A 113,421-nucleotide genomic window follows, 5' to 3' on the forward strand; every position below is an offset into this window, starting at 1 on the left:
CTGCCCTCCGCAACCTACACGGCGTACAGGATCTACCTCGATGTGCTTCGTTTCCAACGATGGCCTCCTTGCGAACGAGGGGGTTCATTCCTCGTGTCGCCAGGGGGTCAATTTACGGTGTCGCCTGACATTCGGCACTCAGATGGCGACCGGTTCATCCCCGCGCATGCGGGGAACACCATTTTTCGAAAAGGGCCTCTAGAGCGGCCTGCGGTTCATCCCCGCGCATGCGGGGAACACGGTCAGTACGGGATGGCTGTACATCACGCGACCGGTTCATCCCCGCGCATGCGGGGAACACGGCCCAGGCATCGACCCTTTCTGCCGTCGTGACGGTTCATCCCCGCGCATGCGGGGAACACTCTACAACGCTTCGGGCCGACTGAAAGAGCCGCGGTTCATCCCCGCGCATGCGGGGAACACCATATAGGCGTGATGCACCGTCTGAACGGCTGCGGTTCATCCCCGCGCATGCGGGGAACACAGCGCGTGCGCGGCCGCCCAGTTGCCTGCCCACGGTTCATCCCCGCGCATGCGGGGAACACAGGCCGGCACGGTACTGCGGGAGTTCAATCTGCGGTTCATCCCCGCGCATGCGGGGAACACCCAACGGCCAGCGCGCCAGCACGGAAGCACTGCGGTTCATCCCCGCGCATGCGGGGAACACGCCTGGATATGGGATACGCTGAAAGAGGCGTTCGGTTCATCCCCGCGCATGCGGGGAACACGATGGAAAGCCGCGGCGCCTCCGATCGCCATCTGGTTCATCCCCGCGCATGCGGGGAACACTCGGACTGTGCAAGTATGCAAGTTGAGAAAATCGGTTCATCCCCGCGCATGCGGGGAACACAACCCTTTCCCTGCCCCCACTCGGGGAGCGTGCGGTTCATCCCCGCGCATGCGGGGAACACCGGTCGGAGACATACCCGATGGCGATTTCCCACGGTTCATCCCCGCGCATGCGGGGAACACATGACCAAGCGCCTGCGAACGCTCAAAACCGACGGTTCATCCCCGCGCATGCGGGGAACACGCCGGATCGACGACAGCGGCGACGGCAGAAGTCGGTTCATCCCCGCGCATGCGGGGAACACCGTAGGCGATATCTCCGGATGATGGCGCTGCGCGGTTCATCCCCGCGCATGCGGGGAACACACCGATGTCGGCCTACGATTTCGTCATCGGAACGGTTCATCCCCGCGCATGCGGGGAACACACGGCACTAGAAGACAGGGGTTTGGAGCGTGACGGTTCATCCCCGCGCATGCGGGGAACACTCGAGCTCTGCGAGCGCGGGGATGATCGCCGTCGGTTCATCCCCGCGCATGCGGGGAACACACGACAAACATGCCGTGATCGCGCGCGATCACCGGTTCATCCCCGCGCATGCGGGGAACACAGGCGCTGTGGCGTGCCGAGCAGGCCCTCGATCGGTTCATCCCCGCGCATGCGGGGAACACTCACTAGCCGATTGTCGGCGTAGTTGGTGGCGCGGTTCATCCCCGCGCATGCGGGGAACACTATATCGATACGGATGGTGCCAGTCTGACCCGCGGTTCATCCCCGCGCATGCGGGGAACACTCATCCCGTCCTCACCCTGCCAGCAGGCCGGCCGGTTCATCCCCGCGCATGCGGGGAACACTGCTTGGCAACCCCCTGAATGCTCGACCAATTCGGTTCATCCCCGCGCATGCGGGGAACACCACTGGACAGCATCACCGGTACAGGTGAATCCGGGTTCATCCCCGCGCATGCGGGGAACACCTGTTCGTCCGCCCCGCGACCTACCGCCCGCGCGGTTCATCCCCGCGCATGCGGGGAACACCTGTGCGAGCTCGCGCCCGTGGCGCGGGATGCCGGTTCATCCCCGCGCATGCGGGGAACACGGCTAAACCCCCCACGGCGCCCCTGCGTGAGCAGGTTCATCCCCGCGCATGCGGGGAACACTCGTGCCAAATCTGCCAGCCGGCGGCAGCGTGACGGTTCATCCCCGCGCATGCGGGGAACACGGCTTCTGCGGCTTGCTCGGGGTCGGCCATTTCGGTTCATCCCCGCGCATGCGGGGAACACCCGGTCAGGTGCATTGCCCCGCCGCGGGTCGCCGGTTCATCCCCGCGCATGCGGGGAACACGCGTCCTGGGCGGCTTGGATTGCGGCAACCTGCGGTTCATCCCCGCGCATGCGGGGAACACGGCGCGTCGCTCAGAAGGCCATGTATGTCAAGCGGTTCATCCCCGCGCATGCGGGGAACACTACGACGTGGCCTGCGCCGGGTGTTGCTGTAACGGTTCATCCCCGCGCATGCGGGGAACACGGTTTTTGCGGTAGGGATATGCAGCCGTACCTCGGTTCATCCCCGCGCATGCGGGGAACACCTGGATGCCGCGCAGGGTTTCGTGGTAGCTCGCGGTTCATCCCCGCGCATGCGGGGAACACTTGGAGGCGCCCGTTTGAGGGTCTGATTGTTGCGGTTCATCCCCGCGCATGCGGGGAACACCGGCACGACTTCGGCGAGGATCAGCCTACGTTCGGTTCATCCCCGCGCATGCGGGGAACACTGCAGGAAATCTCTGCAAAGTGGCGGCCCAGGCGGTTCATCCCCGCGCATGCGGGGAACACCAGAGCACGCACCGGAGTAATCGTGTCGCCCATGGTTCATCCCCGCGCATGCGGGGAACACTCTACGAGAGGATCAGCGAGCACGGCGAGTGGCGGTTCATCCCCGCGCATGCGGGGAACACGACAGCTCGGATGCGCTCAATATCACCGGGGACGGTTCATCCCCGCGCATGCGGGGAACACATTATTCGCACCATCGAGGGATTCGACCACGACGGTTCATCCCCGCGCATGCGGGGAACACTCGTCGTGGGGTTCGGGTCGCGCAAGGAGGAACGGTTCATCCCCGCGCATGCGGGGAACACGAATGAACCCGATGCCAAGGTGGTGCAACTGGCGGTTCATCCCCGCGCATGCGGGGAACACACTTCCTCCATCTCCATGAAAATACATGGAAAAAAGGATGCGTCAGATTCTACCGGTGACTCATGATGCAGATGGTATTTTCGAATTATTAAGGAGCGTCCTGCTTGGGTTCGGGGTGAAAGCTAACTAAGCGAACGCCGTCCCAGTCTGCAGGCATGCGTCGGTTCGCTCCCAAGGTAAGAAACTCGAAACCGGCTTCATTGTTAGTCCGCCAAACCATGACGGCATTACCTTCTTCGATGCCTTCTTCCACTTGCTTCCAGATATGTTCCCGAACCTTGTTCGAGTAGTTACCAACATACACGCCTGCGCGCACCTCCAGCAGCCACACTGCAAGGCGACCCCGCAGGCGGGGTGGGGCATTTTCAAGAACGATGACCAGCATCGCCGATGTTCTCGGGGTTTGGAATGGCGGGTCCGACGACACCATCTGATGAGTCGGGACGGCTAATTTCACCAGCTGAAAGGATGGTTTCGATATCGGGGATGATGCGTTCCAGAAGCTTGGTTTGCCTGAATATGTCTCGACACGCCAAGCGCACCGCACGCTCGGGATTCTGCGGTTCGGATGCGGCAACCTTGAAAGCGGCAGGGACCACTGTCTCGAATTTGTAAATGTCGGCCACGTCGTAGACAAAGGAGAGTGGTTTGCCGGTGTGAATGAAACCAACTGCAGGGGCGTAGCCCGCGGCTAGCACAGCGGCTTCGGTGACACCATACAAAGCAGCTGTGGCTGACGAGAGGCAGCGATTGGGTAGGTCGGAAACGTCCCAATCCTCTGGGTTGTAGTTGCGGCCAGACCATTTCACGCCGAATTTCTGTGCCAGCAGTTGATACGTCTTGCGTACACGAACGCCCTCGATGCCACGTAGTTGCTCAACGCTGCGACGCGCCGGTGGCTCTTCACCGAAGCGCATCGCGTACATCTTGCGTACTACCTTGAGACGCAAGTTCTCGTCCAAGGCGAGGCGGGCCTGGTAGAGAAGCCGGTCGGCGCGCGCACCGCCAGGCTGACCAGAGGAGTACAGACGCACGCCGGCTTCGCCGACCCACACCAATAGGGTACCCACTCGCGCCGCGAGCGCAGCCGCCATGTGGGATACACGCGTTCCCGGCTCCAACATGATGCAGGCGACTCCGCCAACTGGGATGTGGGTGAGCACCGGCCGTACCCGAAAACCCTGTTGATCGACCACCACAAAGGCCCCGTCAACAACATCAATCTCGCCTTTCTCGACGAAGACAATGGACATGCGTTCCTTGATGGGGATGGGCTTGAGCGGTGGCAGCATATTGGGTTTAGGTTTCGTCAGCGGCATGAAGTGCTGCGAGTACAGCTGCGTCGCCCAAGTAGTGCCCGGCTCTACGCATCTGCTCAATCAAGGACCTGATTTCCTGCAACTTTCCTCTGCGCTTGGCAAGCACTAACACACCAAGCGTGCCGATGACTTTAAGTCCAAGCGCACGTGCGTGCGTTACCGCTGCGCGGTCATCCAGCAACAAACCCGCACCAATTTCATTCGCTCGGGCGATTGCGCTGGACTCACCTGGGTCCAGGGGGCCATCGTCTGTACTCAAGGCATCGGGGCAGCGCCGAATGAGACCTGCTGAAAGTGCGTCCGTGATCCTCTTTGCGTCGGGTAAGTCGGGCCGGGCGAGGCATTCGTCCAGCACCGTCGCCGTGACCTGAACATCGGAAAAAAGAAACGGCAGCAGATCCAGACGATTCAGGCGTCCGAGCGCAATCAGCGGGCCTGCATCGGCAACTACCACCGACATTCGTTCAGCCGAAATCTGCAAGCTCCTGCTCCAGTTCATCAGCAGTGGTGCGAATCACCGGAATGCCGTACCGTCCGAGCAGGTCCACCATTTCGCTGACCGAACGGCCAGCCATGCGAGCCGCCCGACTCAGCGAAATGCGTTCCTCGTCGAATAGATGAATGGCAAGCGCAACCCCCACGCCTTCCTTCAACAATGCGTCATCGAAGGGCACGGCAACGAAGACCGGCGTGCCGTGTTTGGTGACGACAGACAGCTTGCCGGCCTCAGCACCTCGAATCAGCTCACCGGTACGTTCGCGAAGGTCTCGCACGGTAAAGGTTTCCATGGTGGTACTCGCGTTAGTTTGTGCTATCAAATGATAGAACAAATCATGTCGCAGGACGAACGAGCAACAAGCCGCAACCAAATGCCTTGGCACGCCCGATACCGCTTGCAAGCGCGCTCGCGAAACGCTCGGTGTCGGTGACGATCAACTCGCCCGCTAGGTCGACCGTACTGAAGCGCAACTGGCCGTGCTTGCCGCCATGTTGCTCGTAGGCAGCTACCGAGACGGTCGATTCATCGAGTGCGAACCCGTATTGTTCGGCACGGCTGGCGAGCCACTCAGTGCATGCGATATGCACCAGTTCGTAGAGCGGCGGAGGTGGGTCTGGCTGCCCATCGGCTGTTGTCAGGTCCGGTTTCCATGCCTCCCAGTTAGGCAGGTCGCGAGCCGCAAGCAGGCGCTTTTTCGCATCCATGACGACGTCGTGACGTTTTGCGCCTTTCTCTCCTTTACGCGAAACCACCGGGTTGGCGCGTAATTCGAAACTCAGCCGCGCGCCGCTTGGCACCTGCGGCCGATACTCGCGGCACTGAATCTGCCAGGCGTCTGAATCAAGCTGGGGCTTCCGCTGCGATACAACGTAGAAGCGGGGCAGGCCTTCGGCATCCCGTCGGCGAAACAGGAAGTCGCGTTCCGTCCCCGCCGGCGCGGGGAAGAAGCGCCACAGCCATTGGTGTTCGCCATAGGCGCCACCCAACCATTCGTGTGCGGCGCGGCGTTCGAATCCGGGGCGAGGGGTGATCAAGCTGAAGTACACGTTCAGGCCTCCTTGCGGATCAGTGCCACATGCTCGCTGCGGTCGCCGAACTGCCACCCCTTGCGACGAAGCGGGCGATCCTTGCGGGTCACGGTCAGGTCGGGCGCAAGGCCGACGGCAATGCCTTGTCCCCATGCGATGCGCTCGACCGGAGGCGGCAGTTCAAGCGATTTACTGCGCGCTGTGCCGTTGAGCTTGGTAATTGCTTCGGTCAGGCGCTCCAGGTAGGTGTCGAACGCCTGGTCCGCGCTGTCCGCCTCGATGATCTGCGGATGCAGCGGGGCGCCGGGTGGGCAGGCCTTGCGCCCGAGGTAAAGGACAAAGCGTGGCTTGCGCAATGCATCGGCGAGCATTTCCAGCGGATAGGGGCTGCCCTCGCTTGCCTGGATGGCGACCAGAAAGCCGGCATTCTGCCGATAGTCGCGGGTGGATAGAATGGTGTTGAGGTCGTGCCGGGGAATGGCCAGTTCGTCGCGCCGCGAGGCATGCGGGCGTTTTTTCAGGCTGGCCTGACTGGGCACCTGGGCGGTGTGATAGTCGCGCAGCAGGGTGCCCGAAGATTGCACCCCTACTGCGTAGCCGTAGGCATCCCGCAGCGTGGCGTGGGCGGCTTCATCCTCGCGCCGCAGGCCGAGCGCCGCGCCCAGCAAGCCGACCAGGGCGGAAATGCCGGGGTAATCGTGGCTCGGCCGGTATTCTCCAACCGCGCTGTCACCCCACGCCGATAGCGGCGCCTGGAGTTGAAAGACAAGTAGTGACATGGCTTCACTCCTGGGTGAAGCGGATCAGCTCATCCAGACTGCCCTCGCCGGTTTCGGCGTTGATCGCGTAGCGTGCATCCGCGCAGGCGCCATACACCTTGTCGAAGTTGGTGCGACGCGTTTCGATGGCCTTCACCGCCTTCTCCAGCATGTCCTCGCCCTCGAAGGGTTTGACCGGCTTGAGAAAGGCCTGGGCGAGCGAGCGCGGTTGCTGGTCGCCCTTCTCGGCGAGCACATAGCTGGCGTAGGCGCGCGACGCGTGGCTGTTCTGCATGCCGGTGGGGCTGACCTTGGTGACCGCATGGATGAAAGCCTGGAGTGCCTTGTCACCAAGCGTCTTGTCACCACCGAGGTTGTCCACGAGCAAGGCGCGGTCGATGCAGATGTAGAGATAGAACAGACCAGCACCGTAGCTGCGCTCGCCAATGTGTGCGGCACCCTTGTCGGTGAGACCATTGTTGAGATCGTCGACCGCGCTGAAGTAATCGTCTTCGACTGCGCTCTTGTGCACGGTGATGGCGTGTGCGACCTGGATGGCCGCCTCCATGTTGAAGGCCGGGCTGTCAGCCAGCATGCGGCCGAACATGGCGATGTCTGCCGCCTTACGCGGGGTGCGCAGCAGCTTGAGTTCTTCCTCGGTCGGCCCGGCGTTACGGGTCGCGCAAATCTGCGCGAGCTGCTCGACGGCCTCGACTTCTTCGGGGCTGAAGTGCGCGAGCTGTTCGATTTGCAGGTCTTCGTCCTTCTCCGCTTTCTTGTCAGACTTCAGCTTGCCGAACTTGCCGACAATCTGACGCGCCCACTCACGGGCGTTCTTATCGGACACGCCCGCCGCGATCAGCACATCGTGCACGCGCTTGCCCATGTCCTTGGTGCGGGTACCGATATGGCCAGCCAAGGCGGTTTCGAAGATGTCCGACGTCCGCCAGGCGCGCTTCTGGCTTTGCGAGGAAATCCGCAGCCGCAGCGCATCGCCCATCAGGGCTGTCTTGGGGCGGCCGGTGTCGTCGCGATTGAGGTTGGAGGGCGGGTAGCTGGTCAGCACGTGCAGTTGAACGAAGCGGGACATGGGGTGTTCTCCTTGAGCGGAAAGGGTGAGGGAGTCGTGACGGAATCGGGGGAGTCAGTCGGCGCTGCGAGCGGGCCAGTCATAGGCGTAGGCCCACCGCTTCTTGCGGTCGTCACCCCAGAACAGGATGTCGTCGGCCAGTGCAATCACGTCCACGCGGTGCTCCATGATCGGCAGCACGCGCCGCAAACCCGCGAACAGGCTGTCGACATCGCGAGACTCCAGCAGACGCGTAAAGCGCAACTCGCTGACCAGCGGCCTGTCCTCGCCGGGCGCCTTGTGGCTCATTGCCTTGGCGGGTGACCCCGGTTGATCCTGGGTGACATGCGCGAGCAGGCCGACAATCGCTGCGAGGCGGTCGTCGCGCGCGGAGACGCCGTCCGCGTTCCATCCGGCTACCTGGAAGCGACGGTACAGGCGCTGGTAGGGCGCACTCAGGGCGACGGCGGTGACCGTGGGTGCGCGGCGCAGGATGGCGCGGCTGGCGCGGTCGTCTTCGAGCTTCTGCCACCAGTTGAGCAGAATCGTGCCGTAGGCGTTGTCGCGTGAGAATCGGTCGGACATGGGATCTCCTCAGACGTCTGCCGTCGCGGGCTTGCCGCGGCCGGCTGCGGGTTTGTCGGCGGCAGGCAGGCGTAGCACTTCACGCATCTTCTTGCCGTTCAGGCTGTTCACCAGTTGCCGGTGGGCTTCGGCCACGCGCCGTGGCTTCTGTCGCTCGATGGGGCCAGCGCCGACGAAGGTGGTGTCGAACAAATCCAGGGCGGCGCTACGCAGGGCGTGGTGCCAGGCTTGCCGGCTTTCCAGCGTATCGGGGTCGGCACTTTCGTCCTGCCGGACCGCCTCGATGCACTGCCGGAGTTGTGTGTAGAACGCCGTTTCCGTTCGCTGCCAGAACTCGGCGTCGATGGCGCTGAAGTCACCGCGCGCATCGCCGCCGAACCACGCGGCCTTGACCGCACTGCGCAGGTAGAACACCGACTGCTGCGCGCCCGCGAGCCGCGTTTCCACGGTGGCTGACACGGACTTCAACGCTTCCTTGCTGGCGCATTCGCCCAATCCGTACAGAGGCAGGTTGGATTCGTACCAGCAACGCGCCTTCATGTTGTCCATGTCGTAGCCAAAGGCCCACAGGCGCAACGCGCCGCCCAATTGGCGGCGGCGCCACTCCAGCGCGTGGGTGACAATGCGGGCCGGCCGTTGCTTGTTCTTGGCGTCCGCCTGACCCAGCACCCACGCCAGCCAGTGTCGGTATCCAATGCCACTTGGTTGCGGGTGCAGCGGCAGCCACTCGCCCTTGACCTCGTAGTAGGGAGAAAGCGGGTGATCCCAGGCGCCCTTGTAGTTGAGTCCGTAGTTCTTGGCGGTGAACTGCCGTATCAGCCTGTCGGACTCACGTCCGCACATATCGCAAGCACCGTGCGCGACGTTGTCGAAGTCGAGGCGAATCCGTCGTGGTGTCGCCCAGAAGATGTGGTCCGGGTGCACTTGCGCCGGGGCGAGTTCGCCGCTTGGTTGCAGGCTTGCGACATCGGTCAGCCAAGGAAAACGGAACTGCGCGCTATTTCGACTCGCGTCGCCGCAACGTTCTAGATGCTGGGGGCGTTCGATCACGTTGAGCCACACGTCCTGCCACAGACTTGTAGGTGACTGGTGCAGTAGCAGGGTCGTCAGCGGCCCGCCGCCCCGTAGCCCGGTGCGGTAGCCAACGCCACCGGCAGGCGCATTGGTCTGCAGGGTGAAGAGCGCGATGGCGGCGCAGTCCGGGCATATGCCATCGAGCCGCCCCCGTTTGACGAAGTGGTCGCTGTTGTTGCGTAGCGCGTTCTCGCCCGGCGATTCGATCAATAGCGCAGAAACTGGGTTGAGTGCCGACGCTTCTGAGGCCAGAGTTGCGTCCTGCATGAAGCGTGGTCCGTCGCTATCCAACTCGAACGCTTCGGCAACGGGGGCAAACCAGTCGCGCAAGGTCTGTGCGTCGGGTGGAGTGGTGAGCAACTGCCTCCAAGCCGTCGGGCTCTCTATTGGCGCCGTCGTCTGCAGCAGGCCGATGGCGAACTGCATCAGCGCACCGTTGAAATCCGCGCGATCGGCGTCGAATGCGACGATGTCGGGGGCCGATAGCTGCGTCGGTGCAATCCAGTCGCGTGAGCCGTCCCTGCGGCGCACGGGCATCCAGTGGTCTTCGATGAGGTTCATTCCTGCTCCTGTTCGAAACATTCGGCGTCTTGCATCTGCTCCAGCCCACGGACATGGTCATAGCGCCAGCGCAGTGGCCTCGAAGGCTTGTTTTCCTGTTCCATCGACAAGGCTGTGCCCGTCCAGCCTTCGGCGGTTTCTTGCAGCGCCAGCACGACCGACCATTTCCCCTTGTCCGGCAGCAGCGCTTCTGCGTCCTTCACCAACTGTTCTTTGGCGCCATCTGATTCCGGTACGCGCCGTGCAATCAGCCGCTCGGCCACTTTCACGCTGCTGTAGGCCCAGGCGTGGCGCGGGTTCTCATGTTCAGCCCAGGGTCGCAGCCGGTCGCCATCCCAGCGGGCCAGCAAGACGGTCATGCTTGCCTCGCCCAGGCGGGTGGGTGTCTTGGCTTCGCTCCACCAGTCGATGCCGCCGCGTATGTATCCGTCAGCGATCTTGATGGTGTTCTGCTGTGCGACGCTGAGATCGCTGAAGTAGGCGCCGTCGGCCTGGTTGGCGTTGGCCTGCAGGCCGGACGGGAGTTCGGCGCCTTCGCCAAACACACCTTCGATGAGCACACGGGCATCCTCTGGCATGGCGACGCGGCCTTGCTGAAGCGCTCGGGCGGTCAGCCACAGGTGACCGTGATGGGGATAGACGGCGGCGGCTTTGGGAAAGGCCTGCTTGTACCAGTTTGCAGCAGGAGTTTCGCTCCAGGCCGGGCCGAGCACCCACAGACAGGGTTGACCGCGCTGGTCGGTCGCCTGCGGGTCGACGAGCCGGGCGCCATCCGTGTCGCGCGGGTGGCGTTGCAATCGGCCAGCACGCTGGATCAGGCGGTCTATGGGGGCGAGATCGGAGATCACCATGTCCCAGTCCGCATCCAGAGATTGTTCGGCGACTTGCGAAGCGATCACCAGCCTGCCCGCGCGCAGGGCGGGTGTGCTTGATTTTCCGAAGTGCGTGAGAATGCGTTCCTCGGTGGCGAGCCGGTCCTGCAGGGCGAAGCGCGCGTGGAACACGATGAGGTGATCCGCGTCGAGTTCGTTCTCAAAGTGCGCGTGGGCTGCGAGGACGTCGGAGACCGTGTTGCGCATCCAGCACACGCATTTGCCTTGGGCGAGCGCCTGGCGGATGGCGCACAGCACTTCGTGCTCGTCGGTGACGTAGCGAACGGCCACATCCCGGCAAACCGCCTCGCGCGCAACGATGGGCTCGAGGGCGGCATTCGTTTGCCCCTCGTGCCAGGACGTTACGAGCGGAAAGCCTGGCGAAGAGGTGCGGGGCAGAGGGTCTGCACTGCGCCCGCGTGCAAAAGCATTAAACAGGGCATGCTTCATCTGATCGGGCAGGGTTGCCGACAGGAGAATGACGCTGCCACCGGCCAGGGCGTGGAAGGTCAGTACGGTTTCGAGCACGCGTTGCATGTAGGCATCGCAGGCGTGCACCTCATCGACGATCAGCACCTTGCGGAACAGGCCCAGCAGACGCAGGGACTGGTGTTTGCTGTAAAGGGTGGCGAGCAAGACCTGATCGATGGTGCCGACGCCGGCCGGGGCAAGTAGCGCGCGCTTGGCGTGATCGGCAAGCCAGGCATTGCAGCGCGCGGTGGCGGTATCGTCTCGCTGTGCCGTGTCGTCTTCCTCCTGCCCGGCTGGCAGGACGGAATCGGCGAAGGCCTCGACCAGAGCGCGCTGTCCGTGTGCCAGAACGAGACTGGGATGGCCTTCGAACAGCTTGCGATAGACTTCCGCGATGCGCCCGTACATCGCGTTTGCCGTGGCCATGGTCGGCAGCGCGATGAAGAAGCCGTCAGCACAGCCGCTCGTCATCAGTCTGTGTGCGAGCATGACGGCCGCTTCGGTCTTGCCGGCGCCGGTGACATCCTCCAGCAGATGGATTTGCGGAGCGGATGTCAGAGGCGTGTCTATCGCCCAAATCTGCAAGGGAGAGGGTGTAGCGATCTCAGCGAACAACTCGGCGAAATTGCGTTTGGAGCATCGCGCTGGCAATACGCCGACGGACTTTAGCGCGGTTTCGGCGCGTTCTTGCGCTTCCTCCCAGTATTCCTGGAGTGGGGTCGCCTCTGCTCGGTAAGGGAAAAACTCGGTATTGGAGCCAATCCAGTCCGAGAGCACGGTGACGCCCGCGAACCACCAAGCAAGATCGCGGCTCCTCCCTTCGAATGCGTCAGTACCGAGCGCGGCATGCGCATGTTTGATGGCGTCCAGCGGGAAAAGGGCCCGAAGCTCATCCAGGAAACCCTCGATCGCCGCAGTATCCTCCGGGCAAGAATGGTGTCGCCAGTGCCCCCGGGAGTCGGGGGGTAAACCATGGTGCCCTGTGCTGGCACGCATCCACCAACCGATGCCGTCAAGCATGTCTTCGCTGTTCGGCCCGAACCAGCATTGATCGGCTGCGCAGTCCTTGAGGTGATGCTCCCAGATCAGCCAGCCGAGCGAATCGTGACGGACGACATAGGGCTTTCCGAGGTCTGGATCGCGTCCGCGCAAGCGCTTGACCAAATCGGCACGTTGCCCCTGAAACGACTCGGCGAACTTGCCAAGATCGTGGATGGCGAGGCAGAAGGCGAACCATGAGTACAGCGGCTCATCCGCATCCAGGACGAGGGCTTCGGCGAAGAGCTTGCGTAGTGCGGGTGAACGCTTGAGGAGGGTGACGCCCACTGCGGCCACATCGAGGCAGTGATAGGGCAGCAGGTGATAGTCGTCGCCAGCTGCGCCGAGTGGCCGCGCTTTTCCCCAGTAGCCAAAATGAGGAGCTGACATCAGATTGGGTCCTTGCTGATCGTTTTGCCCATTCTGCTTGGGCTGAGGCTCACTGGATGAGCCCCGCAGCCGGCTCAGCAAAATTCTTTGCCATGCGTGAGAGTTCTTCGGTCACCCGCTGACGCAGCTCCTCTGGCCCCAGCACCTCGCAATGCCGCCCATGCTTGAGCACATCCATCATCAGTTCTCGATGATCGGCAAATGGCACCTCCAGTACGTACCTTCCATCGTCATCAAACGTGCCACGTTGATCCGGGTGCCAGTGCTCCGTCGCAACCCAGCGTGCTCGTTCCGCGCTGAAGCGCAGCCGGGCCCAGTGGATCTCGCTTCCCGCAAAGATGCCGTAGCCGGGTCCGAGAACTGTGTCGACGGTGGGGAGGGGGATGTCGTCAGCTTTGCGGTCAAGTAGTTCCACATGACGGATGCTGTCGACCGCAAAGTTGCGCAATGCACCCCGCAAGTGACACCAGGCGTCGAGGTACCAGTTCTCTCGGTAGTGAACCAGGCGTTGCGGTGAAATCTCGCGGGTGGCTTCTTCGTTCTTGCTGCGGGCGAAATAGCGAATCAGCAGACGTTTGCGGCGGAGCAGGGCGGAACCGATGTTTTCAAAGTGCGCAAGTTTCATACTGCGTTTGCCGATTCCGACGATCAGTACGCGTTTTCTGATCTCGTCGGTGGGGTTGTCCGCAGCGCCTAGCAACTTGTTGAGGCGTTCAATCAATGGTGCGACATGTGGCGCGAGCAGACCGCCAGGATCGAGATTGGCCAGCAGGTGCTGCATGGTGAGCAGCGCGTGGATCTCTTTGTCGTTGAACCACATGCCAGGCAGCTCGAACTGGGCTCCGCTGGTTTCACTCGGGGCGATACGGTAGCCGCTGGCTTCGCGGTCCCAGACGATGGGGGTATTCATGTTGTCCCGCAGAAAAGCGATATCGCGCTTCAGTGTTGCGGGTGACACTTCCAATGTTTCCAGCAGGGCGCGTCGGGAAACGACCCGCCTTTCGCCAAACAGTTTTCGGATGCGGACAAGACGGTCAGTCTGGCTCACCGTTTGGCTCCCCAAGTGGAATGTCCCGATCATAACCAACGGTTATGTCCCACACCATTGCACTTAAGTAAGAGGGCGTCCGGCCGTGCGTTGCGCTATCCAGCCTTGCATGCCTGTTGAAGCCAATCCGTCTCAAGCCGCCATCACACCTATCGTTACGCTGTTAAACAGTAACAAACGTATTGCCTATGAACAAACTTTGAACTACGATTCATCCATCCACCCCGAACACCGGAGAACAACACAATGTCGAACAAAGCATTCGCTTCGCAGGCCGACCTGGAAGAAAAGAAGATCAGTTGGGAAAAGCTGTCGGATAACGCCTATGCCTACACTGCCGAGGGCGACCCGAACACCGGCATCATCATTGGTGACGATTCGGTGATGGTCATCGATGCCACGGCCACGCCGGTGATGGCGCAGGCGGTGATTGCCAAGGTGCGCGAGGTGACCGACAAGCCGATCAAGTATGTGGTGCTGACGCATTACCACGCGGTGCGTGTGCTGGGCGCGTCGGGTTACAAGGGCGAGGGGCTGGAGCAGATCATTGCCAGCCAGGACACCTACGACCTGATCGTTGAGCGTGGCCAGCAGGACATGGATTCCGAGATCGGTCGTTTTCCCCGGCTGTTCAATGCCGTGGAAAGCGTGCCGGGCCTGACCTGGCCGACGATCACTTTCCAGGGCGAGATGACGCTGTGGATGGGCAAGCTCGAGGTCAAGATCAAGCAGGTCGGTCGTGGTCATACCAAGGGTGACACCATTGTTTACCTGCCGTCGCAGAACATCTGCTTCTCGGGCGACTTGGTGGAGGCGGATGCGGCCTGTTACACCGGCGATGCCTATCTGGCCGACTGGCCGCAGACGCTGGACAACCTGACTGCGATGAACTTTGACAAGCTGGTGCCCGGTCGTGGCCCGGCGCTGATGACGCCCGAGGCGGTAAAGGCCGGCCTGGCCTACACCCGCGACTTCGTGTCGACGCTGTATCGCAGCGCGCAGGAGGCGGTGGCGCAGGGCATGGATCTGAAGGCGACGATGGCGCACACGCGCAAGAACATGGATCCGAAGTTTGGCCAGGTCTTCATTTACGAGCACTGCCTGCCGTTTGACGTGACCCGTGCGCATGACGAGGCCAGCGGCATTCGTGATCCGCGCATCTGGACGGCAGAGCGCGACCAACAGATGTGGCATTCGCTGCAGGCCTGAGCGAGCATTTTTGCCGGCGACACGCTCCGCAGACGGGCGGCGCCGGTTCATGAGACTGAACCAGGAGGAGGACAGCCGTGCTGAGCACGTTTCAATACCCTAAGTTTGCCTATCGTCAGCCGCCCGAGCTGGCCGAGGGACGTGATGGTCATTATCCGGTGATCATCGTTGGTGCAGGTCCGGTGGGGCTGACCACGGCGATCGATCTGGCGATGCAAGGCCAGCCGGTGCTGCTACTGGATAACGACGACACGGTGTCGATCGGCTCGCGCGGGGTGTGTTACGCCAAGCGTGCGCTCGAGGTGCTGGATCGCCTGGGCTGTGGCGAAGAAATGGTGCAGAAGGGCGTGTCGTGGAACGTGGGGCGCACCTTCTTCCGTGAGGAGGAAGTGTTCAGCTTCAACCTGTGTCCGCAGCCGGATCATCATCGGCCGGGCATGATCAATCTGCAGCAGTACTACCTTGAAGACTATCTGGTGAAGCGGGCGCAGCAGTTGCCCAACCTGGAAATGCGCTTCAAGAACAACGTGATTGCAGTAACACCCAATGAAAAGCAGGCGACGCTGCGGGTGGAAACGCCCGATGGCGCCTACACGCTGTCCACCGACTGGCTGATCGTGGCCGATGGGGCGCGTAGCCCGATCCGCACGATGCTGGGCCTGGACATCGAGGGCAAGATCTTCATGGACCGCTTCCTGATTGCGGATGTGGTGATGAAGGCCGAATACCCGACCGAGCGCTGGTTCTGGTTCGATCCGCCGTTTCATCCCAATCAGTCGGTGTTGCTGCATCGGCAGGCCGACAATGTGTGGCGCATCGATTTTCAGCTGGGCTGGCAGGCGGACCCGGAAGAAGAGAAGAAGCCCGAAAACGTCATTCCGCGCATCAAGGCCATGCTGGGAGATGACCGCGAGTTCGATCTCGAATGGGTCAGTGTGTACACCTTCCAGTGCCGGCGGATGAACCGTTTCAACCATGGGCGGGTGCTGTTTGTGGGCGATGCGGCGCATCAGGTGTCGCCGTTTGGGGCGCGTGGCGCCAACTCGGGCATTCAGGACAGTGACAACCTGGTGTGGAAGCTCAAGCTGGTGATGGAGGGCAAGGCACCGGCCACGCTGCTGGATACCTATACCGACGAGCGCGGTTTTGCAGCGGACGAGAACATCATGAACTCGACCCGCTCGACCGATTTCATTACCCCCAAGAGCGCGGTCAGCAAGACTTTCCGCAATGCGGTGCTGGGGCTGGCGGAGCACTATCCGTTTGCCCGCGCGCTGGTCAACTCCGGGCGCTTGTCGGTGCCGAGCTTCTTTACCGATTCGCCGCTCAACACGCCCGATATGGATGCCTTTGCCGGCGATATGGTACCGGGCGCACCGATGGACGATGCCCCTGTTGAATCGGCAGACGGCGAGCGCTGGCTGCTGGGTGTGGCGGGCAATCGCTTTCAGTTGTTGTACTACGTGCCTGATGCATCGGCCATCGATGCGGCGACGGTGCAGCGCTTGTGCGCGCTGACCGATGCCCCGATTGCGGTCGAGGCGCTGGTGGTGGCGGCCCGCGGACAGGCGCCCGGCGGGCTGCGTACCTTGATCGACAGCAAGGACCGCATCCGCGAACGTTACGACCTGCAGGACGGCTCGTGCTACCTGCTGCGGCCAGACCAGCATGTCGCCGCGCGCTGGCGCAATCTTGACGGGGCGCGGGTGCGCGCTGCCGTGGCCAAAGCCACCTGCAACGCATAAGGATTTTCATCATGGCATTGATTACCGAGCCCAATCTGCAGGAACCCGGCAAGCGCTATTTCCGCGCCTTCTCGCCCGGTGATGACTTTTATGAGGCACTGATCGAGACGCATCGCGACCTGACCGACGAGCAAAGCGCCATGGTCAACGCCCGTCTGATTCTGTTGTTGTCCAACCATATCGGCGATATTTCGGTGCTGCGCGAGGCGATGAAGATTGCCCGCGAAGGCGTCTGAGCAGCTGGCCGAGGAGACTGAGATGATCAAGAAGATTCACCATGTAGCCTATCGCTGCAAGGATGCGCTGGAAACCGCGCGTTGGTACGAGAAGCATCTGGACATGAAGCTGGTGCTGTCGATTGCCGAAGATGCGGTGCCTTCCACAGGCGAGCCCGACCCGTATATGCATATTTTCCTGGATGCCGGGATGGGCAATGTACTGGCATTCTTCGAGTTGCCTACCCGCAAGCCGATGGGGCGCGATGAAAACACCCCGGCGTGGACGCAGCATCTGGCGCTGGAGGTCGAGTCAATGGAGGTGCTGATGGCGGCCAAGGCCAGGCTGGAGGCGGCAGGTATCGAGGTGGTTGGTCCAACTGACCACGCGCTGTTCCAGTCGATCTATTTCTTCGACCCCAATGGCCATCGCCTGGAACTGGCCGCCAACACCGGCAGCCCCAAGATGCTCGAGGCGCTCGACAAGGTGAAGTGGGACATGCTGGAAGAATGGGGGCAGACCAGAAAGGCGCCCAAGCACGCTGCATGGATGCATGACGGCCGTTACAAGGAGATGTTCCAGTGAAGCTTGCAACGCTGAAGCATGGTGGCCGCGACGGTACGCTGGTGGTCGTCAGCCGCGACCTGAGCCGCTGCCAGACGGTGGGTGGCATCGCAAAGACGATGCAGCAGGCCCTCGACAATTGGGACGAGGTGGTGGCCGAGCTCGAGCTGGTGTACGACATGCTCAACGGCAGCCACGCACGCCATGCGATTCCGTTTGATCCCGCTCACTGCCACTCGCCGCTGCCGCGTGCCTATCAATGGGCGGACGGGTCGGCCTATATCAATCACGTCGAGCTGGTGCGCAAGGCGCGCAACTCTGAAGTGCCGGCGTCGTTCTACACCGATCCGCTGATGTATCAGGGCGGCTCGGACAGCTTCATCGGGCCGCGTGATGCGGTGGTGGCGGACGAGGCCTGGGGGATTGATTTCGAGGCCGAGGTCACTGTGGTGACCGGTGATGTGCCCATGGGGGCCACGCCGGAGGCTGCGGCAGCGGCCATCCGTCTGGTGATGCTGGTCAACGACGTGTCGCTGCGCAACCTGATTCCAGCCGAACTGGCAAAAGGCTTTGGCTTTTTCCAGAGCAAGCCGGCCAGTGCCTTCAGCCCGGTGGCGGTCACGCCGGACGAGCTGGGGGTGGCGTGGAAGGATGCCAAGGTGCACCTGCCGCTGGTGGTGGACCTTAACGGCAAGCGTTTTGGTCACCCCAACGCGGGGGTCGACATGACCTTCAACTTTGGTCAGCTGGTCGCCCATGCGGCCAAGACGCGCGAGCTGGAGGCCGGCACCATCGTCGGGTCGGGCACGGTGTCGAACAAGCAGGGCAATCTGTGGGGTTCGTCGGTGGATAACGGTGGGGTGGGGTATTGCTGCCTGGCAGAGGTACGCACCTACGAGACCATCGAGCAGGGCGAAGCCAGGACGCCGTTCATGCGCGAAGGCGATACCGTGCGCATCGAGATGTTCGATGCGCAGGGACAGAGCGTTTTTGGTGCGATCGAGAATCGCGTCGCACTGCCAAAGCGCTGATCGGTCAAGGGTTTGTTTTGGGGGGCGGGCAGGGCTCGCCCCCTTGTTGCAGTTGTATCGGGTTTCATCAAAAAACCGCCAGTCGAGCGGACGAGACAATGACGGAGGAGACACCATGAAGCGTTCCACCACCCTGGCCGCAGCCCTTGGCCTGGCTGCCGTATTTGCTGCACCGCTGGCCAATGCGCAGGAGATCATCCTGAAAGTCGCGCATTTCTGGCCCAGCACCGCGCTGTCGCACCAGAAGGTGCTGTTGCCCTGGTGCGACAAGATCGCCCAGGAGTCGGCCAACCGGCTGAAGTGTCAGATCTACCCGGCGATGCAACTGGGCGGCACACCGCCGCAGCTGATCCAGCAGGCGGCCGATGGCGTGGCCGACATCGTGTGGACACTGCCGGGCTATACCGCTGGCCGTTTCCCGTCGGTGGAGGTGTTCGAGCTGCCCTTCATGTCGCGCAGCGCCGAATCCAGCAGCCGTGCGTTGTGGGAATACGCCGAGCAGTTTGCCCAGAAGGACTTCGCCATGGTCAAGCCGCTGGCCTTCCACGTGCATGACAACGGTTATGTGCACGGCAAGAAGCCGATCAACACCATGGCGGACTTCCGTGGCACCAAGATGCGTGCCCCCACGCGGCTGACCAACAAGATGCTGGCGGCCTTTGGCGCCGCGCCAGTGGCCATGCCCCTGCCGGCGGTGACCGAGTCGATGTCCAAGGGGGTGATCGATGGGTACGTGCTGCCGTGGGAGGTGATTCCGACGGTGAAGCTGCATGAGCTGACCAAGTTCCACTCCGAAACCGATCCCGCCGAGCCGGCGCTGTACACCGCGGTGTTTACCATTGCGATGAACAAGGCCAAGTACAACAGCCTGCCGGACGATCTCAAGAAGGTCATCGATGCAAATTCGGGCGCGGACTTCTCGGCCATGATCGGCAAGGTGTGGGATGAATCCGCGCCAGCGGCGCGTCAGCATGCGGTCGATCGCGGTAACGTGTTCAACACCATTCCGGCGTCGGAGTTGGCGTCGTGGCGCAAGGTGGGTGACACCCTGGCAGCTGAATGGGTGCAGGAGATGAACGGCAAGGGCTATCCCGGCCAGGACATGCTCGATAGCGCCAAGCGCCTGATCGAACAGCACAGCAAGTAAGCTGTCGCGACGTTTGCACAGACGAGGCCCGGGCTTGAAAGCGCCGGGCCTCGTTACGTATGCTGCACTGAGTCGCACCCACCAGCAGGACACGCCAGGAGACCGCCAAATGAAGCTCTATACCTATTTTCGTAGTTCCGCCGCCTATCGCGTTCGTATCGCACTCAACCTGAAGGGGCTGAGCTATGACGCGATTCCGGTGCATCTGACGCGGACGGGCGGCGAACATCGGCAGGAGGGCTATACCGCGATCAACCCGGCGGCCTTGGTGCCGGCGCTGGTAGACGAGACGCGGGTGCTGACCCAGTCGATGGCGATCATCGAGTACCTGGACGAGACGCATCCCGAACCGGCACTGCTGCCGGGTAGCGCGCTCGACAGGGCCCGCATCCGCGCCATTGCACAGGCCATTGCCTGCGATATCCACCCGATCAACAATCTGCGTGTGCTGCAGTACCTGGGGCGAGAGCTGGGCGCGAGCGAAGAACAGAAAAACGCCTGGTACCGTCATTGGGTAGAGCTTGGCCTGCAGGCGGTGGAAGCCATGCTGGCCGACGATGCGCGTACCGGTGCCTTTTGTCACGGCGACACGCCCACGCTGGCTGATTGCTGCCTGGTGCCGCAGGTGTTCAATGCGCGCCGCTTCAATTGCCGGATGGAGGCTTTTCCGACGATCAACCGTATCGTCGACCGGTGCGAGGCCATGGAGCCATTTCGTTTGGCGGCACCGTCAAATCAAGCGGATGCGGAGTAGTCGTAAAAAGGGGATGACACCGGGAGGCTAGCCGGCTGAATAAACAAAAACCCCACCGGGCTGGGTGCCGGGTGGGGTTTCGAGGGGTGTTGCCGGATCAGGCCGCGTCAGCCTTGGCAGCGCGCTTGCGGTCGTTTTCCTTCAGGTGACGCTTGCGCAGGCGGATGTTCTTGGGCGTGATCTCGACCAGTTCGTCGTCGGCGATGAACTCGATTGCGGATTCGAGCGTCAGGCCGATCGGCGGAATCAGGCGGACGGCTTCGTCGGTGCCGGATGCGCGGACGTTGGTGAGCTGCTTGCCCTTGATCGGATTGACCACGAGGTCATTGTCACGGCTGTGGATGCCGATGATCATGCCTTCGTACAGCGCCTCGCCGGGGCTGACGAACATGCGGCCGCGGTCCTGCAGGTTCCACAGCGCATAGGCCACGGCTTCGCCGTCGTTCTGCGAGATCAGCACGCCATTGCGACGTTCGGCCATCTGGCCGCCCATGGGGCCGTAGTCGTCGAACACGTGGCTGGCCAGACCGGTACCACGGGTCATGGTCAGGAACTCGCCCTGGAAGCCGATCAGGCCGCGGGCGGGGATGCGGTATTCCAGACGGACGCGACCCTTGCCATCCGGCTGCATGTCCTGCAGTTCGCCACGGCGGCGGCCAAGTTCTTCCATGACGCCGCCCTGGTGGTCTTCTTCGACGTCGACGGTGAGCATTTCGTATGGCTCACACTTGACGCCGTCGATCTCCTTGAAGACCACGCGCGGCCGGCCGACGGCCAGTTCGTAGCCTTCGCGACGCATGTTTTCCAGCAGGATGGTGAGGTGGAGTTCGCCACGACCGGCGACTTCGAAGGTGTCGGAGTCGCTGGTGAAGTTGACGCGCAGCGCAACGTTCTTGAGCAGTTCCTTTTCCAGACGCTCACGGATCTGACGGCTGGTGACGAACTTGCCTTCGCGGCCGGCCAGCGGCGAGGTGTTGACCATGAAGTTCATGGTCAGCGTGGGTTCATCGACGGCGATCGGGGGCAGGCCCTCGAGGCACTCTGGGTCGCACAGCGTGACGCCGATGTTGACCTGCTGGATGCCGGCCACCAGCACGATGTCGCCGGCTTCGGCGAATTCGGCGGGGGAGCGGTCCAGGCCCTTGAAGGTGAGCACCTGGCTGACCTTGCCCTTGCCGCGGTTCTCGTCGCCGTACATGACGACCAGTTCCTGGTTGGGCTTGATGCGGCCACGCTTGATGCGGCCAATACCCATCTGACCCATGTAGGTGGAGTAGTCGAGCGAGCAGACCTGCAGTTGCAGCGGGCCGTCGGAGTCGACCTCGGGTGCCGGAACGTGCTTGAGGATGGCTTCGAACAGCGGGCGCATGTCCTTGCGCTCGTCCTCGAGGTTTTCCATGGCGAAACCATTCAGGCCCGAGGCGTAGATGACCGGGAAGTCGAGCTGTTCTTCGGTGGCGCCGAGTTTGTCGAACAGGTCGAAGGTATGGTTGATGACCCAGTCAGGACGGGCGCCCGGACGGTCGATCTTGTTGACGACGACGATGGGCTTCAGGCCCAGGGCAAGTGCCTTGCGGGTCACGAAGCGGGTCTGCGGCATCGGGCCTTCCTGCGCATCGACGAGCAGCAGCACGCTGTCGACCATGGACAGCACGCGCTCGACTTCGCCGCCGAAATCGGCGTGTCCCGGGGTGTCAACGATGTTGATGTGGGTGTCGCCGTACTGGATGGCACAGTTCTTCGACAGGATGGTGATGCCGCGTTCCTTCTCGATGTCTCCCGAATCCATGATCCGCTCGGACACCTGCTGGTTTTCACGGAAGGTGCCGGACTGGCGCAGAAGTTGGTCGACCAGCGTGGTTTTGCCGTGGTCGACGTGGGCAATGATTGCGATGTTGCGGATGGCGCGGGACATGGGGAAGGAAGTCTTTGCGAAGTCTTTGAAAAGACGCTGATTCTAACATGCCTGCCGCGCCGCAACATCAAAACTTGGTGACAAACTGCCCGGTCGTGATCGTATCGCCTTGCTAGCGTGCAGGCAGACTTGCATCAGGATGCGCTACACTCCGGCCTCCAAGGCTCGGTGAATATGACCGTTGCCCACATTCCCTTCAAGCTTCCACGGAAATCGAGATGTTCGAGGCTGTTCGCAACAATAAGCGTGTTGCCCAGATCATTCTGGCAATTCTCATCGTTCCATTTGCCTTTTTTGGCATGGATGCCTATTTCAGCGACGCGCCGGGTGGCGGCGAAGTTGCCAGCGTCGGTGGCTCACCGATCATGGCAGCCGAGTTCGAGCAGGCCTTGCGTGAGCAGCAGGACCGGCTGCGTAATGAAGGCGTGCAGGTCGACCGTGCCATGCTCGAGTCCGAGGCACTGCGTCGCGCGGTGCTCGAGAATCTGGTCAATCGCCGCGTGCTGGCATTGTACGTTGCCGAAAACCGCTTTTCGGTCACGCCGCAGGAACTGCAGCAGACGATTGCTGGCGTGCCTGCATTTCAGGATGAGGGGCAGTTTTCGCTGCAGCGCTACGAGGCCCTGCTGCGTGCGCAGGGCATGACGCCAGCGATGTTCGAAGCGCGTCTTGCTCAGGACGTGCGCTTGCAGCAGTTGTCGCTGGCGGTGGGTGAAGGGGCCTTGGTTGCAACCGAATCCGCTCGTCGCTTCATGCTGGCCCAGCTTGAAGAGCGTGAAGTGAGCGAGATGCGCTTTGCCGCTTCGGCCTTGGCTGGCGAGGTAAAGCTGGCGGACGATGCGGTGCAGAAATACTACGACAGCAATGCGGCCAGTCTGGAACGACCGGCGCGGGTCAAGGCCGAGTACGTGGTGTTCGATGAGTCGGCGCTGAAGCAGTCCGTCTCGGTTTCCGATGATGAGATCCGTGCCTACTACGAATCCAACGGTGCTCGCTTCGGTCAGCCCGAGGAACGCCAGGCCCGCCACATCCTGATCCAGCTTGCGTCTGATGCCGATGCCGAGGCGGTTGCGAAGGCACGTACGGAAATCGAGTCGATTCATGCCCGACTCAAGGCGGCACCGGCTCAATTCGAAGCCTTGGCCAAAGAGTTGTCGCAGGATCCGGGTTCGGCGTCTCGCGGCGGCGATCTGGGTTTCTTCGGTCGCGGGATGATGGTCAAGGCGTTCGAAGATGCTGCTTTTGCCCAACAGAAGGGCGATATTGGTGAGCCTGTCCGTTCTGATTTCGGTTTTCACATCATTCAGGTCACCGATGTTCGTGCCGCGACGACCCGGCCGCTGGAGTCGGTACGTGACGAGATCCGTGCAGAGTTGTTGCGTGCTGCTGCAGGACGTCGTTTTGCCGAACTGGCCGAGCAGTTCTCCAATACCGTTTATGAGCAGCCGGACAGTCTGGCGCCGGTTGCCGAGGCGTTGAAGCTGGAAGTCCGGCAGTCCGACTGGGTGGCGCGGGATGCGGCCGGTCTGGGCAGCTACCAGAACGCCGCCCTGGTCGAAGCATTGTTTTCGGATGACGCGCTGACCAATCGCCGCAACACGCAAGCCATCGAGGTCGGGAACAACACCCTGGTAGCCGCGCGCGTCGTGGATTATCAGGCTGCGACACGGCCGCCGCTCGACGAGGTGCGTGCCGCGATCGAGGCACAACTGAAGTCGGAAGAAGCGGCCAGGCTTGCCGCCGAACGTGGTGCGGCTGCTTTGGCGACCTTGCAGAAGGGCGAGGCGGTTGAGGGCAAATGGAGTGCGGAGCGCAAGCTGCAACGCGGGGCGCCGGTGTTGCCGGCTAACGCAATGCAGGCGGTGTTCTCGGCGTCCAGCGCCAAGTTGCCCGCCTTTGTTGGGGTCAATGACGGCGTGGAGGGTTATGTCATCTATCGCATCAGTGCGGTCAAACGCCCCGAAATGGCTGCCGACGATCCTCAGTTGCTGGCGGTGGCCGAGCAATACGAGCGGGTGCTGGCCGAGCGCGAGTTCGCGGCGTTCCTGAGCGAGTTGCGTCAGCGTTACAAGGTTGAGGTCAAGCTGCCGGCGAAGGCCGCAGAATAAACCACTGTGGCGCTTGGGCGTGGTTTGCGGCCTTTGGGCTGCACCCGCCCGCCAGACGGATGAAAAAATGCCCGGCTGTGAAAGCAGCCGGGCATTTTGTTTGGGGGCGGGCGCTGAACCCCCGAGGGTTACAGCGGTTCGGCGTTACCCAGGGCGGTGGTGTTGAAGCCGCCGTCGACATACATGATCTCGCCGGTCATGCCGCTGGCCAGATCCGAGCACAGGAAGGCGGCGGCGTTGCCGACTTCTTCGATGGTGACATTGCGGCGCAACGGCGCATTGTGCTCGTTGAACGACAGCAACTTGCCAAAGCTGCCGATACCCGATGCCGCCAGGGTCTTGATCGGTCCGGCTGAAATACCATTTACCCGGGTGCCTTCGGGGCCGAGACAGACGGCCAGATAGCGCACCGAGGCTTCAAGGCTGGCCTTGGCCAGGCCCATGATGTTGTAGTTGGGCATGGTGCGTACCGCGCCAAGGTAGGACAGCGTCAGCAGCGCGCCGTTACGGCCTTTCATCAGCGGACGTGCGGCCTTGGCCAGGGCGGGGAAGCTGTAGGCGCTGACTTCCTGCGAGACACGGAAGGCCTCACGCGAGAAACCATCGAGGAAATCACCCTCGAGTGCGTCGCTGGGCGCGAAGGCAATGGAATGCACCAGGCCATCGAGTCCGTCCCACTGCTTGCCGATCTGCACGAAGAGGTCGTTGATCTGCTCGTCGTCCTGCACGTCACAGGGGAATAGCAGCGTGCTGTCGAAGTCTGCCGCAAGCTTGGCAACGCGCTCTTGAAAACGGTCGTTGACGTAGGTGAATGCAAGCTCCGCACCCTCGCGGTGCATGGCTTTGGCGATCCCGTAAGCAATCGAACGGTTGCTCAACAGTCCGGTGATGAGGATCCGTTTACCGGCGAGGAAGCCCATGGAAGCAAAACTCCGTATGTCAGAATCCGTCGATTATAGCTAAAACCGCTGCCCACAAAGCGAAGCGTGATATTGAAGATGCCAGGGGCGGGCGGATTGCGTTGCCGCTGCGATGGAAAAACCTGCCAGAATTGCGTCTGATCATTTATCCGACACGTCCCGTCCTCTCATTCACTCGTGCGCATCCTGACTGATTTGCTGCCAGCCCTGTCCCGCCTTGCGGCCTGTTGCGTACGTCGCTGGCGCCAAGCGAGCTGTACCGTGCTGGTGTTGGCTGTTGCCGGATGTGGCCCTTTGCCCAACGATCCGCACCCGGCGGCAGAGCGTGGTCAGAACATTCTCTACTCGGCTTTTACCGAGCGCCCGAAGCATCTCGACCCCGTACAGTCCTACAGCGAAGACGAGGCGACCTTTCTCTACCAGATCGTGGTGCCTCCATTGCAGTACCACTACCTGAAGCGGCCTTATCAGCTCGAGCCCGCGGTCGCGGCGGCGATGCCCGTGGTGCGCCTGTTCGATGCACGGGGGCGGGAGCTGCCGGCAGGGACGGATGCGACGAAGGTCGACCGGAGCGTGGTCGAGATCCGGCTGCGTGCCGGTGTGCGCTATCAACCGCACCCTGCATTTGCGACTGCAGAGGATGGTACTCCGCGCTATCACGCGCTGACCGCGGAGGATCTGAAGCCGGTACGAGGCTTGGCGGATTTTGCCGAAACCGGCTCGCGTGAGCTGGAGGCGGGTGACTTCGTCCATCAGATGAAGCGCCTTGCGAATCCGCGCCTGCACTCACCCATTTTCGAGCTGATGGCCGAGTATCTGCCGGGACTGAAGACGCTGCAGGCCGAGTTGATCGAGGCGGGCAAGCGTGAGCCTGGCTGGATCGATGTATCGGCTTTCGAGCTGCCGGGGGTGGAGGTGGTCGATCGCTACACTTACCGGATCACCTTGAAGGGGGTGTATCCACAGTTCCTGTACTGGCTGTCGATGCCGTTCTTTGGGCCGATTCCACCCGAGGTAGACCGTTTCTTTGGTCAGCCGGGCATGGCCGAACGCAATCTGACCCTGGATTGGTGGCCGATGGGTACCGGGCCCTACATGCTGGTTGAGAACAACCCGAACGCACGCATGGTGCTGGCGCGCAACCCCAACTTTGTGGGTGAGACCTATCCGTGCGAAGGGGCCGAGGGGGATGCCGAGGCCGGGTTGCTGGAGGATTGCGGCAAATCCTTGCCCTTCATCGACAAGGTGGTGTTTGCCCGCGAGCGCGAAGGGATCCCTTACTGGAACAAGTTTCTGCAGGGCTATTACGATGCATCGGGCGTGTCGTCGGACAACTTCGATCAGGCAGTGACGCTGACCAGCCAGGGCGAGGTGAGCCTGTCCGAGGATATGGAGCGTCAGGGCATCCGCTTGCTGACTTCGGTGTCGCCCTCGATCTTCTATCTTGGGTTCAACATGCTCGATCCCGTGGTCGGCAGTCCCGAAGGTGCCAGCGCCGCCGATCGCGAGCGTGCCCGCAAACTGCGTCAGGCGATCTCGATTGCGCTCGACATGGAGGAGTTTGTCTCCATCTTCCTGAATGGCCGCGGGGTGCCGGCCATGCATCCGATTCCGCCAGGGGTGTTCGGGGCGCGCGATGGCGAGGCGGGCATCAATCCGGTGGTGTATGTGTGGAAGGATGGGCGCCCCCAGCGACGCGGCCGGGAAGAGGCTCGCCGCCTGCTGGCCGAGGCTGGCTGGCCCAATGGCCGCAACGCACGCACCGGGGAGCCTCTCGTCATTCATCTGGATACCACCCCGGGTGGCCTTGGCGACAAAGCGCGCTCGGACTGGCTGGCGCAGCAGTTCCGTGAGTTGGGCGTGCAGTTCGTGGTCCGGCCGACCGATTTCAATCGTTTTCAGGACAAGGTCAGGCAGGGTAATGCCCAGCTGTTCTTCTTTGGCTGGAATGCGGACTATCCGGATCCGGAGAACTTGTTGTTCCTGCTTCATGGTCCACAGGGCAAGGTGCGCTTTCAGGGACAGAACGCGGCAAATTACGTCAATGCGGAGTACGACAGGCTGTTCGAGCGCATGAAGACCTTGCCGGACGGGCCTGCGCGGCAGGCGGCCATCGACCGGATGATCGCCATTCTTCAACATGAGGCCCCGTGGCTGTTTGGTTTTCATCCCAAGTCGTACTCGCTTCAGCATGGCTGGGTCTACAACCGAAAGCCGGGTAGCCTGGTCCGCAACGGTCTCAAGTATCAGCGCCTGGACGTGGCGCAGCGTGACGCGGCACGCCAGGCCTGGAATCAGCCATCGAGGTGGCCTTTGGTGCTTGTGCTGTTGCTGCTCGCAGCGATTCTTGCGCCGGCGGTACTGCATTGGCGCCAGCGCGAGCGCAGTACCGCGCTTGGAGTGGGCAGGCCTGGTGAGGGGCTGGACGCAGCGGAGCAGGGAGGGGCGCCTCGATGCTGAATTACCTGATCCGCAGGGTGCTTTATGCGATCCCCATCCTCATCGGCGTCAATCTGCTGACCTTTGCACTGTTTTTCGTGGTCAATTCGCCAGACGACATGGCGCGGATGCAGATTGGGGTCAAGCGTGCCACACCCGAGGCAATCGAGCGCTGGAAAGCGGATCGCGGCTATGACAAGCCGATGTTCGTCAATGCGGCAGCGGAGGGTCTGGATCGGTTCACCGACACCTTGTTCTTCGACAAGTCCTTGCGCATGTTCGCGCTCGATTTTGGCCGTGCGGATGATGGTCGGGACATCTCGCGGGAGATTCTTGACCGGATGGGGCCGTCCCTGGCGATTGCGGTGCCCACTTTTGTGTTGAGTCTTTTCGTTTCGGTCACGCTGGCCCTGCTACTGGTGTTCTTCCGCGCAACGGCGCTGGATTTCTGGGGCGTGGTGATGTGTGTTGCGATGATGTCGATCTCAAGCCTGTTCTACATCATCGGCGGGCAGTGGCTGGTATCCAAGCTGTGGGCCCTGGTGCCGATTTCCGGTTACGCGGGGGGGCTGGACGCCTTCCGCTTTCTGGCGTTGCCGGTGCTGATCAGCGTGCTGGCCGGCATGGGCTCGAGTGCGCGCTGGTATCGTACGATCTTTCTTGAGGAGATCTCGCGCGACTATGTCCGCACCGCACGGGCAAAAGGCCTGTCCGAACTGGCCGTGCTGTTCCGCCATGTGTTGCGCAATGCCTTGATTCCGATCCTGACCGGTGTGGTCGTGGTGATTCCACTGTTGTTCATGGGTAGCTTGCTGGTCGAGTCCTTCTTTGCCGTGCCCGGTCTGGGCAGTTACACCATCGATGCGATCAACGCGCAGGATTTTGCCGTTGTACGCGCAATGGTGTTCATCGGTTCGGTGTTGTACATCGTAGGCCTGATCCTGACCGATCTGTCCTATACCCTCGTCGATCCCCGGGTCAGGCTGGAGTAAGGCATGACGTTTCAGCCCGTCCTGTTGTGGACTGACATCCTGCTGTTCATCCTGCTGGCAGCGGTCGGGGCAATGGTGTTGCACGTGCGTGGTCACGAACCGTTGCGAGCGGCGTGGCGCAAGGTGGGGCAGCGCCCCACCGGCATGGCCGCAGCCTGTGTGCTGAGCGCGTTCGTGCTGATCGGTGTGCTCGATAGCCTGCACTATCGCCCCCTGCTGCCTCCGGTGGAAGGGCAGGAGAACGCTGCACCGAGTTATTCGTCCGAGGTGCTCAGTGTGCTCGATGCGGCGCTGGCCGGCTTGCGTCTGAACACCGAAAAAACGTATTCCGCACCGTTTGCGCGTACCTTGTACCAGCGTGAAACGGTCGAGCTGCCGCAAGGCGGACAGGCGCGCATCCATCCCCCGCTGCGTCATGGCGGTGTGCATCTGGGTGAGGGCGATACCGCGACGGCGGACGTGGCGCAAAGGGGGCTGGTGGCCGTCGGCAAGGCTGCATTGTTCATGGCCGCCCTGTTCGTGGTGCTGTCAGTTGCGGTCGCACGGGGGCGCCGGGCGGGGTGGGTGGACGCGGCCCGTGCCATCGTGCGCGGTCATACCACGCTGGCGTGGCGAAGTGCATTGATTGCCCTGGGGGCGATTGCGCTGATGGCGGCGGCCGCGTTCGAGCTGGCGCCGTACTATCACGTGCTGGGTACCGACAAGGTTGGTCAGGATGTGCTCTACCTGTCGTTGAAGAGTGTCCGCACTGCGCTGGTGATCGGAACCTTGACCACGCTCGTGATGTTGCCTTTTGCCGTGGCCCTGGGCATTGCGGCAGGCTATCTTGGGGGGTGGGTCGATGATGTGATCCAGTACATCTATACCGTGCTCAACGCGATTCCCGGCGTGTTGTTGATTGCTGCGGCAGTATTGATGATGCAGGTGGTGATCGACACCCATCCGCAATGGTTTGCAACGGCTGCGGAGCGCTCCGATGCGCGCCTGCTTGCCCTGTGTTTCATTCTCGGCATTACCAGCTGGACCGGTTTGTGCCGCTTGCTGCGCGCAGAGACCCTGAAGCTGCGCGAGCTCGAATACGTGCAGGCTGCACGCGCGTTTGGCGCAAGCACGCCCACCATCCTGCGCCGTCATGTCCTGCCCAATGTGATGCACATTGTGCTGATCGCCCTGGTGATGGATTTCTCTGGTCTGGTATTGGCCGAGGCAGTGTTGTCCTATGTGGGCATCGGCGTGGATCCGACCACGATCAGCTTCGGTACCATGATCAACATGGCGCGGGCAGAACTGGCTCGCGAGCCGATGGTGTGGTGGTCGCTGATGGCGGCATTTGCGTTCATGTTTGTACTGGTGCTGGCGGCCAACCTGTTTGCCGATGTGGTTCGTGACGCTTTCGATCCGCGCCGTCGGTGAAAAGCTGATGTATGCTGCACTGCGGCGAGGCTGGTTGGCACAGGCTTTGCTCGCGTTAACGCTTTCATGCGACTTCCCATTGGATTCGAACGACGATGAAAACGCTGGTTTTCGATAATCGATTTGTGCGCGAGCTGCCGGGAGATCCGGAGGAGGGCCCGCGCATTCGTCAGGTTCATGGCGCCTGTTATTCCCGTGTGATGCCGACGCCCGTGGCCAAGCCGCAGTTGCTGGCATGGTCGCCAGAGGTGGGCGAATTGCTTGGCTGGGGCTTGAGCGATGCGGCCGACCCCGTATTTGCCGAGGTATTTGGTGGTAATCGCTTGCTGCCGGGTATGGAGCCTTATGCCGCGTGCTATGGCGGGCACCAGTTCGGCAACTGGGCGGGTCAGTTGGGCGATGGCCGTGCGATCACGCTGGGCGAGACGGTCAATGCGGCGGGTCAGCGCTGGGAGCTGCAGCTGAAAGGGGCAGGGCCAACGCCCTATTCGCGCCGTGCCGATGGCAGGGCGGTGCTGCGCTCGTCGATCCGCGAGTTTCTGTGCAGCGAGGCCATGCATCATCTGGGCGTGCCCACGACCCGCGCGTTGTGTCTGGTGGGTACGGGCGAGCAGGTGGTGCGTGACATGTTCTACAACGGCAATCCGCAGTATGAGCCGGGCGCGGTGGTGTGCCGGGTGGCACCGTCCTTCATCCGATTTGGCAATTTCGAGATCTTCTCGTCTCGGGGGGATGCCGATCTGCTGGCGAAACTGGTGGATTTCACCATCGCGCGGGATTTTCCCGAGATCGAAGGTTCTCCGACCGAGCGCCGTATTGGCTGGTTTCACGAAGTCTGCCGGCGTACTGCGGTGATGGTCGCGCACTGGATCCGGGTGGGTTTCGTGCACGGCGTGATGAATACCGACAACATGTCCATCCTGGGCCTGACCATCGATTATGGTCCTTATGGCTGGATCGACAATTTCGACACCGGCTGGACGCCCAATACCACCGATGAAGAAATGCGGCGCTACCGTTTCGGGCATCAGCCCAAGATCGCGCACTGGAACCTGTGGCAACTGGCCAATGCACTCTATCCGGCGCTGAAGGATGCGAAAGGGCTGGAGGCGGCGCTGGAAGCCTACTCGGAGACTTACACCCGGGAAAGTCAGCGCATGACTGCCGACAAGCTTGGGCTTGAGGTGTGGCAGGACGGTGATGGTGATCAAGTCGAACGCCTGCACCGTCTGCTGGAAGTCAATGAGGTGGATATGAGTCTGTTCTACCGGGCGCTGGCAGTTTTTGATCCTGACCGGCCGGATTTCTCGGTGTTCGACGATGCGTTCTACGACCCCGAAAAGCGCGATGCCGCACGTCCCGAGTTCGAAGCGTGGTTGGCAGACTATGCTGCCAGGCTGAGTGCACAAGGCGTACCGCAAGCGTTGCGGCAGGAACGCATGAATGCGGTCAACCCGCTCTACGTGCCACGCAACTACCTTGCACAGCAGGCCATCGATCTGGCAGAAAAGGGTGATCTTTCAGGCGTGCACACCCTGCTGGACGTGTTTCGCCGCCCTTATGAGCAGCAGCCGGGACGGGAGGCCTATGCGGCCAAGCGCCCAGACTGGGCAAGGGTACGCCCCGGTTGTTCGATGTTGTCGTGCAGTTCCTGAGCGGGCGCTACGGGTGCGGGGTCAGGCCTTGACCCGCATCAGGCGCTGCTTTTCGCGCTCCCAGTCACGCTTCTTTTCGTCTTCACGCTTGTCGTACTGTTTCTTGCCCTTGGCAAGACCGATTTCGGCCTTCACCAGGCCTTTGTTGTAGTGCAGGTCGAGTGGCACCAGGGTAAAACCGGCGCGCTCGACCTTGCCGATCAGGCGCGCAATCTCGGGGCCATGCAACAGCAGTTTGCGGGTGCGGGTGGGGTCGGCCTTGATATGGGTCGAAGCGCTGGTGAGTGGCGTGATGTGCATGCCGAGGATGAAGATCTCTTCGCCCCGGATGATGATGTAGGCCTCTTTGATGTTGGCACGACCGGCACGGATGGCCTTGACCTCCCAGCCCTCGAGGACGAGTCCGGCTTCGTGCTTTTCCTCGATGAAGTAGTCGTGATACGCCTTGCGGTTGTCGATGATGCTCATGGGCGGAGAGATTGTCCGGGCTGACGGACCGTGCCTTTGCGGTAGAATCGCGCATTTTAGCAGTTCGGCGAAGCGCTCGCCCTGATACCGATGGCAGACGTCAAGAAACTGGTCCTGATCGAATTCACTCCCGCGCAGATGTTCGACTTGGTCGACCGCTGCGAGGACTATCCCCAGTTTCTGCCCTGGTGCGGTGGTGCCGAGGTTCATGCGCGTACTGACGTGACGACCGAGGCGACCATTCACATCAACTACCACGGTATCAAGGCGCACTTTTCCACTGCCAATGAAAAGCATTGGCCGGGCGAGATGATCATCCGCCTGACCGATGGTCCGTTTACGCATCTGGATGGAAGCTGGCGTTTCACGCCACTTGGCGAGACGGCCTGCAAGGTCGAGTTCAGCCTGCGCTACCAGTTTTCCAGCAAGTTGCTGGAGAAGGCGCTGGGGCCGGTGTTCAACCACATCGCCAATACGTTCGTGGATTCCTTCGTCAAACGCGCAGGGCAGGTGTACGGAAAATAATCATGGCCGAACAGATCAGCGTGGAAGTAACGTATGCCCTGCCGTTCCGGCAGGAGCTCGTCACCGTCAAATTGCCCGAAGGTGCGACGGTGCGCGATGCAGTCGAGGCGTCCGGTTTGCTGCAGAAGTATCCCGACATCGAAATCGATGGGCGCAACAAGCTTGGCATCTACGCCAAGCTCACCAAGGCGGATACGGTGCTGCGTGATCGGGACCGGGTGGAGATCTACCGCCCGCTCATTGCCGACCCCAAAGCCGTGCGCAAGAAGCGCGCCGATGAGGGCAAGGTCATGAAGAAGGGCGGGGGGCCGGCAGAGGAAGCGCCCGCTGCCTGATCAGGCAAAGCGGCCCTGCTTATTTGCAGGCCTGATCGATCAGGCGCTGCGTCTGTGCGATTTCCGCATTTCGTGCAGCGTCATCGAGAAACTCCCGTTCGCCTGAAGCATTGAAGCGCGAGATACGCTGGCCTGAGTTCAGCGCCGCAAGCTGGTTGCGAGCCTGTTCGCAGGCCCGCTGGCGGTCCGCTGCCTCGGCGGCCTCTTTTTCTGCCTTGGCTTGTGCTTCTGCCTCCGCTGCCCTGCGCTGCCGGAACTCGAGTTCGCGCTCAGCCAGTGTCTTGGGCTTGGCAGGGTCTGCGTTGGTGTCGGCTTTCTTGCCCTCGGCTGTCTCGCTGGCGGCTTCGCCTGTCGGCATGGGCGGCGGGGTGCGTGTCGGGCGCTGCAATGTCTTCATCTCGCCGGTCGGCGGCGGTGTGTCCGAGTAATGAATCTTTCCATCCTTGTCCTTCCAGCTGTAGATCTGTGCTGCGACGGGCAGCGCAGTAAGAAGCGCCAGCAAGGCAAGGGAAGGGCGGATCATTTGAAGGTCTCCGGTTGTTGCGCCGCTTACATGGGGCGAAGCGCCTCTGTATAATACGGATTTGGTCGAAAGGAAAGAAGCCATGCGAGTGATCCAGAAGGCGCTGACGTTTGATGACGTCCTTCTCGTCCCCGCCCACTCGACGGTGCTCCCGCGCGATGTCGGCTTGCAGAGTCAGGTTACCCGTAACATCCGCCTGAATATTCCCCTGGTATCCGCGGCAATGGATACCGTCACCGAGTCGCGCCTCGCGATTGCCCTTGCCCAGGAAGGTGGCATTGGTGTGGTGCACAAGAATCTGTCGCCTGCAGAACAGGCCGCCGAGGTGCACAAGGTCAAGCGTCACGAATCCGGTATCCTCAAGGATCCAATCACCATTCCGCCGACCATGACGGTGGGCGAGGTGATTGCGCTGCAGCGTCAGCATCGCTTCTCCGGTGTGCCGGTGGTCGAAGGTGCAAAGGTGGTGGGTATCGTCACCAACCGCGACACGCGTTTCGAGACCAATCTGGCTCAGCGTGTTTCTGAAATCATGACGCCGCAGGCACGTCTGGTAACGGTGCGTGAGGGCGCCAGCCTGGACGAAGCACGCGAGTTGTTGCGCGTGCATCGCCTCGAACGCGTGCTGGTGCTCAATGATGCAGGCGAGCTTTCCGGCCTGATCACCGTCAAGGACATGATGAAGTCCACCGAGCACCCGTTGGCGGCCAAGGACGAACAAGGTCGTTTGCGCGTGGCCGCGGCCATCGGCGTTGGGGCGGGCACCGAAGAGCGTGCCGAGTTGCTGGCCGAGGCCGGTGTGGACATGATTGTGGTCGATACCGCTCATGGCCATTCGCAGGGCGTGCTTGACCGTGTGACCTGGGTCAAGAAGCGTTTCCCGCAGATCGAGGTCGTCGGTGGCAACATTGCGACGGCCGCTGCCGCACGAGCGCTGGTCGATGCCGGCGCAGATGGCGTCAAGGTGGGTATTGGCCCGGGCTCGATCTGCACCACCCGCATCGTTGCCGGTGTTGGCGTACCTCAGATCACTGCGATCGATAATGTGGCCAACGCGCTGGCCGGCACCGGGGTGCCGATGATCGCCGACGGCGGCATCCGTTTCTCGGGTGACATTGCCAAGGCGATCGCGGCGGGTGCCAATGTGGTCATGCTCGGTGGCCTGTTCGCCGGTACCGAAGAGGCACCGGGTGAAACCGTGCTGTTCCAGGGGCGTTCCTACAAGTCCTATCGGGGCATGGGTTCCCTGGGTGCGATGGAGAAGGGCGCGGCGGATCGCTACTTCCAGGACAGTTCGTCCAACATCGACAAGCTCGTGCCGGAAGGCATCGAAGGTCGTGTGCCCTACAAGGGTGCGGTGACAGCTGTCATTCATCAGCTGGTGGGTGGCCTGCGGGCATCGATGGGCTACCTTGGGTGCAGCGACATCCCGACCATGCACGCGCGTGCCGAATTCGTGCAGATCAGTTCGGCCGGCATGCGCGAGTCGCATGTGCACGATGTGCAGATCACCAAGGAAGCGCCCAACTACCAGATCAGCTAAGCTGATTCGACATACTCCGGGGCGGCTGCAAGGCCGCCTTTTCCTTTTTGTTGCTGTTTGAGATCTCCGCGCCCATGGCTCACCAGAAAATCCTCATCCTCGATTTCGGCTCCCAGGTTACCCAGCTGATTGCCCGCCGTGTGCGCGAGGCGCATGTGTACTGCGAGATACATCCGAATGACGTGTCGGACGATTTCATCCGTGCCTTTGCGCCCCAGGGCATCATCCTGTCGGGCAGCCATGCCAGTACTTACGAAGATCATCAATTGCGCGCGCCGCAGGCCGTGTGGGATCTCGGCGTGCCGGTGCTGGGTATCTGCTACGGCATGCAGACCATGGCGGTGCAATTGGGCGGAGAGGTCAGCTGGAGCGATACGCGCGAATTCGGCTACGCGGAGGTGCGCGCGCATGGTCATACCGAACTGCTCAAGGGGGTACAGGATTTCTCCACGCCGGAAGGTCACGGCATGCTCAAGGTGTGGATGAGTCACGGTGACAAGGTCACCGCGCTGCCGCCGGGCTTCAAGCTGATGGCGTCGACGCCCAGTTGCCCGATCGCCGGCATGGCAAATGAAGACAAGCGGTACTACGCCGTGCAGTTCCACCCCGAAGTCACCCACACGGTGCAAGGTCCGGAGATCTTCAACCGCTTCGTGCGCGAGATCTGCGGCTGTGCTGGCGACTGGATCATGGGCAATTACATCGAGGAGGCGGTTGCGCGCATCCGCGACCAGGTGGGTGACGAAGAAGTCATCCTGGGCCTGTCCGGTGGGGTGGATTCATCGGTGGCGGCGGCGTTGATCCATCGCGCCATTGGCGATCAACTGACCTGCGTGTTCGTTGATCATGGCCTGTTGCGTCTGAACGAAGGCCAGATGGTCATGGATATGTTCGCCGGTCGCCTGCATGCCAAGGTCGTTCATGTCGACGCAGCCGCCCAGTTCATGGGGCATCTGAAGGGCGTCACCGACCCCGAGCAGAAGCGCAAGATCATCGGCCGCGAGTTTGTCGAAGTGTTCCAGGCCGAAGCCAAGAAGTTGTCGAATGCCAAGTGGCTTGCACAGGGCACCATTTATCCCGACGTGGTCGAAAGCGGTGGTACCAAGACCAAGAAGGCCACCACCATCAAGAGCCATCATAACGTCGGTGGCCTGCCGGAGACCCTGGGACTCAAGTTGCTGGAGCCGCTGCGCGAGTTGTTCAAGGACGAGGTCCGCGAGCTGGGCGTGGCGCTCGGACTGCCCCCCGACATGGTCTACCGCCATCCCTTCCCGGGCCCGGGCCTGGGGGTGCGCATCCTGGGTGAGGTCAAGCCCGAGTTTGCCGACCTGCTCAAACGTGCTGATGCGATCTTCATCGAAGAGCTGCGCTCGACCATCGAACCGAATAGCGGCAAGAGCTGGTACGACCTTACCAGTCAGGCCTTTACGGTATTCCTGCCGGTCAAGAGCGTTGGCGTAATGGGCGATGGCCGCACCTACGATTACGTGGTTGCGCTGCGCGCGGTACAGACCAGCGACTTCATGACCGCCGACTGGGCGGAACTGCCTTACAGCCTGCTGAAAAAGGTGTCGAGCCGCATCATCAATGAGGTGCGGGGCATCAATCGGGTCACCTACGATGTAAGCTCGAAGCCGCCTGCGACGATTGAGTGGGAATGATTCGGCGTCTGGCACCGGCTGGCACCGAGTAGCAAGAGAACACCCATAAGCCCGCGTCACTGCGGGCTTTTTTTGTGATTTCATTCGGCCCCGCCGCCGGCAGGGGCCAGAAGTCGGCGCCGTCCGAACTGGAGCTGCGCGAGACCCGGATACGGGCGCAGATGGAAACCAAGAGGGCGAGACGCCAGGGCAGGAAGGGGCGCGGAGCTTCTTGCTTGTGCTGATGACTGCATTTGTCTATTGTTGCAGTCATGGACAGCAAATGAGAGGTTTTGAATCATGGCAATCCTGACTGTAAGGAATGTGCCCGATGACGTGCATCGCGCTTTGCGCGTGCGGGCGGCCCAGCACGGCCGCAGCACGGAAGCCGAGGTGCGCGAGATTCTGGCGGCCGTGGTCAAACCGGAGGAGCGCGTGCGTGTAGGGGAAGCCCTGGCGGCCATCGGCCGCACGATCGGCCTGAAGAATGAAGATTTCGCCGTCTTCGAGAGTGTGCGCGACAAGACGCCGGCCAAACCATTGAGCTTTGACTGAATGATCGTCCTGGATACCAACGTCGTTTCCGAGGCGATGAAGCCGGAGTCAGACGTGGCCGTAAGGGCCTGGCTGAACGAGCAGGCGGCGGAGACCTTATATCTGTCGAGCGTCACGCTGGCCGAGTTGCTGTTTGGCATCCGGGTGCTGCCGGCAGGCAAGCACAAGAACATGCTCGACCGCGCCCTGAACGAACTTCTGGTGCTGTTCAAAGATCGCGTGCTGCCGTTCGACACGGATGCAGCGCGCCACTACGCCGACCTGGCCGTGACGGCCAAGAACGGCGGGCGTGGCTTCCCGACGCCAGACGGCTACATCGCGGCCGTTGCAGCATCGCGGGGTTTCATCGTGGCATCACGCGACACATCGCCCTATGAAGCGGCCGGTGTGACTGTCATCAACCCTTGGACGGACGTTTAGGGCCGGGACTCCCCGTAAGGGCCGAGAACAGAATTACCAAAGTCCGGGCCTCAGTGCCCAGGGCGATACCGATTGGCTAGTGGCGTAGCGCTTCGATGAAACCTGGCCGTGGGCAAGCGCGAGCTTGATCAAGGCCGCTCGGTTCCTGCTAAGCAACGCCGTCAAGGCGTTCGCCGGGCGCTTACAGCGTTTCTCAACTCAGGCCTCGTGCGTGTCTGCATGAACGCAGATGCAGCCCTGACCTGATGACTTTGCCCGATACATTGCAGTGTCGGCATCGCGGATGAGTTGATTCGGTTCGCGAGCGCTGCCGCAAAAGGTCGCGATGCCAATGCTCGGCGTGGTCTGGTGAGTGAGTTCGCCCAGGGTGTAAGGTGCGCTCAACGCCTCGCGGAGTTTGTTGGCGATGGTGTATGCCATTTTTGTTGCCGCATCTGCTGCGTTGCCCAGGTTTTCGAGAATCACGACGAACTCGTCGCCGCCGAGACGGGCGACGGTGTCGTCCTGTCGCACGGTTTCTGTCAAACGCCGGGCAATGGCCTTGAGCAGGGCATCACCGGCTTCGTGCCCGGCGCTGTCATTCAAGGCCTTGAACTTGTCGAGATCGATGAACAGTACCGCACCGTGCTGCCTGCTGCGGGCGCTGCTGGCGATGGCCTGATGCAGTCGGTCGTACAGCAAGCGGCGATTGGGCAGTGCGGTCAGCGGATCATAGAAGGCAAGATCACGGATCGCATTTTCGGCCAGTTTCTGTTCCGTGCTGTCGAGTATGACTCCGTCAATGAACGTTGGGTTGCCTTGATCATCGTAGCTTGCGCGACCGCGTTCACTGACCCATTTCGTTTCGCCAGTCCGCGTCCGGATGCGGTATTCAACCTCATAGGCCGTTCGGGCCGCAAAGGCCGCGGCCAGGACTTCCTGAACGTGTTCGAGGTCTTCCTGCTGGATCAGTTTGCCGAACGTCTGTTCTCCACGAATGAAGCTGCCGGCGGCGAACCCGGTCAAGGTTTCCACGCCTGCGCTGACATGAATGAAGCGCCACGGGATGCCTGGTTCGCAACGAAAGACGGTGCCTGGTACGTTTTCGACCAGGGTCTGGTATCGGGCCAGGCTGTCGGTCAAGGCGGCCGCGGCGATGCGCATCCTGCGGCGATGGCGTGCGCTGGTGTACATCACCGTGAACAGCAGCACATTCAACAAGGTGCCGGCAGTCAGCAGTATTTGAGGCTGTATGGTGCGGGTGGCCTCTTCATACTGCTCGCGGCTATGGAAGCGGAGCACCCAGCGCCGACCACTGATCTCCATCGGTGATTCGAGGGTGTAACGCGCATCGCGGACCTGTGCTTGCGACGAAAACAGCAGATTTTCAGGCGCGACGGCGTCGTCATAGACTTCCAGATTCACATCCTGGTCGACCTCGGCGAAGATGCCCCGCATCAGATCGTGTGCTCGAAACGGGGAATAAACGAAGCCAACCAGCGCTGCCCTGCGTTGGGCGACCGTGTCGGTGGGGGCGCCGTTGCGATAGACGGCAAGGTAGATCAGAAAGCCGGGCTGCACATCCTTGCCGGTCTCCTGCACCAGGGTGACCTTTGCCGACAGTGCTGGATTACCCGTGTCCCGGGCGCGCTCCATTGCCTCGCGACGTATCGGTTCGGCGTACATGTCGTACCCGAAGGCCCGCTGGTTGCGGGCGTCGAAAGGCTCCAGGTACAGGATGCTGGAGTAAAGCTCGCGGTCGCCGGCGGGGTGGATGTCGTAGCCTGGAAAGCCGGTTGTGCGGATCTGCGTGACATGGCTGGCAAGCGAGGATCTTGGCACCATCAAGGTGAAGCCGGTGCCCTGTATGCCGGGCAGGGTCTGCTCAAGGGCCAGCAGCGCGACGTACTGGCGCCATTCGTCTACGGTGACGTCATCGCTGGCAGCGAAAAGTGCCCGTCCTCCTCGCAGCACCTGTTCGTAGGCCTGGATCCGGTTGAGCAGAGTCAGTTTTTCCTTGTCGACGCGATAGGCAAAACGATCTTGCGCACGTTGATGGAAAGTGGTTTCGGAGTAATGCCAAAGAGCAAGGGTCAGTATCAGGCCGAGCACCAGCGCCAGGTAGGCGAGTGAGGTGCTTTCGGAAGGGCGCAGTGACCCCGCGTGGGCGCTGATTTCCGGGCTGGACACTTTGCTTCCCTGCGAGTCCTGTATTGAATCCAGTGTTTCACTTTTCCGGGATTCTTGCCAGCCCGGTGCTCGGCTACACTGCGGGAATCATGGTTGGGCAAGGTAATGATGAAGGACGAAGATTTCATGCGTGAGGCGCTGGAGCAGGCGCGTCAGGCCGGTGCTTGCGGCGAGGTGCCTGTGGGAGCGATCGTTGTACTCGATGGCCAGATTGTTGGACGTGGCTTCAACCAGCCGATCGGGCGTCATGATCCGACCGCTCATGCCGAGGTGATGGCCTTGCGAGACGCGGCGCAGCGTCTGGGCAACTACCGGCTGCCCGGTTGCGAGCTGTATGTGACGCTGGAACCGTGTGCAATGTGTTCCGGGGCGATCATGCATGCGCGCATCCGGCGCGTTGTGTTCGGTGCTCGCGACCCTAAAACCGGTGTTGCTGGCAGTGTCATCGACCTGTTTGATGAGGCTCGCCTCAACCATCATGCGACGATCGAAGGCGGCTTGATGGCTGACGAATGTGGCGGCATGTTGTCCGCCTTCTTTGCCGCGCGGCGTGGCAAGACCCTGATCGCCTGAGCGGATCATGCTCCTGATTGTCGATCTCGGTAACCAGTCGATGACCTTGCATGATGAGGCGGGTACCTGTATTCGCCGCTACCGGGTGTCCACGGCAAGGAATGGGCCGGGTGAACGCAGCGGCAGCGAGTGCACACCGCGTGGCTTGCACCGGATCCGCGCCAGGATCGGTGGCGGCGCGGCAGCGGGGACCGTGTTTCGTGGGCGTCGCCCGACCGGCGAAATCTGGTCGCCGGCGTTTGCGGCAGCCCATCCCGGGCGGGACTGGATCCTGTCGCGCATCCTGTGGTTGTGTGGAGAGCAGGTTGGGCTGAATCGGGGAGGCGAAGTGGATTCGATGCGGCGCTACATCTACCTGCATGGTACGGGCGATGACCAACCCATGGGGGTGCCCTTGTCGCATGGTTGTATCCGGATGCGCAACCGCGACATCATCGAACTGTTTGATCTGGTGCCGGCAGGCACCTTTGTGGATATCCGGGAGCACACATGATCACCATCGAAATTCACGATTGGCAGACTGCAGCTACGTGGGCAATGCCTTTGCGAGAGCAGGTGTTCGTCGTCGAACAGGGTGTTCCTGCCGAGCTGGAGCTCGACGAATTTGACCCTCTGTCCCGTCATGCGCTGGCACTGACCGAGGCGGGTGAGGTGGTGGGCACCGGGCGCCTGCTGCCCGATGGGCACGTTGGTCGCATGGCAGTTGCTGCGGAATGGCGAGGTCGCGGTGTGGGTGGGCAGGTGCTGCAGGCACTGCTTGCGGAAGCGGCCAACCGAGGCATGGAGATGACGATCTTGAATGCCCAGGTTGATGCGGTCGGCTTCTATCAACGCTACGGTTTTGTGGCCGAGGACGAAGTGTTCATGGAGGCGGGGATTCCACATCGGGTGATGCGTCGACAGCATAGCGGTGCGTGACTTCGCCAGCCGGCCTGCCACTTGAATCCCACGTCCACTCCGTGAAGCAGACGGTACCTTGCACGTCCCGGGTGATCAGGCTGGAACAGCGGGTGCCGTAGCCCGGTGCTGCGATGAAGGCAGGCGAGAGCCAGCGCTCCCATTCCAGGCTGACCCCGGTGGAGGGCAGCTCGGCGTCTGTAGCGGCCGTGGTGTCGCGTAGCAAGTTCAGAACCGGTGCCCGATCGGGAAGGTGATGCAAAGCCTCCGATAGTGCGGCACGGGCTCGCTCGACTTTGGGCCAGCTGGAGTCGAGCAGGTGATTGGACAGGCCGTAGATGCCAGGCCCGAGCAACTGGATGGTGTTTGTCGTGCTTTCGTGTATGCCCAGGTTGATACCGTCGCTGAGCAGTAGATTGAAACCGGCGTAGTCGGCACTGCGCGTGGCGATACTTTGCAGCGTGGCCTGGGTGTCGCTGGCTGCCTGCAGGGCGTCCCTGACCAGCGCACCGCGCGAGGGGGCGCCTTCGCGTCGCTGGCTGGGGTCGCGGTAATTGGTCAGGGCGGCGAAACGACCGTTTCGACTCAAGCCCATCCACGTTCCCCCCGCTTCCAGATCACGTCCGGCGAGCAGGTCAGGGGCGTCGGTCCACCAGTGCGCCGGACTGGCCGGACGCGCAAGAAACTCGTCACGATTGGCTGCGACGACCAATGGGTAGTCCGGGTGAAGCTGCCACGCAAGAACGATCAGGCACATTCGATGAAGGTCTCGATATGGCGTTGGTTGCCATCGGCCAGCAGGAGCGGCAGACCGGCACGTTCGACTTCCTCGTTCAGTGCTTGCATGAAGGCCACCGGGTCCGGCGCAGGTGGGTAGACCTCCATCCACGTGGTGCCAGCATCCTCGCGGACGAATAGCCGGCCCTGAATGCCGGTCCGATGGGCAAGCGAGGCCTGCATGCTGCGCACGCGGGCCTTAACGCCAGACGCGTCCAGGCCCGCGTTGACCTTGTAGTAAATGAAAAGGTGGGACAAGGCCGGGCGTGCTACCTGCATGCGAACCTCAGGCCAGTGCGTATGGCAGTCCGAGCAAGTCTGCCGGAGGGCCATCAGGCGCACCGACATGAATTTCGCCCGCTTCCGCACAACTGGTCTGCAGGACAGCCAGCGCCTCGAAGCTGCCATCGCTCAAGCGGGCAATATTGACAAGCTTGCCCGCAGACTGGTCGCCAAATGCCGGCGAATACAGGTCCGTACCTGCTGCCGCGGAGCACCCTGCAGGCAGGGCAATCCGGTACATCCGCTTCTTGACCTTGCCCAGGTGCTGCGTACGGGCAACGATTTCCTGCCCGGGATAGCATCCTTTCTTGAAGCTGACGCCGCCGATCAGTTCGTAGTTGAGCATCTGGGCAACGAATTCTTCCTGAGTGGCCAGGGTTACCAGCGGCAGGCCGGCACGAATCATCGCGAGTTGCCACGCATGTGTGCCAGCCGGCGCCGCGCCAGCAGTGTCAAGGCTGCCGAATACGCTTGCAGCCTGTTCGGCCCCCACCACAACAACGTAGTTGTTTGCGTCGAGCGAGAGCACCTGGATGCCTTTGGCCGCAGCAACACTGCGCAAGCCTTCCGGCACGGGAAGGCCGGCTTGCTGGAGCGCGGCGGCCGCACGGGGGCCCGTCACGCCGATCAGTGCGCGCTCGGCAGACAGATCGCCAAGCTTGACCTTGCTACGCAGGATGTACATCGACAATTTCTTGTGCAGGGCGGGCAGGATGTCTGCCGAGATGATCAGGTCGTGACCTTCTCCTTCACGCCATAGCAGGATGCTGGCCAGCATCCTGCCTTTCGGGCTGTTGAAGCTGTTGAGCTGCAACTCGGCTTCGCCGAGCTTGTTGACGTCATTTGAAAACAGATTGTGCAGATAGGGCGCGGAGTCCGGCCCCACGCTCTGCAGCATGCCCAGGTGGGTCAGCGGAACGGCCAGGGTTTCAGCAGCGGCTTCGTTGGGAAAGGAAATGATGCCATTGTCGAGCGTGGCACCTTGATTGGCGAGAAAGTCGGTCCAGGCAGTCATGATCGTATCGGTTCGTGAAGGGGCGTCGGTTGACGTGTTGCAGTATTATAGGGCCCCGCCGCTGTCTGACTGCCTCCATTGATCGCCTTCGGGGTGACGGGGCGTTTTGAGTGGCAAGAAACCGGTTGTCGATGAAGAAAGTCCTTTTCTCCCTGTTGGTCATGGTGCTGCTGGCGTCTGGTGTCGTCTCGGCTGCCGCGTGGTGGTATGCAAACCGTCCGCTTCCATTGTCTCAGCCTGTGGTTGACTTCACCGTGGAGCGGGGGGCCAACATGCGCCAGGCTGCGCAGGCCATCGCGCTTGCTGGGGTCGGTGTGGAGCCGCAACTGCTTTACTGGCTGGCCCGCATCCAGGGCAAGGCGGCCATGATCAAGGCGGGCAGCTATGAGGTTGGACCAGGCATCACCGTGCAGGGGTTGATCCTGAAGCTGTCTTCCGGGGATGTTTCGCAGGGCGAGCTTCTGTTTCCCGAAGGCTGGACCTTTCGTCAGATCCGGGCCGCAATCGAGGCTCATCCTGATCTGAACCCCGACACGGCTGGCCTGACCGAGGCCGAGATCCTGGCCCGGATCGGTGCGACGGCGAGCCACCCGGAAGGTCTGTTCTTTCCCGATACATATCTGTTTGACAAGCGCTCCAGCGCGCTCGCCCTGCTCGCACGTGCGCATCATTCGATGCAGCAGAAGCTCGACGAAGTCTGGGCTGAGCGTGATCCGGCGCTACCGCTGACGTCGGCTTACGAACTGCTGATTCTGGCCTCCATCGTCGAGAAGGAGACCGGCCGCCCGGAGGACCGTGGCCTGGTGGCATCGGTCTTTACCAATCGGTTGCGTATCGGCATGCGCCTACAGACCGATCCCACGGTGATCTATGGCCTGGGGGATCGGTACGATGGACGTTTGCGCCGAATCCATCTCGAGACCGATCACCCCTGGAATACCTACACCCGTGCCGGGCTTCCGCCGACCCCTATCGCCATACCGGGGCTGGCCTCATTGCGTGCGGCGGTCAAACCCGAGAAGTCCGATTTCCTGTATTTCGTCGCGCGTGGCGACGGGTCGAGTCAGTTTTCGCGCAACCTCGACGAACACAATCGCGCGGTCAATCGATACATTCGTGGAGGCGGCAGTTGAATCAAACATCGGCAAGAGGCCGTTTCATTACTTTCGAAGGTATCGACGGTGCGGGCAAGAGCAGCCAGATCGAGGCTGTCGTATCCGTGCTGCGGGAGCGCGGGATAGCGGTCGAGCAGTCGCGCGAGCCTGGGGGGACGCCGCTGGGTGAACGTCTGCGTGATTTGCTGCTGCACGAGCCGATGCATCTGGAGACTGAAGCGATGCTGATGTTCGCCGCACGTCGCGAACATGTCGCGCGTCTCATCGAGCCGGCCTTGTCTGCCGGGCGCTGGGTGGTATGCGATCGTTTTTCCGATGCGACCTTTGCCTACCAGGTCGGCGGTCGGGGATTGGATGCAGCCAAGTTCGATGTACTGGAGTCATGGGTGCATCCGGGTTTGCAGCCCGATCTTACGCTGCTGTTCGATTTGCCTCCGGAAGTGGCTGCGAGCCGGGTCCGCTCGACGGGCGTGAATCCAGACCGTTTCGAGCGCGAGCAGCGGGATTTCTTCGTCCGCGTGCGGGATGCCTATCTTGAGCGCGCGCACAGGGCGCCGCAGCGGATCCGCATCATTGACGCAGACCGCTCGCCCGAGCAGATTCGGGCGCAGATCGAGGCCATCGTGGCTGAGCGCTGGTTCGCATGATCGCTCCTTGGCTGGAGTCTTACTGGCAGCGTCTGATCGACCTGGATCAGCGCCTGCCTCATGCGCTGCTGTTTGTTGGACCGCCGGGCTTGGGCAAGCGCGACCTGGTCGAGCATCTTGCCGCCCGGCTGTTGTGCGATACGCCTGCCGAGAATGGCGCGGCTTGTGGTCAATGTGCCGCCTGCCGATGGCGGCTGTCAGGCAATCACCCGGATCTGTACCGTGTCGTCCCAGCCTCTGCGCAGGATGCAGAGGAAGGGGATGAAGCAGCCCCCGCTGCAGAGTCCACAGCCAAGGCGAAGTCCAGCCAGATCCTGATTGACCAGATCCGTGAAATTCAGGACGCCCTTGCAGTGACCGGGCATCATGGCAGCCGCCGGGTCGTCATCATAGATCCGGCTGAAGCGATGAATGTGTTTACGGCCAACGCTTTACTGAAATTGCTCGAGGAGCCGCCTGCTGGCTGCAGCTTCCTGCTGGTTTCTTCGGCGCCACGTCGCTTGCTGCCGACCATACGCAGCCGCTGTCAGCAGTGGGCGGTCGGACGGCCTGGTGCCAGGCTACTTGAGCAATGGCTGGCCGCGGAGGGCGCTGCACTGGCGCCCTTGCTGACGTTGTGCGGTGGCATGCCGATGGCAGCCAAACGTCTTGCCGAGCAGGGCGGGGCCGCCTGGCGCGACCGTTTCGTCAAGGACCTTGCTGCCGGTGGTTTCGATCCCCTGCGGCTTGCGGGTCAGTGGGAGAGTTGGTTGAAGTCCAAGGACGCGCTTGCCGGAGGCTTCAATCTGGTCATGCTGGTCGACTGGTTTCAACGTTGGGTCAGTGATCTGGCGGTATTCAAACTGGGTGGAGTGGTGCGTTTCTTCCCTGATCAGACTGCCGCCCTGTCTGACCTGGCTAAACGTGCCGACGTGGCGGCACTGAGCAACTGTTACAATGAAACCCTGCAGATCAGGCGGGTGGTAACCCATCCGCTCAATCTCAGGTTGTTTCTAGAAGACATGCTGATGCGCTATGCGCGCGCCTTCAAAGGATCCCGCAATTGAGCGAAGCTGCCCGCCCGCAGGTTGCACGCCCCAGCGTGCTGTCGCTGAACATCAACTCCAAGTCGGCGCTGTACGCCGCCTATATGCCGTTCCTGAACAACGGCGGGATTTTCGTCCCGACGCCCAAGGCTTACAACCTGGGTGACGAAGTGTTCATGCTGCTGCAGTTGATGGATGACCCCACCAAGCATCCGGTTGCCGGCACGGTTGTCTGGTTGACACCGCAAGGGGCGCAGGGTGGAAAGGCGGCGGGCATTGGTGTGCAGTTTTCTGCCGATGAGGCGGGCACAGCCCTGCGTCATCGCATCGAGCAGGTTCTGGCGGGGCACCTCGGCTCCAGTCGTCCCACCCACACACTCTGAATACGCGGATGTTTGTCGATTCACACTGCCACCTTGATTTCCCGGATCTCGCCGAACGTGAGCCCCAGTTGCTGGACAACATGCAGGCGGCCAATGTTGGGCAGGCCCTGTGCATCAGCGTCAAGCTCGAGGATTTCCCACGCGTGCGTGCGCTGGCCGAACGCCATGCCAATCTCTGGGCCTCGGTGGGGGTGCATCCCGACAACGCCGATTGCGAAGAGCCGGACGTCGACCGCTTGCTTGCGCTTGCCGATCACCCGCGTGTGGTGGCGATCGGTGAGACCGGGCTGGACTATTATTGGCACAAGGACGCGCCGGAATGGCAGCGGGCGCGTTTCCGGACCCATATCCGTGCTGCGCGTAGCTGCGGCAAACCCTTGATTGTGCATACCCGAAGCGCAGCGGCAGATACCATTCGACTGCTGCAGGAAGAAGGCGCTGCCGAGTGCGGCGGCGTGATGCACTGCTTTACCGAATCGCGGGAAGTCGCTGAAGCCGCACTGGCGCTGGGTTTCTATATCTCTTTTTCGGGGATCGTCACCTTTCGTAACGCCCGCGAACTGAAGGACGTGGCATCTTGGGTGCCGCTGGACCGCCTGCTGATCGAGACTGACGCGCCGTATCTGGCGCCGGTGCCGCATCGGGGCAGGACCAATGAACCCGCCTGGGTCGTTCATGTGGCAGAAGAGATCGCGCGCTTGCGCGATGTTCCGCTGGATGTCATCGAGCAGGCGACCACCGAGAACTTCTTCCGTCTCTTCCGCCATGCTCAGCCCTGACATCATCCGCAAGTTCCTCATCGCCGCTGCCAGCAGCTTCCTGCTTGCCGGACCGGTTGCAGCCAGCAGTTACGACGATGCACTCAACTCGGCCCGCATGGGCGATACCCGGCTGCTGGTCGATCTGTTGTCGCGTGGTATCGACCCGAATACGGTCGATAGCAGCGGCAATACCTTGTTGATCATTGCAGCACGCGAGGGCAATGCTGAAACCGTGGCAGCGCTGGTCGCTTATCGTCCCCGCCTGGACTACCGCAACCTGACAGGCGACAGTGCCTTGATGCTGGCCGCGCTGCAGGGGCATGAAAAGGTGGTGGATGTTCTGCTCAATGCGGGTGCGCCTTTGAATCATGCGGGCTGGACGCCGTTGCATTATGCTGCGTTCGAAGGACGCCTGGCGGTCGTGGAGCGTCTGCTGCGTGCCGGGGCGGATCTCAACCTGCTGGCACCGAATCAGTCCGACGCCTTGATGCTTGCCGCACGTAATGGTCACATCGATGTCGTGCGCAAGCTGATCGAGGCGGGCAGCGTGCTCGACCGCAAGAACGACGCCGGCCTGACCGCCGAGGAGTGGGCACGCTCGCGTGGCAATACCGATATTGCCGACCTGATCGCCAAGGCACGGAAGGCGCGTTGAGGCGAGGGCTGCAAATCCGGTTGTAAGGCGTTGCCTGGTCGGTACGTCGGCTGGAACAGCGCTAAATGCACTTCTGTGGTGCATTGATCGACATTTAAGCGATAATCGCACTTTTTTGGTGCGAGGGTGTGCTGTGTCGATAAAGTATCAATCTGCCCATGAGTTCCTGACACTGGTTGCCGAACGCAATCCCGGACAACCAGAGTTCCTGCAAGCCGTTACCGAGGTCGTCGATAGCCTGTGGCCCTTCATCAAGGCCAACCCCAGGTATGCGGAACACGGCTTGCTTGATCGCTTGGTCGAACCGGAGCGCGCCATCCTGTTCCGGGTGTCGTGGGTGGATGATCACGGCGAGGTCCGCGTCAATCGTGGCTATCGTATCCAGCACAGTTCGGCGATTGGCCCCTACAAGGGGGGGATTCGTTTCCATCCTTCGGTCAATCTGTCCATCCTCAAGTTTCTCGCCTTCGAACAGACCTTCAAGAATGCACTGACCACGCTGCCGATGGGCGGCGGGAAGGGGGGTTCGGATTTCGATCCAAAGGGACGTAGTCCGGGCGAGGTGATGCGTTTCTGCCAGGCGTTCGTGACCGAGTTGTATCGGCACATTGGGTCGGATACCGACGTACCCGCGGGTGACATCGGGGTCGGCGGGCGTGAGGTCGGCTACATGGCAGGGATGATGAAGAAGCTGTCGAACCGTGCCGATTGCGTTTTTACCGGCAAGGGCCTGAGCTTTGGGGGGTCGCTGATCCGCCCCGAGGCAACCGGCTACGGTACGGTGTATTTCGCTGAGGAGATGCTGCGTCACGCCGGGCGGTCACTGGAAAACATGCGTGTTTCGGTTTCCGGCTCCGGCAATGTTGCGCAGTATGCTGTCGAAAAAGCGATGGCGCTGGGCGCGCGCGTGATCACGGTATCGGATTCAAGCGGAACCGTCGTTGACCCCGAAGGATTCACCGAGGAGAAGCTGGCGGTCCTGATGGAGGTCAAGAATCACCTCTATGGCCGAGTCAGCGATTATGCCGAACGTGTTGGCGTGCATTTCGAACCGGGTCGGCGGCCGTGGCATGTGCCGGTCGACGTCGCCTTGCCCTGCGCGACCCAGAACGAACTCGATGGCAATGATGCGCTGATGCTGGTCCGGAACGGCGCAATCTGCGTGGCCGAGGGGGCGAACATGCCGTCGACCGCCGATGCGGTAAGGGTGTTCGAGGAAAACGGCGTGTTGTACGCGCCGGGCAAGGCAAGCAATGCGGGCGGGGTGGCGACCTCGGGACTGGAAATGAGCCAGAACGCGATGCGCATGTCGTGGACCCGTGAAGAGGTCGATGCCCGCTTGCTGGAGATCATGCGTGGCATCCACGCGGCGTGTATCAAGCACGGTACGCGTGACGATGGCCGGGTCAGCTACGTCGATGGGGCCAATGTTGCGGGCTTCGTCAAAGTGGCTGATGCCATGCTGGCGCAAGGGGTCATCTGATTGTGCTCACGGGGTGAGACCTTCAGGGGCTCACCCACCGGGATTCCCGTCGTGGATCTGGGGCATGTCCGTGACTCAGGCTGAGGCAATCCAGCCTTCGATCGGATCGAAGCCGGCGGGAAGGCCGTAGTCTGGCGCTCCGGCCTGCAGGCAGCCGGCGGCCTGAATCAGCGCCAGACAGGCATCCAGCCGGTCGCCGCTGGCGTCCGAAATCAGCTGCGTCCGTTGTGAGTCATCGAGTAGTAGTGGCAGGCGTTGCGGGTGCTCACCCTGGGTCAAGGCGTCAACAATACGGTGACGCGTGGCGGTGCGTTCTGCGGTCTGTTTGCGTTTGTCGTCACTCTTATACGAGTCGGCAGTGATCCGTCGTGCCAGCAGGCCGGGGTAGGCTTCCACCGCGACGCGTGCCGGGTCACCGCAATACATGCCGACCACACTGACGTTTGCAGCCAGCAGGCGGGGGGCGCCTTCAAGAAACATCAGTCCAACCGGTGGATTCACCAGTTTCAGCGGGCTGTGCGAGCGGGCAGGCAGGTCGGTGGCGCGGTGCGCATAGCGGCGCCCCACCGGGCGTTGTTCGCGATAGGCGTCGAGGGTGGCGCGAAAACGCGCCCGCCCCATGGCAGTACAGTGGGCAAGGAGGGCGGGCCAGTGGTCTGGCCAGCCCAGCTCAAGCACGGCTTCCCGCGGTAGTCCAAACGGAAAGTCAAATCCACCCAGCCAGGGGCCAGGCTGGGCGAGCACGTTTTCGAAGCTTTGCCAGTCCGGACAGGCGAGCAGGGAGTCGAGCCGAATGCCGTCTGCGCTTAAATGCCCCCAGGCGATGGTAATGGGTTTGGTGCGTTGTGGTGATGAGGTGAAGTCAACGCCGAGCAGTCGTATCGTGCTGCTTATGTCGATTTCAGCGCTGTTCATGCTCATAGCACTCAGCTGCAATCTTCACGGTATTGAAGTGTATCGTCACGGTGTCATCGATCGGGTTGGCGTAGCCACCTGCCATTGCAATCGCAACGGGTGTGGTGCGATCCCGGCAGCGTGCCAGGACGCGACGGTCACGCTCGGCAAGACCCTCGATGCTGAGTGAAAGGCGGCCGAGACGGTCTCCAGCGTAGGGGTCCGCACCAGCCAGATAGATGACGAAGTCCGGTGCAAAGCCGTCGAACACCTGATCGAGCGCTCCATCGAGCGCATTCAGGTAGGCCTCATCCCCGGTTTGATCGGGCAGGTCAATGTCAAGGTCACTGAGTTGCTTGCGGAAGGGGAAGTTCTTGGCCCCATGAAGGCTGCAGGTGAATACGCCTGCCTGGCCTGCAAGGATTGCGGCAGTGCCATCACCCTGATGGACGTCGCAGTCCACGATGGCAATGCGCCGTATCCTTTCTTGTGCACGCAAGGCCAATGCGGCAATGGCGGCATCGTTGAATACGCAGAAACCTGAGCCGAAGTCGCGGTGTGCGTGATGCGTGCCACCTGCAAGATTGACGCCGCAGCCCTCGTTCAGTGCGGTCCGGCAAGCAGCCAGCGTGGCGCCTGCCGAGCGCCGGGAGCGCTCGACCATCTCTGGAGACCATGGGAAACCGATACGACGGATCTCGGCCGTATCCAGTGTTCCGTTGCAGACCCTTTGCAGGTAAGCGGCATCGTGCGCACGAAGGATGTCAACATCGGGCGCCGCATCCGGAACGCAGAGATCGTCAGGCGAGAAAATGCCGGATCCGACCAGACGCTCTCGCAGTCGAGCGTACTTGACCATCGGAAAGCGATGGCCAGTCGGCAGCGGTAGTACGAAATGGTCGGCGTAGTAGAGCTTCACAGGCGTCGGGTCGCAATCATTCTGGGTCGCCCGCGCAGCTCAGCGGCTGCCAGCCGCACGGCGAACCTGGGCGACCTATACCTGCAGCAGGCTGGCGACGGGGGCGTCAGCATCGGTGTAGAGGCTTTCGAATTCGTCCTCGGGCACCATGGTAACGGCAATTTCGGGTTCGTGCCCGCCACCACCCAGTATCACCCCACGCAAGGGGGATACATCGGCAAAGTCCCGCCCCCAGCCGATGGTCACGTGTTCCAGCGCGGGCAGCAATGCATTGGTGGGGTCAAAGTCCACCCACCCCACTCCGGGGCAGAATACTGACACCCAGGCGTGCGTGGCGTCTGCCCCAATCAGCCGCGGCTTACCCGCAGGAGGGCGGGTCAGGATGTAGCCGCTGACGTAGCGCGCGGCCAGGCCTATCGAGCGCAGACAGGACAGCATCAGATGGGCGAAGTCCTGGCAGACGCCGCGGCGGTTCTCCAGCACTTCGGTCACTGGTGTCGAGATGTCCGTCGCTTCCGGGTCGAAAGTGAACTCGTGAAAGATCCTTCGCATCAACCTGTCTACGCCGACCAGCAAAGGGACTCCGGCTGGGAAGTCGGTCGCGGCAAAGTCGGCGAAATCTCGCTTTACCCGCACGTGTGCGGACTCGAACAGGTAGCCACAGGCCTCGAGCATGGCCGCATCGAGAAAGCGTCCGGCCCGATAGGCGAGTTGGTCGCGCACACTTTCCCAGGCTGGAGAGGCGGCCAGATCGGGCAAGGGTTTGGACTCCAGCTCAACCCAACTCTCGGCGCGGATGAACAAGGTGTCGTGATCACGTTCGAAGTGCATCGAACGCACCGGATTGCCGAATCCATCGGCAAAGTCCTCGATACGCTGGGGTTCGGGCACGATTTCGATGCGGTGGCTGACGCAGTGCTGCCCAGGCAATTCACGTGGGGTCAGGCGCAACATCTGGCGCGACTCGCCCACCGGTTGATCGTAGCGGTAGAGCGTGTCGTGGCGGATATGGTAACGGACGATGGTCATGCAACCCTCCGCAGCTGCATCGGCCGCAGGGTATGGGTGAAGTAGCGGCGATGGACCTCGTCCGACAGGTTCTGCGCCACGCTCATCGATTCGGCGAGCAGCGTGCGCAGGGTGCCGAGGGCCAGTTCGCAGTCCTCGGCCTCGAACCGGGTGAGATCGAAGTTTTCCAGGCGGCGTGCCAAGGGATCGATCATCAGTGACGGGTAAGGGTGACCAAGTTCGCGGGAGCTACGGGCAAGATACTTCTGCAGCACGTCGACCTGAAAGCCGACCGAGTGTGGATTGGTACGGTCGAATACGATCAGGTGCAGCACGGGCAGCAGCTCGGGCACCCGGCGATATCGTGCTCGATAGGTGACGATGGAGTTCACTGCTTCCAGCAGCCATTCGAACATGCGTTCGCGTACTTCGGGTTCAGCCGACATCGGAACCGAAATCAGGCCGGCGAGACCCTCCAGGCGCTCGATGCGCCGCCCGAGGATGAGGAAACGCCAGCCTTCATCACGGGTCATGTCGTCCATGGCGAAACCGGCCAGCGAGATACAGGATTGCATGACCCGGTCGATTGCGGACAGCGCCTGATCGGTACTGGTGACCTGTTCCGATAGCAATTGCTCAAGCCGGTTCAGGGCATGCCAGTTGTCCGAGGACAGGCGTTCGCGCACCTGGCTGGCGGAAAAGCTCAAGGCGCGCAGGTTGGATGCCACCGATCCCGGCTGCTTGTCGTCGAGCAGGGCCGCGATCAGTTCTGCCTCGATATTCTCGGGGCGATCATCGGCGTCGATGTCTCCCAGCACGCCCAGGCCGCGGGCGGCCTCAAGCAGACCAGCCAGGCTCTGCACGGTATCGGCATCGGTGCTGGATGCGCGTGGCAGCGCAGCACGGATCAGTCGCGCGCTGGCCTCGACGCGCTCGGCGTAGCGCCCCATCCAGAACAGGTTTTCACCCAGACGTGAGGGAATATCGGCACCACCGCAGACCAGGTCGATGACGCCCAGACGGCGTTTGAGCAGGCTGGTGCGCACAACGGGTGCATCGGCGCGGATCCAGGTGTCTTTGGACAGCCCGCCGCGCTGCATCGAGATCACCTCCATGCCGGCACGGGGCGCAACCCGGCCCAGTGCCCCGGGCATTACCGTATAGTCGTCGCCGGTGGCGCTGGCGAAGACACGGATGCCGACCGAGCGTGGCAGCAGACGACGGTTCCACACTGGCGCCTGCGACAGCCGAACCCATTCTTGTGCCACATAGGCGTGAGGTTGAGCGAGGATGCGCTCGATCATGCGACGGCGGGAGTCGCCCTTGAGTTCGTGACCAAACACCGCCTCCATGCGCATGCTGGGAAACGCCGGCTTGATGACCAGTTCGTCGAGATGCTCGAGTACGTATTCCAGTGCCGGCGCTTCGCCGCACCACCAGGATGCCACTGACGGCATGGCCAGCGGCTCGCCGAGCAGGCGCTGGCAGATAGCCGGCAGGAAGCCGAACAGGGCGCCTGACTCGAGCACGCCGCTGCCCAGTGCGTTGGCCATCAGCACGCGACCGGCGCGAATGGCCCCCAGCAGGCCGGGGATGCCCAGCGCCGAGTCGGCACGCAGTTCAAGCGGGTCGCAGAAATCGTCGTCCAGCCGTCGCAGGATGGTGTGGACCCTGCGCAAACCGCGCAAGGTTTTGAGGAATACCGTGTTGTCGCGAACCGTGAGGTCCTGCCCCTCGACCAGTGGAAAACCCAGGTAACGGGCCAGAAAGGCGTGCTCAAAGTAGGTTTCGTTGTAGGGTCCGGGGGTCAGCAGCACGGTCAGCGGCACATCGCCATCGGCCGGTGCAAGCCGGGCCAGGCTGTCCTGCATCGAGCGGAAGTAGCTGGCCAGCGGATTGACGTGCAGTTCGCGAAAGGCGTCCGGGAATGCCCGCGATACGATGATCCGGTTCTGCAGCGCGTAGCCTGCACCCGAGGGGCCCTGCGTGCGATCGGCGATCACCCACCAGCGCCCATCCGGGGCGCGTGCCAGGTCGGCCGCGTAGCTGAACAGCCAGACGTTGCCCGGCGGCTGCACGCCACGGGCGGGCCATTTGAAGCCGTGCTGGCCGAACACCAGCGCGGGCGGGATGAGGCCTTCGCTCAGTAGCGTCTGCGGACCGTAAAGATCGGCCAGGATCGCGTTCATCAGGCGGGCGCGCTGCGAAATCGAGGCCGACAAGGTGGCCCATTCTTCCGAGCCGACGATCAGCGGCAGCATGTCGAGTTCCCAGGGGCGTTTGGTCCCCTTGGGGTCGGCATAGACGTTGTAGCTGACCCCGTCAGACTCGATGGAGTTGCGTACGAACTCTGCCCGACGGATCAGTGCTTCGTCGGGGAAGTTCTCGAGCCGTTCCGCAAACGGTGCCCAGTGTTCACGGGCTTCGCCACGCGAAGAGAGCATCTCGTCGTAGCGGTTTGCGCTGAACGGATAGGATTCGATGAGACCAGCAGGCATGGGTGCAAATGAGCACGCCGCCCCTCGATGAGGGACGGCGTGGAGCTTAGTAGTGACGCAAGTCTAGCGTGAAAGGGAACTCCGGGTGCGTGCGAACTTCCCCGATCGACATCTTGCCCGGAGTGTGCCCGATGCGGAAGAAACGCGCCATCCGGCGGCTTTCGGCCTCGAAGGCATTGACCGGGAAGGTGTCGTAGCTGCGCCCGCCCGGATGCATCACATGGTACTGGCAGCCGCCGATGCTGCGCTGGTTCCAGGTGTCGACCAGGTCGATGGTCAGCGGGCTATCCACGCCGATGGTCGGGTGCAGCGCGGAGGAGGGTTGCCAGGCACGGTAACGCACGCCTGCAACAAACTCGCCGACTGTGCCGGTGGGTTGCATTGGCATCGGTACCCCATTGCAGGTCACCACGTAACGGTCAGGTGCGGCGCCGGTGAGCTTGACCTGCAGGCGTTCCAGCGACGAATCGACGTAGCGGACCGTACCACCGGCCGAGCCTTCCTCGCCCATGACGTGCCAGGGTTCGAGCGCGGCGCGCACCTCGAGGGACATGCCCTTGACGGCAAAATCTCCGTATTTGGGGAAGCGGAACTCCAGGTGCGGGGCAAACCACTCTGCCTTGATCGGGTAACCGTCAGATTGCAGGTCTTCGATCACATCGCAGAAGTCCTGCCAGACAAAGTGCGGCAGCAGGAAGCGGTCGTGCAGCTCGGTGCCCCAGCGCACCAGCTTGGGCGGGGTGTAGGGGTCTTTCCAGAAGCGGGCGATCAGCGCACGCAACAGCAACTGCTGGGTCAGGCTCATGCGCGCGTGCGGAGGCATTTCGAACGCGCGCATTTCCAGCAGGCCAAGGCGGCCAGTGGGGCCGTCGGGCGAGTACAGCTTGTCGATGCAGAACTCGGCGCGATGGGTATTGCCGCTGACGTCGATCAGCAGGTTGCGCAGCAGGCGATCGACCATCCACGGAGGGCAGCCATTGGGGGCGCTTTCGATGACCCGGCTCATTTCCTTGAAGGCGAGTTCGATCTCTGCCACCGAGTCGTTGCGCGCTTCGTCGATACGGGGGGCTTGGGAAGTCGGACCGATGAACAGACCAGAGAACAGGTAGGACAGGCTGGGGTGGTTGTGCCAGAAGCTGATCAGGCTGCGCAACAGGTCGGGCCGGCGCAGGAAGGGGGAATCCGCAGGCGTCGCGCCACCCATGACAAAGTGGTTGCCCCCACCGGTGCCCGTGTGACGACCGTCGACCATGAACTTCTCGGTCGTGAGTCGTGAGTAGTGTGCTGCTTCGTACAGATGGGTGGTCTGGTCGACGAGCTCGTCCCAGCTGCTTGCCGGATGAATGTTGACTTCCACCACGCCGGGGTCGGGGGTGATGCGGAAATGCTGCAGGCGTGGGTCGCGCGGCGGCTCGTAGCCCTCGAGGATGACGGGCTGGTTGAGCCATTCTGCGGACGCTTCGACAGCGGCAACGATCTCCAGGTAGTCCTCCAGAGTCGCGACTGGCGGCATGAAGATGTAGAGCGTACCGTTACGGGCTTCGGCGCACATTGCGGTACGGGTGATCCAGCCCGCGGACTCCTTGCTTTGCGGACGGCGATCGCTGCTCTCTGCCAGGTTGCGGGCAGGGCCGCGGGCGGGAGCATGGGTTTTGCCATTGCCACCGTCACCCAGTGGGGCCGTACTGCCCGGGACGGCTTCGCCACGGATGTTGCGCTGCAATGCGGCGGCATCCAGGCCGGAGGCCGGGCCAAACTGATGGCGCAGTGCGGCGTGTGCGGGTAGCGGCGCAAAGGTGTCGAAGGGGTCTGGCTGGTGGATCCACGGATAGTCGCCCGGGGTGACCCAGGGAAGCGAGTCCAGTGGCATGCGATAGCCCATCGCCGAGTCACCCGGGAACAGGTAGCAGCGTTCGCTGCGCAGGAACCAGGGGCCGGACTGCCATTCACCCGTGGCCGGGTTGCGCGCAACCGGGAATGCGTAGCCAGTGACCTTGGTCAGGCCCTGGGTGTAGACCTTCATCAGGCGTTCGCGCTCCATCTCGTCGTCCAGCCGGGCGTCGAACGGATCGACGTTGGCCGGCAGACGGCGCTCACGCCACATGTAGTAGAAGACATCTTCATAAGCCGGAAAGACGAATTCCGGCGACAGCCCCAGGCGGTCGGCAACGCAGCGCAGGAAGCGCCCCGCGATGATGTCATCGGCCCCGCTGGGCTGGCTTTCGTTGGCGATCAGGTCCTGGCGCGACCACATGGGTTCTCCATCCTTGCGCCAGTAGCAATTCAATGACCATCTCGGCAGCTGCTCACCCGGGTACCACTTGCCCTGGCCGAAGTGAACCAGACCGTTCGGCCCATATTTGTTGCGTAGACGGTGATACAGGTCGGTAGACAGGCGTTTCTTGTCCGGCCCCATCGCCGCGGTGTTCCACTCCGCACCGTCGGGATCGTCCACCGATACGAAGGTGGGTTCGCCACCCTGGGTCAGGCGCACGTCGTGCTCGACCAGTTCGGCGTCGATCGCATGGCCTAGCTGTTCGATCTCGACCCACTGTTCCTCGGAATACGGTTTGGTGACGCGGGGGGCCTCCCAGATGCGGGTGACCTTCATCTCATGCTCGAATTCAACCTCGCATTCGTCGAGCGCGCCGGTGATCGGTGCGGCCGAGGTAGGGTCCGGCGAGCAGGCAAGCGGGATGTGGCCTTCGCCGGCGAACAGGCCCGAAGTGGGGTCGAGTCCGATCCAGCCCGCACCGGGCAGGTAAACCTCGCACCAGGCATGCAGGTCGGTGAAGTCGGCTTCCGGTCCGCTGGGGCCATCCAGCGACTTGACGTCCGCTGTCAGCTGGATCAGGTAGCCGGATACGAAGCGGGCGGCCAGGCCCAGGTGACGCAACAGCTGAACCAGCAGCCAGGCCGAGTCGCGGCAGGAGCCGGATTGTTTTTCCAGGGTTTCTTCCGGCGTCTGCACGCCGGGCTCAAGACGGATCAGGTACTTGATGTGCTGGTACAGATCACTGTTTACCTTGACCAGAAAGTCGACGCTGCGCTGTTCGCTACGATCGATGGTGTCGAGGTAGGCCTGGAACTTAGGCGTCGCCGGCAGTTTGAGCAAGTACGGCGCGAGTTCGTGACTCTGCCAGTCTTCGTACTTGAAGGGAATGGTTTCCGCGTAAGGTTCGAGGAAGAAGTCGAAGGGGTTGATGACCGCCATTTCCGCGACCAGATCCACTTCGATACGCAACTGCGTCGTCTTTTCGGGGAAGACGAGTCGGGCAAGGTAGTTGGATTGGGGATCCTGCTGCCAGTTGACGAAATGGGTTTCAGGCAACACACGCAGCGAATAGGACAGGATGCGGGTCCGGCTGTGCGGTGCCGGGCGCAGGCGTACAACTTGCGGACCGAGGTTGATCGGACGGTCATAGTTGTAGGTGGTGACGTGAGACAGCGCCACGTGAATCGACATGAAGACTTCCTCTTGGTCAGGCTGGATGAGAATGCAAGAGCAATTCCCGCGCCATGGTAAGTGTTTGATTTAGGAATGCAAATGATGCTTCGATGCACCGGAATGGTGCGCGCCCTGTTTTGGGGCGCACCGTAATCGTTCAGGGTCTTTGCGGCGCCGTCATGCCACGTGTGCATCGCTCCTGTAATACACTGGTCGTCCCCTGCAGAACATCCATAAGACGAGGCGAAAACATGAGCGTCATCGATATCGTCCGCCCTGCCCATTACCGTTTGAAGGCGATTCGTCAGGACATTCACGCCCATCCCGAACTTGCGTTTGCCGAGCACCGTACCGCGGACATTGTCGCCCGGCACCTGGAGGAGGCCGGCATCGAGGTTCATCGCGGTCTGGGTGGAACCGGCGTGGTCGGGGTCATCCGCAGTGGTCGTGGGCTGCGTGCGATCGGCTTGCGCGCCGATATGGATGCACTGCCCATCACGGAGCGCAATACCTTTGCGCATCGTTCAGTGCACGAAGGCTGCATGCATGCCTGCGGCCACGACGGGCACACCACCATGTTGCTGGGTGCGGCGCAGGTGCTGGCGGAGCGCAAGGGTTTCGACGGCATTGTGTATGTGATCTTCCAGCCCGCCGAAGAGGGCGATGGCGGTGGGCGGGTCATGATCGAAGATGGCCTCTTCGAGCGTTTTCCGATGGAGTCCGTCTACGGCATGCACAACTGGCCGGGGATGCCCGCGGGGCATTTTGCCGTGCACGACGGGCCGGTGATGGCCAGTGCTGACCGTTTCGACATCCGCATTCTTGGGGTGGGTGCCCATGCGGCAATGCCCCACCTGGGTGTGGATCCGATTGCGGCGGGTGCCGCCCTGGTTCAGTCCATTCAGACCATCGTATCGCGTACGCTCGACCCGAACGACGCTGCGGTGGTGTCGGTCACCCAGTTTCATGCAGGTGAGGCCTACAACGTGATTCCGGACCGGGCGGAACTGTCGGGTACGGTCCGTGCCTTCTCCGAAGCGGTGCAGGATCGTATCGAGGCCCGTCTGCGTGAATTGTGCAATGGCGTGGCGGCGGCGTATGGCCTGAACGTCGAGTTTGCCTATCGCCGCGGCTATCCGCCGACGATCAATAGCTCGGCTGAAGCCGCGTTCTGTGCGGAAACGGCGCGCACTCTGGTGGGCGCCGATCGTGTCGTCACCAATGCAAGACCCAGCATGGGGGCAGAGGACTTCGCCTACTTCCTGCAGCGCAAACCTGGCGCCTATGTGTGGATCGGCAATGGGCCGGGCGAGGGTGGCTGCACCCTGCACAACCCCAACTACGACTTCAACGACGAGATCATTCCGGTGGGCGTGGCCTACTGGGTGGAGCTTGCCCGACGCCTGCTGCCCGAAACACGTTGAACATTCGGGCCGGACGGGCGTCCATAGGCCTGTCCTCTCCGTTCAGGAAATACGCATGATCTTCCGTCTGGCTTTTCGCATGATGTTGCGCGACTTTCGCGCTGGCGAGCTTCATCTGCTGGGTCTTGCCATTGTGATTGCCGTGGCCAGTCTGACCAGTGTCGGTTTTCTTGCCGATCGGGTCGGCCGGGGGCTGGACCGCGAGGCCAACCAGTTGCTGGGCGGCGATCTCTTGCTGCGTGCGGATCAACCCTGGGATGTGAGCTTTGCCGACGAAGCCCGCCGACGGGGCCTGCAGGTCGCAGGCACGGTGTTGTTCACCAGCATGGCGACCACCGATGACAGCGCGGTGCTGGCGGGGGTCAAGGTGGTGGAGCAGGGGTATCCGCTGCGGGGTGCGATCCGTATCGCCCCTGGCCCCAACCTGCCCGACGCAAGGGCAGATGGCGTGCCCCGGTCCGGCGAGGTCTGGCTGGATGAGCGCTTGCTGGCAGAGTTGAAGGTGCGCGTCGGTGACCCGGTTGATCTGGGAGAGCGTACGTTCCGGGTGGCGGGCATGGTCAGCTTCGAGTCTGATCGTGGCGCCAACTTCTTCAGTCTGTTGCCGCGGGCGATCTTCAATATCGACGACCTGCAGGCGACCGGCCTGATCACGGTGGGTAGCCGGGCGACCTGGCGTCTGCATGTTGCAGGCTCACTGGAGGCGGTGGCCGACTACGAGCAATGGGCGAGGGCGCACCTGGGCCGTGGACAGGCGGTGGAAACCATCGAGAACGCCCGTCCCGAAGTTCGTGGCGCGCTTGACCAGGCACAGCGTTTCCTGCGGCTTGCCGCACTACTCGCCGTCGTGCTGGCTGCGGTTGCGGTCGGGTTGTCGGCACGGCGCTTCATGCAGCGCCACCTGGATGCCTGCGCGGTGATGCGCTGCCTGGGGGCGCAGCAGTCGCGGGTGCTGGGGATCGTGATCGGCGAGTTCCTGCTGTTCGGTTTCGTGGCATCGGCATTGGGTGCGGCGCTGGGTTGGTCGGTGCAGTGGGGTTTGGGCGGCGGGCTGCGTGAGTTGCTGGCGACGGAACTGCCCGCGCCCTCCTTGTTGCCGCTGGCGCACGGTCTGGTGGTGGGAATGGCCTTGCTGATCGGCTTTGTGTTGCCGCAGGTGTTGCGACTGGGGTCGGTGCCGACGATTCGCGTACTGCGCCGCGAAATTTCGGCGGCCGAGCCCTTGTCTTCCGGCGTCTGGCTGGCCGGGCTGCTCGCCTTGCTTGGGCTGATCTTCTGGATCGCAGCCGATTTTCGTCTTGGCCTGGCGGTGGCCCTGGGTTTTGCAGTGGCGCTGGGCGTGTTTGCACTTGCTGCCTGGGGGGTGCTGCGCCTGGCGGTACGTTCCCGAGGGGTTGGCAGTCTGCGCGGTGGCGGCTGGCGCTATGGCATTGCCGCATTGGGACGGCGCATGGGCGGGAGCGTCATTCAGGTGGCGGCGTTGGGCATCGGCATGACGGCCTTGCTGTTGCTGACCCTGATCCGGGGCGATCTGCTGGCCGACTGGCGAGGCATGACACCTGCTGACGCGCCGAATCGGTTCATCATCAATATTCAACCGGATCAGCGTTCAGGTGTTGAAGAGGCGTTCCGGGCTGCAGGGCTGGACGTGCCGGGCATCAATCCGATGATCCGCGGACGCATGGTGTCAATCAATGGTGAACCGATTCGTATCGAGCGTTACGAAGAAGGTCGAACCCGACGCCTGGCTGAACGTGAGTTCAATCTGTCCTACGGAAGTGTATTGCCGTCGGGTAATGAGGTGGTGGCCGGGCGCTGGCATGGTGAGGCGGGTGCGCCCGGTTTCTCGGTCGAGAAGGGACTGGCGGAGACCTTTAGCTTGAAGGTGGGCGACCGGGTCACGTTCGAGATTGCCGGTCAGCAGATTGAGGCGCCGATTACCAGTGTGCGTGCGCTCGAGTGGGATTCGATGCGGGTGAACTTCTTCTTCATCGCCTCACCGGGCCTGCTCGAATCGGCCCCTGCGAGTCTGATCACCAGCTTCCACCTGCCATCGGGCGAGCATGCCTTTACCACCCGGTTGGTCAATCAGTTTCCCAATCTGTCGGTCATCGACATTGGCGCTGTGCTCGCCCAGGTTCAGGCAATGACTGACAAGCTGATCGTGATTGTCCAACTGGTGTTCGGTTTTGCTGTATTGGCGGGGCTGGTGGTGCTCTATGCAGCGCTGCAGTCGACGCATGATGAGCGCGAGTATGAGCTGGCCATGCTGCGTACCCTGGGTGCGCGCCATCGCCAGGTCAGACAGGCCTTGGCGGCGGAATTCCTGGTACTCGGTGGGGTGGCGGGTGTGCTGGCAGGTGTCGGCGCAAGCGCAATTGGTTGGGCGCTGGCGCAGTTCGTGTTTAGGATGAATTATGTGCCCAGCCTGTGGCCGCTGGCGCTTGCCGCGCTGGTCGGGGCGGTCGGTGTCATGCTGGGCGGCTGGCTGGGGACGCGCAAGCTGTTGTCGACACCGCCCTTGGGCAGTTTGCGGGCCTTGGGCTGATATGGATCTGATGCTGAGTGAGTCCGGGCCGTGGATCGGTGGGCTGCTGTTACTGGTCGTGCTGCTGCAACTGGTGATGATGTTGCGCGCCCGGAGGCTGGAGCGCAGTGTCGGAGCACAGCTTGGCGAGCAACTGGACCAGCGGTTTGCTGCCCAGCATCGCGAGTTGTTGCGTGATCTGCATGAGGGGCTGTCGCGACAGACCGACCGCATCGGCGAACACGCGCGTGCCGATCGTGAAGTGCTGCAGCGTGGTTTGGCGGCTGCGTCGGTACAGCTTTCGCGCAGCATCGAGGCGTTGACGCATTCGGTGGAGGGGCGCTTGCAGACCCTGGCCGGACAGGTCAATCAACGCCTGGACGAGGGCTTCCGCAAGACCAACGATACCTTCGCCAGTGTGATGGCACGGTTGGCGACCATCGATGAGGCGCAGAAGAAGATCGATGGACTGACGACCAATGTGGTCAGCCTGCAGGAGCTGCTTGGCGACAAGCGCGCACGCGGTGCATTTGGTGAGGTTCAGCTTGAAGCGCTGGTGCGCAACATGCTGCCACCGGATGCCTTCGAGTTTCAGACGGTCTTGCCCAACAATACCCGTGTCGACTGCGTACTCAAGCTGCCCGCTCCGACGGGGCTGGTGGCGGTGGATGCCAAGTTTCCGCTGGAAAACTACCACCGCATGTTAGACAGCGAACTGGCCGACAGTGATCGACGTGCTGCGCAAACCGCGTTCAGGGCCGATGTACGGCGCCATGTGGATGCGATTGCGGGCAAGTACATCCTGCCGGGGGTGACGTCGGATGGGGCGATGATGTTCTTGCCCGCCGAGGCGGTTTTTGCCGAGCTTCATGCCTATCATCCCGAGGTCGTTGTCTACGCCCAGAGCCGCAGGGTGTGGATTGTGTCGCCTACGACCCTGATGGCAGTGCTGAACACTGCACGTGCGGTGCTCAAGGATGTGGAGACGCGCAAGCAGATCCACGTCATCCAGGATGCGCTGGGCAAGCTGGCAAAGGACTTTCACCGCTTCGATGAACGCATGAATGCGCTTGCGCGTCACATCGATCAGGCCAGCAAGGATGTTCAGGACGTGCAGACCTCGAGCCGCAAGATCAGCGCGCACTTCCAGAAGATCGAATCGGCCCGGCTTGACGAACTCGAGGCTTTGTCCGGGCCGGCTCAGCCGCCGATGTAGGACATCTCGATCTTGGGGCGGCTGGCGGTTGCTGCCGTGCGGATCTCCGAGTAACGGTCTTCACGCCGCTGCCACACCGATGCAATGGCCGCATCCAGCTGGGCATCGTCTGCGCCCTGGCGCAACAGGCCGCGCAAGTCGTGCCCCTGCTGCGCGAACAGACAGGTGTAGAGCTTGCCCTCGGTGGACAGGCGAATCCGGGTACAGGTCGAGCAGAAGGCCTGGGTCACCGAAGAAATCACGCCGATCTCGCCACTGCCATCCGCATAGCGCCAGCGTTCCGCGACCTCACCTTCGTAATTGGGGTCGATCGCCTGCAGCGGAAAATGGGCGTTGATCCGCTCGATGACCTCACGTGAGGGTAGTACCTCGTCCATCTTCCAGCCGTTGCTGGAGCCGACATCCATGAATTCGATGAAGCGCAGGATATGCCCGCTGTGGCGGAAGTGGCGTGCCATGGGGACGATGTCCTGGTCGTTGGTGCCACGCTTGACCACCATGTTGACCTTGATTGCATCGAAACCGGCTGCTTCTGCCGCCGCAATGCCTTCAAGTACCCGCTCGACCGGGTAGTCGGCGTCGTTCATGCGCCGGAAGGTGGCGTCGTCCAGCGCATCCAGGCTGATCGTGACCCGATGCAGCCCGGCATCACGAAGGGTGCGCGCCAGCTTGGGCAGCAGCACACCGTTGGTGGTCAAGGTCAGTTCGACACCGTCTAGCCTGGCCAGCATCGCGATCAGACGCTCCACGTCCTTGCGCAGCAGGGGCTCGCCACCCGTGATGCGGATCTTGCGCACGCCAAGCGCGACGAAGCGGCGCGCGATCGTGTGGATTTCCTCAAAGCTCAGCAACTGGTTGCGCGGCAGGAAGGGGTAGTCCTTGTCGAAGATCTCGCGCGGCATGCAGTAGATGCAACGAAAGTTGCATCGATCCGTGACCGAGATGCGCAGGTCGCGCACCGAGCGGCCACGACGGTCGAGCAACGGGCCCTCCGCGGCTGCCTGGTATTGACGGGGCTCAGGCATCTCGAAGGCCTGCTGGATGGGGATGATTTTCATGGCTGCTCTGGACTGTTGCCGGTTTCCACCGATCGTGCCGCCGACTGTTCCATATTGCCTTGTCGGCGGTCAAGTGCGTGACCAAAGTATGCGCGATCACGTCCGCTACCCAATCCGGGGCGAGTTGTGACGCGGATCACGGCGAGCTTCAGGTCTGCGGGTTCACCCGGTAGCGATAGACGAACTTTTGTGAGAGATTAGGTCATAAGTAGTAGAAATGCCGTTAACGTCAGATTTCGACATATTTGATAGCGGCATGTGTGATGAAGGACACAGAAAGTGAATGCACCCATGGATCTCGCCCCTTATAAAACCGATACCCGGGCACTTTACGAGCGTTTCCCGCACCTGCGGCGCATCGACCTGATGTGGGGCAGCCGGGAAGGTCGGTCGTTTCTGTCCAGCCTGCTGACGGATACGCGTGACGGCAAGCGGCAGGGTTTTCCGGTTGAGCATGCGCAGACCCTGATGCGTCTGTTAATGGAACATGATCGTGTGTTCCCGCAATTCGACGCCGATAACGTTGAGGCCCGATGGGGTGACGATCCCCACCGGCGCTACGCAAAGCTGTAAGCACTGCGGACTTGCGGCGCGAAGCGGTTACGGTAAAGATGTCGGCACGTCCATTCCCGATCGGGTTGGAGCATCTTTCCGTTTCGGCTTTCGGAGAACAACAACATGGCCGATATTGCGCCGCTGCCGGCTGCATCACTGCGCGTACGTTGTGCGCCAGAACAATTCGAGTTCGAAACCACTGCGACTGTTGAGAGTCATCCCGGCGATCTGGGTCAGGCGCGCGCCATGGAGGCGCTGCGTTTTGGTCTGTCGATCGCCCATTCCGATTACCACGTGTTCGTGCTGGGCGAGGCCGGTAGTGGCAAGCATGCCACCACCTTCCGCCTGCTGCGGGAACGTGCGGCGACCGAGCCGGTGCCGCCGGACCTGTGCTATCTGCACAACTTTGACGAGCCGCTGCACCCCCGTTTATTGACGCTGCCCGCCGGACGCGGTGCCGTCCTGCGGTCCGAAATGCAGACCTTCATCCGCGAACTGGGGCCTGCGATTGAGGCTGCGCTGGGTAGTGATCCGCATACCGAGCGCATCGATGCATTGCAGGCTGCGCACAAGAATCGGGAAGAGACAGCCCTGCGCGAGATTGGTGAGGCGTGCGGTGCCGAGCAGATCTCCTTGCTGCAGACGCCTGATGGCTTTGTCTTCGCGCCTTCCCGGGAGGGTGAGGTCCTGACCCCCGAGGCCTTCGAGGCATTGCCCGAGGCTGAACGAAATTCCATCGAAGAGCGTGTCGCACACTGGAGCGATCAGCTCGAAGACCTGTTGAACGAGTTTCCTGGCTGGCGCAAGGCCTTACGTGAGGCTTTGGTGCGGGCCGAGCACGAAGCCTTGTCGCCGGCGGTCGCGCACCTGATGCGCGAGATGCGTGAGCGCCACGCCGACCTGCCCGAGGTGCTGGCCTTTTTCGATGCGGTGACCAAGGATGTGCTCGACGCAGCCGTCGATGGCATCGTCGCCGACGAGGATGAAGAGGACGCTGACAGCGAGGAGAGCAGTCGCTTTAGCCGTTACCAGGTCAAGCTGCTGGTCGATCATGCAAGCTCTACTGGCGCGCCGGTGGTGTTCGAGAACAACCCGGGTTATGGCAACCTGATCGGGCGTATCGAACATGTCGTTCAGCAGGGGGCACAGGTCAGTCATTTCAATCTGATCCGTGCCGGCGCCATGCACCGTGCCAATGGCGGCTATCTGGTGATCGACGCGGAGCGTCTGCTGACCCAGCCTTTCGCCTGGGAAGGGCTCAAGCGCACGCTGCGCGCAGGCGAGATCCGTATCGAGCCGCCAGCCGAGGCGCAGGGCTGGAGTGGCTCGCTGACCCTGGAGCCCCAGGCGATTCCGTGTGCCCTGAAAGTGGTCATGATCGGTGATCGCGATCTGTATTACACCTTGATGGAGCACGACCCGGATTTTGCCGAGCTGTTCAAGGTGGCGGCCGATTTTGACGATGATCTGCCGCGAAATCCTGAGAACGAGCAGCAGTATGCTCGGCTGCTGGCCATGCTGGCGCGTAATGCCGGATTGCTGCCGCTGGACCGCGCGGCGGTGGCACGCTTGGTCGAGGAGGGGGCTCGGCTGGCAGAGGATTCCACCCGTTTGTCCTTGCAGACCCGGCGCCTGTCCGACCTGATGCGTGAGGCCGACCACTTTGCGCGCAATGCCGGCGCTGATCGTGTCGAGCGGGCTTCGGTAGAGGCTGCGCTTGCGGCCCGGGCACGTCGTTGCAGCCGCTATCCGTCACGGGTACGTGAGTCCATGCTGGATGGCACGACGCTGATTGCGACCAGCGGCAGCCGGTCGGGGCAGATCAACGGACTGGTCGTCATCGAGCTTGCCGGTGAGCGCTTTGGCCATCCGATGCGGATCTCTGCCACCGTTCGCATGGGTGATGGTGATGTGGTCGACATCGAGCGTGAGGCAGAGCTGGGCGGATCGATCCACTCCAAGGGAGTGTTGATCCTGTCTGCCTTTCTGGCTGCACGCTATGCCCGGCATCAGCCTTTGTCCTTGTCGGCCAGTCTGGTGTTCGAGCAGTCCTACGCACCGGTCGAGGGGGATTCGGCATCGCTGGCCGAGCTATGTGCGCTGCTGTCTGCGCTCACCCAGTTGCCGATCGAGCAGCGTTACGCAATTACCGGCTCGGTCAATCAGTTTGGCGAAGTGCAGGTGATCGGTGGCGTCAACGAGAAGATCGAAGGCTTCTTCGACCTGTGTCAGGCACGGGGACTGGATGGTCGCCAGGGGGTGGTGATTCCGGCGGCCAGCGTGCGTCATCTGATGCTGCGCGAGGATGTAGTGGAAGCCGCACAACAGGGCTTGTTCCACATCTTTCCGGTGAGCACCGTGGACGAAGCCATGACGGTGCTCACCGGTGTGCCGGCTGGTGAGCCAGACTCGAAGGGGGTGATGCCCAAGGGTTCCCTCAATCACAAGGTTGCCTGCGTACTTGCTGACATGACTGCCGCAAGGCATGCCTATGCCGAAGGCGATGGAGAGGGGCGCCGTCGCCGTCGCACGCACTGAGCGACACCTGGGCGTGCAGGACGGCAGCCTACGGGCTGTAGTGCGTGGGACGTTCCTCTGCATTACAGCCTTTACTTCTCTTCCTTCTCGTCTTCCTCATCATCGCTGATGACTGCATCGACGCCCGCTGCAGCAACGTCGACGGTCGTCCCGACCACAGTGGCGCCAACCTTGACCGTTGTGGCCACCACAGTCACGGCGGCGTCTGCAACCGCAATCACGGCACATCCTGGTAGCGACAAGGCAATCAGGGCAGGTACGAGCAGGTATCGGAACATGTGTGTTGCTCCAGGCTTGGCTTGGGTCTGATTGATGGGTCTGACACGGTCGATTTCAGGCTGCCCGTATCCATTCCGCAATCGTCGCCGTCGTCGGAATCCGGCCTGACGATACCAGCTTTCCACCGATCACCAGCCCCGGGGTCCTGAGCACGTCGTGGGCGAGGATCTCGTCCATGGAAGTGACCTTCAGGACTTCGGCTTCGATACCCGTCGTGGCAAGGGCCTCAAGGACGAGTTCTTCCAGCTTGCGGCAGTTGGCGCAACCGGGGCCGAGCACCTTGATTTCGAGCATGATCAGACTCCTTTCAGTGAGGACGTGTGGCGGCTTGCGACCGACAACAGCATCGCCAGCAGCGCGATGAAACCCGCCAGGTAAAGCGCGAGCATGAGCAGCGAAGCGCCGTCGATCCAGGCGCCGTAGATGAGGCCAGCAGCGGCGCTGAAAAGCGCCACCAAACCAACGTAGGTAAACGTTTTCTTGCGCCCGATGATCGCCGAGATGATCAGGATGCTCTGCAGCGACAGCTCGGGGTCGGACATCAGGTAAGCCAGCAGCGGGCCGCGGTGCATGCCCAACTCGAGGAACATCTTGGCGATCGGCACCTCGACCAGGGTCGGGAAGTACATGAATACGCCGAACACTACGCCGGCCAGGTTGCCAGTAAGCGAGTTGGTTCCCGCCACCATTTCGATCCACTCTGGCCGGATCAGCACGCGGATCATGCCGACGATGAACACGCCCACCACCAGTAGCGGGAAGATCTGCTTCACGAAGCGCCAGGACTCCCATAACCAGTCGCGCAGCTCGTCCTCGTTCAGACGGTGGCGCACGATGAAGTGCAGCGCTCCGAGTGCGGCGGTCACGCCGAAGAATTTGCCGGTCAAGCCGATGCGCAGCCCGCCTTCCACCGGCTGCACCGACAGTGCAGCCACCAGCAGGGTTGCCGCGATCAGTCCAAGGCTGATCCAGGTCCAGGCGTTGGTGCCGTCGATGATGTTCTCCAGCCCGCGCCAGGCGGCAAAGCCGATCGCACCTAGCAGCCCGATCAGCGCTACGCCTTGCAGCGACACTCCCTCCTCGCCCTTGGTAGCGTCGTAGGGCACCAGGCGGTCGAGCATGACTTGCCAACCTTGTGCGTCCCCGATCGGCAGGTTGAAGTTGAAATAGGTCCCCGTCAGCACGTCGAGCTTGAGCGTCCCCGCCAGCAACAGCGCCACCCATAAGAACAGAAACACCAGTGCCATGCGCCCCATCCCAGTGCCCTGCGCACCAAACGCGGTGTCGGTTGCGCGGTCGTGTGCGGCGTCGTCGGCGCGGAAGATAAGCGCCATGATCAGGCCGATGCCGATGCCGAAAGTCAGCGAGAGCAGAAAGCGCGCGACGGCGAGATCAGGGCCGATGATGCCGCCGGTGTAAACCAATGCCAGAATGTTGGCGGCCGGCGCGAAGAACAGGAAGGTGATCGCCGGGCCGAGCCCCGCACCTTTCTTGTAGATACCGGCGAACAGCGGAACGATGGTACATGAGCACACCGCGAGCAGCGAACCCGCGGCGGCGGCCGCAGGATACGACACTGCCTTGCGTGAGTTGCGCCCAAGGAAGCGGGTGACGGTTTCCTTGGGAATCAGCGCCGACATCGCGCCGGCGATGAAGAACGCAGGTAGCAGGCACAGCAGCACATGTGCTGCGAGGTAGGCGGCCAGATTGCCCAGCCCGCCGTAAAGCACGGGCATCACCCAGGAGAGCACCATGTCCATTTCACCCACTCCAGCAAGAAATCCTGCAACCTGATATTCGGTCGACTCGACCCACAGGCGATACCTGATCGCCTATCCCGTCGCCACCAACCAGCCTCAACGATGAAGACGTTGAAGCGGGAAAAAGGATGCAGGGTTCAGCCAAGCGGTGGGCGCGGTACGAAGCAGCAGACCTTTCCATCCTCATCGAGCTGGACTTGGCAGGCACATAGCAGCTGCGCTCGAAGCCGCTGCCGCGCACGTCGCACGCGCGACTTGGCAGCCGGCAACGACAGGCCTTTGAGCTCGGCGAAAGCCTTTTGAGTCATTCCGTCAATGTCACAGCACTCGAGAGCCTCGCGGTCTTCAGTCGCAAGCTCACTCAGCACACGCGGCAGGCAGGCGGATAGCTGGTCGACCGGCGCCAGTTCGCCTCCAGCCTCGTCCAATGCAACGAGGTTGTCGGGCAAGGGCTGGCTGAAATCTTCGCGCCGGCCATTGTCGATCACGATATTGCGTGCCACCTCGAACAGCCAAGCGCGTGGATTGTTAACAGCGCAAAAGCGCTCGCGCTGGCGCATCGCCTTCAGGAATAGGTCATGCAGTACATCCTCGGCCTCGGCCGGCTGGCGGAGGCGATGCCGAAGGTAGCGCAGAAGCTCAGCTTCATGCGCCGACCAAGCCTCGAGCAAGCATGGGACCGTCATGCGGGCACTCCTGGTATCGTCAGATCGATTTCTGATTCACACGCGCCAGCAAATCGGCCGCGCGGTCCTTTCGCGGTAGCGATCAACCAGGCAGGGCGCGATGTCGCAGGTCAACAGCGTGAACTTCACCAGTTCCTCCATCACGTCCACAACGTGGTCGTAGTAGGCCGAGGGCTTCATGCGATCCTGGTCGTAGAAGTCTAGGAAGGCTTTCGTCACTGACGACTGGTTGGGGATGATCAGCATTCGTATCCTGCGTCCGAATACGCGCATCAGGTTGATCGCGTTGAAGGACTGCGAGCCGCCGCACATCTGCATCACTGCCAGCGTCTTGCCCTGGGTCGGGCGCACGGCGCCGACCGACAGCGGTATCCAGTCAATCTGCGTCTTCGTGATGCCGTAAATCACGCCGTGGCGCTCGGGGAAGCACCATACCATGCCCTTGCTCCACTGCGTGAGCTTGCACAACTCAACTACCTTGGGGGGGGATCGGGGGCATCGTCGGGCAGCGGCAGGCCGATGGGATTGAAGATGGGAGTCTCGGCGCCCATGGCGCGCAGCTTCTTTCGTCATGGCTAAAGGAGCTCGCGCGCAGCGACCCTTAAAGCAGCGCGATGCGTGACAGTTGGGGGGAAGACGTCCGGACGGAGGCCCGAGATCTGGGTGTGGCGGATGCGGAGGTTCTTATGCACCGCTTTCAGCACCGACGCGAGGCAGTTTGTCGTGCGAGAGGCCGCTGTGACGATTTGATCAAGTGCCGGATCGCAGGCTTCGATGCCTACTCTCATGTCGGAAGTCATTATTATATTTTTAGAATAATTGAAATATGGAAGCGAGCATGCGAGGACAGTGTGAAGATCTCGTAGCGAACCAGTGCGCTCGCCACGAGTACATCACGCCTTTGCTCCTCTTGCACGACTACACTGAGCAAGCATGTCAAACCTCCCGGCAAACCAATGATCAATCACGCCTGCAACCTTTTCCGATGTGCTGTCCGCCTCTCCATTGGGCTGGTCTTCGCTTCGCAAGCGCTTGCCGACGAGGGCTTCAAGCTTGTCCACCACGAGCTTGCAGGCGGCGTTCATGCACTCCTTGGCCCGATCGGCGGACGCAGCCATGAGAATCATGGCTTGAATGCCAACTTCGGGATCATCGATACTGCCGAAGGCGCGGTGCTGATCGACAGCGGCGCGTCGCTGCAAGGGGCACGTCTGCTCGAAGTCGAGGCTGCCCGCCTCACGGCCAAGCCAGTGCGGTGGGTCATCAATACCGGTGCTCAGGACCACCGCTGGTTGGGGAATGGCTACTTCCGCAATCGCGGTGCCGAAGTCATCGCCCATACGCTCACCGCCGCAACACAGCAACGCAATGCACACGCGCAACTCGACAGTCTGCGTCTGGTGCTCAAGGAACGGTTCGACGATACCAAACCGGTCACCGCAAACCGCCTCCTCGAAGGCGCACACATAACGTTGAATCTTGGCGGCCGGCAGATCGAGGTTCATTACTTCGCCGATGCGCATTTCCCGGGCGATGTGGTTGTCTGGCTGCCCGATAAGCGCATTCTGTTCGCGGGCGATCACGTCTACGTCGATCGATTGCTCGGCATCCTGCCGCAGAGCAATGCCGAAACATGGCTTAGTGCTTTCGAGGCGCTCAAGGCACTCGGTCCGGACCACATCGTTCCCGGCCATGGTTCGGTGAGCGATCTAGGCAGAGCGCAGGCTGACACCGGCGATTACCTCGCCTTCATCGTCAATGGCATCAAGCCCTTGGCCGAAGACATGGTGGGTGTGGACGCGGCCGTCGCCCAGCTCGGTGATGCACCACAATTCGCCCGCCTCGCCAACTACGAAGAGTTGCATCGGGGCAACGTGAGTCGGGCGTACCTGCGCCTTGAGGCCGCGCAGTGATCATGGGTACAGACTCGGACGATTTCAGCTTCACCCGGCAAGTCGGAGCACTCGACGTGGCCGATGCGATCAACCAGGGTTGCGACTGCCGCAGCCTTGACCCTGAGCGCTTGCGCCAGCAACTAGAGGCCGAGCCGAGCCTGCTCGGACTCGCCGCCGAGATTGGCCACAACCAGCCACATCTGTTCTCCGCAACCGCCGTGTTCATTGCGCCCGAAACCCTCCAGGCCATGGCGCACATCGTCACCGCGGTCGAGTCGGTCGTTGCACTGCCTGCCTACCAGGCCATGGCGCTCGATCGCGCACCACCAATTGCCTGCGTCGATCACGGGCCCAAGTCGGTGTTCATGGGCTTTGACTTCCATCTGGGGGAAGCTGGGCCCCAACTCATCGAGATCAACACCAACGCGGGCGGGGCCATGCTCAACAGTGCCCTGGCGCGGGCGCAAAAGGCCTGCTGCGAGCAGATCCGGCCTTTCTTGCGGCCGACTGCAGAGCTCGAGACGCTCGACCAGCACTGGCTGGACGATTTTCTCGCAGAATGGTCGCTGCAGGGGCGAAGTGGCAGGCCCACAAGCGTGGCCATCGTCGACGAAGATCCATCGGCGCAGTATCTGTATCCTGAGTTCCTGCTTTTTCGCCACCTCTTCCACAGCGCGGGCATCGACGCCGTGATCTGCGCTCCTGCTGAGTTGTCCTTCGATTCGGGTCGCCTGATGCATGCCGGCGTGTCGATCGACTTGGTCTATAACCGATTGACCGATTTCTACCTGCAGGCTCCGGAGCTGGCGCCCTTGCGCGCTGCCTACGAGGCCGGTTCGATCGTGCTGACCCCACACCCGCGCGCCCATGCTCTGTATGCGGACAAGCGCAACCTCGTCATCCTGAGCGATGCCGCACAGCTTGCCGAGTTCGGCGTTCTGCAGCCCGTCATCGACCGCCTCGTCACCGGGATCCCCTGCACGGTCGAAGTCACGCCCGAGCGGGCAGGGGCCTTGTGGGCAGCACGGCGTAGCCTGTTCTTCAAACCCTTTGCTGGCTTCGGCAGCCGTGCGACCTACCGGGGTGACAAGCTCACGCAACGCGTCTGGCAGGAAATTCTCGCCGGTGGCTATGTCGCGCAAAGTCTTGCCGTCCCATCAGTGCGGAGGGTTGCGGCTGATGGGCAGAGCAGCGATCTGAAGCTCGATGTCCGTGCTTATGCGTATGCTGGCTCTATCCGTTTGGTCGCAGCGAGGCTTTACAAGGGACAGACAACCAACTTCCGGACGCCCGGAGGAGGGTTTGCGCCCGTGTTTGTGACCAGTGCGAACGATCAGGCCGAGATCCTTGAGCACCGCCAGGAAGAAGCCCGCGGTATTGACCGACTTGCCAACGAAGACGGACCTCAATGACGCTGCGGTGATCGGGTCCTGGCTATCCAGTACCTCCATGATGTTGATGAACGGAATCCACTCCTGGTTGAAGTAGCCTTTTCCCGAGTTCTGATACACCCGCAGCTGGATCGCCTCGCCAATGCAGCCCATGTGGTAGGTGAGCTCCGAGCGTCCGGAAAGGGAAGGGCAGGTGCTGACTTTCAGGATGCGAACTGCCGGCGCTTCGGGTTGAGGTTCCGGTCGTGTCTTCCTGGCCTTTGCCGGTTTGGACGGTGCCGTAGCGGTTGCAGCCTCGATGGCTTCAGGTGATGTATCGGTGACGTGATCGTTCATGCTGTCCTCCAGTGCGTGCTCAGGGGTGGTGAGTGATGCCTTATGCGGTTGCAGGTGATGCGCCTTTCGGGGATCTCCCATATAAGATGGCTATATTTCCGCAACCGACCTTCAGGCCTTGTGCGCCCATGGATGCGACAACATCGCCAGTCCGTTGAAATGTCCCTGCAGGACGGTGCTCAGCTCGACCTCCTTCACCACCTCGTAGCCCACTGAGCGCAGTCGTTCCGCCGTCATTCGACCTCGATGACACACCAGGAACTGGGTGACCTGGTCTCGGGTGATGGAGAACACATCGACGTCCAGCAGGGCAGCGGGATGGCGCTTGAGCAGATCCAGCAGTGCCAGGGCCTCCGCCAGTTCCCGGTTTTCTCCTCCATCGAACTCCATGACGCCGGCACGCTCCTCGAAGGTCTCCCGGCCTTCTGCCGACAGGGACTGAACCAGTTCATCCACAAGTGGATTGATACTTTTGGGGTGGGGCATCTTTCGGTCTCCAGAAATGAAAAACGCCACCGGGTGAGGGTGGCGTCTTCAGGTGGGTGGTAGGTGGCGTATGTCGGCCAATGGACAGGTCGTCACGGGGTCTCCTCGGCAGGCTGGGCATAGGTGGCGCAGAACGAAAGCAGTTCTGGGGCGATGTCCTCGGTCTTGGGAATGAAGATAACGATGCCGAAATCACCCTCCCCGGACACGAACACCATCTCGAAGCAGCAAGCGTGTTCGCCCAAGTATTCAAAGAGTGGCGAGAAGCCGTCATCCCCGAAGCGATGACCGGTGAGGGAATGGGTCAGGATCGGGCAACCCGACACGTTCTCCAGATCGGTTGCGGTATCTCCAGGCTCCACGACGATGAAAACACCGTGGATCTCAGGATCGAACGGTTCGCCTTGGGTAATCTCATTGAAACGACAATCGACGAGCTCTCGAAGCATGGCGTCGGTGATGGCAATGGTTGATGCAGGGTCAGTCAGGGTCAGCATGATGTGGGGCTCCAGTGCGTGAGTGCAGGGGGAGTGCCAATGCGGTGTGATGGGTAGGGTTCCTCCATGGTCAAGACGTAAAAAAGCCCCAGTGACCGGGATGGCCAGTGGGGCGGGCGTCGCTTCGAGCGGTAGGGGCTAGTGGTGCATCGGGAAAATATTTGTCATGATGCTGTGAGAGGCGTCACAGGACGGGGTGTGACGAATGGCTATGCTTCGGGTATGTGAGTCATGGCTCTGGGTTGGCTAGGGGGAGTGGTTCAATTGCAGACTTCGAGGAACATGATGATCTTTTTTCGAGACGCCTGCATAAATGGTCTGCGTGGTGATGACTGGCTGAAATCGGCCAGAAGCCGCCCTTCGGCTGTTCGACAGACCAGCCATATAAACGGCCGCTCAAGTCTGAAATCTGCCTGACAGCGTAGGCGTACATCTCGGCCAAGGCAGACGTCCCGTGAAAGAGAGAGCGAGTACCTTTCTGAGTGATGAAACCGGACAGACTATTCGTACACTTTATCGTTCTATATGCGGGACTAGCCATAGCGATCATATATATTGAGAATGACAGTACCCGACGTAAACTCTGTGCAGGGCTTGATTTAGCATACAATCGCCGAGCTAACGGCCACTCCGGAACTACCAATGAAGATTCGCTCGCTCCATATCAGGAATTTTCGCGGCATCAGTAACGTTGCCCTAGATCACCTACAAGACATGGTAGTGATCGCCGGCCCCAATGGATGCGGGAAATCGTGCATTCTAGACGCGATTAGATTGCTCAAATCAGTTTACGGGGGCTATCAACCAAATGAAATCCATCAGTGGCTAGGCGAATTTCAGCTTAATTTCACTCAGGATCCTGAGGCTTTTTCGAGCTTGAAGCAGGATAGGGATAAAGTATTAAGTATTTCTGCCACGTTCGAACTTCAGCCAGATGAGCGCAATTACCTGAGAACCCATGCTGAGACATTGGTGCGAGAAACGGTTTGGCGCTTGTTGGCCCCAGAGCTTCAGGGCTGGAGCATTATGGATGCAGCGCCTCTCGCTGCACAGGTGCGTGCTAGACAGGAACAGGTCGAGCATGAAACAGCGGAAGCAACTCGCCAACTTCTTGCAGAGCTTAGAGATGAGACGCTGAGCGCCAGTATACAGATACACTCCGGGAGTGGAGGGATTGAAATTACCCCTTCTAAAGCACTTGAAATTGTTTTTTCAGTCTATCGTCCCAACGAAATCGGGGTCATTGAATACAACGGTGCGAAGCGGTACTACGAAAGAGAAACGGTCCAGGGGGTTAACCTTAACCTGGACGCAGCACAGCACCAGCAAAGAAGCCATCATGCCCTCTATAACTACGGGGCCAAGTATTCAAATGTGAAGAGCGAACTGGCCTCGTCATACGTTAAGGAGGCTTTGGCTCATCGGGCAGGAGTAGACTTGGGGGAGTCTCGCTCTCTCACTACAACCCTTCAGGAGCTCTTCACTCAGTTTTTTCCAGATAAACAGTTTCTGGGGCCTGTCGCCACTCGGGACGGCTTGCTGCGTTTTCCTGTGAGAACACAGACAGGAGCAGAACACGATTTGAACGAGTTAAGTTCGGGTGAGAAAGAAGTTCTCTTCGGATATTTGAGGCTAAGAAATTCGGCCCCCAAGAATTCTGTCATTCTCTTGGATGAGCCAGAGTTGCATCTCAACCCCCGTCTGCTCAGAGGACTGCCAGATTTCTATCACAAACATCTTGGAATTGCCCTGAACAACCAGCTTTGGCTAATTACGCACTCCGATGCACTTCTGCGTGAATCAGTTGGGTCAAATAAGTTCTCCGTTTTCCATATGTCTCCAGCAAGTGGCTTTGATCAAGATCAAGCCAAGAAGATCACCATGGAAGTGGAGATGGAGCGGGCAATTGTCGACCTGGTCGGGGACTTAGCTTCCTACAGGCCTGGTGCAAAAGTAGTTATTTTAGAAGGTGAGGACTCCGAATTTGACCGAAAAATGATTGCCACCCTGTTCCCGACGTTTAGCAACGAGGTGAACACGATATCAGGCGGCAACAAAACAGGCGTACAGCGCCTTAGAGACGCAATGTCGAAGGCTATCCAGGCTGGAAATATTCCCATCAAAGTGTTCTCCATCACGGACGCCGACCTAGACGCCCCACGAACAGGAGAGGGGGAAAGTACTTGGAACTGGGATGTCTATCACATCGAGAACTATCTACTTGAACCAGAGATAATTGGAGCAGTTTTAACCGACTTGAGGCCGGGAGCTGAGATACCGGATAAAGAGCAAATTTATGTAGACCTTCGTCAAGCAGCCGCAGAGTGCGTTCATTCTCTTGTGCGACATGTGCTTCAAGCGGAGGTTAATCAGCAACTCGTCAGCCTGATAAACACCAAGACAGGGCCGAATCCGACAGGTATTGCGGATAGTCTTTTCGACGTATTGAGCTTATCGAGACAACGACTTGAGGCTGCTTTTTGTTCGTCGTTTTCAATTGAACTGCTGCGAGCGAGGGAGCAGGAGATTACTACTCAGTTCCGTGCTGCTCTAGACAGTGATTTATGGCGACAGCAGCATAGAGGGCGAGACATACTCAAACGTTTCGCGGGGAAACATGTCAGAGAGGTTAAGTACGAGACTCTCCGCAATTTGATAATGTCCAAGATGGCTACTGTTGGCTACCAGCCAATTGGAATGAAGCGAATCATTGACGCCATATTGGCGGTGTAACGTTCATAGCTCTTACGTTCGCTTGGCAAGGCGGAACGTAGCGGAACTGTGATTAAAAGGCTGCTTTGGCCCACCTGCTGTCCGTAATGGGCCGGCTTGAGTGACGGGTCCGGCCGGTTTCCTGCCGTTGCATCTGTGCTTGCGTGACCGTCGCCATCGGGTCGAATCCAGTCAGTAGCCGATGAGCAGATGAAAAAAACCGATCCTCCAACCTCAGCAAGCGTGCAATCGCCAACCCTTCGGTGGAGTCGCAATGGAACTGTGCGCAGTTCAGCTTGCCCTCTGCGGCGATGTTCGGCGCTTTTACCCCTTGCCTTATCTCCTTGTGTCTTTGTTGATCGTTTATCTCAGCTCCTGGCTTCGTCATGCGCAAAGCCGCTGATCGGATCATGCGGCGGGCGGGGTTTGTTCTGGCAGTGCTGCTGGCGTGCGTGCTGCTCTACGCCTCTCTGGTCGAGCCCTACTGGGTCGCGGTGACGCACCACGGTGAGGGTCCTGCAGGTCGGCCGCCAATCCGCATCGCCGTGCTGTCTGATCTTCATCTTGACGGTGTCGGTTACCGCGAGCGTGTTGTCATCGAGCGGTTGCGCGAGGTGCGTCCAGACATTCTCGTACTGGCCGGTGACGTGGTCGATGAGCCTGATGATCTGCCAGCCTTGCGCACGTTGCTGTCGCAACTCGATGTGCCGCACGCCATCGCCGTGCTGGGCAACTGGGAGCACTGGGGCGATGTACCGCTTGAGCAGTTGCATAAGCTCTATCGCGACCACAAGGTGGCGTTGCTGGTGAATGCCACGGCGCAGTTCTGGGTTGATGGTCACCCGGTTCGACTGATCGGCCTGGATGACGCAACGGCGGGGACGCCGCGCCTCGATCTCGCCATTCGGGGCCTGGAGGAAGCTGCTGCTGCGGGGCTTACAATCCTGGTCCAGCACTCCCCTGGGTTCTTTGCGGCGAAATCGGCCGGTGTAGGGCTTCCCGACAGAGCCTTCGACTTGTGTTTGTCAGGGCACACCCACGGCGGCCAAATCACGCTGTTTGGCTGGGCGTTTGGCCCGTTGCCGCCTGGCAGTGGGCCGTTTGTGGCAGGGCGATACGAGACGGCGGCGTGTCCGCTGTATGTGTCGCGGGGGCTTGGCACATCAGTGCTTCCGCTGCGGTTTTTTGCACGGCCCGAGATTGCGGCTTTTGATCTTTGATGAAGTTATCAGGTATTCAGAGATTTCAGCCGCGAGTTAGTTTTGACGTCACACCTTGAATCGCCCTGACCTGGGCTCGAACCAGAGACCTACGGATTAATAGTCCTGAAGAAACAATGGCTTGAAATCGTTATTGAGAGCCAGTTTCCAGCATTCCCGGGAGCTTGGAGGCCGGAAGCCTGCTCAGGTGATGGCCCAAAAGCGGACCAGAAGCCGACCAGACGAGGCTGATCGGACGGGATGGACCGGCGTTGTACCAGCGACCGGCAGCCAGTCTGCCCTCAACAAGGCCACGAGGCGAGCCGCAGCACAGCGCGCTCGTGTACTGGTGTCAATTGCCTGACTATAGACACCCCCTTGCCAAGCTTGACGCCAGAAAGGCCAGGAGAACTTGGCTCAGGCCGTCGTCAAGGGCTCGCTGCCAGCCGATGCATGGAGCTTGATCTTCAGTGCCTTGATGACCTTCAAGATCGTTGAAAACTCCGGGTTGCCGGCAGGCGAGAGCGCCTTATACAGGCCTTCACGCGTGATCCCAGTCGCCTTGGCTAATTGGGTCATGCCCTGAGCACGGGCGATGTCATTGAGCGCGGCACGCACGACGCTGCCGTCACCCGGATCCTCTTCAAGGCAGGCGTCCAGATACATCGCCATGTCTTCCTCGGATTGAAGGTGATCGACAGGGTCCCAACGGGAAAAGTGTTCGGTCATGGCTTCCACTCCTTCGCGATCTCTATCGCTCGTTTGATGTCGGCTTCTTGGGTACTTTTATCCCCACCGGCAAGCAGCACCAAGACGACCGGGCCATGCAGCAGGTAGTAGAGGCGGTAACCGGGGCCGTAATCGATACGGATTTCGCTGACACCATCTCTGACCGGCTTTGCATCACCAAAGTTACCCGTTTCCGCCACACGGCGGATTCGGGCATTGATGCGCATGATGGCGGCCCGATCCTTGAGCTTGGCGAGCCAGCGCGAGAAGGTCGTACTTTGGACGATTTCAAGCATGAGCTGAGTGTAGTCCATGGATTACACTTGAACAACCCAAACAGCCCGGAGATGCGGTAATCCCCCCATTTTCATGGGCAGCCAGAAGTAGAGCTATGCGGCCATGGCCAGCCGCTGCTTTGGGGTGATACCGCCCAAGGCCATGTTGGGGCGCTCGTGATTGTAGAGCCAGAGCCAGCGGGTGGCGTGAGCGTGTAGCCGCTGTCGATGCGTTGCCATTCCCAACGTAGTTCGGTGATCGGGAGCGTGAAATAGTTCGCCTGTGACGGTCGTGGCTGCATCATCGACTGGCTGGTGTCGCCGCAGATCAGCTGAGAAAGTTCGGCGCGTGAGGTCTCCAGAAAGCCACCCAAACGCCCCCAGTTCGGCCGACCGACCATCAGATGGGGCAGGGTAGGGAAATCCCCGAAAATCGGCCCTGATGCTCATTCTTGATCCGCCGTGGACAAAAAATGCCACCCCGAAGGATGGCATTTTTACTTGATGCTGGCTCCCCGACCTGGGCTCGAACCAGGGACCTACGGATTAACAGTCCGGCGCTCTACCGACTGAGCTATCGAGGAATAAAACCGAGTTGTCACTGCAACGCCTTCGATTGGACGCTGCAGGTGTTGCATGTTCTGTTGGCTCCCCGACCTGGGCTCGAACCAGGGACCTACGGATTAACAGTCCGGCGCTCTACCGACTGAGCTATCGAGGAACAGAGGCGCGCATTGTAGGCAGGATCGGCCTTTGCGTCAAGGATCCGGAGCAAAAATTTTCAGGATTTTCGCTCCGATCCGGTTTGTCAGCCTTTCACGACGGCGGCAATGGCCTTGGCGACGTAGCCGATGTTCTTGGAGTTCAGCGCAGCCAGGCAGATACGGCCGGTGGAGACCGCGTAGATACCGTACTGGGTCTTCAGGGTCTCGACCTGGGCTGCGCTGAGGCCGGTGTAGGAGAACATGCCGCGCTGCTTGATGACGAAGGAGAAGTCCTGCGCGACGCCTTCTGCCTTCAGCTGCTCGACCAGGCTGGTACGCATGGCGCGGATGCGGTCACGCATGCCGGCAAGTTCGTCTTCCCACTGCTGGCGCAGTTCGGGCGAGTTCAGCACCGCAGCAACGACCGCGCCACCATGGATGGGTGGGTTGGAGTAGTTGGTGCGGATCACGCGCTTGACCTGCGACAGCACGCGGGCGCTTTCTTCCTTGCCGGCGGTGATGATGGACAGGGCGCCGACACGTTCGCCGTACAGTGAGAAGCTCTTGGAGAACGAGCTGGACACGAAGAACTGCAGGCCGCTGGCCGAGAAGGCGCGCACTGCGACAGCGTCGGCGTCGATGCCGTCCGCAAAGCCCTGGTAAGCCATGTCAAGGAAGGGGATCAGGCCACGGCTGCGGCAGGCTGCGACGACTTCTTCCCATTGGGCGTCGCTCATGTCGGCGCCAGTGGGGTTGTGGCAGCAGGCGTGCAGCACGATGATGGAGCCCGCCGGCAGGCTTTCCAGCTTGGCTTTCATGCCAGCGAAGTTTACGCCGCGGGTCTCGGCATCGTAGTAGGGGTAGACATCGACCGGGAAGCCGGCGGATTCGAACAGCGCGCGGTGGTTTTCCCAGCTGGGGTCGGAGATATACACCGTGGCACCCGGCACCAGACGCTTCAGGTAGTCGGCACCGACCTTCAGGGCGCCGGTGCCGCCGAGGGCTTCGACGGTGACGACCTGACCGTTGGCGATTAGTGCGGAATCCTTGCCCAGCAGCAGGTTCTGTACGGCGTTGTTGTAGGTGGCCGGGCCTTCGATCGGTTGATAGCCGCGCGGCGGCATGGCTTCGAGGCGGGCTTTTTCAGCCGCACGGACGGCGGCCAGCAGCGGAATCTTGCCGTTGTCGTCGTAATAGACACCTACGCCGAGGTTAACCTTTTCGGCGCGCGTATCGGCGGCGAAGGCCTCGTTCAGGCCGAGGATCGGGTCACGGGGCGCCATCTCGACGGCGGCGAAGATCGATGCGGACATGTGGACTCCAGTTGCGCTTGCAGTTCTCGCGCGCTGGCTGCGGAATCAGACCGTGCCTTGGCGCGCGATTTGGGAAATAATCGGCCTTTGCCCGGGTTGGCGACGTCTTTGTCTGCCAGCCGAAACAATCGGAAATTCTAGCATGCAGAGTTCAGGCAACAGTGCCTCGGGGAACACCGCAAGCATCGTTACATTTGACGGCAGTCCTTTCCGGCTGCATCAGCCCTTTCCGCCGGCGGGGGATCAGCCAGAAGCCATCCGCAAGTTGGTGGAGGGGATCGAGGATGGGCTGATGTATCAGACCCTGCTCGGGGTGACGGGCTCGGGCAAGACATACACCATGGCCAACGTGATCGCGCGCATGGGACGGCCCGCGTTGGTGCTGGCGCCGAACAAGACCCTGGCGGCCCAGTTGTATGCCGAGTTTCGGGAGTTTCTGCCAGAGAATGCGGTGGAGTACTTCGTCAGCTACTACGACTACTACCAGCCCGAGGCCTATGTGCCTTCGCGTGATCTGTTCATCGAAAAGGACTCGTCCATCAACGAACATATCGAACAGATGCGGCTGTCGGCCACCAAGAGCCTGATGGAACGGCGCGATGTGGTGATCGTGGCCACGGTGTCTTGCATCTACGGTATTGGCGACCCGGTGGACTACCACGCGATGATCCTGCATCTGCGCGAGGGTGAGCGCATGCCGCATCGGGATTTGATCCAGCGCCTGGTGGCGATGCAGTACACCCGCTCGGATATCGACTTCCAGCGTGGCACGTTCAGGGTGCGGGGCGATGTGATCGACGTGTTTCCAGCGGAGAATGCGGAACTGGCCATTCGCATCGAAATGTTCGACGACGAGGTCGAGCATCTGACCCTGTTCGATCCGCTGACGGGGCATCTGAAGCAGAAGCTTGGCCGCTTCACGGTCTATCCGTCCAGTCACTACGTGACGCCACGGGCCACGGTGTTGAAGGCGATTGAAGCGATCAAGGAGGAGCTGCGCGAGCGCATCACTTTTTTCCAGCAGGAGGGCAAGCTGGTGGAGGCGCAGCGTATCGAGCAACGCACCCGCTTCGATCTTGAAATGCTCAACGAGATGGGCTTCTGCAAGGGTATCGAAAACTACTCGCGGCATTTGTCCGGGCGCGGCCCCGGCGATCCGCCGCCGACGCTGATCGACTATCTGCCGGCCGATGCGCTGATGTTCATCGATGAGTCGCACGTTGCCATTGGGCAGGTGGGGGGCATGTACAAGGGCGATCGCTCGCGCAAGGAGAATCTGGTGGGTTACGGTTTTCGCCTGCCGTCGGCGCTCGACAACCGGCCGTTGAAGTTCGACGAGTTCGAGCGCTTGATGCCGCAGACGGTGTTCGTGTCGGCCACGCCAGCCGCCTACGAAGCCGAGCATCAGGGGCAGGTGGTCGAGCAGGTGGTCAGGCCGACCGGGCTGATCGATCCGGTGGTCGAGGTGCGTCCGGCCATGACTCAGGTCGATGATCTGCTGGGCGAGATCAAGAAGCGCGTTGCAGTCAATGAGCGGGTGCTGGTTACCGTACTGACCAAGCGGATGGCCGAGGACCTGACCGACTATCTCAACGAGAACGCCATCCGCGTGCGCTACCTGCATTCGGACATCGATACCGTGGAGCGGGTGGAGATCATCCGCGATTTGCGCCTGGGTGAGTTCGATGTGCTGGTGGGGATCAACCTGCTGCGGGAAGGGTTGGATATTCCTGAAGTGTCACTGGTGACCATCCTGGATGCGGACAAGGAGGGTTTCCTGCGTTCGGAGCGGTCGTTGATTCAGACCATCGGGCGCGCGGCACGCCATATTCATGGCACGGCGATTCTGTATGCTGACCGGATCACCGACTCGATGAAGGCGGCGATGAGTGAGACCGAGCGCCGTCGCACCAAGCAGATCGCCTTCAACGAGGCAAACGGCATCGTACCGAAGACGGTGACCAAGCGGATCAAGGACATCATCGATGGTGTCTATTCGGCGGATGACGAGAAGCGTGCGTCGGTGGCGGCAGAGGCCCGGGCAGATTATGCGACGATGGACGAGAAAGCGCTGGCAAAGGCCATCAAGAAGCTCGAGAAGGAGATGCAGGAACATGCGCGCAATCTTGAGTTCGAAAAGGCTGCAGCCGCGCGCGACGAGTTGTTCCGCTTGCGCGAGCGCGCCTTTGGTGCCGACCAGCACGGCAATGGCTGAATGTTGATGGAAGGAAAATGAAGAGAGTACTGTTTGTGTGCACCGGCAATATCTGTCGATCACCCACCGCTGACGGCATTGCCCGTCATGTGATTGCGACCTCCGGGCTCGAGGGGCTGATCGAGGTTGATTCGGCGGGTATCCAGGGTTATCACGCGGGTGAGGCACCGGATCCGAGGACGTGCAAGGTGGCGGCGCAGCGTGGTTATGACCTGTCCGATCTTCGCGCGCGCAAGATCGAACTGCGCGATTACCAGCAATTCGACCTGATCCTGGCAATGGACCGCGGACACCTTGATGTGATGATGCGTAACTGTCCCGAGGTCTATCGGTCGAAGTTGGGGCTTTTCCTGGATTTCGCTGACGATCTGCCCGAAGAGGAAGTGCCCGATCCCTATTATGGCGGACCGGCAGGTTTCGACCTGGTGCTCGATTTGTGTGAACGGGGTGTTGAGGGTTTGTTGAGCCGCTTGAGCTGCGAGGTCTGACTGGCGTATCGCCTGCATGAAAAAGGCCACTCGAAAGAGTGGCCTTTTTCATGGGGCGCCGTCCGCTGAGCTGGGGGCGGACGGCGTCGGCGGCTTACTTGCCGTGAGTTTCCACCTGCTGCAGCGGTTCGTCCGGAATGATGACCTGCGGACGAGGCTTGCGACCGAGACGCAGAGGTTCTTCCGGTGCACCGGTACCAAAGCTCGCCTTCTTGTCGGCGCTGGTCTCGATCATCACCAGGCCCACTGCTTCGAGTGCGCCAGTCAGGTCGATCGGTGCAGGCGCGTCGGCCGCCTTGGGCGGTGCGATTCGCACTTCGCTTTGAGTGACCGTCTCAACGGCTACGACGGGTGCAGGCGCCTCCTGGGCCGGTGCGGTCTCCTTGCTGGCCTCGCTTGGACTGGCCTCGGTGGCAGCAAGGTCTTCCGGAGCCGACGTCGGCTCCGCGACCGCTTCGACAGGAACTGGCTTGACGGGCTCGGCCAGCTCGGCGGGTGCCTGCTCGGCTACGGAGGCCACATCAACCGGTGCGGGGGCGGCCTCTGGCGCAACGCCTTCGCTTTCGATGACCACCTGTGCTGGCGCCGAGACCGATTGTTCGCTCAGCGCGACCGGAAGCGGGGCCGCCTCAGTGCTCGCTGGCGTAGCCGCAGTGTCGCTGGCGGGCGCAACGGGCACCGGCAGTTCGGGTGCAATGGCAACGACGTCTGCCGCTGGCGCGGAGACTTCGGCTGCGACTGCTGCAGTCTGGGGCGCCTCTTCGTTTGAGGTGGCCGCATCCTGCACGACTGCTTCCGGCACGACGTCGGTGGCGGGTTCCTCGTTGCCGGTGGCGTTCAGCTCGGTGCCTTCCTGACCTTCAGCCGGGCGACGATCGCGGCGGCCGCGACTGCGGCGGCGACGTTTTTCCGGGGTTGCCTCGTCGGTCGTGACGACCAGCGGGGCTTCACCTTCAGGGGCGACGATTGCTGCCGCAACCGCCGGTGCCACGGTGTTCAGCTCGGTGCTGGCGTCGGCGCTACGCTCGGCGTCGTCCTGGCGCGGCTGGCGCTGACGGCCACGACCACGGCGGCCGCCTTCATCGCTGCGTTCGGTGCGGGCCTCGGTGCGCTCGCGCGGTTCCGGGCGCTCGGCACGCTCTGCACGATCACCTCGTTCGGTCCGGTCCTGCGTATTGCGTGCCGGTTTCTCGCGCTCCCCTTCCGCCGCGCGCTCGCTACGGCCACCGTTGCGACTGCCGTTGTTGCCGGCGTCGGCCTCATTGCGTTCACTACGCTGGGCGTCACGGCGACCGCTATTGCGGCCCCCGTTACGGCGTTCGCCATTGCGATCGTTACGACCACGACCTTCACGCTTCGGGCTGGCTTCCGGTTGCGGGGCAGGGGCCTGGGCTTCCTGTTTGTCGCCCGTAAACCAGCTCATGATCCGGGCAAACAGACCCTTGCCCGGAGCGGCCGTGGGCGCGGTTGCCGCCACAGGGGCGGGTGCTTCGACCACCGGGGCAGGCTGCGCGGGAGAGATGCCTTTGACGGCGGCTTCCTGACGTGCGGGCTTGTCACCCGGCTTGGCCGGCATGCCATTATCGGTATCTGCCGGCTGATGCACCATCTGGTAGCTGGCCAGCGCGATGTCTTCCTGATTCAGCTGATCGTGGCGCAGGCGGACGATTTCGTGCGCGGGCGTTTCCATGTGCCGGTTGGGCACGATGATCAGCATGACCTTGTGGCGGAACTCGATGCGTGCGATGTCGACCCGCTTCTCGTTGAGCAGGAAGGTTGCAACGTCGACAGGCACTTGCAGATGCACGGCGCCAGTGTTCTCCTTCATCGCTTCCTCTTCAAGGATGCGAAGGATGTGCAGGGCGGAGGACTCGGTGCTGCGGATGTGGCCGGTGCCGTTACAGCGCGGGCAGGGGATGTAGCTGGTCTCGGCCAGTGCCGGACGCAGGCGCTGACGGGAGAGTTCGAGCAGGCCGAAACGGCTGATCTTGCCGGTCTGCACGCGGGCACGGTCGTGGCGCAGGGCGTCGCGCAGGCGGTTCTCGACTTCGCGCTGGTTCTTCTGCGATTCCATGTCGATGAAGTCGATGACGATCAGGCCGCCAAGGTCGCGCAGGCGCAACTGACGGGCGATCTCGTCGGCTGCTTCGAGGTTGGTGCGGAAGGCGGTTTCCTCGATGTCGGCACCCTTGGTGGCGCGGCCCGAGTTGACGTCGATCGAGACCAGCGCTTCGGTGTGGTCGATGACCACGGCGCCGCCTGACGGCAGTCCGACCTGGCGCGAGTAGGCAGACTCGATCTGGTGTTCGATCTGGAAGCGCGAGAACAGCGGTACGTCATCGTGATAACGCTTGATCCGGCTGACGTTGCCCGGCATGACATGGGCCATGAACTGGTGAGCCTGATCATGGATGTCGTCGGTGTCGATCAGGATCTCGCCGATATCGGGCTGGAAGTAGTCGCGGATCGCACGGATCACCAGACTGCCTTCCTGGTAGATCAGGAAGGCGCCGCTCTGGCCTTGCGCCGCACCCTCGATGGCGGTCCACAGTTGCAGCAGGTAGTTCAAGTCCCACTGCAGTTCTTCGGCGCCACGGCCGATGGCGGCAGTGCGCGCGATCAGGCTCATGCCCGAGGGCACTTCGAGCTGATCCATGACCTCGCGCAGTTCTGCGCGTTCGTCGCCTTCGACGCGGCGCGATACGCCACCGCCGCGCGGGTTGTTGGGCATCAGCACAAGGTAACGGCCGGCCAGCGAGATGTAGGTGGTCAGTGCGGCACCCTTGTTGCCACGCTCATCCTTTTCGACCTGGACGATCAGTTCCTGGCCTTCGCGCAAGGCTTCCTTGATGCTGGACTTGGCGTCCGCACCCGGCTGGAAGTAGGAGCGCGAGATTTCCTTGAACGGCAGGAAACCATGGCGCTCGGCGCCGTAGTCCACAAAAGCCGCTTCGAGGCTGGGCTCGATGCGAGTGATGACCGCCTTGTAGATGTTGCTCTTGCGTTCTTCCTTGTTGGCCGATTCGATATCGAGGTCGATCAGTTTCTGACCGTCCACGATCGCGACGCGCAGTTCTTCGGCCTGCGTCGCATTGAAAAGCATGCGCTTCATTTGGATCGCTCTCCCGCGCAAGACACACGGGCAGGACGAACGGCGCGCACCATCGCGCTTTCCGGGATCAGGAGCAGTTGGTTGTGGCTACTTTCGTCATCCGGGGTTGGTATTGGGCGTTGATGGGACGGCTGGTCGATTGTCTATTGATCCTGACTGCGCGAGTTCTTGGTCTTGCAGTCAGGAGCCTTTGATCCTGCGTATGTGTTGCGCGTCTAAATCCAACCGTGAGGCTGGATGGGTGTGTCGAAGTTTGTCGTTTGCGTTACCATCGGCGCCCTTTTTGGGGCTTCGTGTGGCACGCTGCGGTTTTCCGGGAGCGCTCGTGCGGGCTCATCGTCGTCCATCCTCCACCGCCTCGTGGCGCGAGGGGATGCCGACCGCAACCGGAATCAACCGCACGGAAGTATATTTCAGGATGATGATTGAAGGCAAAGCGATTGCAGTCCGGCATGAACGGATCGATGAGACGGCGGCCGGGCAGCGTATCGACAACTACCTGATCCGGATCGCGAAAGGGGTGCCAAAGAGCCACATCTATCGCATCCTGCGCAGCGGCGAAGTTCGGGTCAATGGTCGGCGGGTGCAGCAGACCTATCGCCTGGTGGCGGGGGATGAAGTGCGGATTCCGCCGATCCGGGTGTCGGAATCAAGTCAGCCGCCGGCACCGGTAGGCAAGGCGCTGCCGGTGGTGTTCGAAGATGATGCCTTGATGGTCATCGACAAGCCCTCAGGCAAGGCGGTGCATGGCGGTAGCGGCGTCAGTTACGGCGTGATCGAACAGTTGCGGGTGCAGCGCCCGGAGTTGCGCATGCTTGAGCTGGCGCATCGGCTCGATCGAGAGACCTCCGGTCTGTTGATTGTGGCCAAGAAGCGTTCGTCGCTGACCGTGCTGCACGACATGATGCGCGACGGTGCAATGGAGAAGCGTTATCTGACCCTGGTGCCGGGCAAGTGGATCAATGCGCAGCAGCACGTCAAGGCCCCCTTGTACAAGTACCTGACTGCAGAGGGTGAGCGCCGTGTGCGGGTCAGCCCTGATGGTAAGCCGGCACATAGCATCGTGCGACTGATCAAACGCTGGAAGCGTTTCAGCTTGCTTGAGGTGGAGTTGAAGACCGGACGCACCCATCAGATTCGCGTGCATCTCGCGCACCTGGGTTTCCCCTTGTGCGGCGATGACAAGTACGGAGATTTCACGCTGAACAAGGCGCTGGAGGCTGAAGGCTTGAAGCGGATGTTCCTGCATGCGGCAAAACTGCGCTTTGCGCATCCGCTGAGTGGGGAGTCTTTGTCTTTTGAGGCGCCTTTGCCACCCGAACTGCAGGCTTTCATTGATCAACTGGATGCAGAGGAGAGCGGACGCCATGGCTGAGCGTTTCGATCTGGTGGTGTTTGACTGGGACGGGACGGTATTGGATTCGGCGGGCGCAATCGTCCGCTCGATCATGGCAGCCTGTGTCGATCTGGGTCTGCCCGTACCAACCGAGGAGCGGGCTCGTTACGTGATTGGGCTCGGGCTGGGCGATGCACTGAGGCATGCGGTGCCCGAGCTTGAAGTCGAGGCCTATCCGCGCATGGTCGAGCGCTACCGACATCATTACCTCTCGTCCGATCACGAACTCTCCTTGTTTCCAGGGGTGGCGGAGTCCATTGCCTGGTTGTCCAAGCAGGGGTGTCTGCTTGGCGTGGCAACGGGAAAGAGTCGTGTGGGCTTGAATCGCGCTCTGGCTCACTCGGGGCTGGGGGCGTATTTTCATGCGACCCGCTGTGCCGACGAGTGCTTTTCCAAGCCGCACCCGGCAATGCTCGAGCAACTGATGGATGAGCTGGGCGTGACTCCCGAACGCACGCTGATGATCGGTGATACCACGCATGATCTGCAGATGGCGCGTAATGCAGGCGTGGCGGGATTGGCGGTCAGTTTTGGCGCCCACCCGGCGGCAGCCTTGCGTGCGGAACAACCCTTGGCCTGTGTTGCGACACCTGAAGAGCTGGATAGATGGTTGCGGGCGAATCTCTGATCTGTCCGGCTGGTGATCTGCTTGACGGGGGTGATGGGGTGCGCTTTCGCGTACTCCACCATGGACGCCCCGAGCCGGCATTCGCGGTTCGTTACGGCGGTCAGGTATATGCGTACTTGAACCGTTGTGCGCATGTACCGGTCGAGCTTGACTGGATGCCGGGAAAATTCTTCGATCTGACCCGTCATCAGCTGATCTGTGCGGTGCATGGTGCGCATTACGATCCGCGCAATGGCCGATGCACGATGGGCCCCTGTCGAGGCGCATCGTTGATCAGCCTTGCGGTGATCGAGCGCGATGGCCTGGTGTTTCTGGAGGCGGGCTCAGTGCTCGCCGAGCAATAGGAATAGCGCGGGGCGTTTTCCGATCGGGCTGGGCGGATTGCGGCGCCAGTCGCCAATGCTGCGCGTGATCAGCGTCTCGGAAGGAGTGGTCAGGTCGGCTGCGATGCATAGCCGGGTGCCGGGTGCGCATAGTCGTAGCAAGGCTTCAAGCATGCGGTCGTTGCGGTACGGGGTCTCGATGAAGATCTGAGTTCGCCCAAGCCGGCGGGATTCCTGTTCCAGCAGGCGGATTTGCTCGTCGCGCTGCGTTTCGGCTACAGGCAGGTAGCCATGGAAGGCAAAGCTCTGCCCATTCAGGCCGGAGCCCATCAGTCCCAGCAGGATGGACGATGGGCCGACCATGGGGGCGACCCGGATGCCCAGTGCGTGGGCGCGGGCAACGAGGCGTGCGCCCGGGTCGGCAACCGCCGGGCAACCGGCATCGGACATCAGACCGATGTCTTCGCCACGAAGTGCGGGGGCGAGCAGGGCGTCGAGCGCTTCGGTGCCGGCGTCTGCGGGTAGTTCCTGGATGTCGGTATCGCGCAATACACCGGGGAAGTCGAGCTGTTTCAGGTGTGCTCTTGCGGCGCGCGCGTTTTCGACCACGAAATGCGCCAGTTGGGTTACCTGTTGCTGAACGTCTGCAGGCATGAAGCGCTGCCACGGCGTTTCGCCCAGGCTTACAGGAACGAGATGCAGCGTGCCCTTTGCGTTGAGTGCTGTGCTGCTCATGGCAGGGCGATGCCTTCGTTGCGCAGCATGCGTGACAGCGCGATCAGCGGGAGTCCGATCAGCGCGGTCGGGTCGTCCCCGGACAAGGCGTCGAGCAGGGTGATGCCGAGACCTTCGGACTTGGCGCTGCCTGCACAGTCAAGTGGTAGCTCGGCAGCGACATAGCGCTCGATCTCGTCGGTAGTCAGGGTGCGGAATCGAACATGTGTTGGGACGAGGGTGGATTGCACTTTGCCCGTGTCGCTGTTGATCACTGCAACCGCGGTGTGAAAGATGACATCCTGGCCGCTCATGCGGCGCAGTTGTGCATGGGCGCGCTCGATCGTGCCGGGTTTGCCGAAGATTTCATTGCCGATGCAGGCGACCTGGTCGCTGCCGATGACCAGTGCGTTTGGTTTGTGGTCGGCAATCGCTCTGGCTTTGGCAATAGCCAGCCTGATGGCAAGCGCATCAGGTGTTTCGTCTGGCAGCGGGGTCTCGTCCGTTTCCGGGCGCGCAACTTCAAAGGGCAGGCCGAACCGCTCGAGTAGTTGTTTGCGGTAGGCGGAGGTTGAGGCAAGGATCAGTGTGTTCATCAGTGCGGACGGTGGGCTGGTTGGCGCCGGTGTGTGTACAGCGGCTCAGGTGGCGGAGAGCGCCTTCTGATGCGAATCTTCTGCACAAGGGCTTTGACATCTTTAATCAAAAAATAATATCATGCACGGCTTATGTCCAATCAAGGCAAAACACCAGACAACATTGCTGATGTCTTCCGCTTCGCGGCGGGGCAGCGCAGCATGAATTTCGAGGTGCCGCTTGCGGCCTTCGAGCGTCTGGCTGATCAGTTGGTCAGTAGCGACGGCGTGGTCGTCTGCCAGGTTCAGGGATTTCAGGATCCTGAGCGTGGGGCGATCATCGAGTTGCAGCTGGCAGGCAAGCTGGTGCTGCGATGCCAGCGTTGTCTGACTGGGCTTGATTGGGATTTGGCGGTTCGCACCAGATTGCAGCCGATTCGTCCGGGGCAGGCACTGCCGGAAGACGAGTTGGAGGACGACGAGGTCGATGCGTTCGAGGTCGATGGAGAGCTCGATGTGCATGCGTTGATCGAGGATGAGATCATTCTTGCCCTGCCGATTGCGCCCCGTCACGATGAATGTGGCACGCTGCGCCCAGAGGGTGCGGCAAGCAAGGAATCACCTTTTGCCGTGCTTGCCGGTTTGCGTGGTAACGGCAGCGCCGCTTAGGTAACGTTTCGTTTAGGAGTTTTTCATGGCCGTTCAGCAGAACAAGAAGTCCCCCTCCAAGCGTGGCATGCACCGTGCCCACGATTTTCTGACCGCGCCGGCGCTGGCCGTCGAGGCAACCACGGGTGAAGTTCACCTGCGTCACCATATCAGCCCCAACGGTTTCTACCGTGGCAAGAAGGTGCTGAAGGTCAAGGGCGAGTAAGTCCGCGTCCTGACATACAGGAGGCGGCGCAGCGCGCGATGCGCCTGCGCCGCTTTTTTTTCCCTCTGAATTGATTCACGCGAGAAGCCGATGGGTGTCACCGTTGCAATCGACTGCATGGGTGGCGATCACGGCCCGGTCGTGACCGTGCCTGCTGCGCTGACCTTTCTGCGCAGTCATTCCACCGTAAACGTGATCCTGGTTGGGCGCGAAGAGTCCATCCTGCCGCTGCTTGGCGAAGCACTGGCCGCGTTTGGGTCGCGTTTGCGCGTTCGACATGCGAGCGAGGTGGTGGGTATGGACGAACCGCCGGCCAATGCGATGCGCTCGAAGAAGGATTCTTCGATGCGGATCGTCGCCGATCTGGTTAAATCGGGCGAAGCACAAGCCGCCGTGTCCGCTGGAAATACCGGCGCCTTGATGGCCATCTCCCGCTTTGTCCTTAAAACACTTCCTGGCATCGACCGTCCTGCAATCTGTTCGATCTTGCCGACACAGAAAGGGCACAGTTACGTGCTCGATCTGGGGGCAAACGTCGATTGCAGTGCAGAGCACCTGCTGCAGTTCGGTATCATGGGCGCGATGCTGGCTGCGGCAGTTGATCATGATGAGCGTCCGCGAGTTGGCTTGCTCAATATCGGCGAAGAGGCGATCAAGGGTAACGAGGTCGTCAAGCAGGCCGGTGAGTTGCTGCGCAACAGCGGTCTGAATTTCTGCGGCAATGTCGAAGGCGACGACATCTACAAGGGGGCGGCCGACGTCGTGGTGTGTGATGGCTTCGTCGGTAACGTCGCGTTGAAGACGTCCGAAGGGCTGGCGCAGATGTTATCGACATTCCTGCGCGAAGAGTTCGGGCGGAATCTGTTCACCCGGATCATGGCCCTGATCGCGATGCCGGCGCTGAAGCGGTTCAAGCACAGGGTCGATCATCGCAGGTATAACGGTGCGGTATTGCTGGGTTTGCGCGGCGTCGTGGTGAAGAGCCACGGGTCTGCTGATCCGTTTGCCTTTGAGCAGGCGATCGGGCGCGCGGCCGATGCCGCGGGTAATCAACTGATCGAACGCATCAGCCTGAAGATGGCGAGCATGAGCGAGGTTGCAGCATGATTCACGCAAGAATCACCGGTACCGGCAGCTATCTGCCGGGGGAGCCTGTCAGTAACGAGGACCTCGTCCGGCGCGGCATCGATACTTCTGATGAGTGGGTGACCAGTCGTACAGGTATCTCCAGTCGCCATCTCGCGACGGCAGAAACCGGCTCCAGCGACCTGGCCTGCAAGGCTGCCGAACGCGCGATCGAGGCGGCCGGTTGCGAGGCCGAGGATATCGACCTGATCATCGTCGCTACCTCGACCCCTGATTATATCTTTCCAAGCACGGCCGCTTTGCTTCAATCCCGCCTGGGGATCCGTAACGGAGGGGCGGCGTTCGATGTGCAGGCGGTCTGCAGTGGCTTCGTCTACGCCCTCAGCATTGCCGAGAAGTTCATTCGCTCTGGCAGTCACAAGCGCGCCTTGGTGGTTGGTGCCGAGGTGTTCTCCCGCATTCTCGACTGGTCCGATCGCAGTACGTGTGTGCTGTTTGGTGACGGCGCCGGCGCGGTGGTGCTCGAGGCTTCGGAGCAACCGGGTGTGCGTGCGACTGCGCTGCATGCGGATGGCAGTCATCATCCTATCCTCTGTGTGCCCGGTGGTGTCGCCTCAGGTCAGGTCATTGGCGACCCCTTTCTGCGCATGGATGGACAGGCGGTATTCAAGTTTGCGGTCAAGGTGCTGGGTGACGTTGCACACGAAGTGCTCGAACTGGCGGACTGCCCGGTTGATAGCATCGACTGGTTGATTCCTCACCAAGCCAATATCCGCATCATCCAGGCAACAGCCAAGCGCCTTGGCGTGCCGATGGAGAAAGTCATCACGACGGTCGAGCGCCACGGCAACACTTCAGCTGCTTCAATTCCGCTGGCACTGGATCTCGCGGTGCGCGACGGTCGCATCCGTCCGGGGCATCGCATTGTGCTGGAAGGGGTTGGTGGTGGCTTCACTTGGGGCGCAGCCCTGGTCGATTTCTGATTTCTTTCTCGATACGGAGAGATTGATGTCATTTGCACTGGTTTTCCCTGGTCAGGGGTCGCAGTCGGTTGGCATGATGGCGCCTTATGGTGATCTGGCGATCATTCGCGAAACATTTGCCGAGGCCTCCGATGCCCTGGGTGAGGATTTGTGGGCCATGGTCTGCGAGGGGCCTGCAGAGCGTCTTGCGCTGACCGTCAATACCCAGCCCTTGATGCTGACTGCGGGTGTCGCGGCTTATCGCGCCTGGCTGGCGGCGGGTGGCGCTCGTCCGGCACTGGTCGCCGGACACAGCCTGGGTGAGTATGCTGCGCTGGTTGCGGCGGAGGCTTTGTCGTTTGCTGACGCGGTGCCTTTGGTGCGCTTCCGTGCCCAAGCCATGCAGGAAGCGGTGCCGGCTGGCGAGGGGGCGATGGCCGCCTTGCTTGGGCTGGAGGTCGAGGCCGTTCGTGAAGCCTGTCAGGAAGCTGCCCAGGGTGAGGTGGTCGAGGCCGCCAACCTGAATGCTCCGGGTCAGATCGTCATCGCTGGGGCGAAGGCGGCAGTTGAGCGCGCAATCGAGGCGGCCAAGGCGCGGGGGGCCAAACGCGCAATGCTGCTGCCGGTCTCGGCGCCCTTTCACTGCGCGCTGATGAAGCCGGCTGCAGACCGGCTTGCCGAGCGTCTGGCAGCGGTTGATGTCCGCACGCCGACGATCGATGTGCTGAATAATGTTGACGTCGCGATCTGCAGCGAGCCCGCAGCGATTCGGGATGCACTGGTTCGTCAGGCATTCTCGCCAGTGCGCTGGATCGAATCCATTCAGGCAATGGCGCAGCGTGGTTTGACGCCGGTCATCGAATGTGGTCCGGGCAAAGTGCTTGCCGGCATGACCAAGCGCATTGCCAAGGAAGTTGAGGGCGGATCGATTCACGATGCCGCCAGTCTGGAACAGATGCTTGCAGCAGTGAGGTCGTGATGAGTTTTTCGCTTGAAGGTCAGGTTGCGCTTGTGACCGGAGCATCGCGCGGCATTGGACGTGCGGTGGCAATGCAGTTGGGTGCCCTGGGGGCGACCGTGGTTGGCACGGCGACCTCGTCGGGCGGCGCTGCCGAAATCGAGCAGGCGCTGGTCGAAGCGGGCTACAAGGGTGCCGGGCTGGCGCTGGATGTGACCGATTCGGCTGCTTGCGAAGCCATGATTGGTGATATCGAGAAGCGCTTTGGTGCTGTGGGTATTCTGGTGAATAACGCCGGGATTACCCGTGACAACCTCGCCATGCGGATGAAGGACGAAGAGTGGGATGCGGTGATCGACACCAATCTCAAGGCGGTCTTCCGCATGTCCAAGCTGGTCATGCGCGGCATGATGAAAGCACGCGGCGGTCGCATCATCAACATCACTTCGGTGGTGGGGAGTGCAGGCAACCCGGGGCAGGCCAACTATGCTGCAGCCAAGGCAGGCGTGGCCGGCATGAGTCGTGCGCTGGCGCGTGAGTTGGGAAGCCGCAATATCACGGTCAATTGTGTTGCGCCCGGATTCATCGATACCGACATGACGCGTGCGCTGCCTGATGCGGCACGTGATGCACTGCTGGGCAACATTGCATTGGGTCGCCTGGGGCGTCCGGAAGAGATTGCTGCGGCAGTCGCCTTCCTGGCATCGCCGGCTGCGGCCTATGTGACTGGGACAACATTGCATGTCAACGGTGGCATGTATATGTCGTGATCGCTTGCCGCGATAGCGGAAGCGTTCCTTTTTGGTAGAATACGTCGGTTTTTTTCTTACACACCTGCACTTTCAGGGAAGGAGTTTGTTCATGGAGAACATCGAACAGCGCGTCAAAAAGATCGTTGCTGAGCAACTTGGCGTAAACGAATCGGAGATCAAGAACGAGTCTTCGTTCGTGGATGATCTGGGCGCGGATTCGCTGGACACCGTGGAACTGGTCATGGCGCTGGAAGAAGAGTTCGAGTGCGAGATTCCGGACGAAGAGGCCGAGAAGATCACCACCGTCCAGCAAGCGATTGACTACGTCAACGCTCACCTCAAGAAGTAATCGTTTCACTGTTTTCCGCCGGGCTGTGCGTCAGCACTGTCCGGCGTGATCCTCATTCCTCCGCCTTGATTCCTTACGGAGATGCCCGTGTCGCGTCGTAGAGTCGTCGTCACCGGTCTGGGACTCGTCTCGCCGGTCGGCAATACTGTTCCCGAAGCCTGGGAAAACCTGATTGCCGGTAAGAGCGGCATCGCCCCGATCACCCGTTTCGATGCCAGCGCATTCGCTGCGCGCATTGCTGGCGAGGTGAAGAATTTCGACGTTTCGACTTATCTGTCGCCCAAGGAAGCGCGCCGAATGGATGTCTTCATCCATTACGGCATGGCGGCCGGCATTCAGGCGATCCGTGATTCGGGAATCGAGGTCAATGATGCCAATGCAGAGCGCATTGGTGTCAATATCGGGTCCGGCATCGGCGGTCTGCCGATGATCGAAGATACCCACAACGACTATCTTGGCGGCGGTCCGCGCAAGATTTCGCCGTTTTTCATTCCCGGCACCATCATCAACATGATCTCGGGCAACCTGTCGATCATGTTCGGCATGAAGGGCCCCAATGTTGCCGTCGTTACTGCATGCACCACCGGACTTCATGCGATCGGCATGAGTGCGCGCATGATCGAGTACGGTGACGCAGACGTGATGGTCTGCGGTGGCGCCGAATCCACGGTGACGCATCTGGCCATTGGTGGTTTCGCTTCGGCAAAGGCCTTGTCCACCCGGAATGATGATCCGGCGACTGCAAGCCGTCCTTGGGACAAGGAGCGCGACGGTTTCGTGCTCGGCGAGGGGGCAGGCGTGCTGGTGCTCGAAGAGTACGAGCACGCCGTCAAGCGCGGCGCCCGCATCTATGCCGAACTCGCGGGGTTTGGCATGAGTGGTGACGCCTATCACATGACCGCGCCCGATACCGACGGGCCGCGCCGCAGCATGGTCAACGCCATGAAGAATGCGGGCGTCAATGTCGACGAAGTGCACTATCTGAACGCTCACGGTACGTCCACACCGCTGGGTGACAAGAACGAGACCGATGCAATCAAGCTTGCTTTCGGTGTCGATGCCGCCAAGAAGCTCGTGGTCAACTCCACCAAGTCGATGACAGGTCACCTGCTGGGTGGCGCTGGTGGTCTTGAGTCGGTGTTTACGGTACTGGCGGTTCATAATCAGATCTCGCCGCCGACAATCAACATCTTTGATCAGGATCCAGACTGCGATCTGGATTACTGCGCGAATGTTGCCCGTCCGATGAAGATCGATGTTGCGATGAAGAACAACTTCGGTTTTGGCGGCACCAACGGCACCTTGGTGTTCCGCAAGATCTGATTCACGCGGGGCGGGTGTGAGCGCCTTCGAGGCGATTCGACTCAAGCCCTCGTTTAGCGTCCTGGCGTCAGTGCTGGCCCTTCATTGTGGGGCTGGGCTGACGCTTTTCTTTTTTGTGCCCGGTACCCTGTTTGTGGTGCTTGGCGGCCTAGTGGTGGGGGTGTCCCTGTTCTTGGCCTTGCGGCAGCAGTGGGAGATGCGGGGCAGGGTGCTGACGATCTATGCAGACGGTGGGGCTGCGCTGGGTGATGGAGAGTCGTTTCAGCTGGTGCGAGTGAGCGACGACGCGGTCATTCTGCCCCACGTGTTGTTCGTCACGTTGAGGGGCACGGATGCCAGACCGCGTCTGGGGACGTTGCGCTTGATGCTGGTGGCCGGCAATATGAATGCCGCGCAGTGGCGCCGCCTGAGGATTTGGCTGCGCCACCGGGCGGTCAGGCTTGCGGCTGTTTCGCCTTGATGGGCGGCGGACGCAATACCGTGTCACGTGCCTTGGGCAAGGTGTCTGGATAGTCGCGGGAGTGATGCAGGCCACGGCTTTCCTTGCGCTTGAGGGCGCAGCGCACGATCAGGTCTGCAGTGACGACCAGATTGCGCAGTTCGATCAGATCGTTGGATACACGGAAGTTCGAGTAGAACTCATTGATCTCGCTTGCCAGCAGACGAATCCGGTGCTGGGCACGTTGCAGGCGCTTGGTCGTGCGTACAATGCCCACGTAGTCCCACATTGCCCGACGCAGTTCCGCCCAGTTGTGCGAGATGACGACCTCCTCGTCGGCATCGGTTACCCGGCTTTCGTCCCAGGCGGGTAGTTCGGGCATGGTTTGCTGCGGTTTGGCAAGGATGTCTCGCGCGGCGGATTCGCCAAACACCAGGCACTCGAGCAACGAGTTGCTGGCCAGGCGGTTGGCGCCATGCAGTCCGGTGCCGGCGGACTCCCCCACGGCATACAGACCAGGGACATCGGTACGTGCCGACAGGTCGGTGACAATGCCGCCGCAGGAGTAATGCGCGGCAGGGACGACCGGAATCGGCTCGCGGGTGATGTCGATACCCAGCTCGAGGCAGCGTGCGTGAATATTGGGGAAGTGACCGCGCAGCCAGTCGGCAGGTTTGTGACTGATGTCCAGATAGACGCAATCAATCCCGCGTTTTTTCATTTCGAAGTCGATGGCCCGGGCGACGATATCGCGCGGGGCGAGCTCTTCGCGTGGGTCGTGTTCGGGCATGAAGCGGGTGCCGTCCGGCAGTCGCAGCAGGCCACCTTCGCCGCGAACCGCCTCGGAGATCAGGAAGGATTTTGCCTGAGGGTGGTAGAGGCAGGTGGGGTGGAACTGGATGAATTCCATGTTGCGCACCCGGCATCCTGCTCGCCAGGCCATTGCCACGCCATCGCCGGTCGCAACATCCGGGTTGGTGGTGTAGAGATAGACCTTTCCGGTGCCGCCAGCTGCGATGACGGTGTTGTGGGCGCCAAAGGTCAGTACCTGATCTCCGCGGATGTCCAGCACGTAGGCGCCAAGGCAGCCCCTGCCGGGTTGTCCGATCTTGTCACCCAGAATCAGATCCACCCCGATGTGGTGCTCGAAGATGTCGATGTTCGGATGCGCCAGGACTTCTTCGCTCAAGGTTGCCTGCACTGCCGCGCCGGTGGCATCTGCAGCGTGGATGATGCGCCGATGGGAATGCCCGCCTTCGCGTGTCAGGTGGTAGCCCAGTGCCGACTCATCTTCGCGGGTGAAGGGTACGCCACGGTTGATCAGCCATTCGATGGCCTCGCGTCCGTGTTCGACAACGAACCGGGTCGCCTGCGCATCGCACAGGCCGGCACCCGCAGTGAACGTGTCCTGTATGTGTGCTTCGATGCTGTCGGTGTTGTCCAGAACGGCCGCAATGCCCCCTTGAGCCCAGGCGCTGGCACTGTCTGCAAGGCTGCGCTTGGTCACGATGGCAACTCGCTGTCGATCCGCGAGTCGGAGTGCGAGAGACTGGCCGGCAGTGCCGCTGCCGAGAATCAGGACGTCGTACTGTTTGTGCAAGATAACCGTCACACGCTGGGTTGAAGCGCTGAAATATATCACGGGGTGGAAGCCTTTATCCGCCTTGGCTGCAGGCGCCCCGCCAATATCCCTTTCGCTACATGAACTAATTTTCGGGCGCTTTGTCTCTAAGCCAGATGAAGCGTTTTGCTGCGGGTGCCCGCGGTCGCTTATACTTGGGCGGTTTTGTCATTCCATAGAAGAACTGACCCCCAAATGAGCGATCGTGAAATCGATCAGCAGTTGGTCGAGCGCGTACAGCGTGGCGACAAGCAGGCGTTCAGCTTGCTGGTATCCAAGTACCAGCGCAAGCTGCACCGACTGTTGTCGCGCCTGATTCGTGATCCGGCCGAAGTCGAGGATGTTGCGCAGGAAACCTTCATCAAGGCTTACCGTGCCTTGGGTTCGTTCCGGGGCGACAGTGCGTTCTATACCTGGCTGTATCGGATCGGTATCAATACCGCAAAGAACTACCTGGTATCGATGGGCCGGCGGGCGCCGACTTCGACGAGTTTCGATTCGGAAGAAGCCGAGACTTTCGAGGATGGGGATCAACTGCGCGACATCAATACGCCCGAGCGGCTGATGATGACGCGTCAGATCGGCCAGACCGTCGACGAGGCAATGGCGGCACTGCCGGAGGAATTGCGCACAGCGATCATGCTGCGCGAGCTGGAAGGTTTGAGTTACGAAGAGATCGCCAACATCATGGATTGTCCGATCGGTACCGTCCGGTCCAGGATTTTCCGTGCTCGTGAGGCGATTGCTGAACGACTGCGGCCGTTGCTGGACACGGCTCCGGATAAACGTTGGTAGGTGGATGCAATGAAAGACAAACTCTCGGCATGGATCGATGGTGATCTGGATGATGTCGCTGCGAACCGCATGGCTGACCACATTGGTCGGGATGAATCATTGCGCAAGCACTGCGATGTTTATTGGCTGATTGGCGACACCCTGCGTGGGGATGCACAAGGGGCCGATCTGACCGACCGTATCATGGCCAGACTGGATGCCGAGCCCACCGTGCTGGCGCCTCGGGCAGCCGCTGCCCGCGCAACGGAGCGTCAGTCGCTGTGGCAGTCCCTGATGCCTATTGCCGCGTCGGTCATGGGTGTGGCTGCAGTCGGTCTGGTTGCGGCCACGATGTATTCCTCGTCCCCGAACGATCCGGTGCCGGGCAATGTGATCGCCGTTCAGCGCGCTGTCTTGCCGGCGCAGGTCGTCCCGGTTTCGGCCGAGGTGAATGATCCTCATCGTGAGTATGTGTTCGTGCATCAGGCGATGACGGGCGGTGGTCCCTTGCCCGCTGGCGTGCAATACGTCCGCACCGTTTCAGCCGCTGCGCAGGACGTCGCTCGATGAGATTCTGGCCGTTTGCAGTGGGTCTGTGCGCCTTGTTGTTGCATCCGGTTGCCAGTGCGGACTCACCGACCGACCCTTTGTCCTGGCTGGGGCGGATTTCAACCGCAAGCCAGCGCCTGAACTACGTCGGTACTTTTACCTATCAGTCGGGCAAGCATATCGAGACTTCGCGCATCGCGCATCGTGCTGACGGTGAGGGGGAGTTCGAACGGCTGGAGGTGCTTGATGGCAGTCCGCGTGAGGTCATTCGCAGCAGCACCGAGGTGCGTTGCGTACTACCGGATCAGCGCACCGTCATCATTGATCAGCCGGGCGGTCGTCGTGCATTCCCGGCCAGGCTGCCTGCATCCTATACCCGTCTCGCCGAAAACTATCGTATCCGCAAGGCCGAAATTGCCCGTGTTGCTGGATTCGAGGCGCAGTCCATTGTCCTTGAGCCGCGCGATGACCTTCGCTACGGACACATCCTGTGGGCCGAATTGCAGACGGGTTTGCTGCTCAAGTCCCGAATGGTGGACTCGGGAGGCGAGATGGTCGAACAGTTTGCCTTCAGTGACCTCCGTATCGGTGGCGATGTTGATCGCGAATTGCTTCGTCCCCGCTTTCGTCAGGGAGACGACTGGCGCGTAGTGAATGTCCGTGGCAGCGAGATGAACAAGGGAGATGCGGGTTGGCATCTGCAGAACACCTTGCCAGGCTTCGACCTGATCTCGGTGGTGCGTCGGCCGCTTGGGTCTGGGCGTGGTGAAGCCGTTCATATGGTCTTTGGCGATGGATTGGCCGCGGTGTCCGTCTTTGTCGAGCCGCTCGACGAGGCTGCGCAGTTGCCGGCAGCGGGTGCTTCGACGACGGGCGCGATCAATGTGTTCAAGCGTGTGGTCGACGGGCATCTTGTCACCGCCTTGGGAGAAGTACCATCGCGTGCCGTTCAGCGTCTGGCTGAAGGTATCGAGGCTGCGCCACGATGATCGAAGCGCCGGCAGAAGTCGTCCGGGTCGAGCGTGATCGTGCCTGGGTCAGGGTCACCGAGCGTCAAGGGGGATGTGGCCGTTGCGACGAACCCGGCGGATGTCGGTCGATGCGAATTACCGAGGCATTTGGTCCGAGCGACAGCGTTTTTGCTGTCCAGGATACGCTTGGGGTGCAGCAGGGTGACCGGGTGCGTCTATGCATACCGGAACATGCGCCCCTGCGCGCTGCCATGATGAGTTACGGGCTGGGTGTTGTGCTGATGCTTTTGGGTGCCGCGCTTGGAAATCAACTTGCGGGCACCGGCAATGCTGACGTCCATGCTGCAGTGGGCGCAGCCGGCGGTTTGTTGCTGGCTTATGTGCTGAACCGAACGCTTGCTCGTAGCCGTCGTTGGCGCGGAATGCTGACGGTTTCGATGGCACGTGAAACCGGTGAGTGTTTGAGTACGCGGAGTTGAGTGTGGGCGTGATGTACCGGGTTTTCTTTGCACTCGCTGCGTGGCTGTGCCTATCCTTGACTGCCCATGCGGTTGTACTGCCCGACTTCACCGCGCTGGTTGAACGCCAGGGGGCTGCGGTCGTTAACATCAGTGCAGTAACGCAGCGCCCCGTTGCTGCACGTCATCCGCTCGATCTGGATGAACGTGATCCGATGTTCGACTTGTTCAGGCGGTTGATGCCCCGCCCGCCGAAGGCGCCCGAGCCGCAGGTCGAGCCTGATGATGAATCGCTTGGTTCTGGTTTCATTATCAGTGCTGACGGTTACATCCTGACCAACGCACATGTAGTGGCAGACGCCGAAGAGATTCTTGTGCGGTTAGCGGACAAGCGCGAGTATCGAGCAGAGATCATCGGCGCGGACACACGCAGCGATGTGGCCTTGCTTCGTATTGACGCGACGGGTCTGCCTGTCGTGAGGCTGGGTGATCCGTCGCGTCTGAAGGTAGGGGAGTGGGTGCTGGCGATCGGCTCGCCCTTTGGCTTCGAGCAGTCGGTCACCGCAGGCATTGTCAGCGCAAAGGATCGCAGCCTGCCCGACGAAAATTTCGTGCCCTTCATCCAGACCGATGTCGCGATCAATCCGGGCAACTCCGGCGGGCCGCTGTTCAACCTGAAAGGCGAGGTCGTCGGGATCAACTCGCAGATCTATAGCCGCACTGGGGGGTTCATGGGTCTGTCGTTCTCGATCCCCATCGATGTTGCCATGGACATGCAGCAGCAGTTGCGTCAGCACGGACGCGTGCAGCGTGGCCGGATTGGTGTGGCAATTCAGGAAGTGACGCTGGATTTGGCGGCCAGTTTTGGTCTGAACAGTGCAAATGGCGCGCTGGTCAGTGCGATTGAACCCGGTAGTCCTGCCGCACTTGCGGGTGTGCAGCGTGGGGATGTCATCGTGCGTTTTGATGGGCGCTCGGTCAATCGCTCCAACGAACTGCCGCGTATCGTGGCAAGTGTACGTCCAGGCAGTCAAGCTTCGATGATGGTCTATCGAAATGGTGCGCCACGCGAAATGACCATCACCTTGGGCGAATGGCGCGACCCGCATGCACCGCGTCCGAGGGTGGCAGTGGGCGTCGATAATGGCAGCAGTCGTCTGGGTCTGGTTCTCAAGGAGCCCGATCGCAAATCTCGCGGAGAGCTGGGCTTGGTCGTTGATCGCGCCGATGGTATGGCGGCTCGGGCAGAGATCGTGCCGGGCGACAGGGTCCTCAGTCTGATTGTAGGGGGCAAGCAGACTGAACTGGATTCAGTCGCGACCTTTAATCGCCTGCTCGAGGGTTTGCGCGAAGGGCAACGGGTCAGTGTGCTGGTCCAACGTGGTGAACTCGCATCCTTCGTCAGCCTGAAGGTCGGCAAATGAGCCAGCACGTGTTTACTGTCCTGAGCCGGGAGTGGTGTCATCTTTGCCATGATCTGGTCGCTGCACTGGAACCGATCGCTCGGGAGTTGGGGTGGGAGATCGCGGTCATTGATGTCGATCAGCACCCCGAGCTTGAGCAGAAATGGGACGAACTGGTGCCTGTTCTGCTGCATGGTGAGGTCGAATTGTGTCACTACCACCTGGATGAGCGTGCCGTACGCAATCATTGCGCTACGCATGCCGTTACTGCGTGTGGTAAGGGTTCCCGCTGAGAATCACTCCCATTGCCTTGCGTCGCATGCAGGCTCAAACCGTTCCAGCGAGGTGCGCGCAGCATGGGGCACGGTCAGGTGAGCGGCACGCAACGACGGCAGACTCTGTTGCCAGTCGCCGCTCAGGCCTGCGCGATTTCACGTAGCACGCGGGCGGGTACATCATGTTCGCTGGCAAGTGTCCGGTTCCCCAGTAAACGGGACATGATCCGGTCAGGCGATAGCACGATGAAGATGGCTTGTCCTGCCTCGCTTTCCAGTCGCACAACTGATTCGGCAAGGGCTGTATTGCTTTGATAGAGCTGGCTTACTGGATCGATATGATCGTTGGCCACTTCGGGTATGTCACCGAGCTGATGGACAAGAATTCCAAAGGGTTCGCCATTGCGTCCCTGTACGACGATGACCTGACGGTAGCTTGATGCTTCGACTGGACTGCGCAGGCGCAAGTGATCTTTCAGGTCCAGGACCAGAACAGGACGGTTCTTGTACATGAATACGCCATGTACATGATCAGGTAAGCCCGGTACGCTGGTAATACCGTTGGCGTCAACGGCTTCGATCACTTGGTTGGCGACGATGCCCAGACATTCGTCGCCAATATGAAAGGTGGCGATCTCGGTGCTCGCGCATGTTGTCGTGTCGCTGTTGCGGCGTGGCAGACGGATTGCCCTGGCAGGTATGCTGGATTGCGTGGCGGTAGCGGCAGGTGCAGTGCTTCCCAGTGGCACAAACACAAGTGCGGCGACCTCGTTGCGATAGGCGTCCGCTGTGGATTTGTATTCCCGGTAGCCTGCCGACAAGCTGACTCCGACAGCAAAGTACTGACCGTCAATCAACACGATGTCCGCGCCGTGATGGCCGTTGGGAATGCCAAACAGGGCGTCGGGCAGGGGAAGGGTGCTGCCGATGGGAAATCGGTCACTGGTACTGGAGATGACCTTGCGCTGACGATCGGCAAAAACAGCCAGACTGCCGGGGTGGAGGTCGCCCGCGCTGTTGCGAGGTAGCGCGTCGTGGAGCATTGCAGCGAACTGAGGGGCTGCATCGAATACCACTGCAATCCCCCCTATGGGTCGCTGCTGGCCGACTCCCGGAATCGCCGCTGCATACAGGTAGGTGTGACGATCCTGATAGAGCGCGGTGGGTTCGAAGGCCGACACCACATAGCCCTGCGAGTCCTCGAGGTTCAGGCAGCGGCGAACCCATTCTTCCGCGAGTGGGCGGCCGATGCAGTGTGAGTAACGTGTGTTCGAGCTTGCAATCACGACACCATTTGCATCGAATACCACCAGATTGTCATAGACGGTGTACAGCGCGTTGATGGCTTCCAATACCGCGGTGATTGCAGTTGATGCCGATGCGGGGTCTTTGGGGTGCAGTTCGAGTTGTTCCGAGAACAGGGTCGTGAGTGCCCACCAACGACAATCATTTGCACGCTCGTAGAGATTGCGATCCATGATGTCGATCGCCAGTGAGGCCAGAAAAGCGCTGTCGTCCAGAATCGAGGACACCACGGTTTCGTTCAGATTGCCGATCGAGCGCGCGAAGACATCGGTGGTCTTGAGCCCGGTGTTGCCGATCTCCCACAGCAGTACCTTGGAGAACGCATTGCCGACATTGCCTTTGTCCTTGCTCTGGCGAACATTGCCGTTCCAGACTGAACGGTTGAGTTCGCGCTGGATCTGTTCGGCCTGGCACGGAATGTTCCGTAGTGCGGCGGAGAACAGGGTGGGGCTTTTCATGACTGCGGTGGTGATTTCGGCGGGCATCGAGCTCAGCCGGCCCGTGCCGTGGTCTTCGAACGCGTGCTCCAGCGGGATCATGGCGTGTCCCATCCAGCCAGGTCCGGTATAACCTTGATAGGCTTGGGCTGGTCTTGTGATTGCCAGATATTCCCGCCCGGCAAAGCGTACGATGCCCCAGTCGGCGTCCAGCACGCGCTCGAGGGTGGCGCCCAGCGGTAGATGGTAACGATCGCTGCTCGCGACCACCGTACCTTCGGCATCGAGCAGTGTCAGTACGGTCCAGTCGCGTTCGTGCCCAAGATTGGCAAAAATGCGATGGGTCTCGTTTTCAAGGTTGAAGCACAGCGCAAGAACGGCCAGTGTCTTACCGTCGTGATCGTCGACCCGATAGGCGTAGATCAAGGACGGCGCCGCGCCCGGAAAGAGGTCCGTGGTGCGAAAGACTTCGACATAGCTGTTGCAGGTGGTCTGTGCGTCCTGCACCAGGGGGTCCGTGGAGAAGCCCCGGACTCCGTCGGGATCCAGCCTGGCCAGAATGCGCCCGTCGGTGCCAAAGAGGACAATGTCGTGGTACACGGAGTATTTTCGAACGTACTCGTTGAATCGCGCCTCGAGACGTTGCCGATGAGTGCTGCACGTCTCCGGGTCTTCTCCACGCGCAAGCAGATTGCAGATGCAGCGAGCGAAGTCGAGGACGTCCTCATCCATCGCCAGGAACCCGATATCGGCCGTTCGTTCGAACAGGTTGCGAACCATGATATCGACGGCAACCTGGGCTTTGGATTTCAAGGCTTGAACCGCCTTGTTGCGAATCTCCACACCGAGATGATTCAGCAAGTCTGCAGTCAGGGTGGCAAAGGCTTCGCGAGTGGCGTTCATGTCGGTGCCGCTTCCCGACAATTGTCCCAACAGTGTCAGGTTGTCCCAGGTTCCCTGAAGTGCCTGCAGGGTTTCACGGTACTCGTGTACGGTCGCGAGGTGGCGGACTACCGGAGAAAGGCTGTCGTCGAAGTCTATGTTCTTGTAGATAGACATCATTTGTCCATGAGTAAGGGCTTGGGCAGGGCGATGCGTGTTTGCAGCCGTCCGCTCCAATCCCGCTGTAGTGTGTCGATGACAGGATATGGAAGCAGGCTCCGGTCTATCACTTAAGCAAGAATCGTACTGATGGCGCGTCCGAATTGCAGGCGACGCGGGGCTTGGCCTGGGATGGCACCCGCAACAAGGTTTCTCGTCGTCCGATCGGATCAAGGTATAATCCTGCGCCGTCCGCGATGGCCGCGCACTGTCAGTGCAATCAAGCAGTCTGGGGGCACGGATCAAGCGACAGGTAGCGTATGGCTGCGGAATCCACGAGCGGATCTGCATGTCTTTGCGGCGGAAGTTCGGCCGCCCTGCAGCGTGAACGTCGCCATACGTTTTTTGGCGCTGCGATAAACAGATACATGAGCATTGGCTGGGGTGATCTCACCGTTACCAGGCTCCACGACAACACGGTAAGCCACTTTGCAACACATCAGAAACTTCTCGATCATCGCCCACATCGACCACGGTAAATCCACCCTGGCTGATCGCATCATCCACTTCTGCGGTGGCTTGTCCGATCGCGAGATGGAGGCACAGGTTCTCGACTCGATGGATATCGAGCGCGAACGTGGCATTACCATCAAGGCACAGACGGCAGCCTTGCGTTACAAGGCCAAGGATGGGCAGATCTACAACCTGAATCTCATCGACACGCCTGGGCATGTGGACTTCTCTTATGAGGTGAGCCGTTCGCTGTCGGCGTGCGAAGGCGCGCTGCTGGTCGTCGATGCCTCCCAAGGGGTCGAAGCCCAGACGGTGGCAAACTGTTACACCGCGCTCGATCTCGACGTCGAAGTCGTTCCGGTGCTGAACAAGATCGACCTGCCCGCAGCCAACCCCGACAATGCACGGGCCGAAATCGAAGATGTCATCGGTGTCGACGCGACCGAGGCGATCCTGTGTTCAGCAAAGACGGGCCTGGGCGTCGAGGATGTGCTCGAAGCCGTGATTGCCCGCATTCCGCCCCCCAAGGGCGATGTGGCTGCGCCCTTGAAAGCGCTGATCATCGACTCGTGGTTTGATAACTACGTTGGCGTGGTGATGCTGGTGCGTGTGGTCGACGGCACACTCAAGCCCAAGGACAAGATCCTGCTGATGTCGACGGGTGCCCAGTATCCGTGCGAACAGGTCGGCGTGTTCACGCCCAAGTCTCTGGGGCGCGATCTGCTGTCGGCAGGCGAAGTGGGTTTCGTCATCGCTGGCATCAAGGAGCTCGAGGCCGCCAAGGTCGGTGACACGGTCACGCTGGCGACCCGTCCGGCAAGCGAACCGCTACCGGGGTTCAAGGAAATCAAGCCGCAGGTGTTTGCCGGCCTGTATCCGGTGGAGTCGAGCGAGTACGACCAATTGCGTGATTCGCTGGAAAAGCTGCGCCTGAATGATGCATCGCTGCAGTTCGAACCCGAAGTATCGCAGGCGCTGGGCTTCGGTTTTCGCTGTGGCTTCCTCGGCTTGCTGCACATGGACATCGTGCAGGAACGGCTGGAGCGCGAGTTCGACATGGATCTCATCACCACCGCACCAACGGTGGTGTACGAGGTGGTGCTGAATGACGGCGAGATCCTGCACATCGAGAACCCCGCCAAGCTGCCCGAGCCGGGCAAGTTTGCCGAGATCCGTGAGCCCATCATCACCGCAACCATCTTCCTGCCTCAGGATTATGTCGGTCCGGTGATCACGCTGTGCAACCAGAAGCGTGGCACCCAGGTGGATATGCGCTACCACGGTCGTCAGGTGCAACTGATCTATGATCTGCCGATGAATGAAGTGGTGATGGATTTCTTCGACAAGCTGAAATCCGTGTCACGCGGCTATGCTTCGCTCGACTACGAGTTCAAGGAATACCGCACGGCCGATCTGGTCAAGCTGGACATGATGGTCGGCGGTGAGAAGGTCGACGCCCTGTCTGTCATTGTGCACCGTGCCAGCGCGCAGTACCGCGGGCGCGAACTGGCAGCCAAGCTGCGTGGCCTCATTCCCCGTCAGATGTTCGATGTGGCGGTGCAGGCGGCGATTGGTTCGCACATCATTGCGCGCGAAACGATCAAGGCACTGCGCAAGAACGTGCTGGCCAAATGCTACGGCGGCGACATCACGCGCAAGAAGAAGCTGCTTGAGAAGCAGAAAGAGGGCAAGAAGCGGATGAAGCAGGTTGGCAACGTCGAAATTCCTCAAGAAGCCTTCCTGGCGGTGCTGCGCACCGACGAAGGCAAGTAAGCAACTCGGCGCGAGTCGCTGCGCTCAAGAAATGGAGTTCGCGTGAATTTTGCCCTGATCCTGTTCGTCCTGTTGGTGATCACCGCAGTATTGTGGGTGTTCGATCACTTCTATGCCCGCAAGCGGCGTCCCCAGGGCTCTCCGGCACCTTGGTGGGTGGAGTACGGCGCCAGCTTTTTTCCGGTCATCGTGATCGTGTTCGGTTTGCGCTCCTTCGTCGTCGAGCCGTTCAAGATTCCGTCGGGGTCGATGATTCCCACCTTGCTGGTGGGTGACTTCATCCTGGTCAATAAATACACCTATGGTATCCGCCTGCCCGTCATCAACAAGAAGGCGATGGCGCTCAATGACCCTCAGCGCGGCGATGTGATGGTGTTCCGCTATCCGGCCGACCCGTCGATGGACTACATCAAGCGGGTTGTGGGGCTGCCTGGCGACAAGGTGGAGTACCTCAACAAGCGTCTGCGTATCAATGGTGAGGAGGTGGCGATCGAGGAGAGCGGCAACTACCTGCACCCGGATCGTCTGTATTACTCGCCGCAGTACACCGAGAAACTCGGCGAGATCGAGCATTCAGTGCTGATCGAGCGCGAGGCGCCCGCTTTTGTGCCACAGGTGATGAATTATCCCTTCCGTGAAAACTGTACCTATACTAGCGGTGGGGTCAGCTGCACGGTGCCTGCTGGTCATTACTTCGTCATGGGCGACAATCGTGACGCCAGTAGTGACAGTCGTGTGTGGGGCTTCGTGCCGGATGAGAACATTGTCGGCAAGGCGTTTTTTGTGTGGTTCAACTTCAACGACCTGAAGCGGATCGGTCGTTTCCACTGACAAGGGATTCAATATGATGACATCGTCGCGCCAGCGTGGCTTGAGTCTGATCAGTACCCTGATCGTCGGTGCTTTTTTTGCATTTGCACTGTTGATCGTGTTTCGGACCGTTCCTGCGGTTAACGAATACATGGCGATTCAGCGCATTCTGAAGATAGTCGCCGAGGAGGGTGACAATGGTGCCTCGGTGTCCGAGATGCGGCGTAGTTTCGACCGACGAGGGCAAATTGATGATGTATCGACCGTGACGGGTGTTGATCTCGCGATTTCGAAACAGGCAGGAAAAACGTTGATTCAGGTCGAATACGGAAGGAAGGTGCCTGTCGCCGGCAATGTCAGCCTGTTGATCGACTTCCAGGCGTCGAGCGCACCCAACTGATGTCCGAGTTTCTGAATCGGCTGCAGTCCCGGTTGGGCCACGTATTTGCTTCACAGGATCTGCTTGTTCAGGCCCTGACGCACCGCAGTTTTGGCCAGCCCAATAACGAGCGCTTGGAGTTTCTCGGCGATAGTGTGTTGAACTGCGTGGTATCGATCGCACTGTTCGATCGTTTCGGCGCACTGAAAGAGGGCGAATTGTCGCGTGTGCGCGCCTCGCTGGTGCGCCAGGAAACCTTGCATCGCATCGCGCTTGAGCTAGAACTGGGTAGCTGCCTGAAGCTGGGTGAAGGGGAACTTCGCTCCGGCGGCGCCCAACGACCATCCATCCTGGCCGATGCGGCCGAGGCGGTGTTCGCAGCCATTTTTCTCGATGCCGGCTTTGATGCAGCAAAAAAAGTCATTGATCGGCTTTACGCGCCATTGATCGATGGCATCAACCCCGACCGCCCCGCCAAGGATCCCAAAACGGCGTTGCAGGAATGGCTGCAGAGCCGTCGTATGCCGCTACCGACTTATTCCATGACTCAGGTTCTGGGTGAGGCGCATGCGCAGGAGTTCGAGGTCGCCTGCGAGGTGCCCAAGCTGGGGGTACGTACCATGGGACGCGGTACCAGCCGGCGTGCGGCCGAACAACAGTCCGCCGAACTGGCGTTGGCAGAGTTGAGGCACAAATGAATGAAACCGTAGCGCAGACCCATGACGATCACGCTGGCGAAGGTTTTCGAACCGGGTTTGTCGCCATCGTAGGCCGTCCGAATGTCGGCAAGTCCACACTGCTCAACCGCTTGATCGGGCAGAAGATCAGCATTGTGTCGAGCAAGGCGCAGACCACCCGGCACCGGGTCACCGGCATCCTCACCAACGCTGGCGCGCAGTTCGTGTTCGTCGATACCCCGGGTTTTCAGACCCACCATCGGAATGCGCTCAACCGTTCGATGAACCGTACGGTGTCACAGGTGCTGTCCGACGTCGATCTGGTCTTTTTCGTCATCGAGGCGGGCCGCATCGGTGAGGACGATCGCAAGGTGCTGGAGGTGATTCCGGCGGGTGCAAAGGTCGTGCTGGTGATCAACAAGGTTGATCAGCTCAAGGACAAGGCTCGCCTGTTGCCGTTCATCGACCAGGTTCGTACCTTGCGCGATTTTGTCGAAATCGTGCCGCTGTCGGCTGAGAAGGGTAGCAACTGCGATGCGTTGATCGCGGCGGCTACGCCGTTGCTGCCCGAAGCGGGGCCGATGTATGACGAAGACGAGATCACTGATCGCAGCGAACGCTTTCTGGCGTCCGAGTTTCTGCGTGAAAAACTGTTTCGCCTGCTGGGCGATGAGTTGCCTTACGGTATTGCGGTCGAGATCGAGAAGTTCGAGGTCGAAGGCAATCTGCGTCGTATCCATGCTGCCGTGATCGTGGATCGAGCGGGGCACAAGGGTATTGTCATTGGCAAGGGTGGCGAGAAGCTCAAGCGTATCTCGTCCGAGGCCCGTGTCGAGCTCGAGAAGCTGTTCGATGGCAAGGTCTTCCTCGAAGTCTGGGTCAAGGTCAAGAGTGGCTGGGCCGATGACGAGCGTGCGCTCAAGAGTCTCGGCTACGAATAAGCGTGCGCCATCGTGGCGGCAAAACAACGGATCGAACAGCAAGCAGCCTGGGTGCTGCATACCTTGCCGTGGCGCGAGACCAGCCTGATTGTCGAGGTGTTTTCGATCGATCATGGCCGTGTTGCGCTGGCGGCCAAAGGCGCACGCCGGCCGATGTCACAGCTGCGTGGCGTGCTGATGGGGTTTCAGCCGCTACTGATGGACTGGTCTGGCGGAGGTGAGGTCAAGACCCTCATCCGCGCCGAGTGGCGAGGCGGCCAACCGCTGTTGGCCGGCAAGGCGTTGTTATGCGGCTACTATCTGAACGAGCTGATCGTGCAGCTCACCGCACGTGAAGACCCGCATCCAGTGTTATTTCAAGCATACGAGCTTGCGATGTCGGCACTTGCCCGAGGTGCGGAGTTGCCGCCAGTGCTGCGGCGTTTCGAACTGTCATTGCTGCACGAGCTGGGCTATGGCATTGCGCTTGAAGGCGAAGGGTTCGGAGCTGCATCCATCGAGGCCGATCAGTCCTACCTCTATATAATCGAGCAGGGACCGGTCGCGCTGGCTGATGTTGGCGGTGATGGGCTGAGTGCAGACGGCGAAGGCATTGTGCTTTCCGGCCAGACGCTCATTGATCTGTCTGCTGATGACCTGTCCCGGCCGCAGACCCTGGCCGAATCCAAGCGCCTGCTGCGTGCATTGATCAACCACTATCTGGGCGGGCGTCCATTGCAGTCCCGCCGGGTCCTGAAGGAGTTGCTGGAGCTATAAATGGCACCGGCCCTGGTCTCGGAAGACGTGCCTGTCGTGCGCGTTCCGGGCGCAGTGTGACCATCGGATTTTCTAACATGAGCTCAAGGTGCTTGGCCTCCACCAGAAACCAGTCAGAGGCGCCGATCTGTCGAGATCGGCGCCGGCACAGTCCCGTGTATTGTCTTTCGCCAGGGGGGACGGCGACGCTTTGATTGCATGCGCATCACAGGCGGTGCATACTGGAGTCGGTTTTGATGATGCGAGGTGCGTATGAGAACCACTGTGACCATTGATGATGCCCTGTATGAACAGGCGCTGGAAGTTGCCGACCCAACCATGGAAAAGGCAGACCTGTTCCGTGAGGCCATCAAAACTTTTGTCCGCATCCAGGCAGCCAAACGGCTTGCTTCCCTTGGTGCGGCCATGCCGGACATGCAGGATATTTCACGCCGCCGCGACGATACGCAAGGATGAAAGGGGTTCTCGTTGATACCTCGGTGTGGGTCGATCACTTCCGAAATCGCAACGATGCACTGGTCAAACTACTGACGTTTGATCTTGTGATGGTCCACCCGATGGTGTTGGGGGAAATCGCGTGTGGAACGCCGCCAAATCGGA

At 61.1% G+C, this 113,421-nt stretch carries 106 protein-coding genes, 2 tRNA genes and 1 CRISPR repeat array (1 of these 109 only partly in view); of the genes, 65 read left to right on the top strand and 43 right to left on the bottom strand.

The genetic code is table 11. The features are described from left to right. The first annotated feature begins 150 nt into the window (after positions 1-150). Positions 151-2,986: a CRISPR direct-repeat array (repeat unit 29 nt; unit sequence CGGTTCATCCCCGCGCATGCGGGGAACAC). 88 nt (positions 2,987-3,074) lie between these two features. The 11 genes from cas2e to DNK49_RS13225 are packed head-to-tail and all read right to left on the bottom strand — an operon-like array spanning position 3,075 to position 13,731. Then, positions 3,075-3,371, bottom strand: coding sequence for a type I-E CRISPR-associated endoribonuclease Cas2e (cas2e, locus tag DNK49_RS13175; protein WP_110525285.1), 297 nt, complete (start codon positions 3,369-3,371; stop codon positions 3,075-3,077). Beyond that, positions 3,352-4,305, bottom strand: coding sequence for a type I-E CRISPR-associated endonuclease Cas1e (gene cas1e / locus DNK49_RS13180; RefSeq protein ID WP_243632359.1), 954 nt, complete (start codon positions 4,303-4,305; stop codon positions 3,352-3,354). The genes cas2e and cas1e overlap by 20 nt, the downstream gene beginning before the upstream one ends. Continuing rightward, a complete protein-coding gene (locus DNK49_RS13185; RefSeq protein WP_165843328.1) occupies positions 4,286-4,786 on the bottom strand; it encodes a PIN domain-containing protein in 501 nt (166 codons plus the stop codon). Before DNK49_RS13185 ends, cas1e begins: the two co-directional genes overlap by 20 nt. After that, the gene (locus tag DNK49_RS13190) at positions 4,770-5,093 is read right to left on the bottom strand and encodes a type II toxin-antitoxin system prevent-host-death family antitoxin (RefSeq protein WP_110525291.1); all 324 of its coding nucleotides are present in this window, start codon (positions 5,091-5,093) and stop codon (positions 4,770-4,772) included. The genes DNK49_RS13185 and DNK49_RS13190 overlap by 17 nt, the downstream gene beginning before the upstream one ends. Positions 5,094-5,136: 43 nt before the next feature. After that, positions 5,137-5,850 carry a type I-E CRISPR-associated protein Cas6/Cse3/CasE gene (gene cas6e / locus DNK49_RS13195; RefSeq protein WP_165843329.1) on the bottom strand — a complete coding sequence of 238 codons (714 nt, stop codon included), beginning with the start codon at positions 5,848-5,850 and terminating at the stop codon, positions 5,137-5,139. 2 nt (positions 5,851-5,852) lie between these two features. Next, the gene (gene cas5e / locus DNK49_RS13200; RefSeq protein WP_110525295.1) at positions 5,853-6,611 is read right to left on the bottom strand and encodes a type I-E CRISPR-associated protein Cas5/CasD; all 759 of its coding nucleotides are present in this window, start codon (positions 6,609-6,611) and stop codon (positions 5,853-5,855) included. Positions 6,612-6,615: 4 nt separating this feature from the next. Beyond that, complete coding sequence (gene cas7e / locus DNK49_RS13205) at positions 6,616-7,680, bottom strand: type I-E CRISPR-associated protein Cas7/Cse4/CasC (protein ID WP_110525297.1); 1,065 nt, start codon at positions 7,678-7,680, stop codon at positions 6,616-6,618. 54 nt (positions 7,681-7,734) lie between these two features. Further along, the gene (gene casB / locus DNK49_RS13210; RefSeq protein WP_110525299.1) at positions 7,735-8,244 is read right to left on the bottom strand and encodes a type I-E CRISPR-associated protein Cse2/CasB; all 510 of its coding nucleotides are present in this window, start codon (positions 8,242-8,244) and stop codon (positions 7,735-7,737) included. 9 nt (positions 8,245-8,253) lie between these two features. Then, positions 8,254-9,879 carry a type I-E CRISPR-associated protein Cse1/CasA gene (gene casA / locus DNK49_RS13215; protein WP_165843330.1) on the bottom strand — a complete coding sequence of 542 codons (1,626 nt, stop codon included), beginning with the start codon at positions 9,877-9,879 and terminating at the stop codon, positions 8,254-8,256. Beyond that, a complete protein-coding gene (cas3, locus tag DNK49_RS13220; RefSeq protein WP_110525303.1) occupies positions 9,876-12,650 on the bottom strand; it encodes a CRISPR-associated helicase Cas3' in 2,775 nt (924 codons plus the stop codon). The genes casA and cas3 overlap by 4 nt, the downstream gene beginning before the upstream one ends. A gap of 49 nt (positions 12,651-12,699) precedes the next feature. Continuing rightward, complete coding sequence (locus tag DNK49_RS13225) at positions 12,700-13,731, bottom strand: helix-turn-helix transcriptional regulator (RefSeq protein WP_211170848.1); 1,032 nt, start codon at positions 13,729-13,731, stop codon at positions 12,700-12,702. A gap of 213 nt (positions 13,732-13,944) precedes the next feature. Between DNK49_RS13225 and DNK49_RS13230 the strand changes: the two genes are divergently transcribed. The 7 genes from DNK49_RS13230 to maiA all read left to right on the top strand — a co-directional run bounded on the left by DNK49_RS13230 (position 13,945) and on the right by maiA (position 20,364). Next, positions 13,945-14,907, top strand: coding sequence for an MBL fold metallo-hydrolase (locus DNK49_RS13230; RefSeq protein WP_110525307.1), 963 nt, complete (start codon positions 13,945-13,947; stop codon positions 14,905-14,907). A gap of 77 nt (positions 14,908-14,984) precedes the next feature. After that, the gene (locus DNK49_RS13235; RefSeq protein WP_110525309.1) at positions 14,985-16,652 is read left to right on the top strand and encodes an FAD-dependent oxidoreductase; all 1,668 of its coding nucleotides are present in this window, start codon (positions 14,985-14,987) and stop codon (positions 16,650-16,652) included. Between the two features lie 11 nt (positions 16,653-16,663). Beyond that, positions 16,664-16,888 (top strand): DUF2783 domain-containing protein, encoded by a 225-nt coding sequence (locus tag DNK49_RS13240; protein ID WP_110525311.1) that lies wholly within the window; start codon positions 16,664-16,666, stop codon positions 16,886-16,888. A gap of 22 nt (positions 16,889-16,910) precedes the next feature. Next, the gene (locus tag DNK49_RS13245; RefSeq protein WP_110525313.1) at positions 16,911-17,453 is read left to right on the top strand and encodes a VOC family protein; all 543 of its coding nucleotides are present in this window, start codon (positions 16,911-16,913) and stop codon (positions 17,451-17,453) included. Beyond that, positions 17,450-18,463, top strand: coding sequence for a fumarylacetoacetate hydrolase family protein (locus DNK49_RS13250; RefSeq protein WP_110525315.1), 1,014 nt, complete (start codon positions 17,450-17,452; stop codon positions 18,461-18,463). The genes DNK49_RS13245 and DNK49_RS13250 overlap by 4 nt, the downstream gene beginning before the upstream one ends. A gap of 115 nt (positions 18,464-18,578) precedes the next feature. Then, on the top strand, positions 18,579-19,610 hold the full coding sequence (locus DNK49_RS13255) for a TRAP transporter substrate-binding protein (protein ID WP_110525316.1): 1,032 nt from the start codon (positions 18,579-18,581) through the stop codon (positions 19,608-19,610). Positions 19,611-19,719: 109 nt separating this feature from the next. Beyond that, positions 19,720-20,364: a maleylacetoacetate isomerase gene (gene maiA, locus DNK49_RS13260; RefSeq protein ID WP_110525318.1), complete on the top strand. Its 645-nt coding sequence runs from the start codon at positions 19,720-19,722 to the stop codon at positions 20,362-20,364. A 97-nt stretch (positions 20,365-20,461) separates the two neighbouring features. On the opposite strand, the gene typA is transcribed toward maiA, so the two are convergent. After that, positions 20,462-22,279: a translational GTPase TypA gene (gene typA / locus DNK49_RS13265; RefSeq protein ID WP_110525320.1), complete on the bottom strand. Its 1,818-nt coding sequence runs from the start codon at positions 22,277-22,279 to the stop codon at positions 20,462-20,464. 218 nt (positions 22,280-22,497) lie between these two features. Between typA and DNK49_RS13270 the strand changes: the two genes are divergently transcribed. Continuing rightward, the gene (locus tag DNK49_RS13270; protein WP_110525321.1) at positions 22,498-24,387 is read left to right on the top strand and encodes a SurA N-terminal domain-containing protein; all 1,890 of its coding nucleotides are present in this window, start codon (positions 22,498-22,500) and stop codon (positions 24,385-24,387) included. A gap of 128 nt (positions 24,388-24,515) precedes the next feature. Here DNK49_RS13270 and fabI read toward each other — a convergent pair whose 3' ends face one another. Further along, the gene (gene fabI, locus DNK49_RS13275; RefSeq protein WP_110525323.1) at positions 24,516-25,307 is read right to left on the bottom strand and encodes an enoyl-ACP reductase FabI; all 792 of its coding nucleotides are present in this window, start codon (positions 25,305-25,307) and stop codon (positions 24,516-24,518) included. A gap of 261 nt (positions 25,308-25,568) precedes the next feature. Here fabI and DNK49_RS13280 point away from each other — a divergent pair, with 261 nt between their 5' ends. The 4 genes from DNK49_RS13280 (at position 25,569) to DNK49_RS13295 (ending at position 31,806) form a co-directional block, all read left to right on the top strand. Then, positions 25,569-27,767: an ABC transporter substrate-binding protein gene (locus DNK49_RS13280; protein WP_243632370.1), complete on the top strand. Its 2,199-nt coding sequence runs from the start codon at positions 25,569-25,571 to the stop codon at positions 27,765-27,767. Then, positions 27,761-28,738: an ABC transporter permease gene (locus DNK49_RS13285; RefSeq protein ID WP_110525325.1), complete on the top strand. Its 978-nt coding sequence runs from the start codon at positions 27,761-27,763 to the stop codon at positions 28,736-28,738. The genes DNK49_RS13280 and DNK49_RS13285 overlap by 7 nt, the downstream gene beginning before the upstream one ends. A gap of 3 nt (positions 28,739-28,741) precedes the next feature. Continuing rightward, positions 28,742-30,151, top strand: coding sequence for an ABC transporter permease (locus tag DNK49_RS13290; RefSeq protein ID WP_110525327.1), 1,410 nt, complete (start codon positions 28,742-28,744; stop codon positions 30,149-30,151). 95 nt (positions 30,152-30,246) lie between these two features. Further along, positions 30,247-31,806 carry a protein adenylyltransferase SelO gene (locus DNK49_RS13295; RefSeq protein WP_110525329.1) on the top strand — a complete coding sequence of 520 codons (1,560 nt, stop codon included), beginning with the start codon at positions 30,247-30,249 and terminating at the stop codon, positions 31,804-31,806. A 21-nt stretch (positions 31,807-31,827) separates the two neighbouring features. On the opposite strand, the gene smpB is transcribed toward DNK49_RS13295, so the two are convergent. Continuing rightward, positions 31,828-32,274: an SsrA-binding protein SmpB gene (gene smpB / locus DNK49_RS13300; protein WP_110525331.1), complete on the bottom strand. Its 447-nt coding sequence runs from the start codon at positions 32,272-32,274 to the stop codon at positions 31,828-31,830. Between the two features lie 90 nt (positions 32,275-32,364). Here smpB and DNK49_RS13305 point away from each other — a divergent pair, with 90 nt between their 5' ends. Both DNK49_RS13305 and DNK49_RS13310 read left to right on the top strand, forming a co-directional pair. Further along, on the top strand, positions 32,365-32,799 hold the full coding sequence (locus DNK49_RS13305) for a type II toxin-antitoxin system RatA family toxin (RefSeq protein WP_110525333.1): 435 nt from the start codon (positions 32,365-32,367) through the stop codon (positions 32,797-32,799). Between the two features lie 2 nt (positions 32,800-32,801). Continuing rightward, positions 32,802-33,134, top strand: coding sequence for an RnfH family protein (locus DNK49_RS13310; protein ID WP_110525335.1), 333 nt, complete (start codon positions 32,802-32,804; stop codon positions 33,132-33,134). Positions 33,135-33,153: 19 nt separating this feature from the next. On the opposite strand, the gene DNK49_RS13315 is transcribed toward DNK49_RS13310, so the two are convergent. Further along, complete coding sequence (locus tag DNK49_RS13315) at positions 33,154-33,657, bottom strand: DUF4124 domain-containing protein (RefSeq protein WP_110525337.1); 504 nt, start codon at positions 33,655-33,657, stop codon at positions 33,154-33,156. 82 nt (positions 33,658-33,739) lie between these two features. Here DNK49_RS13315 and guaB point away from each other — a divergent pair, with 82 nt between their 5' ends. The 4 genes from guaB to DNK49_RS13335 all read left to right on the top strand — a co-directional run bounded on the left by guaB (position 33,740) and on the right by DNK49_RS13335 (position 37,815). After that, positions 33,740-35,200 (top strand): IMP dehydrogenase, encoded by a 1,461-nt coding sequence (gene guaB / locus DNK49_RS13320; protein WP_110525339.1) that lies wholly within the window; start codon positions 33,740-33,742, stop codon positions 35,198-35,200. Between the two features lie 74 nt (positions 35,201-35,274). Continuing rightward, positions 35,275-36,861 carry a glutamine-hydrolyzing GMP synthase gene (gene guaA, locus DNK49_RS13325; protein ID WP_110525341.1) on the top strand — a complete coding sequence of 529 codons (1,587 nt, stop codon included), beginning with the start codon at positions 35,275-35,277 and terminating at the stop codon, positions 36,859-36,861. A gap of 279 nt (positions 36,862-37,140) precedes the next feature. Continuing rightward, the gene (locus DNK49_RS13330) at positions 37,141-37,395 is read left to right on the top strand and encodes a FitA-like ribbon-helix-helix domain-containing protein (protein ID WP_110525343.1); all 255 of its coding nucleotides are present in this window, start codon (positions 37,141-37,143) and stop codon (positions 37,393-37,395) included. Continuing rightward, positions 37,396-37,815: a type II toxin-antitoxin system VapC family toxin gene (locus DNK49_RS13335; protein ID WP_110525345.1), complete on the top strand. Its 420-nt coding sequence runs from the start codon at positions 37,396-37,398 to the stop codon at positions 37,813-37,815. It abuts the gene before it with no gap. A gap of 198 nt (positions 37,816-38,013) precedes the next feature. Here the strand turns inward: DNK49_RS13335 and DNK49_RS13340 are convergent, their stop codons facing one another. Continuing rightward, complete coding sequence (locus tag DNK49_RS13340) at positions 38,014-39,984, bottom strand: CHASE domain-containing protein (RefSeq protein WP_279386422.1); 1,971 nt, start codon at positions 39,982-39,984, stop codon at positions 38,014-38,016. 108 nt (positions 39,985-40,092) lie between these two features. Between DNK49_RS13340 and tadA the strand changes: the two genes are divergently transcribed. Genes tadA through DNK49_RS13355 form a run of 3 tightly spaced genes read left to right on the top strand, consistent with a single transcriptional unit; the run spans position 40,093 to position 41,475 of the window. Beyond that, positions 40,093-40,557: a tRNA adenosine(34) deaminase TadA gene (tadA, locus tag DNK49_RS13345; protein WP_207806984.1), complete on the top strand. Its 465-nt coding sequence runs from the start codon at positions 40,093-40,095 to the stop codon at positions 40,555-40,557. A gap of 7 nt (positions 40,558-40,564) precedes the next feature. Beyond that, positions 40,565-41,050: a L,D-transpeptidase gene (locus DNK49_RS13350; RefSeq protein WP_110525349.1), complete on the top strand. Its 486-nt coding sequence runs from the start codon at positions 40,565-40,567 to the stop codon at positions 41,048-41,050. Beyond that, positions 41,047-41,475 carry a GNAT family N-acetyltransferase gene (locus DNK49_RS13355; RefSeq protein WP_110525351.1) on the top strand — a complete coding sequence of 143 codons (429 nt, stop codon included), beginning with the start codon at positions 41,047-41,049 and terminating at the stop codon, positions 41,473-41,475. Before DNK49_RS13350 ends, DNK49_RS13355 begins: the two co-directional genes overlap by 4 nt. Here the strand turns inward: DNK49_RS13355 and DNK49_RS13360 are convergent. The 3 genes from DNK49_RS13360 to ygfZ are packed head-to-tail and all read right to left on the bottom strand — an operon-like array spanning position 41,420 to position 43,528. Then, a complete protein-coding gene (locus DNK49_RS13360) occupies positions 41,420-42,211 on the bottom strand; it encodes an NRDE family protein (RefSeq protein WP_110525353.1) in 792 nt (263 codons plus the stop codon). The two genes, DNK49_RS13355 and DNK49_RS13360, sit on opposite strands and share 56 nt — an antisense overlap. Continuing rightward, a complete protein-coding gene (locus tag DNK49_RS13365) occupies positions 42,202-42,510 on the bottom strand; it encodes a DUF4936 family protein (protein ID WP_110525355.1) in 309 nt (102 codons plus the stop codon). The genes DNK49_RS13360 and DNK49_RS13365 overlap by 10 nt, the downstream gene beginning before the upstream one ends. 7 nt (positions 42,511-42,517) lie before the next feature. Continuing rightward, on the bottom strand, positions 42,518-43,528 hold the full coding sequence (gene ygfZ / locus DNK49_RS13370) for a CAF17-like 4Fe-4S cluster assembly/insertion protein YgfZ (RefSeq protein WP_110525357.1): 1,011 nt from the start codon (positions 43,526-43,528) through the stop codon (positions 42,518-42,520). 131 nt (positions 43,529-43,659) lie between these two features. Between ygfZ and mltG the strand changes: the two genes are divergently transcribed. The 7 genes from mltG to gdhA all read left to right on the top strand — a co-directional run bounded on the left by mltG (position 43,660) and on the right by gdhA (position 49,597). Then, entirely contained in the window at positions 43,660-44,661 is a 1,002-nt protein-coding gene (mltG, locus tag DNK49_RS13375) for an endolytic transglycosylase MltG (RefSeq protein WP_110525359.1), read from the top strand. Beyond that, positions 44,658-45,290: a dTMP kinase gene (gene tmk, locus DNK49_RS13380; RefSeq protein WP_110525361.1), complete on the top strand. Its 633-nt coding sequence runs from the start codon at positions 44,658-44,660 to the stop codon at positions 45,288-45,290. The genes mltG and tmk overlap by 4 nt, the downstream gene beginning before the upstream one ends. Next, complete coding sequence (holB, locus tag DNK49_RS13385; RefSeq protein WP_110525363.1) at positions 45,287-46,336, top strand: DNA polymerase III subunit delta'; 1,050 nt, start codon at positions 45,287-45,289, stop codon at positions 46,334-46,336. The genes tmk and holB overlap by 4 nt, the downstream gene beginning before the upstream one ends. Continuing rightward, the gene (locus DNK49_RS13390; RefSeq protein WP_110525365.1) at positions 46,333-46,698 is read left to right on the top strand and encodes a PilZ domain-containing protein; all 366 of its coding nucleotides are present in this window, start codon (positions 46,333-46,335) and stop codon (positions 46,696-46,698) included. The genes holB and DNK49_RS13390 overlap by 4 nt, the downstream gene beginning before the upstream one ends. An 8-nt stretch (positions 46,699-46,706) precedes the next feature. Continuing rightward, positions 46,707-47,477, top strand: coding sequence for a TatD family hydrolase (locus tag DNK49_RS13395; RefSeq protein ID WP_110525367.1), 771 nt, complete (start codon positions 46,707-46,709; stop codon positions 47,475-47,477). Continuing rightward, the gene (locus tag DNK49_RS13400) at positions 47,464-48,114 is read left to right on the top strand and encodes an ankyrin repeat domain-containing protein (protein ID WP_110525369.1); all 651 of its coding nucleotides are present in this window, start codon (positions 47,464-47,466) and stop codon (positions 48,112-48,114) included. Before DNK49_RS13395 ends, DNK49_RS13400 begins: the two co-directional genes overlap by 14 nt. A 139-nt stretch (positions 48,115-48,253) precedes the next feature. Beyond that, positions 48,254-49,597, top strand: a complete 1,344-nt coding sequence (gene gdhA, locus DNK49_RS13405; RefSeq protein ID WP_110525621.1) for an NADP-specific glutamate dehydrogenase — start codon at positions 48,254-48,256, stop codon at positions 49,595-49,597. A 75-nt stretch (positions 49,598-49,672) separates the two neighbouring features. Here the strand turns inward: gdhA and DNK49_RS13410 are convergent, their stop codons facing one another. The 5 genes from DNK49_RS13410 to DNK49_RS13430 all read right to left on the bottom strand — a co-directional run bounded on the left by DNK49_RS13410 (position 49,673) and on the right by DNK49_RS13430 (position 58,382). Next, a complete protein-coding gene (locus tag DNK49_RS13410; RefSeq protein ID WP_110525371.1) occupies positions 49,673-50,512 on the bottom strand; it encodes a DUF429 domain-containing protein in 840 nt (279 codons plus the stop codon). Beyond that, positions 50,499-51,410, bottom strand: a complete 912-nt coding sequence (locus DNK49_RS13415; RefSeq protein ID WP_110525373.1) for a histone deacetylase family protein — start codon at positions 51,408-51,410, stop codon at positions 50,499-50,501. The genes DNK49_RS13410 and DNK49_RS13415 overlap by 14 nt, the downstream gene beginning before the upstream one ends. 75 nt (positions 51,411-51,485) lie before the next feature. Next, the gene (locus DNK49_RS13420) at positions 51,486-52,439 is read right to left on the bottom strand and encodes a transglutaminase family protein (RefSeq protein ID WP_110525375.1); all 954 of its coding nucleotides are present in this window, start codon (positions 52,437-52,439) and stop codon (positions 51,486-51,488) included. Further along, a complete protein-coding gene (locus tag DNK49_RS13425; RefSeq protein WP_110525377.1) occupies positions 52,436-54,916 on the bottom strand; it encodes a circularly permuted type 2 ATP-grasp protein in 2,481 nt (826 codons plus the stop codon). The genes DNK49_RS13420 and DNK49_RS13425 overlap by 4 nt, the downstream gene beginning before the upstream one ends. Positions 54,917-54,962: 46 nt before the next feature. After that, positions 54,963-58,382 (bottom strand): transglutaminase family protein, encoded by a 3,420-nt coding sequence (locus tag DNK49_RS13430; RefSeq protein WP_110525379.1) that lies wholly within the window; start codon positions 58,380-58,382, stop codon positions 54,963-54,965. Between the two features lie 233 nt (positions 58,383-58,615). Here DNK49_RS13430 and DNK49_RS13435 point away from each other — a divergent pair, with 233 nt between their 5' ends. From DNK49_RS13435 to DNK49_RS13445, 3 genes are read left to right on the top strand one after another with little or no spacing between them, the layout of a single operon-like run. Next, positions 58,616-59,788 carry a M20 aminoacylase family protein gene (locus tag DNK49_RS13435; protein WP_110525381.1) on the top strand — a complete coding sequence of 391 codons (1,173 nt, stop codon included), beginning with the start codon at positions 58,616-58,618 and terminating at the stop codon, positions 59,786-59,788. Positions 59,789-59,843: 55 nt separating this feature from the next. After that, the gene (locus DNK49_RS13440; protein ID WP_110525383.1) at positions 59,844-62,336 is read left to right on the top strand and encodes an ABC transporter permease; all 2,493 of its coding nucleotides are present in this window, start codon (positions 59,844-59,846) and stop codon (positions 62,334-62,336) included. 10 nt (positions 62,337-62,346) lie between these two features. Beyond that, positions 62,347-63,531 (top strand): DNA recombination protein RmuC, encoded by a 1,185-nt coding sequence (locus DNK49_RS13445; protein WP_243632360.1) that lies wholly within the window; start codon positions 62,347-62,349, stop codon positions 63,529-63,531. On the opposite strand, the gene moaA is transcribed toward DNK49_RS13445, so the two are convergent. Next, positions 63,516-64,589, bottom strand: coding sequence for a GTP 3',8-cyclase MoaA (gene moaA / locus DNK49_RS13450; protein WP_110525387.1), 1,074 nt, complete (start codon positions 64,587-64,589; stop codon positions 63,516-63,518). The genes DNK49_RS13445 and moaA overlap by 16 nt on opposite strands. A gap of 291 nt (positions 64,590-64,880) precedes the next feature. Here moaA and DNK49_RS13455 point away from each other — a divergent pair, with 291 nt between their 5' ends. After that, positions 64,881-65,162, top strand: coding sequence for a hypothetical protein (locus tag DNK49_RS13455; RefSeq protein ID WP_110525389.1), 282 nt, complete (start codon positions 64,881-64,883; stop codon positions 65,160-65,162). A 105-nt stretch (positions 65,163-65,267) separates the two neighbouring features. Then, positions 65,268-67,682, top strand: a complete 2,415-nt coding sequence (locus DNK49_RS13460) for a Lon protease family protein (protein ID WP_110525391.1) — start codon at positions 65,268-65,270, stop codon at positions 67,680-67,682. 71 nt (positions 67,683-67,753) lie between these two features. On the opposite strand, the gene DNK49_RS13465 is transcribed toward DNK49_RS13460, so the two are convergent. From DNK49_RS13465 to DNK49_RS24670, 6 genes are all read right to left on the bottom strand, one after another. After that, a complete protein-coding gene (locus tag DNK49_RS13465; RefSeq protein ID WP_110525392.1) occupies positions 67,754-67,960 on the bottom strand; it encodes a hypothetical protein in 207 nt (68 codons plus the stop codon). Between the two features lie 55 nt (positions 67,961-68,015). Next, positions 68,016-68,255, bottom strand: coding sequence for a thioredoxin family protein (locus DNK49_RS13470; protein WP_110525394.1), 240 nt, complete (start codon positions 68,253-68,255; stop codon positions 68,016-68,018). Between the two features lie 2 nt (positions 68,256-68,257). Further along, on the bottom strand, positions 68,258-69,721 hold the full coding sequence (locus tag DNK49_RS13475) for a permease (protein WP_110525396.1): 1,464 nt from the start codon (positions 69,719-69,721) through the stop codon (positions 68,258-68,260). 137 nt (positions 69,722-69,858) lie between these two features. Next, positions 69,859-70,407, bottom strand: a complete 549-nt coding sequence (locus DNK49_RS13480) for a sigma-70 family RNA polymerase sigma factor (protein ID WP_110525398.1) — start codon at positions 70,405-70,407, stop codon at positions 69,859-69,861. Between the two features lie 36 nt (positions 70,408-70,443). Further along, positions 70,444-70,980, bottom strand: coding sequence for an NAD(P)H-dependent oxidoreductase (locus tag DNK49_RS13485; RefSeq protein WP_481345233.1), 537 nt, complete (start codon positions 70,978-70,980; stop codon positions 70,444-70,446). A 320-nt stretch (positions 70,981-71,300) separates the two neighbouring features. Beyond that, a complete protein-coding gene (locus DNK49_RS24670; RefSeq protein ID WP_243632361.1) occupies positions 71,301-71,534 on the bottom strand; it encodes a hypothetical protein in 234 nt (77 codons plus the stop codon). Positions 71,535-71,537: 3 nt separating this feature from the next. Here DNK49_RS24670 and DNK49_RS13495 point away from each other — a divergent pair, with 3 nt between their 5' ends. Both DNK49_RS13495 and DNK49_RS13500 read left to right on the top strand, forming a co-directional pair. Then, on the top strand, positions 71,538-72,320 hold the full coding sequence (locus DNK49_RS13495) for an MBL fold metallo-hydrolase (RefSeq protein WP_243632362.1): 783 nt from the start codon (positions 71,538-71,540) through the stop codon (positions 72,318-72,320). Positions 72,321-72,322: 2 nt separating this feature from the next. After that, on the top strand, positions 72,323-73,714 hold the full coding sequence (locus DNK49_RS13500) for a hypothetical protein (RefSeq protein ID WP_243632363.1): 1,392 nt from the start codon (positions 72,323-72,325) through the stop codon (positions 73,712-73,714). Between the two features lie 426 nt (positions 73,715-74,140). On the opposite strand, the gene DNK49_RS13505 is transcribed toward DNK49_RS13500, so the two are convergent. Both DNK49_RS13505 and DNK49_RS13510 read right to left on the bottom strand, forming a co-directional pair. Further along, on the bottom strand, positions 74,141-74,515 hold the full coding sequence (locus DNK49_RS13505; protein ID WP_110525402.1) for a hypothetical protein: 375 nt from the start codon (positions 74,513-74,515) through the stop codon (positions 74,141-74,143). A gap of 92 nt (positions 74,516-74,607) precedes the next feature. Continuing rightward, entirely contained in the window at positions 74,608-75,012 is a 405-nt protein-coding gene (locus DNK49_RS13510) for a hypothetical protein (protein WP_110525403.1), read from the bottom strand. A 642-nt stretch (positions 75,013-75,654) separates the two neighbouring features. Between DNK49_RS13510 and DNK49_RS13515 the strand changes: the two genes are divergently transcribed. Then, positions 75,655-77,745: an ATP-dependent nuclease gene (locus DNK49_RS13515; RefSeq protein WP_110525405.1), complete on the top strand. Its 2,091-nt coding sequence runs from the start codon at positions 75,655-75,657 to the stop codon at positions 77,743-77,745. 365 nt (positions 77,746-78,110) lie between these two features. After that, a complete protein-coding gene (locus DNK49_RS13525) occupies positions 78,111-78,944 on the top strand; it encodes a metallophosphoesterase (protein ID WP_110525408.1) in 834 nt (277 codons plus the stop codon). A gap of 396 nt (positions 78,945-79,340) precedes the next feature. Here DNK49_RS13525 and DNK49_RS13530 read toward each other — a convergent pair whose 3' ends face one another. The 5 genes from DNK49_RS13530 to DNK49_RS13555 all read right to left on the bottom strand — a co-directional run bounded on the left by DNK49_RS13530 (position 79,341) and on the right by DNK49_RS13555 (position 81,944). Next, positions 79,341-79,652 (bottom strand): addiction module antidote protein, encoded by a 312-nt coding sequence (locus DNK49_RS13530; RefSeq protein WP_110525410.1) that lies wholly within the window; start codon positions 79,650-79,652, stop codon positions 79,341-79,343. Continuing rightward, entirely contained in the window at positions 79,649-79,966 is a 318-nt protein-coding gene (locus DNK49_RS13535; protein ID WP_279386423.1) for a type II toxin-antitoxin system RelE/ParE family toxin, read from the bottom strand. Before DNK49_RS13535 ends, DNK49_RS13530 begins: the two co-directional genes overlap by 4 nt. A 469-nt stretch (positions 79,967-80,435) precedes the next feature. Further along, positions 80,436-80,511 (bottom strand) — tRNA-Asn (locus DNK49_RS13545). 61 nt (positions 80,512-80,572) lie between these two features. Then, positions 80,573-80,648 (bottom strand) — tRNA-Asn (locus DNK49_RS13550). A gap of 87 nt (positions 80,649-80,735) precedes the next feature. Next, a complete protein-coding gene (locus DNK49_RS13555; protein ID WP_110525413.1) occupies positions 80,736-81,944 on the bottom strand; it encodes an amino acid aminotransferase in 1,209 nt (402 codons plus the stop codon). Between the two features lie 142 nt (positions 81,945-82,086). On the opposite strand from DNK49_RS13555, the gene uvrB reads away from it, so the two are divergent. Together uvrB and DNK49_RS13565 are read left to right on the top strand one after the other, a co-directional pair. Next, on the top strand, positions 82,087-84,159 hold the full coding sequence (gene uvrB, locus DNK49_RS13560; protein WP_110525415.1) for an excinuclease ABC subunit UvrB: 2,073 nt from the start codon (positions 82,087-82,089) through the stop codon (positions 84,157-84,159). A gap of 17 nt (positions 84,160-84,176) precedes the next feature. Continuing rightward, on the top strand, positions 84,177-84,647 hold the full coding sequence (locus DNK49_RS13565) for a low molecular weight protein-tyrosine-phosphatase (protein ID WP_110525417.1): 471 nt from the start codon (positions 84,177-84,179) through the stop codon (positions 84,645-84,647). Between the two features lie 94 nt (positions 84,648-84,741). Here DNK49_RS13565 and DNK49_RS13570 read toward each other — a convergent pair whose 3' ends face one another. After that, on the bottom strand, positions 84,742-87,759 hold the full coding sequence (locus tag DNK49_RS13570) for an Rne/Rng family ribonuclease (RefSeq protein WP_110525419.1): 3,018 nt from the start codon (positions 87,757-87,759) through the stop codon (positions 84,742-84,744). A 418-nt stretch (positions 87,760-88,177) separates the two neighbouring features. On the opposite strand from DNK49_RS13570, the gene DNK49_RS13575 reads away from it, so the two are divergent. The 3 genes from DNK49_RS13575 to DNK49_RS13585 are packed head-to-tail and all read left to right on the top strand — an operon-like array spanning position 88,178 to position 90,127. Then, entirely contained in the window at positions 88,178-89,134 is a 957-nt protein-coding gene (locus tag DNK49_RS13575; RefSeq protein ID WP_110525627.1) for an RluA family pseudouridine synthase, read from the top strand. Continuing rightward, on the top strand, positions 89,127-89,783 hold the full coding sequence (locus DNK49_RS13580; protein ID WP_110525420.1) for an HAD-IA family hydrolase: 657 nt from the start codon (positions 89,127-89,129) through the stop codon (positions 89,781-89,783). Before DNK49_RS13575 ends, DNK49_RS13580 begins: the two co-directional genes overlap by 8 nt. Beyond that, positions 89,762-90,127: a Rieske (2Fe-2S) protein gene (locus DNK49_RS13585; protein ID WP_110525421.1), complete on the top strand. Its 366-nt coding sequence runs from the start codon at positions 89,762-89,764 to the stop codon at positions 90,125-90,127. The genes DNK49_RS13580 and DNK49_RS13585 overlap by 22 nt, the downstream gene beginning before the upstream one ends. Here DNK49_RS13585 and DNK49_RS13590 read toward each other — a convergent pair. Together DNK49_RS13590 and DNK49_RS13595 are read right to left on the bottom strand one after the other, a co-directional pair. Next, the gene (locus DNK49_RS13590) at positions 90,107-90,841 is read right to left on the bottom strand and encodes an SAM-dependent methyltransferase (protein WP_110525422.1); all 735 of its coding nucleotides are present in this window, start codon (positions 90,839-90,841) and stop codon (positions 90,107-90,109) included. The two genes, DNK49_RS13585 and DNK49_RS13590, sit on opposite strands and share 21 nt — an antisense overlap. Next, positions 90,838-91,416: a Maf family protein gene (locus tag DNK49_RS13595; RefSeq protein ID WP_110525423.1), complete on the bottom strand. Its 579-nt coding sequence runs from the start codon at positions 91,414-91,416 to the stop codon at positions 90,838-90,840. The genes DNK49_RS13590 and DNK49_RS13595 overlap by 4 nt, the downstream gene beginning before the upstream one ends. A 132-nt stretch (positions 91,417-91,548) precedes the next feature. On the opposite strand from DNK49_RS13595, the gene DNK49_RS13600 reads away from it, so the two are divergent. From DNK49_RS13600 to DNK49_RS13640, 9 genes are all read left to right on the top strand, one after another. Then, positions 91,549-92,064 carry a YceD family protein gene (locus DNK49_RS13600; RefSeq protein ID WP_110525424.1) on the top strand — a complete coding sequence of 172 codons (516 nt, stop codon included), beginning with the start codon at positions 91,549-91,551 and terminating at the stop codon, positions 92,062-92,064. Between the two features lie 25 nt (positions 92,065-92,089). Next, a complete protein-coding gene (rpmF, locus tag DNK49_RS13605) occupies positions 92,090-92,269 on the top strand; it encodes a 50S ribosomal protein L32 (protein WP_110525425.1) in 180 nt (59 codons plus the stop codon). A gap of 90 nt (positions 92,270-92,359) precedes the next feature. Then, positions 92,360-93,376, top strand: coding sequence for a phosphate acyltransferase PlsX (gene plsX / locus DNK49_RS13610; RefSeq protein ID WP_110525427.1), 1,017 nt, complete (start codon positions 92,360-92,362; stop codon positions 93,374-93,376). Beyond that, positions 93,373-94,338, top strand: a complete 966-nt coding sequence (locus tag DNK49_RS13615) for a beta-ketoacyl-ACP synthase III (protein WP_110525429.1) — start codon at positions 93,373-93,375, stop codon at positions 94,336-94,338. Before plsX ends, DNK49_RS13615 begins: the two co-directional genes overlap by 4 nt. Before the next feature lie 25 nt (positions 94,339-94,363). Next, positions 94,364-95,296: an ACP S-malonyltransferase gene (gene fabD / locus DNK49_RS13620; RefSeq protein WP_110525431.1), complete on the top strand. Its 933-nt coding sequence runs from the start codon at positions 94,364-94,366 to the stop codon at positions 95,294-95,296. Further along, complete coding sequence (gene fabG / locus DNK49_RS13625; protein WP_110525433.1) at positions 95,296-96,045, top strand: 3-oxoacyl-ACP reductase FabG; 750 nt, start codon at positions 95,296-95,298, stop codon at positions 96,043-96,045. The genes fabD and fabG overlap by 1 nt, the downstream gene beginning before the upstream one ends. A gap of 91 nt (positions 96,046-96,136) precedes the next feature. After that, entirely contained in the window at positions 96,137-96,376 is a 240-nt protein-coding gene (gene acpP / locus DNK49_RS13630) for an acyl carrier protein (protein ID WP_011765359.1), read from the top strand. Between the two features lie 87 nt (positions 96,377-96,463). Continuing rightward, entirely contained in the window at positions 96,464-97,699 is a 1,236-nt protein-coding gene (gene fabF, locus DNK49_RS13635) for a beta-ketoacyl-ACP synthase II (RefSeq protein WP_110525435.1), read from the top strand. Positions 97,700-97,715: 16 nt separating this feature from the next. Continuing rightward, complete coding sequence (locus DNK49_RS13640; RefSeq protein ID WP_110525438.1) at positions 97,716-98,159, top strand: protein YgfX; 444 nt, start codon at positions 97,716-97,718, stop codon at positions 98,157-98,159. Here the strand turns inward: DNK49_RS13640 and nadB are convergent. Beyond that, positions 98,134-99,738 carry an L-aspartate oxidase gene (gene nadB / locus DNK49_RS13645; protein ID WP_110525630.1) on the bottom strand — a complete coding sequence of 535 codons (1,605 nt, stop codon included), beginning with the start codon at positions 99,736-99,738 and terminating at the stop codon, positions 98,134-98,136. The genes DNK49_RS13640 and nadB overlap by 26 nt on opposite strands. 216 nt (positions 99,739-99,954) lie before the next feature. Here nadB and rpoE point away from each other — a divergent pair, with 216 nt between their 5' ends. The 6 genes from rpoE to DNK49_RS13675 are packed head-to-tail and all read left to right on the top strand — an operon-like array spanning position 99,955 to position 104,207. Then, entirely contained in the window at positions 99,955-100,554 is a 600-nt protein-coding gene (rpoE, locus tag DNK49_RS13650; protein WP_110525441.1) for an RNA polymerase sigma factor RpoE, read from the top strand. A 9-nt stretch (positions 100,555-100,563) separates the two neighbouring features. Next, the gene (locus DNK49_RS13655; protein ID WP_110525444.1) at positions 100,564-101,103 is read left to right on the top strand and encodes a sigma-E factor negative regulatory protein; all 540 of its coding nucleotides are present in this window, start codon (positions 100,564-100,566) and stop codon (positions 101,101-101,103) included. Continuing rightward, positions 101,100-102,071, top strand: a complete 972-nt coding sequence (locus DNK49_RS13660; RefSeq protein WP_110525449.1) for a MucB/RseB C-terminal domain-containing protein — start codon at positions 101,100-101,102, stop codon at positions 102,069-102,071. The genes DNK49_RS13655 and DNK49_RS13660 overlap by 4 nt, the downstream gene beginning before the upstream one ends. Continuing rightward, positions 102,068-102,532: a SoxR reducing system RseC family protein gene (locus DNK49_RS13665; RefSeq protein WP_110525451.1), complete on the top strand. Its 465-nt coding sequence runs from the start codon at positions 102,068-102,070 to the stop codon at positions 102,530-102,532. The genes DNK49_RS13660 and DNK49_RS13665 overlap by 4 nt, the downstream gene beginning before the upstream one ends. An 11-nt stretch (positions 102,533-102,543) precedes the next feature. Next, positions 102,544-103,935: a Do family serine endopeptidase gene (locus DNK49_RS13670; protein WP_110525634.1), complete on the top strand. Its 1,392-nt coding sequence runs from the start codon at positions 102,544-102,546 to the stop codon at positions 103,933-103,935. Further along, positions 103,932-104,207: a glutaredoxin family protein gene (locus DNK49_RS13675; protein ID WP_110525454.1), complete on the top strand. Its 276-nt coding sequence runs from the start codon at positions 103,932-103,934 to the stop codon at positions 104,205-104,207. The genes DNK49_RS13670 and DNK49_RS13675 overlap by 4 nt, the downstream gene beginning before the upstream one ends. Positions 104,208-104,329: 122 nt before the next feature. On the opposite strand, the gene DNK49_RS13680 is transcribed toward DNK49_RS13675, so the two are convergent. Continuing rightward, positions 104,330-106,990 (bottom strand): chemotaxis protein CheW, encoded by a 2,661-nt coding sequence (locus DNK49_RS13680; protein ID WP_165843331.1) that lies wholly within the window; start codon positions 106,988-106,990, stop codon positions 104,330-104,332. 471 nt (positions 106,991-107,461) lie between these two features. Here DNK49_RS13680 and lepA point away from each other — a divergent pair, with 471 nt between their 5' ends. The 8 genes from lepA to DNK49_RS13720 all read left to right on the top strand — a co-directional run. Then, a complete protein-coding gene (lepA, locus tag DNK49_RS13685) occupies positions 107,462-109,258 on the top strand; it encodes a translation elongation factor 4 (RefSeq protein ID WP_110525460.1) in 1,797 nt (598 codons plus the stop codon). A 42-nt stretch (positions 109,259-109,300) separates the two neighbouring features. Further along, positions 109,301-110,089, top strand: coding sequence for a signal peptidase I (lepB, locus tag DNK49_RS13690; protein WP_110525463.1), 789 nt, complete (start codon positions 109,301-109,303; stop codon positions 110,087-110,089). Between the two features lie 16 nt (positions 110,090-110,105). Beyond that, complete coding sequence (locus DNK49_RS13695) at positions 110,106-110,468, top strand: DUF4845 domain-containing protein (protein WP_110525637.1); 363 nt, start codon at positions 110,106-110,108, stop codon at positions 110,466-110,468. After that, on the top strand, positions 110,468-111,145 hold the full coding sequence (gene rnc / locus DNK49_RS13700) for a ribonuclease III (RefSeq protein WP_110525465.1): 678 nt from the start codon (positions 110,468-110,470) through the stop codon (positions 111,143-111,145). Before DNK49_RS13695 ends, rnc begins: the two co-directional genes overlap by 1 nt. Next, complete coding sequence (gene era, locus DNK49_RS13705) at positions 111,142-112,065, top strand: GTPase Era (protein WP_110525468.1); 924 nt, start codon at positions 111,142-111,144, stop codon at positions 112,063-112,065. Before rnc ends, era begins: the two co-directional genes overlap by 4 nt. Before the next feature lie 9 nt (positions 112,066-112,074). Beyond that, on the top strand, positions 112,075-112,821 hold the full coding sequence (gene recO / locus DNK49_RS13710) for a DNA repair protein RecO (protein ID WP_110525471.1): 747 nt from the start codon (positions 112,075-112,077) through the stop codon (positions 112,819-112,821). A gap of 264 nt (positions 112,822-113,085) precedes the next feature. Further along, on the top strand, positions 113,086-113,277 hold the full coding sequence (locus DNK49_RS13715; RefSeq protein ID WP_243632365.1) for a type II toxin-antitoxin system VapB family antitoxin: 192 nt from the start codon (positions 113,086-113,088) through the stop codon (positions 113,275-113,277). Then, positions 113,274-113,421, top strand: the 5' portion of a protein-coding gene (locus DNK49_RS13720; protein ID WP_110525476.1) for a type II toxin-antitoxin system VapC family toxin. 233 nt of this gene lie beyond the right edge of the window; 148 of the gene's 381 nt are visible here — the first part of the coding sequence; the start codon lies at positions 113,274-113,276; its stop codon lies off the right edge, out of view. The genes DNK49_RS13715 and DNK49_RS13720 overlap by 4 nt, the downstream gene beginning before the upstream one ends.

This window comes from Parazoarcus communis SWub3 = DSM 12120, assembly GCF_003226565.1.
Taxonomy (GTDB): Bacteria; Pseudomonadota; Gammaproteobacteria; order Burkholderiales; family Rhodocyclaceae; genus Parazoarcus; species Parazoarcus communis.

Bases quoted from the DNA above. Each gene is read 5' to 3' on its own strand.
- tadA (WP_207806984.1), top strand. From the start codon at position 40,093: ATGAAGGACGAAGATTTCATGCGTGAGGCGCTGGAGCAGGCGCGTCAG.
- cas7e (WP_110525297.1), bottom strand. From the start codon at position 7,680: ATGTCCCGCTTCGTTCAACTGCACGTGCTGACCAGCTACCCGCCCTCC.
- DNK49_RS13285 (WP_110525325.1), top strand. From the start codon at position 27,761: ATGCTGAATTACCTGATCCGCAGGGTGCTTTATGCGATCCCCATCCTC.
- DNK49_RS13330 (WP_110525343.1), top strand. From the start codon at position 37,141: ATGGCAATCCTGACTGTAAGGAATGTGCCCGATGACGTGCATCGCGCT.
- DNK49_RS13440 (WP_110525383.1), top strand. From the start codon at position 59,844: ATGATCTTCCGTCTGGCTTTTCGCATGATGTTGCGCGACTTTCGCGCT.
- DNK49_RS13225 (WP_211170848.1), bottom strand. From the start codon at position 13,731: ATGATCGGGACATTCCACTTGGGGAGCCAAACGGTGAGCCAGACTGAC.
- DNK49_RS13695 (WP_110525637.1), top strand. From the start codon at position 110,106: ATGACATCGTCGCGCCAGCGTGGCTTGAGTCTGATCAGTACCCTGATC.
- DNK49_RS13430 (WP_110525379.1), bottom strand. From the start codon at position 58,382: ATGTCGATTCACGTGGCGCTGTCTCACGTCACCACCTACAACTATGAC.
- mltG (WP_110525359.1), top strand. From the start codon at position 43,660: ATGAAGAAAGTCCTTTTCTCCCTGTTGGTCATGGTGCTGCTGGCGTCT.
- DNK49_RS13480 (WP_110525398.1), bottom strand. From the start codon at position 70,407: ATGACGGTCCCATGCTTGCTCGAGGCTTGGTCGGCGCATGAAGCTGAG.
- DNK49_RS13255 (WP_110525316.1), top strand. From the start codon at position 18,579: ATGAAGCGTTCCACCACCCTGGCCGCAGCCCTTGGCCTGGCTGCCGTA.
- plsX (WP_110525427.1), top strand. From the start codon at position 92,360: ATGGGTGTCACCGTTGCAATCGACTGCATGGGTGGCGATCACGGCCCG.
- DNK49_RS13465 (WP_110525392.1), bottom strand. From the start codon at position 67,960: ATGTTCCGATACCTGCTCGTACCTGCCCTGATTGCCTTGTCGCTACCA.
- DNK49_RS13245 (WP_110525313.1), top strand. From the start codon at position 16,911: ATGATCAAGAAGATTCACCATGTAGCCTATCGCTGCAAGGATGCGCTG.
- DNK49_RS13575 (WP_110525627.1), top strand. From the start codon at position 88,178: ATGATGATTGAAGGCAAAGCGATTGCAGTCCGGCATGAACGGATCGAT.
- DNK49_RS13305 (WP_110525333.1), top strand. From the start codon at position 32,365: ATGGCAGACGTCAAGAAACTGGTCCTGATCGAATTCACTCCCGCGCAG.
- fabI (WP_110525323.1), bottom strand. From the start codon at position 25,307: ATGGGCTTCCTCGCCGGTAAACGGATCCTCATCACCGGACTGTTGAGC.
- DNK49_RS13295 (WP_110525329.1), top strand. From the start codon at position 30,247: ATGAAAACGCTGGTTTTCGATAATCGATTTGTGCGCGAGCTGCCGGGA.
- DNK49_RS13315 (WP_110525337.1), bottom strand. From the start codon at position 33,657: ATGATCCGCCCTTCCCTTGCCTTGCTGGCGCTTCTTACTGCGCTGCCC.
- DNK49_RS13455 (WP_110525389.1), top strand. From the start codon at position 64,881: ATGGATCTCGCCCCTTATAAAACCGATACCCGGGCACTTTACGAGCGT.
- DNK49_RS13510 (WP_110525403.1), bottom strand. From the start codon at position 75,012: ATGCTGACCCTGACTGACCCTGCATCAACCATTGCCATCACCGACGCC.
- DNK49_RS13435 (WP_110525381.1), top strand. From the start codon at position 58,616: ATGAGCGTCATCGATATCGTCCGCCCTGCCCATTACCGTTTGAAGGCG.
- holB (WP_110525363.1), top strand. From the start codon at position 45,287: ATGATCGCTCCTTGGCTGGAGTCTTACTGGCAGCGTCTGATCGACCTG.
- DNK49_RS13660 (WP_110525449.1), top strand. From the start codon at position 101,100: ATGAGATTCTGGCCGTTTGCAGTGGGTCTGTGCGCCTTGTTGTTGCAT.
- cas1e (WP_243632359.1), bottom strand. From the start codon at position 4,305: ATGCCGCTGACGAAACCTAAACCCAATATGCTGCCACCGCTCAAGCCC.
- era (WP_110525468.1), top strand. From the start codon at position 111,142: ATGAATGAAACCGTAGCGCAGACCCATGACGATCACGCTGGCGAAGGT.
- fabD (WP_110525431.1), top strand. From the start codon at position 94,364: ATGTCATTTGCACTGGTTTTCCCTGGTCAGGGGTCGCAGTCGGTTGGC.
- DNK49_RS13310 (WP_110525335.1), top strand. From the start codon at position 32,802: ATGGCCGAACAGATCAGCGTGGAAGTAACGTATGCCCTGCCGTTCCGG.
- DNK49_RS13565 (WP_110525417.1), top strand. From the start codon at position 84,177: ATGAAGAGAGTACTGTTTGTGTGCACCGGCAATATCTGTCGATCACCC.
- DNK49_RS13675 (WP_110525454.1), top strand. From the start codon at position 103,932: ATGAGCCAGCACGTGTTTACTGTCCTGAGCCGGGAGTGGTGTCATCTT.
- casB (WP_110525299.1), bottom strand. From the start codon at position 8,244: ATGTCCGACCGATTCTCACGCGACAACGCCTACGGCACGATTCTGCTC.
- DNK49_RS13425 (WP_110525377.1), bottom strand. From the start codon at position 54,916: ATGCCTGCTGGTCTCATCGAATCCTATCCGTTCAGCGCAAACCGCTAC.
- DNK49_RS13535 (WP_279386423.1), bottom strand. From the start codon at position 79,966: ATGGACTACACTCAGCTCATGCTTGAAATCGTCCAAAGTACGACCTTC.
- DNK49_RS13570 (WP_110525419.1), bottom strand. From the start codon at position 87,759: ATGAAGCGCATGCTTTTCAATGCGACGCAGGCCGAAGAACTGCGCGTC.
- DNK49_RS13420 (WP_110525375.1), bottom strand. From the start codon at position 52,439: ATGACCATCGTCCGTTACCATATCCGCCACGACACGCTCTACCGCTAC.
- DNK49_RS13665 (WP_110525451.1), top strand. From the start codon at position 102,068: ATGATCGAAGCGCCGGCAGAAGTCGTCCGGGTCGAGCGTGATCGTGCC.
- DNK49_RS13410 (WP_110525371.1), bottom strand. From the start codon at position 50,512: ATGAACAGCGCTGAAATCGACATAAGCAGCACGATACGACTGCTCGGC.
- rpoE (WP_110525441.1), top strand. From the start codon at position 99,955: ATGAGCGATCGTGAAATCGATCAGCAGTTGGTCGAGCGCGTACAGCGT.
- cas5e (WP_110525295.1), bottom strand. From the start codon at position 6,611: ATGTCACTACTTGTCTTTCAACTCCAGGCGCCGCTATCGGCGTGGGGT.
- DNK49_RS13555 (WP_110525413.1), bottom strand. From the start codon at position 81,944: ATGTCCGCATCGATCTTCGCCGCCGTCGAGATGGCGCCCCGTGACCCG.
- smpB (WP_110525331.1), bottom strand. From the start codon at position 32,274: ATGAGCATCATCGACAACCGCAAGGCGTATCACGACTACTTCATCGAG.
- DNK49_RS13500 (WP_243632363.1), top strand. From the start codon at position 72,323: ATGGGTACAGACTCGGACGATTTCAGCTTCACCCGGCAAGTCGGAGCA.
- casA (WP_165843330.1), bottom strand. From the start codon at position 9,879: ATGAACCTCATCGAAGACCACTGGATGCCCGTGCGCCGCAGGGACGGC.
- DNK49_RS13445 (WP_243632360.1), top strand. From the start codon at position 62,347: ATGCTGAGTGAGTCCGGGCCGTGGATCGGTGGGCTGCTGTTACTGGTC.
- DNK49_RS13670 (WP_110525634.1), top strand. From the start codon at position 102,544: ATGTACCGGGTTTTCTTTGCACTCGCTGCGTGGCTGTGCCTATCCTTG.
- guaB (WP_110525339.1), top strand. From the start codon at position 33,740: ATGCGAGTGATCCAGAAGGCGCTGACGTTTGATGACGTCCTTCTCGTC.
- DNK49_RS13580 (WP_110525420.1), top strand. From the start codon at position 89,127: ATGGCTGAGCGTTTCGATCTGGTGGTGTTTGACTGGGACGGGACGGTA.
- guaA (WP_110525341.1), top strand. From the start codon at position 35,275: ATGGCTCACCAGAAAATCCTCATCCTCGATTTCGGCTCCCAGGTTACC.
- DNK49_RS13525 (WP_110525408.1), top strand. From the start codon at position 78,111: ATGCGCAAAGCCGCTGATCGGATCATGCGGCGGGCGGGGTTTGTTCTG.
- DNK49_RS13530 (WP_110525410.1), bottom strand. From the start codon at position 79,652: ATGACCGAACACTTTTCCCGTTGGGACCCTGTCGATCACCTTCAATCC.
- DNK49_RS13335 (WP_110525345.1), top strand. From the start codon at position 37,396: ATGATCGTCCTGGATACCAACGTCGTTTCCGAGGCGATGAAGCCGGAG.
- DNK49_RS13230 (WP_110525307.1), top strand. From the start codon at position 13,945: ATGTCGAACAAAGCATTCGCTTCGCAGGCCGACCTGGAAGAAAAGAAG.
- fabG (WP_110525433.1), top strand. From the start codon at position 95,296: ATGAGTTTTTCGCTTGAAGGTCAGGTTGCGCTTGTGACCGGAGCATCG.
- DNK49_RS24670 (WP_243632361.1), bottom strand. From the start codon at position 71,534: ATGATTCTCATGGCTGCGTCCGCCGATCGGGCCAAGGAGTGCATGAAC.
- ygfZ (WP_110525357.1), bottom strand. From the start codon at position 43,528: ATGACTGCCTGGACCGACTTTCTCGCCAATCAAGGTGCCACGCTCGAC.
- DNK49_RS13190 (WP_110525291.1), bottom strand. From the start codon at position 5,093: ATGGAAACCTTTACCGTGCGAGACCTTCGCGAACGTACCGGTGAGCTG.
- DNK49_RS13485 (WP_481345233.1), bottom strand. From the start codon at position 70,980: ATGACGAAAGAAGCTGCGCGCCATGGGCGCCGAGACTCCCATCTTCAA.
- DNK49_RS13360 (WP_110525353.1), bottom strand. From the start codon at position 42,211: ATGTGCCTGATCGTTCTTGCGTGGCAGCTTCACCCGGACTACCCATTG.
- DNK49_RS13290 (WP_110525327.1), top strand. From the start codon at position 28,742: ATGACGTTTCAGCCCGTCCTGTTGTGGACTGACATCCTGCTGTTCATC.
- DNK49_RS13680 (WP_165843331.1), bottom strand. From the start codon at position 106,990: ATGTCTATCTACAAGAACATAGACTTCGACGACAGCCTTTCTCCGGTA.
- DNK49_RS13615 (WP_110525429.1), top strand. From the start codon at position 93,373: ATGATTCACGCAAGAATCACCGGTACCGGCAGCTATCTGCCGGGGGAG.
- rnc (WP_110525465.1), top strand. From the start codon at position 110,468: ATGTCCGAGTTTCTGAATCGGCTGCAGTCCCGGTTGGGCCACGTATTT.
- DNK49_RS13350 (WP_110525349.1), top strand. From the start codon at position 40,565: ATGCTCCTGATTGTCGATCTCGGTAACCAGTCGATGACCTTGCATGAT.
- moaA (WP_110525387.1), bottom strand. From the start codon at position 64,589: ATGAAAATCATCCCCATCCAGCAGGCCTTCGAGATGCCTGAGCCCCGT.
- DNK49_RS13585 (WP_110525421.1), top strand. From the start codon at position 89,762: ATGGTTGCGGGCGAATCTCTGATCTGTCCGGCTGGTGATCTGCTTGAC.
- DNK49_RS13590 (WP_110525422.1), bottom strand. From the start codon at position 90,841: ATGAGCAGCACAGCACTCAACGCAAAGGGCACGCTGCATCTCGTTCCT.
- DNK49_RS13655 (WP_110525444.1), top strand. From the start codon at position 100,564: ATGAAAGACAAACTCTCGGCATGGATCGATGGTGATCTGGATGATGTC.
- DNK49_RS13395 (WP_110525367.1), top strand. From the start codon at position 46,707: ATGTTTGTCGATTCACACTGCCACCTTGATTTCCCGGATCTCGCCGAA.
- DNK49_RS13470 (WP_110525394.1), bottom strand. From the start codon at position 68,255: ATGCTCGAAATCAAGGTGCTCGGCCCCGGTTGCGCCAACTGCCGCAAG.
- DNK49_RS13595 (WP_110525423.1), bottom strand. From the start codon at position 91,416: ATGAACACACTGATCCTTGCCTCAACCTCCGCCTACCGCAAACAACTA.
- DNK49_RS13400 (WP_110525369.1), top strand. From the start codon at position 47,464: ATGCTCAGCCCTGACATCATCCGCAAGTTCCTCATCGCCGCTGCCAGC.
- DNK49_RS13505 (WP_110525402.1), bottom strand. From the start codon at position 74,515: ATGCCCCACCCCAAAAGTATCAATCCACTTGTGGATGAACTGGTTCAG.
- rpmF (WP_110525425.1), top strand. From the start codon at position 92,090: ATGGCCGTTCAGCAGAACAAGAAGTCCCCCTCCAAGCGTGGCATGCAC.
- DNK49_RS13515 (WP_110525405.1), top strand. From the start codon at position 75,655: ATGAAGATTCGCTCGCTCCATATCAGGAATTTTCGCGGCATCAGTAAC.
- DNK49_RS13475 (WP_110525396.1), bottom strand. From the start codon at position 69,721: ATGGACATGGTGCTCTCCTGGGTGATGCCCGTGCTTTACGGCGGGCTG.
- maiA (WP_110525318.1), top strand. From the start codon at position 19,720: ATGAAGCTCTATACCTATTTTCGTAGTTCCGCCGCCTATCGCGTTCGT.
- acpP (WP_011765359.1), top strand. From the start codon at position 96,137: ATGGAGAACATCGAACAGCGCGTCAAAAAGATCGTTGCTGAGCAACTT.
- cas2e (WP_110525285.1), bottom strand. From the start codon at position 3,371: ATGCTGGTCATCGTTCTTGAAAATGCCCCACCCCGCCTGCGGGGTCGC.
- uvrB (WP_110525415.1), top strand. From the start codon at position 82,087: ATGCAGAGTTCAGGCAACAGTGCCTCGGGGAACACCGCAAGCATCGTT.
- DNK49_RS13600 (WP_110525424.1), top strand. From the start codon at position 91,549: ATGTCCAATCAAGGCAAAACACCAGACAACATTGCTGATGTCTTCCGC.
- DNK49_RS13240 (WP_110525311.1), top strand. From the start codon at position 16,664: ATGGCATTGATTACCGAGCCCAATCTGCAGGAACCCGGCAAGCGCTAT.
- DNK49_RS13270 (WP_110525321.1), top strand. From the start codon at position 22,498: ATGTTCGAGGCTGTTCGCAACAATAAGCGTGTTGCCCAGATCATTCTG.
- cas3 (WP_110525303.1), bottom strand. From the start codon at position 12,650: ATGTCAGCTCCTCATTTTGGCTACTGGGGAAAAGCGCGGCCACTCGGC.
- DNK49_RS13365 (WP_110525355.1), bottom strand. From the start codon at position 42,510: ATGCAGGTAGCACGCCCGGCCTTGTCCCACCTTTTCATTTACTACAAG.
- DNK49_RS13460 (WP_110525391.1), top strand. From the start codon at position 65,268: ATGGCCGATATTGCGCCGCTGCCGGCTGCATCACTGCGCGTACGTTGT.
- typA (WP_110525320.1), bottom strand. From the start codon at position 22,279: ATGTCCCGCGCCATCCGCAACATCGCAATCATTGCCCACGTCGACCAC.
- DNK49_RS13355 (WP_110525351.1), top strand. From the start codon at position 41,047: ATGATCACCATCGAAATTCACGATTGGCAGACTGCAGCTACGTGGGCA.